The 112,160-nt window shown below is 65.5% G+C and carries 113 protein-coding genes, 2 tRNA genes, 1 other RNA gene and 1 riboswitch (2 of these 117 running past the window's edge); of the genes, 50 read left to right on the forward strand and 66 right to left on the reverse strand.

What is annotated here, in order from left to right:
- The 5 genes from ACO055_RS05750 to ACO055_RS05770 all read right to left on the reverse strand — a co-directional run.
- A protein-coding gene (locus ACO055_RS05750) for a hypothetical protein (protein ID WP_422061631.1) crosses the window boundary here: on the reverse strand, positions 1-1,432 show its 5' portion. 17 nt of this gene lie to the left of the window's left edge; 1,432 of the gene's 1,449 nt are visible here — the first part of the coding sequence; it begins with the start codon at positions 1,430-1,432; the stop codon falls past the left edge of the window.
- A gap of 190 nt (positions 1,433-1,622) precedes the next feature.
- Positions 1,623-3,089: an Asp-tRNA(Asn)/Glu-tRNA(Gln) amidotransferase subunit GatB gene (gene gatB / locus ACO055_RS05755; RefSeq protein ID WP_422061632.1), complete on the reverse strand. Its 1,467-nt coding sequence runs from the start codon at positions 3,087-3,089 to the stop codon at positions 1,623-1,625.
- 108 nt (positions 3,090-3,197) lie between these two features.
- Positions 3,198-4,679: an Asp-tRNA(Asn)/Glu-tRNA(Gln) amidotransferase subunit GatA gene (gatA, locus tag ACO055_RS05760; protein WP_422061633.1), complete on the reverse strand. Its 1,482-nt coding sequence runs from the start codon at positions 4,677-4,679 to the stop codon at positions 3,198-3,200.
- A gap of 102 nt (positions 4,680-4,781) precedes the next feature.
- Positions 4,782-5,084 (reverse strand): Asp-tRNA(Asn)/Glu-tRNA(Gln) amidotransferase subunit GatC, encoded by a 303-nt coding sequence (gatC, locus tag ACO055_RS05765; RefSeq protein WP_422061634.1) that lies wholly within the window; start codon positions 5,082-5,084, stop codon positions 4,782-4,784.
- 132 nt (positions 5,085-5,216) lie between these two features.
- Positions 5,217-7,001, reverse strand: coding sequence for a DUF4153 domain-containing protein (locus ACO055_RS05770; protein WP_422061635.1), 1,785 nt, complete (start codon positions 6,999-7,001; stop codon positions 5,217-5,219).
- 206 nt (positions 7,002-7,207) lie between these two features.
- Here ACO055_RS05770 and ACO055_RS05775 point away from each other — a divergent pair, with 206 nt between their 5' ends.
- The 5 genes from ACO055_RS05775 (at position 7,208) to ACO055_RS05795 (ending at position 11,651) form a co-directional block, all read left to right on the forward strand.
- Positions 7,208-8,494, forward strand: coding sequence for a DUF3089 domain-containing protein (locus ACO055_RS05775; RefSeq protein ID WP_422061636.1), 1,287 nt, complete (start codon positions 7,208-7,210; stop codon positions 8,492-8,494).
- A 129-nt stretch (positions 8,495-8,623) separates the two neighbouring features.
- On the forward strand, positions 8,624-9,082 hold the full coding sequence (gene ruvX / locus ACO055_RS05780) for a Holliday junction resolvase RuvX (RefSeq protein ID WP_422061637.1): 459 nt from the start codon (positions 8,624-8,626) through the stop codon (positions 9,080-9,082).
- Between the two features lie 13 nt (positions 9,083-9,095).
- Positions 9,096-9,410 (forward strand): DUF1294 domain-containing protein, encoded by a 315-nt coding sequence (locus tag ACO055_RS05785; protein ID WP_422061638.1) that lies wholly within the window; start codon positions 9,096-9,098, stop codon positions 9,408-9,410.
- Positions 9,411-9,450: 40 nt separating this feature from the next.
- A complete protein-coding gene (locus ACO055_RS05790) occupies positions 9,451-10,446 on the forward strand; it encodes an aspartate carbamoyltransferase catalytic subunit (RefSeq protein WP_422061639.1) in 996 nt (331 codons plus the stop codon).
- Positions 10,437-11,651, forward strand: coding sequence for a dihydroorotase (locus tag ACO055_RS05795; RefSeq protein ID WP_422061640.1), 1,215 nt, complete (start codon positions 10,437-10,439; stop codon positions 11,649-11,651). The genes ACO055_RS05790 and ACO055_RS05795 overlap by 10 nt, the downstream gene beginning before the upstream one ends.
- Before the next feature lie 108 nt (positions 11,652-11,759).
- Here ACO055_RS05795 and ACO055_RS05800 read toward each other — a convergent pair whose 3' ends face one another.
- From ACO055_RS05800 to ACO055_RS05810, 3 genes are read right to left on the reverse strand one after another with little or no spacing between them, the layout of a single operon-like run.
- On the reverse strand, positions 11,760-13,187 hold the full coding sequence (locus tag ACO055_RS05800) for an SPOR domain-containing protein (RefSeq protein WP_422061641.1): 1,428 nt from the start codon (positions 13,185-13,187) through the stop codon (positions 11,760-11,762).
- Between the two features lie 20 nt (positions 13,188-13,207).
- Positions 13,208-13,876, reverse strand: coding sequence for a hypothetical protein (locus ACO055_RS05805; protein ID WP_422061642.1), 669 nt, complete (start codon positions 13,874-13,876; stop codon positions 13,208-13,210).
- Between the two features lie 17 nt (positions 13,877-13,893).
- Positions 13,894-14,616: an AAA family ATPase gene (locus ACO055_RS05810; protein WP_422061643.1), complete on the reverse strand. Its 723-nt coding sequence runs from the start codon at positions 14,614-14,616 to the stop codon at positions 13,894-13,896.
- Between the two features lie 268 nt (positions 14,617-14,884).
- On the opposite strand from ACO055_RS05810, the gene ACO055_RS05815 reads away from it, so the two are divergent.
- Entirely contained in the window at positions 14,885-16,168 is a 1,284-nt protein-coding gene (locus tag ACO055_RS05815; protein WP_422061644.1) for an SPOR domain-containing protein, read from the forward strand.
- Between the two features lie 46 nt (positions 16,169-16,214).
- Here the strand turns inward: ACO055_RS05815 and bla are convergent, their stop codons facing one another.
- Positions 16,215-17,096, reverse strand: coding sequence for a subclass B3 metallo-beta-lactamase (gene bla, locus ACO055_RS05820; protein WP_422062426.1), 882 nt, complete (start codon positions 17,094-17,096; stop codon positions 16,215-16,217).
- A 214-nt stretch (positions 17,097-17,310) separates the two neighbouring features.
- Here bla and ACO055_RS05825 point away from each other — a divergent pair, with 214 nt between their 5' ends.
- The gene (locus ACO055_RS05825) at positions 17,311-18,249 is read left to right on the forward strand and encodes a LysR substrate-binding domain-containing protein (protein ID WP_422061645.1); all 939 of its coding nucleotides are present in this window, start codon (positions 17,311-17,313) and stop codon (positions 18,247-18,249) included.
- A gap of 55 nt (positions 18,250-18,304) precedes the next feature.
- Here ACO055_RS05825 and serB read toward each other — a convergent pair whose 3' ends face one another.
- Positions 18,305-19,189 carry a phosphoserine phosphatase SerB gene (gene serB, locus ACO055_RS05830; RefSeq protein ID WP_422061646.1) on the reverse strand — a complete coding sequence of 295 codons (885 nt, stop codon included), beginning with the start codon at positions 19,187-19,189 and terminating at the stop codon, positions 18,305-18,307.
- Between serB and miaA the strand changes: the two genes are divergently transcribed.
- The 12 genes from miaA to leuA all read left to right on the forward strand — a co-directional run bounded on the left by miaA (position 19,188) and on the right by leuA (position 30,958).
- Positions 19,188-20,150, forward strand: coding sequence for a tRNA (adenosine(37)-N6)-dimethylallyltransferase MiaA (gene miaA / locus ACO055_RS05835; RefSeq protein ID WP_422061647.1), 963 nt, complete (start codon positions 19,188-19,190; stop codon positions 20,148-20,150). The genes serB and miaA overlap by 2 nt on opposite strands.
- Before the next feature lie 87 nt (positions 20,151-20,237).
- Positions 20,238-21,992 carry a biosynthetic-type acetolactate synthase large subunit gene (ilvB, locus tag ACO055_RS05840; RefSeq protein WP_422061648.1) on the forward strand — a complete coding sequence of 585 codons (1,755 nt, stop codon included), beginning with the start codon at positions 20,238-20,240 and terminating at the stop codon, positions 21,990-21,992.
- Positions 21,993-21,996: 4 nt separating this feature from the next.
- Positions 21,997-22,512: an acetolactate synthase small subunit gene (gene ilvN / locus ACO055_RS05845; RefSeq protein ID WP_422061649.1), complete on the forward strand. Its 516-nt coding sequence runs from the start codon at positions 21,997-21,999 to the stop codon at positions 22,510-22,512.
- Positions 22,513-22,618: 106 nt separating this feature from the next.
- The gene (gene ilvC / locus ACO055_RS05850; RefSeq protein WP_422061650.1) at positions 22,619-23,653 is read left to right on the forward strand and encodes a ketol-acid reductoisomerase; all 1,035 of its coding nucleotides are present in this window, start codon (positions 22,619-22,621) and stop codon (positions 23,651-23,653) included.
- A 212-nt stretch (positions 23,654-23,865) separates the two neighbouring features.
- Positions 23,866-25,002 carry an 8-amino-7-oxononanoate synthase gene (locus ACO055_RS05855; protein WP_422061651.1) on the forward strand — a complete coding sequence of 379 codons (1,137 nt, stop codon included), beginning with the start codon at positions 23,866-23,868 and terminating at the stop codon, positions 25,000-25,002.
- The gene (gene bioD / locus ACO055_RS05860; protein ID WP_422061652.1) at positions 24,999-25,607 is read left to right on the forward strand and encodes a dethiobiotin synthase; all 609 of its coding nucleotides are present in this window, start codon (positions 24,999-25,001) and stop codon (positions 25,605-25,607) included. The genes ACO055_RS05855 and bioD overlap by 4 nt, the downstream gene beginning before the upstream one ends.
- A gap of 129 nt (positions 25,608-25,736) precedes the next feature.
- Positions 25,737-27,008 (forward strand): adenosylmethionine--8-amino-7-oxononanoate transaminase, encoded by a 1,272-nt coding sequence (locus ACO055_RS05865; protein ID WP_422061653.1) that lies wholly within the window; start codon positions 25,737-25,739, stop codon positions 27,006-27,008.
- Between the two features lie 198 nt (positions 27,009-27,206).
- The gene (locus tag ACO055_RS05870; RefSeq protein ID WP_422061654.1) at positions 27,207-27,608 is read left to right on the forward strand and encodes a DUF805 domain-containing protein; all 402 of its coding nucleotides are present in this window, start codon (positions 27,207-27,209) and stop codon (positions 27,606-27,608) included.
- Between the two features lie 97 nt (positions 27,609-27,705).
- Positions 27,706-28,110, forward strand: coding sequence for a hypothetical protein (locus ACO055_RS05875; RefSeq protein WP_422061655.1), 405 nt, complete (start codon positions 27,706-27,708; stop codon positions 28,108-28,110).
- 65 nt (positions 28,111-28,175) lie between these two features.
- Entirely contained in the window at positions 28,176-28,664 is a 489-nt protein-coding gene (locus ACO055_RS05880) for a rhodanese-like domain-containing protein (protein WP_422061656.1), read from the forward strand.
- Positions 28,665-28,905: 241 nt separating this feature from the next.
- Complete coding sequence (locus ACO055_RS05885; protein ID WP_422061657.1) at positions 28,906-29,226, forward strand: hypothetical protein; 321 nt, start codon at positions 28,906-28,908, stop codon at positions 29,224-29,226.
- 67 nt (positions 29,227-29,293) lie between these two features.
- Positions 29,294-30,958 (forward strand): 2-isopropylmalate synthase, encoded by a 1,665-nt coding sequence (leuA, locus tag ACO055_RS05890; RefSeq protein ID WP_422061658.1) that lies wholly within the window; start codon positions 29,294-29,296, stop codon positions 30,956-30,958.
- A gap of 154 nt (positions 30,959-31,112) precedes the next feature.
- On the opposite strand, the gene ACO055_RS05895 is transcribed toward leuA, so the two are convergent.
- Positions 31,113-31,439 (reverse strand): endonuclease domain-containing protein, encoded by a 327-nt coding sequence (locus ACO055_RS05895; protein ID WP_422061659.1) that lies wholly within the window; start codon positions 31,437-31,439, stop codon positions 31,113-31,115.
- 451 nt (positions 31,440-31,890) lie between these two features.
- On the opposite strand from ACO055_RS05895, the gene ACO055_RS05900 reads away from it, so the two are divergent.
- The 9 genes from ACO055_RS05900 (at position 31,891) to ACO055_RS05940 (ending at position 38,056) form a co-directional block, all read left to right on the forward strand.
- Positions 31,891-32,892 carry a hypothetical protein gene (locus tag ACO055_RS05900; protein ID WP_422061660.1) on the forward strand — a complete coding sequence of 334 codons (1,002 nt, stop codon included), beginning with the start codon at positions 31,891-31,893 and terminating at the stop codon, positions 32,890-32,892.
- Between the two features lie 315 nt (positions 32,893-33,207).
- Positions 33,208-33,492, forward strand: coding sequence for an antitoxin Xre/MbcA/ParS toxin-binding domain-containing protein (locus ACO055_RS05905; protein WP_422061661.1), 285 nt, complete (start codon positions 33,208-33,210; stop codon positions 33,490-33,492).
- The gene (locus ACO055_RS05910; RefSeq protein WP_422061662.1) at positions 33,489-33,710 is read left to right on the forward strand and encodes a hypothetical protein; all 222 of its coding nucleotides are present in this window, start codon (positions 33,489-33,491) and stop codon (positions 33,708-33,710) included. Before ACO055_RS05905 ends, ACO055_RS05910 begins: the two co-directional genes overlap by 4 nt.
- 297 nt (positions 33,711-34,007) lie before the next feature.
- Positions 34,008-34,214, forward strand: a complete 207-nt coding sequence (locus tag ACO055_RS05915) for a cold-shock protein (RefSeq protein ID WP_422061663.1) — start codon at positions 34,008-34,010, stop codon at positions 34,212-34,214.
- Between the two features lie 4 nt (positions 34,215-34,218).
- Complete coding sequence (infA, locus tag ACO055_RS05920) at positions 34,219-34,476, forward strand: translation initiation factor IF-1 (protein WP_422061664.1); 258 nt, start codon at positions 34,219-34,221, stop codon at positions 34,474-34,476.
- A gap of 107 nt (positions 34,477-34,583) precedes the next feature.
- Positions 34,584-34,733 (forward strand): hypothetical protein, encoded by a 150-nt coding sequence (locus ACO055_RS05925; RefSeq protein ID WP_422061665.1) that lies wholly within the window; start codon positions 34,584-34,586, stop codon positions 34,731-34,733.
- 22 nt (positions 34,734-34,755) lie between these two features.
- Positions 34,756-34,962: a hypothetical protein gene (locus tag ACO055_RS05930; RefSeq protein WP_422061666.1), complete on the forward strand. Its 207-nt coding sequence runs from the start codon at positions 34,756-34,758 to the stop codon at positions 34,960-34,962.
- Between the two features lie 77 nt (positions 34,963-35,039).
- A riboswitch (cobalamin riboswitch) is annotated at positions 35,040-35,242 on the forward strand.
- 116 nt (positions 35,243-35,358) lie between these two features.
- Positions 35,359-37,671, forward strand: coding sequence for a 5-methyltetrahydropteroyltriglutamate--homocysteine S-methyltransferase (gene metE, locus ACO055_RS05935; protein ID WP_422061667.1), 2,313 nt, complete (start codon positions 35,359-35,361; stop codon positions 37,669-37,671).
- Between the two features lie 4 nt (positions 37,672-37,675).
- Positions 37,676-38,056 carry an acyl-CoA thioesterase gene (locus tag ACO055_RS05940; RefSeq protein WP_422062427.1) on the forward strand — a complete coding sequence of 127 codons (381 nt, stop codon included), beginning with the start codon at positions 37,676-37,678 and terminating at the stop codon, positions 38,054-38,056.
- Here ACO055_RS05940 and ACO055_RS05945 read toward each other — a convergent pair.
- Positions 38,053-38,964 carry an AraC family transcriptional regulator N-terminal domain-containing protein gene (locus tag ACO055_RS05945; RefSeq protein WP_422061668.1) on the reverse strand — a complete coding sequence of 304 codons (912 nt, stop codon included), beginning with the start codon at positions 38,962-38,964 and terminating at the stop codon, positions 38,053-38,055. The genes ACO055_RS05940 and ACO055_RS05945 overlap by 4 nt on opposite strands.
- A gap of 176 nt (positions 38,965-39,140) precedes the next feature.
- Here ACO055_RS05945 and ACO055_RS05950 point away from each other — a divergent pair, with 176 nt between their 5' ends.
- The gene (locus tag ACO055_RS05950) at positions 39,141-40,103 is read left to right on the forward strand and encodes an SDR family NAD(P)-dependent oxidoreductase (protein WP_422061669.1); all 963 of its coding nucleotides are present in this window, start codon (positions 39,141-39,143) and stop codon (positions 40,101-40,103) included.
- Positions 40,104-40,119: 16 nt separating this feature from the next.
- Here the strand turns inward: ACO055_RS05950 and ACO055_RS05955 are convergent, their stop codons facing one another.
- The 3 genes from ACO055_RS05955 to ACO055_RS05965 all read right to left on the reverse strand — a co-directional run bounded on the left by ACO055_RS05955 (position 40,120) and on the right by ACO055_RS05965 (position 42,342).
- Positions 40,120-40,443 (reverse strand): hypothetical protein, encoded by a 324-nt coding sequence (locus tag ACO055_RS05955; RefSeq protein ID WP_422061670.1) that lies wholly within the window; start codon positions 40,441-40,443, stop codon positions 40,120-40,122.
- Positions 40,444-40,714: 271 nt separating this feature from the next.
- Positions 40,715-41,332 (reverse strand): SRPBCC family protein, encoded by a 618-nt coding sequence (locus ACO055_RS05960; protein WP_422062428.1) that lies wholly within the window; start codon positions 41,330-41,332, stop codon positions 40,715-40,717.
- Positions 41,332-42,342 (reverse strand): GlxA family transcriptional regulator, encoded by a 1,011-nt coding sequence (locus ACO055_RS05965; protein WP_422061671.1) that lies wholly within the window; start codon positions 42,340-42,342, stop codon positions 41,332-41,334. Before ACO055_RS05965 ends, ACO055_RS05960 begins: the two co-directional genes overlap by 1 nt.
- Positions 42,343-42,481: 139 nt before the next feature.
- On the opposite strand from ACO055_RS05965, the gene ACO055_RS05970 reads away from it, so the two are divergent.
- The 3 genes from ACO055_RS05970 (at position 42,482) to ACO055_RS05980 (ending at position 45,035) form a co-directional block, all read left to right on the forward strand.
- Positions 42,482-43,309 carry an alpha/beta fold hydrolase gene (locus tag ACO055_RS05970; RefSeq protein ID WP_422061672.1) on the forward strand — a complete coding sequence of 276 codons (828 nt, stop codon included), beginning with the start codon at positions 42,482-42,484 and terminating at the stop codon, positions 43,307-43,309.
- Positions 43,310-43,365: 56 nt separating this feature from the next.
- Complete coding sequence (locus ACO055_RS05975) at positions 43,366-43,860, forward strand: hypothetical protein (protein WP_422061673.1); 495 nt, start codon at positions 43,366-43,368, stop codon at positions 43,858-43,860.
- Positions 43,861-44,063: 203 nt separating this feature from the next.
- Entirely contained in the window at positions 44,064-45,035 is a 972-nt protein-coding gene (locus ACO055_RS05980; protein WP_422061674.1) for an NAD(P)H-dependent flavin oxidoreductase, read from the forward strand.
- Between the two features lie 19 nt (positions 45,036-45,054).
- Here ACO055_RS05980 and ACO055_RS05985 read toward each other — a convergent pair whose 3' ends face one another.
- The 11 genes from ACO055_RS05985 to ACO055_RS06035 all read right to left on the reverse strand — a co-directional run bounded on the left by ACO055_RS05985 (position 45,055) and on the right by ACO055_RS06035 (position 54,165).
- The gene (locus ACO055_RS05985) at positions 45,055-47,016 is read right to left on the reverse strand and encodes a potassium transporter Kup (RefSeq protein WP_422061675.1); all 1,962 of its coding nucleotides are present in this window, start codon (positions 47,014-47,016) and stop codon (positions 45,055-45,057) included.
- Between the two features lie 57 nt (positions 47,017-47,073).
- The gene (locus ACO055_RS05990; protein WP_422061676.1) at positions 47,074-47,724 is read right to left on the reverse strand and encodes a tetratricopeptide repeat protein; all 651 of its coding nucleotides are present in this window, start codon (positions 47,722-47,724) and stop codon (positions 47,074-47,076) included.
- Positions 47,721-48,140: a cytochrome c-type biogenesis protein gene (locus tag ACO055_RS05995; protein ID WP_422061677.1), complete on the reverse strand. Its 420-nt coding sequence runs from the start codon at positions 48,138-48,140 to the stop codon at positions 47,721-47,723. Before ACO055_RS05995 ends, ACO055_RS05990 begins: the two co-directional genes overlap by 4 nt.
- A 113-nt stretch (positions 48,141-48,253) precedes the next feature.
- Positions 48,254-48,784, reverse strand: a complete 531-nt coding sequence (locus ACO055_RS06000) for a DsbE family thiol:disulfide interchange protein (RefSeq protein ID WP_422061679.1) — start codon at positions 48,782-48,784, stop codon at positions 48,254-48,256.
- The gene (locus ACO055_RS06005; RefSeq protein ID WP_422061680.1) at positions 48,781-50,751 is read right to left on the reverse strand and encodes a heme lyase CcmF/NrfE family subunit; all 1,971 of its coding nucleotides are present in this window, start codon (positions 50,749-50,751) and stop codon (positions 48,781-48,783) included. The genes ACO055_RS06000 and ACO055_RS06005 overlap by 4 nt, the downstream gene beginning before the upstream one ends.
- Before the next feature lie 124 nt (positions 50,752-50,875).
- Positions 50,876-51,313, reverse strand: coding sequence for a cytochrome c maturation protein CcmE (gene ccmE / locus ACO055_RS06010; RefSeq protein WP_422061681.1), 438 nt, complete (start codon positions 51,311-51,313; stop codon positions 50,876-50,878).
- Complete coding sequence (locus ACO055_RS06015; protein WP_422061682.1) at positions 51,310-51,465, reverse strand: hypothetical protein; 156 nt, start codon at positions 51,463-51,465, stop codon at positions 51,310-51,312. Before ACO055_RS06015 ends, ccmE begins: the two co-directional genes overlap by 4 nt.
- 3 nt (positions 51,466-51,468) lie before the next feature.
- The gene (gene ccmC, locus ACO055_RS06020; protein WP_422061683.1) at positions 51,469-52,203 is read right to left on the reverse strand and encodes a heme ABC transporter permease CcmC; all 735 of its coding nucleotides are present in this window, start codon (positions 52,201-52,203) and stop codon (positions 51,469-51,471) included.
- A gap of 235 nt (positions 52,204-52,438) precedes the next feature.
- On the reverse strand, positions 52,439-52,792 hold the full coding sequence (locus ACO055_RS06025; RefSeq protein WP_422061684.1) for a YbaN family protein: 354 nt from the start codon (positions 52,790-52,792) through the stop codon (positions 52,439-52,441).
- 149 nt (positions 52,793-52,941) lie between these two features.
- Positions 52,942-53,991, reverse strand: coding sequence for a Glu/Leu/Phe/Val family dehydrogenase (locus tag ACO055_RS06030; protein ID WP_422061685.1), 1,050 nt, complete (start codon positions 53,989-53,991; stop codon positions 52,942-52,944).
- A 97-nt stretch (positions 53,992-54,088) separates the two neighbouring features.
- Positions 54,089-54,165 (reverse strand) — tRNA-His (locus ACO055_RS06035).
- 102 nt (positions 54,166-54,267) lie between these two features.
- Between ACO055_RS06035 and ACO055_RS06040 the strand changes: the two genes are divergently transcribed.
- A complete protein-coding gene (locus ACO055_RS06040) occupies positions 54,268-54,948 on the forward strand; it encodes a prolyl hydroxylase family protein (protein WP_422061686.1) in 681 nt (226 codons plus the stop codon).
- A gap of 20 nt (positions 54,949-54,968) precedes the next feature.
- Here ACO055_RS06040 and ACO055_RS06045 read toward each other — a convergent pair whose 3' ends face one another.
- On the reverse strand, positions 54,969-55,715 hold the full coding sequence (locus ACO055_RS06045; protein WP_422061687.1) for an SIMPL domain-containing protein: 747 nt from the start codon (positions 55,713-55,715) through the stop codon (positions 54,969-54,971).
- Positions 55,716-55,845: 130 nt separating this feature from the next.
- Here ACO055_RS06045 and ACO055_RS06050 point away from each other — a divergent pair, with 130 nt between their 5' ends.
- Entirely contained in the window at positions 55,846-57,621 is a 1,776-nt protein-coding gene (locus ACO055_RS06050; protein WP_422061688.1) for an ABC-F family ATP-binding cassette domain-containing protein, read from the forward strand.
- 399 nt (positions 57,622-58,020) lie between these two features.
- On the opposite strand, the gene ACO055_RS06055 is transcribed toward ACO055_RS06050, so the two are convergent.
- The gene (locus ACO055_RS06055; RefSeq protein WP_422061689.1) at positions 58,021-58,503 is read right to left on the reverse strand and encodes a DUF6456 domain-containing protein; all 483 of its coding nucleotides are present in this window, start codon (positions 58,501-58,503) and stop codon (positions 58,021-58,023) included.
- 86 nt (positions 58,504-58,589) lie between these two features.
- Between ACO055_RS06055 and ACO055_RS06060 the strand changes: the two genes are divergently transcribed.
- Entirely contained in the window at positions 58,590-59,150 is a 561-nt protein-coding gene (locus ACO055_RS06060) for a helix-turn-helix domain-containing protein (RefSeq protein ID WP_422061690.1), read from the forward strand.
- 93 nt (positions 59,151-59,243) lie between these two features.
- Positions 59,244-60,410, forward strand: coding sequence for a glycosyltransferase (locus ACO055_RS06065; protein WP_422061691.1), 1,167 nt, complete (start codon positions 59,244-59,246; stop codon positions 60,408-60,410).
- A 4-nt stretch (positions 60,411-60,414) separates the two neighbouring features.
- On the opposite strand, the gene secF is transcribed toward ACO055_RS06065, so the two are convergent.
- The 3 genes from secF to yajC are packed head-to-tail and all read right to left on the reverse strand — an operon-like array spanning position 60,415 to position 63,394.
- Positions 60,415-61,395 (reverse strand): protein translocase subunit SecF, encoded by a 981-nt coding sequence (secF, locus tag ACO055_RS06070; protein WP_422061692.1) that lies wholly within the window; start codon positions 61,393-61,395, stop codon positions 60,415-60,417.
- Between the two features lie 13 nt (positions 61,396-61,408).
- Positions 61,409-63,022: a protein translocase subunit SecD gene (gene secD, locus ACO055_RS06075; protein ID WP_422061693.1), complete on the reverse strand. Its 1,614-nt coding sequence runs from the start codon at positions 63,020-63,022 to the stop codon at positions 61,409-61,411.
- Positions 63,023-63,064: 42 nt separating this feature from the next.
- Positions 63,065-63,394 (reverse strand): preprotein translocase subunit YajC, encoded by a 330-nt coding sequence (gene yajC, locus ACO055_RS06080; RefSeq protein WP_422061694.1) that lies wholly within the window; start codon positions 63,392-63,394, stop codon positions 63,065-63,067.
- A gap of 273 nt (positions 63,395-63,667) precedes the next feature.
- Between yajC and ACO055_RS06085 the strand changes: the two genes are divergently transcribed.
- A tRNA-Pro gene (locus ACO055_RS06085) sits at positions 63,668-63,744 on the forward strand.
- A gap of 202 nt (positions 63,745-63,946) precedes the next feature.
- On the opposite strand, the gene ACO055_RS06090 is transcribed toward ACO055_RS06085, so the two are convergent.
- The 3 genes from ACO055_RS06090 to ACO055_RS06100 form a co-directional block, all read right to left on the reverse strand.
- Positions 63,947-64,147, reverse strand: coding sequence for a hypothetical protein (locus ACO055_RS06090; RefSeq protein WP_422061695.1), 201 nt, complete (start codon positions 64,145-64,147; stop codon positions 63,947-63,949).
- Between the two features lie 179 nt (positions 64,148-64,326).
- Positions 64,327-64,668 (reverse strand): EF-hand domain-containing protein, encoded by a 342-nt coding sequence (locus ACO055_RS06095; protein ID WP_422061696.1) that lies wholly within the window; start codon positions 64,666-64,668, stop codon positions 64,327-64,329.
- 99 nt (positions 64,669-64,767) lie between these two features.
- On the reverse strand, positions 64,768-65,745 hold the full coding sequence (locus tag ACO055_RS06100) for an NADPH:quinone oxidoreductase family protein (protein WP_422061697.1): 978 nt from the start codon (positions 65,743-65,745) through the stop codon (positions 64,768-64,770).
- Between the two features lie 71 nt (positions 65,746-65,816).
- On the opposite strand from ACO055_RS06100, the gene ACO055_RS06105 reads away from it, so the two are divergent.
- Positions 65,817-66,386, forward strand: coding sequence for a glycoside hydrolase family 108 protein (locus ACO055_RS06105; RefSeq protein ID WP_422061698.1), 570 nt, complete (start codon positions 65,817-65,819; stop codon positions 66,384-66,386).
- 61 nt (positions 66,387-66,447) lie between these two features.
- The gene (locus ACO055_RS06110; protein ID WP_422061699.1) at positions 66,448-66,861 is read left to right on the forward strand and encodes a holin family protein; all 414 of its coding nucleotides are present in this window, start codon (positions 66,448-66,450) and stop codon (positions 66,859-66,861) included.
- Between the two features lie 88 nt (positions 66,862-66,949).
- Here the strand turns inward: ACO055_RS06110 and ACO055_RS06115 are convergent, their stop codons facing one another.
- The 12 genes from ACO055_RS06115 to dapA form a co-directional block, all read right to left on the reverse strand.
- Complete coding sequence (locus ACO055_RS06115; RefSeq protein WP_422061700.1) at positions 66,950-67,435, reverse strand: SRPBCC family protein; 486 nt, start codon at positions 67,433-67,435, stop codon at positions 66,950-66,952.
- Entirely contained in the window at positions 67,432-70,086 is a 2,655-nt protein-coding gene (gene alaS, locus ACO055_RS06120) for an alanine--tRNA ligase (RefSeq protein WP_422061701.1), read from the reverse strand. Before alaS ends, ACO055_RS06115 begins: the two co-directional genes overlap by 4 nt.
- Positions 70,087-70,158: 72 nt before the next feature.
- Complete coding sequence (locus ACO055_RS06125; RefSeq protein ID WP_422061702.1) at positions 70,159-70,749, reverse strand: hypothetical protein; 591 nt, start codon at positions 70,747-70,749, stop codon at positions 70,159-70,161.
- Positions 70,739-71,389 carry a glutathione S-transferase family protein gene (locus tag ACO055_RS06130; RefSeq protein ID WP_422061703.1) on the reverse strand — a complete coding sequence of 217 codons (651 nt, stop codon included), beginning with the start codon at positions 71,387-71,389 and terminating at the stop codon, positions 70,739-70,741. Before ACO055_RS06130 ends, ACO055_RS06125 begins: the two co-directional genes overlap by 11 nt.
- Before the next feature lie 19 nt (positions 71,390-71,408).
- Positions 71,409-72,224: an agmatinase gene (gene speB, locus ACO055_RS06135; protein ID WP_422061704.1), complete on the reverse strand. Its 816-nt coding sequence runs from the start codon at positions 72,222-72,224 to the stop codon at positions 71,409-71,411.
- A gap of 218 nt (positions 72,225-72,442) precedes the next feature.
- On the reverse strand, positions 72,443-73,522 hold the full coding sequence (gene recA, locus ACO055_RS06140; RefSeq protein WP_422061705.1) for a recombinase RecA: 1,080 nt from the start codon (positions 73,520-73,522) through the stop codon (positions 72,443-72,445).
- Between the two features lie 124 nt (positions 73,523-73,646).
- Positions 73,647-73,997 carry a response regulator gene (locus ACO055_RS06145; protein ID WP_422061706.1) on the reverse strand — a complete coding sequence of 117 codons (351 nt, stop codon included), beginning with the start codon at positions 73,995-73,997 and terminating at the stop codon, positions 73,647-73,649.
- A complete protein-coding gene (locus ACO055_RS06150) occupies positions 73,990-76,356 on the reverse strand; it encodes a response regulator (protein WP_422062429.1) in 2,367 nt (788 codons plus the stop codon). The genes ACO055_RS06145 and ACO055_RS06150 overlap by 8 nt, the downstream gene beginning before the upstream one ends.
- Positions 76,357-76,460: 104 nt before the next feature.
- On the reverse strand, positions 76,461-78,524 hold the full coding sequence (locus ACO055_RS06155; RefSeq protein ID WP_422061707.1) for a M13 family metallopeptidase: 2,064 nt from the start codon (positions 78,522-78,524) through the stop codon (positions 76,461-76,463).
- A 96-nt stretch (positions 78,525-78,620) separates the two neighbouring features.
- On the reverse strand, positions 78,621-79,259 hold the full coding sequence (locus ACO055_RS06160) for a DUF2062 domain-containing protein (protein WP_422061708.1): 639 nt from the start codon (positions 79,257-79,259) through the stop codon (positions 78,621-78,623).
- Positions 79,256-79,741: an SsrA-binding protein SmpB gene (gene smpB, locus ACO055_RS06165; RefSeq protein WP_422061709.1), complete on the reverse strand. Its 486-nt coding sequence runs from the start codon at positions 79,739-79,741 to the stop codon at positions 79,256-79,258. The genes ACO055_RS06160 and smpB overlap by 4 nt, the downstream gene beginning before the upstream one ends.
- A 10-nt stretch (positions 79,742-79,751) precedes the next feature.
- Positions 79,752-80,627 carry a 4-hydroxy-tetrahydrodipicolinate synthase gene (gene dapA, locus ACO055_RS06170; protein ID WP_422061710.1) on the reverse strand — a complete coding sequence of 292 codons (876 nt, stop codon included), beginning with the start codon at positions 80,625-80,627 and terminating at the stop codon, positions 79,752-79,754.
- Between the two features lie 101 nt (positions 80,628-80,728).
- Here dapA and ACO055_RS06175 point away from each other — a divergent pair, with 101 nt between their 5' ends.
- Both ACO055_RS06175 and greB read left to right on the forward strand, forming a co-directional pair.
- Positions 80,729-82,756: a transglycosylase SLT domain-containing protein gene (locus ACO055_RS06175; protein ID WP_422061711.1), complete on the forward strand. Its 2,028-nt coding sequence runs from the start codon at positions 80,729-80,731 to the stop codon at positions 82,754-82,756.
- 6 nt (positions 82,757-82,762) lie between these two features.
- Positions 82,763-83,245 carry a transcription elongation factor GreB gene (gene greB, locus ACO055_RS06180; protein ID WP_422061712.1) on the forward strand — a complete coding sequence of 161 codons (483 nt, stop codon included), beginning with the start codon at positions 82,763-82,765 and terminating at the stop codon, positions 83,243-83,245.
- 3 nt (positions 83,246-83,248) lie between these two features.
- On the opposite strand, the gene ACO055_RS06185 is transcribed toward greB, so the two are convergent.
- Positions 83,249-84,961 carry a caspase family protein gene (locus ACO055_RS06185; RefSeq protein ID WP_422061713.1) on the reverse strand — a complete coding sequence of 571 codons (1,713 nt, stop codon included), beginning with the start codon at positions 84,959-84,961 and terminating at the stop codon, positions 83,249-83,251.
- Positions 84,962-85,199: 238 nt separating this feature from the next.
- Here ACO055_RS06185 and ACO055_RS06190 point away from each other — a divergent pair, with 238 nt between their 5' ends.
- The gene (locus ACO055_RS06190) at positions 85,200-85,841 is read left to right on the forward strand and encodes a hypothetical protein (RefSeq protein ID WP_422061714.1); all 642 of its coding nucleotides are present in this window, start codon (positions 85,200-85,202) and stop codon (positions 85,839-85,841) included.
- Between the two features lie 18 nt (positions 85,842-85,859).
- On the opposite strand, the gene ACO055_RS06195 is transcribed toward ACO055_RS06190, so the two are convergent.
- The 9 genes from ACO055_RS06195 to ACO055_RS06235 form a co-directional block, all read right to left on the reverse strand.
- A complete protein-coding gene (locus tag ACO055_RS06195) occupies positions 85,860-86,012 on the reverse strand; it encodes a hypothetical protein (RefSeq protein ID WP_422061715.1) in 153 nt (50 codons plus the stop codon).
- Between the two features lie 77 nt (positions 86,013-86,089).
- Positions 86,090-86,484: RNase P RNA component class A (gene rnpB / locus ACO055_RS06200), an RNA gene on the reverse strand.
- 38 nt (positions 86,485-86,522) lie between these two features.
- Positions 86,523-87,212, reverse strand: a complete 690-nt coding sequence (locus ACO055_RS06205) for an N-acetylmuramoyl-L-alanine amidase (protein WP_422061716.1) — start codon at positions 87,210-87,212, stop codon at positions 86,523-86,525.
- A 67-nt stretch (positions 87,213-87,279) separates the two neighbouring features.
- Positions 87,280-88,152 carry a CheR family methyltransferase gene (locus tag ACO055_RS06210; protein WP_422061717.1) on the reverse strand — a complete coding sequence of 291 codons (873 nt, stop codon included), beginning with the start codon at positions 88,150-88,152 and terminating at the stop codon, positions 87,280-87,282.
- Positions 88,149-89,240, reverse strand: a complete 1,092-nt coding sequence (gene cheB, locus ACO055_RS06215) for a chemotaxis-specific protein-glutamate methyltransferase CheB (RefSeq protein WP_422061718.1) — start codon at positions 89,238-89,240, stop codon at positions 88,149-88,151. The genes ACO055_RS06210 and cheB overlap by 4 nt, the downstream gene beginning before the upstream one ends.
- Positions 89,241-89,271: 31 nt before the next feature.
- Entirely contained in the window at positions 89,272-89,646 is a 375-nt protein-coding gene (locus ACO055_RS06220) for a response regulator (RefSeq protein ID WP_422062430.1), read from the reverse strand.
- Between the two features lie 61 nt (positions 89,647-89,707).
- Positions 89,708-90,145 carry a chemotaxis protein CheW gene (locus ACO055_RS06225; protein WP_422061719.1) on the reverse strand — a complete coding sequence of 146 codons (438 nt, stop codon included), beginning with the start codon at positions 90,143-90,145 and terminating at the stop codon, positions 89,708-89,710.
- Positions 90,142-92,529, reverse strand: coding sequence for a chemotaxis protein CheA (locus ACO055_RS06230; RefSeq protein WP_422061720.1), 2,388 nt, complete (start codon positions 92,527-92,529; stop codon positions 90,142-90,144). Before ACO055_RS06230 ends, ACO055_RS06225 begins: the two co-directional genes overlap by 4 nt.
- Before the next feature lie 112 nt (positions 92,530-92,641).
- Positions 92,642-93,283, reverse strand: coding sequence for a histidine phosphotransferase family protein (locus tag ACO055_RS06235; RefSeq protein WP_422061721.1), 642 nt, complete (start codon positions 93,281-93,283; stop codon positions 92,642-92,644).
- Between the two features lie 153 nt (positions 93,284-93,436).
- Between ACO055_RS06235 and ACO055_RS06240 the strand changes: the two genes are divergently transcribed.
- The 3 genes from ACO055_RS06240 to mtgA all read left to right on the forward strand — a co-directional run bounded on the left by ACO055_RS06240 (position 93,437) and on the right by mtgA (position 96,402).
- Complete coding sequence (locus ACO055_RS06240; protein ID WP_422061722.1) at positions 93,437-94,393, forward strand: RluA family pseudouridine synthase; 957 nt, start codon at positions 93,437-93,439, stop codon at positions 94,391-94,393.
- A 77-nt stretch (positions 94,394-94,470) separates the two neighbouring features.
- Positions 94,471-95,373, forward strand: coding sequence for an RNA polymerase sigma factor RpoH (gene rpoH / locus ACO055_RS06245; protein WP_422061723.1), 903 nt, complete (start codon positions 94,471-94,473; stop codon positions 95,371-95,373).
- A 321-nt stretch (positions 95,374-95,694) separates the two neighbouring features.
- A complete protein-coding gene (gene mtgA / locus ACO055_RS06250; protein ID WP_422061724.1) occupies positions 95,695-96,402 on the forward strand; it encodes a monofunctional biosynthetic peptidoglycan transglycosylase in 708 nt (235 codons plus the stop codon).
- A gap of 81 nt (positions 96,403-96,483) precedes the next feature.
- Here the strand turns inward: mtgA and ACO055_RS06255 are convergent, their stop codons facing one another.
- The 5 genes from ACO055_RS06255 to aspS form a co-directional block, all read right to left on the reverse strand.
- Entirely contained in the window at positions 96,484-97,026 is a 543-nt protein-coding gene (locus ACO055_RS06255) for a J domain-containing protein (protein WP_422061725.1), read from the reverse strand.
- A 256-nt stretch (positions 97,027-97,282) separates the two neighbouring features.
- Entirely contained in the window at positions 97,283-98,068 is a 786-nt protein-coding gene (locus tag ACO055_RS06260; RefSeq protein WP_422061726.1) for a polyphosphate kinase 2 family protein, read from the reverse strand.
- Positions 98,069-98,150: 82 nt separating this feature from the next.
- Positions 98,151-99,089, reverse strand: coding sequence for a hypothetical protein (locus ACO055_RS06265; protein WP_422061727.1), 939 nt, complete (start codon positions 99,087-99,089; stop codon positions 98,151-98,153).
- A 57-nt stretch (positions 99,090-99,146) separates the two neighbouring features.
- Positions 99,147-100,022 carry an alpha/beta fold hydrolase gene (locus tag ACO055_RS06270; RefSeq protein ID WP_422061728.1) on the reverse strand — a complete coding sequence of 292 codons (876 nt, stop codon included), beginning with the start codon at positions 100,020-100,022 and terminating at the stop codon, positions 99,147-99,149.
- Positions 100,023-100,024: 2 nt separating this feature from the next.
- Positions 100,025-101,806 (reverse strand): aspartate--tRNA ligase, encoded by a 1,782-nt coding sequence (aspS, locus tag ACO055_RS06275; protein WP_422062431.1) that lies wholly within the window; start codon positions 101,804-101,806, stop codon positions 100,025-100,027.
- Between the two features lie 180 nt (positions 101,807-101,986).
- Between aspS and rnd the strand changes: the two genes are divergently transcribed.
- On the forward strand, positions 101,987-103,174 hold the full coding sequence (gene rnd / locus ACO055_RS06280) for a ribonuclease D (RefSeq protein WP_422061729.1): 1,188 nt from the start codon (positions 101,987-101,989) through the stop codon (positions 103,172-103,174).
- A 36-nt stretch (positions 103,175-103,210) separates the two neighbouring features.
- Here rnd and ACO055_RS06285 read toward each other — a convergent pair whose 3' ends face one another.
- Genes ACO055_RS06285 through ACO055_RS06300 form a run of 4 tightly spaced genes read right to left on the reverse strand, consistent with a single transcriptional unit; the run spans position 103,211 to position 108,802 of the window.
- Positions 103,211-104,707 (reverse strand): Ppx/GppA family phosphatase, encoded by a 1,497-nt coding sequence (locus ACO055_RS06285; RefSeq protein ID WP_422061730.1) that lies wholly within the window; start codon positions 104,705-104,707, stop codon positions 103,211-103,213.
- On the reverse strand, positions 104,704-106,884 hold the full coding sequence (locus ACO055_RS06290) for an RNA degradosome polyphosphate kinase (protein ID WP_422061731.1): 2,181 nt from the start codon (positions 106,882-106,884) through the stop codon (positions 104,704-104,706). Before ACO055_RS06290 ends, ACO055_RS06285 begins: the two co-directional genes overlap by 4 nt.
- On the reverse strand, positions 106,875-107,528 hold the full coding sequence (locus ACO055_RS06295) for an HdaA/DnaA family protein (protein ID WP_422061732.1): 654 nt from the start codon (positions 107,526-107,528) through the stop codon (positions 106,875-106,877). The genes ACO055_RS06290 and ACO055_RS06295 overlap by 10 nt, the downstream gene beginning before the upstream one ends.
- A complete protein-coding gene (locus ACO055_RS06300; protein WP_422061733.1) occupies positions 107,528-108,802 on the reverse strand; it encodes a heavy-metal-associated domain-containing protein in 1,275 nt (424 codons plus the stop codon). Before ACO055_RS06300 ends, ACO055_RS06295 begins: the two co-directional genes overlap by 1 nt.
- Before the next feature lie 85 nt (positions 108,803-108,887).
- Here ACO055_RS06300 and purM point away from each other — a divergent pair, with 85 nt between their 5' ends.
- From purM to ACO055_RS06315, 3 genes are read left to right on the forward strand one after another with little or no spacing between them, the layout of a single operon-like run.
- On the forward strand, positions 108,888-109,994 hold the full coding sequence (gene purM, locus ACO055_RS06305) for a phosphoribosylformylglycinamidine cyclo-ligase (protein ID WP_422061734.1): 1,107 nt from the start codon (positions 108,888-108,890) through the stop codon (positions 109,992-109,994).
- Positions 109,987-110,937, forward strand: coding sequence for a phosphoribosylglycinamide formyltransferase (gene purN, locus ACO055_RS06310; protein WP_422061735.1), 951 nt, complete (start codon positions 109,987-109,989; stop codon positions 110,935-110,937). The genes purM and purN overlap by 8 nt, the downstream gene beginning before the upstream one ends.
- Before the next feature lie 9 nt (positions 110,938-110,946).
- Positions 110,947-111,495 carry a hypothetical protein gene (locus ACO055_RS06315; RefSeq protein ID WP_422061736.1) on the forward strand — a complete coding sequence of 183 codons (549 nt, stop codon included), beginning with the start codon at positions 110,947-110,949 and terminating at the stop codon, positions 111,493-111,495.
- A 54-nt stretch (positions 111,496-111,549) separates the two neighbouring features.
- Here ACO055_RS06315 and ndk read toward each other — a convergent pair whose 3' ends face one another.
- Positions 111,550-111,972, reverse strand: a complete 423-nt coding sequence (gene ndk / locus ACO055_RS06320; protein ID WP_422061737.1) for a nucleoside-diphosphate kinase — start codon at positions 111,970-111,972, stop codon at positions 111,550-111,552.
- A gap of 138 nt (positions 111,973-112,110) precedes the next feature.
- Between ndk and ACO055_RS06325 the strand changes: the two genes are divergently transcribed.
- Positions 112,111-112,160: the 5' portion of a hypothetical protein gene (locus tag ACO055_RS06325; RefSeq protein ID WP_422061738.1), read on the forward strand. It continues 592 nt past the right edge of the window; only the first 50 of its 642 coding nucleotides appear in the window; it begins with the start codon at positions 112,111-112,113; its stop codon lies beyond the right edge, outside the window.

Here is a 112,160-nt window from a genome sequence, read left to right on the forward strand (position 1 = left end):
TTGCGAAAACCGGAGCCAGAGATCTGCGAATATTGACGTGCCCCGGCCGCGCCCACGCGGTCAGGAAGGAATACCAGACCATCGGCGCGCCATGTGCGGTCCCGTCGGCATCAAAATAGAGAAAAGCGGCATCGCCGATATTGCGCGGCAGCATCAGCCCCAGCGTCGCTCCTGCCAGAATGCGCATTTCGTCGTACCGCTGCTGCGACCCGAAACGCGCGGTGAGCATCAGCACCAGCCGCTCGCGCGGCACGATGCGAACGCATTCGCTGAACTCCCACCAGGTGCCCTCGGTCGACTCGATCTGCAACAGCACCAGCTGCGACCGGCCGAGCAGGTCGATCACGAACCCCTGCCAGTCGTCGTCGGCCAGGTAGGCGCGCGCCGCGCCCAGTGTCGCCACATCTTCGCCGGGCCGCCCGACCGCAACCATCGGCCCGACCGCCCCGACTGCGCGTGTCAGCTGCTCCTCCAGCCGGTTCGAACCGCGTCCCGCGATCGTATAGGCCAGTCGCGCCAGCCAAGCGATGATCGACCCGGGAATCGAAAAGAACCACGCGCGGTCCCACATCCGCAGAATGACGCGTCCCATCACGCCCGGCGGCTTTTCGGGCAACTGCACATCCTCGCTGCCGAACGAGCGTAAATAGGTGACCGGCGCGCGCGCATCCTGCGCCATGACGTCATCATAGGCAGGCACGCGCATCGCCCGCCCCACCTCAAACAGCCCCGCGCCGAAAGGCACGCCAAGGAAGATCGCTGCCGCAAACGGAATCCAGTTGTCGAGCATCATCAGCAGCGGCCACCCGGCCAGCAGGATCAGGCCCGCCGCCATGTAAACCGCGCCGAGGGTCGGGCTGCGCTGCGGGCTCGATCCCGCTTTCTCGCGATTGGCGCGCGTCAAGGCTTCGGCGCGGGCTTCGATCTGCGCGGCGCGCGTTTCAAGCGCCGTGAAGATCGCCTCGTCGGCTTCCAGCCGCTGGCCGATCAGCCGGTCGAGCGCCTGGAGGACGAAGATCGCTTCGACCAGCGGCAGCTCGATCTTGTGCGCCTGCCCGTCGCGGGTTTCGATGCGGAACACCGCCGATTTGCGCTCTCGGCGAAAGCCGTCGGTCAACGACGACAGCGCGACAGCGACGCGCGCAATATCGTCAAGCCGCACGTTGATGGGGCGGCGGATCCGACCCGCAAGGGCGCCGAGCCACGCTTGCGCGCGCTCGTCGAACAACTCGTCTCCGATCTCGAAATCGGTCGACACCTGACCGCCTAGCAGCCGATCCGCGCGGACGATCAACAGTTCGCGGCGTTGCAGGCCGAACAGGCTGAAATGATCGGACCAGCGCACGACCGGCAGCAGCTGATCGAGCTCCGGATGCGCCAGGCCCGCCATCGCGCCGGCGACGGCAAAACGCGTCTCGACGGGAGCATGCATGCCCGTCCCCCCCCAAATGTGGGCCATAAAGGCCCTCGGCCGAGGTCAACCGGCCGTCCCCATCCAGCGCAAAGGACCATGCGCCCCTGGTCCGCAACGCGGGGCGAACTTAGCCATGCGCTGTCCAGCGTCAAAGCAAATTTGAAAGGGAACAGTCCTCCGGCAGCCGGAGCGGCGGGGCAGTCGGCGCCTAACCCAGCGCCTTCTTCAGCAGCTCGTTGACCACCTGCGGATTCGCCTTGCCCTGCATCGCCTTCATCGTCTGCCCGACGAAGAAGCCAAACAGCGCGTCCTTGCCGCCCTTGTACTGCGCGACCTTGTCGGCATTGTCGGCCAGGATCTTGGCGATCTCGGCCTCGATCGCCCCGGTGTCGCTCGTCTGTTTCAGCCCGTCGCGCTCGACGATCACGCCCGCGGCGTCGCCGCTTTCGAGCATCTTTTCGAACACCGCCTTCGCGATCGTCCCCGAAATCGTGCCGTCGGCGACCAGGCCGAGCAATTCCGCCGCATGCCCCGGCGATACCGGCGAATCCGAAATGTCGCGGCCCATGCGGTTGAGCGCGCCGAACAGCTCGCTCGTCACCCAATTCGCTGCCGCAACCGGCTTTGCGCCCGCGTCGAGCAGCGTGTCGAACCAGCGCGCCGCCTCGACCTCGGCGGTCAGCACATCGGCGTTGTACGGGGAAATCCCCGCCGCCAGATAGCGCGCGCGCTTGGCGTCGGGCAGTTCGGGCAGGCTCGCACGGCACTCGGCCAGAAACGCATCGTCGAGTTCGAGCGGCAACAGGTCGGGATCGGGGAAATAGCGGTAATCATGCGCATCTTCCTTCGACCGCATCGACCGCGTTTCGTTGCGGTCGGGATCGTAAAGCCGCGTTTCCTGCACCACGGTGCCGCCGCCTTCGATCAGTTCGACCTGACGCTTCGCTTCGCCCTCGATCACCGCCATCACGAAGCGCACCGAATTGACGTTCTTCGTCTCGGTCCGCGTCCCGAATTCGTCGCCGGGCTTGCGGACGCTGACATTGACGTCGGCGCGCATCGAGCCTTCTTCCATATTGCCGTCGCACGATCCGACATAGCGCAGGATCGAGCGCAGCTTGCGGACATACGCCCCCGCTTCTGCGGGCGAGCGCATGTCGGGGCGCGAGACGATCTCCATCAGCGCGACGCCCGAGCGGTTCAGGTCGACGTACGACATCGTCGGATGCTGGTCGTGCATCAGCTTGCCGGCGTCCTGCTCGACATGGATACGCTCGACCCCGATCACCTTGGCTTCGGGCAATCCGGCCTTTTCGTCCGCCTCGATCGTCAGCGAACCTTCGCCGACAAGCGGATGATAAAGCTGCGAAATCTGGTACCCCTGCGGCAGGTCGGCATAGAAATAATTCTTGCGGTCGAACCGCGACCAGGCGTTGATCTGAGCTTCGATCGCCATCCCCGTGCGTACCGCCTGGCGGATGCATTCGCGGTTCGGCACCGGCAGCATGCCGGGCATCGCGGCGTCGACCAGCGACACCTGCGTGTTCGGCTCGGCGCCGAACGCCGTCGCGGCGCCCGAAAACAGCTTGGCGTTGGTCGTGATCTGGGCGTGAACCTCCAGGCCGATCACGACCTCCCACTCGCCGGTTTCGCCCTTGATGCGGTAATCAGTCATTTCAAATCCTCAGTGTGTCCCTGCGAAGGCGGGGACCCATCTCCCGCCGCCTCAACCAGAACTATCCGGAGATGGACCCCCGCCTGCGCGGGGGAACAGCTCGTTAAATTACCACCACTTCTCGGCGCGCGCCGTAAACCCGGCGCGTTCCTCGATCGCCAGCCCGGCGTTCAGCACGCCCTGTTCGTCGAAAGCCTTGCCGATGATTTGCAGCCCCAGCGGCAGCCCTTCGCGGTTCAGCGCCGCGGGGACCGACATCGCGGGCAACCCTGCCAGGCTCGCGGGCACCGCGAACACGTCGTTGAGGTACATCGCCAGCGGATCGGCCATCTTCTCGCCCAGCCCGAACGCCGCCGACGGCGCGGTTGGCGCCAGGATCACGTCGCACACCCCGAACGCTGCGTCGAAATCGCGCGCGATCAGCGTCCGCACCTTCTGTGCCTGCGTGTAATAGGCGTCATAGAAGCCCGCCGACAGCACATAGGTGCCGATCATGATGCGGCGCTTGACCTCGGGCCCGAAGCCGTCGGCGCGTGTCGCGGCATACATGTCCTGCAACCCCGCGCCGGTCGGCAAATCGCGCAGACCATACCGCACGCCGTCATAGCGCGCGAGGTTCGACGACGCTTCGGCCGGCGCGATGATATAATAAGCGGGCAGCGCATATTTGGTATGCGGCAGGCTGATCTCGACGACCTCGGCCCCCGCATCCTTCAGCATCGCGATGCCCGCATCCCACATCGCGTCGATATCAGGATCGATGCCCTCCAGCCTATATTCCTTGGGAATACCGACTTTCTTGCCCTTGAGATCGCTCGACAAAGCGGCTTCCCAATCGGGTACCGGCAGGTTCAGGCTCGTCGCGTCCTTGGGATCGAACCCCGCCATATTCTGAAGCATGATCGCGCAGTCGCGCACGTCGCGCGCCATCGGCCCCGCCTGATCGAGCGAGCTGGCGAAGGCCACGATGCCCCAGCGCGAGCAGCGGCCATAGGTCGGCTTGATTCCCGAAATCCCGGTGAACGCCGCCGGCTGGCGGATCGATCCGCCGGTGTCGGTCCCCGTCGCCGCGGGACACAGCCGCGCGGCGATCGCGGTCGAACTGCCACCCGACGATCCACCCGGCGCAAGCGCGGCGTTGCCGCCATCCTTGCGCTTCCACGGGCTGATCACATTGCCGAAATAGCTCGTCTCGTTCGATGATCCCATCGCGAACTGGTCGAGGTTCAGCTTGCCGAGCATCCCGGCGCCCGCATCCCACAGCTTCGCCGACACCGTCGATTCATACCGCGGCACAAAGCCTTCGAGAATGTGGCTTGCAGCCGTCGTCTGCACGCCATTGGTCGCGAACAGATCCTTCATCCCGATCGGCACGCCCGACAGGGGCTTCAACGTTCCGGCGGCGCGGTCGGCATCGGCGGCCTTCGCTGCGCCAAGCGCATGCTCGGGCGTCTCGACGATGAACGCATTGAGCGCTTTGGCGCCCGCGACATTGGCGCTGAACGCCTCCGCCACTTCGACCGCGCTGAAATCGCCCGCGCGGTGTCCGTCGCGGATCTGCGCGACCGTCAGATTGGTAAGATCAGTCATTATTCAAAACCCCGTGCCCCTGCAAAGGCAGGGGCGCATCTCCAGACGTCTCGTGGTTGATCCCCGCCTTCGCGGGGATGATCGGATGATGGTTTTCCGCCATCATTCGATCACTTTCGGAACACCGAAAAAGCCATGCATCGCCGCCGGCGCGTTCGCCAGCACGTCGTCGCGGCGCCCGCCGCCGGTCAGGGGATCGGCGTCGACGACATCGTCGCGCAGCCGCAGCTGGTTCGGGATAACCGCGGTCATCGGCTCGACCCCGGTCACATCGACCTCGCCGAGCTGTTCGACCCAACCCAGGATGCCGTTCAGTTCGCCTTCCATCGCCGTGGCTTCGGCATCGCTGATCGCGATGCGCGCCAACGACGCGATTTTCTTCACTGTTGCCTGATCGATTGCCATCATGATCGCCTTATCGGGAGAAGGTGCGCCGCTAGCATCCGCGCGCGCGGGCTTCAAGGTGGCGGGCCAAAAACCTTGATACAATGGGCCGTCGCGATCGCCCCTGCGGCTGTCACGCTCTTCCGGCCAGGGCTACTCGAAATCCTGACCCATCGGCTTGCCGTTCACGAACAGCTGTTGCCGCTGCACCGGCCGCACCTCGACGTCGGCCACCGTCTCCAGCTCGTCGATCGTCAGCCCGCGCGTCGTGTCGCCGCTCTGAAACGCCGTATAATCTTCCGCCCATTGCCCGGTCTTCGCCTCGCGCGCGAACAGCCCGACATTGCCGCCGCGCGTGACCAGCGCAAAGCGCGCGTCGCCAAGCGAATAGACGATGCACGGCGCCGTCTTGCACTCGCCCCGCGTGTTGAGCACGGCATAGGCTTCGGGCGGCAGGCTCCGTCCCGCGGGGAAAACGCGCACCTTGTCCTCGATCGGCTTGGCGCCATAGGCGACGTCGCTCGCATCGATCGTGTCGCCCGATCCCAGCAGCTCCCAGCGATCCTTGGCCTTCAAGGCAAAGCCTGCCAGCTCGGCCCGCGCCTTGTCGGGCGACTTTGCGATTCCCGCCAGCGCCTTGCGCCCGGCGGGTCCGAAATCGAACGCCATCGCCGCCCAGTCGAACTTTTCCGCCTTCACCGTCCCCGCCTTCAATCGCGCCAGTTGGTCGCGCGCCGAGATCGCTCCGAAATCGACGATCGGCAACGCCAGCAACAGCGCGAGCAGCGTCATCGCGATCGCCAGCTTCTGCTGCAACGGGCGCAGCACATCATCGAAACGGCCTTTGCCGTTCACGACCGCCCACAGTCCGGCCGCACCATAAGCAAGCGCAATGATTGCCGCGACAGCGCCCCAGATACGCTCGGGGGTCCAGCCATACTGGATCACGCGCAAATGCATCGAATAGAAGGCGATGATCGCAAGTGGCAGCACCGCGACGACGAGCACCGCCGCCGCGCCGTGCAGAAAACGGTTGCCCGACCGGTCGTCGCGCCCGTTGCCGATCACGGCATTGGCAAGCAGCACCGCAAAAGCGGCCGCCGCCATCATCAGCGCCGCAGTCGAAAAGCCCGACGCCCACAACTTGCCAAGCCCCGTCCCGACGAGCGAAAGCAGGAACAGGACCACCGCGCCCGCCAGCACGGGCGCCAGCACCGCGAGCACGATCATCACCAGCCGCTGCAAGGTCGACACCAGCTTGTCGCGCTCGCGCAGCAACCCCACCGCGCCGCCGAACGCCGCGCCTGCCAGCATCCACGGGAACCAGCCGGTCTCGAACATCTGCATGACCAGGTCGATCCCGATCAGCTTGAACATCGATCCGATCAGCAGCACGAGCAAAAAGGTCAGCCCGGTAAAGGCAAGGCCCGCTGCACCGATGACCGCGTCGGTCCAGGCATGGCTGTGCAGGCGCTCATACGGCATCTCCCACAGTTTCCAGAAGCGCCAGTCGGGCGCGACGTCGCGCCGTGTCTGGAACAGCGGCGTCGCGATCAGCACCGCGAGCAGCCCCGACCAGAACGGCCATTCGAACGGCGATGCGTCGACGTTATAGCCTGCCGACGTCCAGATGATCAGCGCGATGACTGCGCCCCACAACAGCGCAAAGCCCAGCGCCCAGTGCCAACGGCGAAGCTCGACGCCCAGGACGAAAACCAGCGTCGATACCGTGATGAACGCAGCCAGCGCATTGTGACCGGGGTCGTGGTTCGGTGCGTATCGCCAGTCGATCACGGCATGAAACGCCAGCCCCGCGAACGCGCAGATCGCGGCCATGATCCACGGCCGCTGCGGCCAGGGCAGATCGCTGTCGTCGAGGCGGGCGGAGACGGGCCGAGCCGAATCGGGGGCGGAAGCGCTTGCGGGTGCGTCGGTCATGCCCCACATCTACTTCCGAATGCCGTCATGCTGAACTTGTTTCGGCATCCATGGACTGATCGCGCGTCCGACGCAGCAGCGGAGGAGGCGACCGGCCATGGACGCGGAAACAAGGTCCCTGAAACAAGTTCAGGGTGACGAGATATTTGAAGGGCTCGGCGTGACCGGCTAGAGAGCCTGAAATTCTCTCCCCATGGAGCCCCCATTTGGCCCGCAAATTTCTGTACCTGATTGCCGCGATCATCATCCTCATCCTCGGCTTCGGCATCGCCTATCAGCTCAATCCGGGCTGGTTCGGCCGCGTCGCGTTCGTGCCGTCGAGCGAATTCGTCGAGCAGACGGTGGCGGCGCCGAACACCTATGACGACCCCCAAATGTGGTTTTCGCGCCCGGGCGTCGAGAGCGATCCGTCGAACTGGCGCCCGCCCGCCGAGGATGGCACCGACGGCACGTCATCGGAGGGCGGCGACAAGCTGATCCCCCGCGCCAGGGCAGCGACGGCAGCCGAAGCGCCCGAAGATGCGACGCCGAAGGGCGACGCCGCGATCTTCTTCGTCCACCCGACCAGCTATTACAGCAAGGCGAGCTGGAACGCGCCGCTCGACGACCGCGATGCCAATTACCGCGCCACCTTGTTCATGCAGGGCATGGCCAGCGCGTTCGGCGACGCGGGAGAGGTCTGGGCGCCGCGCTATCGCCAGGCGACGCTCGGCGCGTTCCTCGCGACCGACCGCGTCACCGCGGGCAAGGCGATCGATGCCGCCTATCGCGACGTCGAAAAGGCGTTCGACGCCTTCATCGCCGCGATCCCGAAGAACAAGCCGATCATCCTCGCGGGACACAGCCAGGGCGCGCTCCACCTCACGACGCTGCTCAAGAACCGCATCGCGGGCACCCCGCTCGCCAAACGTATCGTTGCCGCCTATGTCATCGGCTGGCCGATCAGCCTCGACACCGACCTCGCGGCGCTGGGGCTTCCCGCATGCCAGACCCCCGAACAAAAGGGCTGCATCCTCGGCTGGGCGAGCTTCGCCGAGCCCGCCGATCCGATCATGATCCTCGATGCCTATGACGGCACGATCGGCTTCGACGGTCGTCCGCGTGCCGGCACGCGGATGCTTTGCACCAATCCGCTCACGGGCATCCCCGACACCGCCGCGGCGCCCAAGGCGAACCTCGGCACGCTGAAGCCGTCGGAAGGCTTCAAGGCTGGTGTATTGATCACCGGAAAGATCGGCGCAAAGTGTGACGATGCGCGCGGGCTGCTGATGATCGGCGATGCCGAGATCGCGAAGGATTATGCGCCGAGCTATGTGCTGCCGGGCAATAATTACCACGTTTTCGACATCACCCTGTTTTGGGCCAACGTCCGCGCCGACGCGCTGCGCCGGCTCGCCACCTTTGAGCGCAAGCCCTCGCCTGTTCCGCCGCTGGCGCCGCCGCTGCCGGCATCGACCGCGCCTGCTCCCCTCCCTTCGTCATCCCGGACTTGATCCGCGACTGCGCCTGCCCCCCCTTCGTCATCCCGGACTTGATCCGGGATCCATAGCCTGACATCGCGCATCGGCGCCCCGATGCCGAATCAGGTTCATCATGACGAATTTAGGCGATAAAGGCGGCGCATGATCACCACCGCCGTTCCCGACTTCGCCGCCACACTTCCGGACGGCGGCCGCCTGATGGGGCTCGATGTCGGCACCAAGACCATCGGCGTTGCGTTCTGCGATGTGAACTGGAGCTTCGCGACCCCCGACAAGACGATCATCCGCAAGAAGTTCAGCGCCGATCTCGAAACGCTCAAAATGCTCGTCGCCCAGCACGGCATCGTCGGCCTCGTCGTCGGGCTGCCGCTCAACATGGACGGCACCGACAGCCCGCGCACCCAAAGCACCCGCGCCTTCGCGCGCAACCTCCTGCCGCTCGGCCTTCCTCTCCTCCTCTGGGACGAGCGTTGGTCGACCGCCGCGGTCGAGCGCGCGCTGATCGCCGCCGACGTCAGCCGCGCCAAACGCGCCGAACGCGTCGACAGTGCCGCCGCCGCCTTCATCCTCCAGGGCGCGATCGACGCGCTGACCCGATGAAAGCCCCCCGCCGTTGACCAGCTACGTCATCTACTGGCTGATCGCGGCCAACCTGATCGCGTTCGTGCTGATGGTTCTCGACAAGGGCAAGGCAGAGGCGGACGAATGGCGCATTCCCGAAAGCACCTTGCTCTTGTGGGCCTTCCTCGGCGGCGCCTTCGGCACCGTCCTCGCCGCGCGCCTCGTCCGCCACAAGACGCGCAAGCAACCCTTCGCGACCTGGATGCTGATCTGGCTCTGGCTCGACATCATCCTGCTCGTCCTTTGGGCGTTCGGATTTCTGGATCAACTGATCCTGCCTGTCGCGCAGCGATGGGGAGGATCATGACTTGCGATTTTCGCAAACCCGGCATAGACGCTCGGCTTTAATGACAACCTCAACCACCCGACCCGCCAGCGACTATCCGCCCGGCGGCGATGCTTTTCGCCATCGCCACCTGATCGGTATCGCCCAGCTGACCCCGTGGGAGATCAGCTACGTCCTCGACGCCGCCGAGGAATGGGTCGAGATGAACCGCAGCGGCGCCGCGAAGCATGACGATCGGCTCGCCGGCCTCACGATCATCAATGCCTTTTTCGAAAATTCGACGCGCACCCTGCTGTCGTTCGAGATCGCCGGGAAACGCCTCGGCGCCGATGTCGTCAACATGCACGCCGCGCAGTCGAGCGTGAAGAAGGGCGAGACGCTGATCGACACTGCGATGACATTGAACGCGATGCGCGCCGACGCGATGGTGATCCGCCATCAAAGCTCGGGCGCGGTCCAGCTCATCGCCGACAAGGTCGACTGTCCCGTCCTCAACGCGGGCGACGGGCGCCACGAGCATCCGACGCAGGCGTTGCTCGACGCGCTCACCATCCGCCGCCGCCTCGGCAAGGTCGAGGGGCTGACCATCGCGATCTGCGGCGACGTCCTCCACAGCCGCGTCGCGCGGTCGAATATTCTCGCGCTCACACTGCTCGGCAACGAAGTCCGCGTCGTCGCGCCGCCGACGCTGACCCCGCCCGCCATCGACCGCATGCACGTCACAACCTTCACCGACATGGACGAGGGGCTCAAGGATGCCGACGTCGTGATGATGCTCCGCCTTCAGAACGAGCGCATGGACGGCGCCTATCTGCCCAGCGCGCGCGAATATCACGCGCTCTATGGCCTGACGCCGAAGCGCCTCGAAAAAGCGAAGCCCGACGCGATCGTCATGCACCCCGGCCCGATGAACCGCGGCGTCGAAATCGACAGCAGCATCGCCGACCACCCCACCCGCTCGACGATCACCGAGCAGGTCGAAATGGGGGTCGCGGTGCGCATGGCGTGCCTCGACATCCTGACGCGCCGCAAACGGGGAGTTGCGGGATGGAACTGAAGCCGCTCCTGATCGCGAACGCCCGCCTGCTCGGCGGCGACAGCGCGAGCCTGCTTGTCGTTCAGGGCCGCATCGCCGCGATCAACCCAGCCGAGACGCCGGACGGCGCCGAAATCATCGACGCAAAGGGCCAGTGGCTCGCGCCCGGCATCATCGACCTCGGCGTCTTTGCGACCGACAAGCCCGCGTTCCACTTCGGCGGCATCACGCGCGCCGCGCTGATGCCCGACAGCGGCCCGCTCGACGGCGCCGGTCTCGTCGAACGCGCGGCCAAGGGCGGCAAGCCCGACCTGTGGGTCCACCCCATCGCCGCCGCAACCAAGGGCCTCGCGGGCAAGGAACTCGCCGAGATCGGCCTGATGAAGCAGGCGGGCGCGCGCGCTGTCGCGACCGGCCGTGGCCGTATCGCCGACGCGGGCGTGATGCGCCGCGTCCTCGCCTACGCCGCCGCGCTCGGCCTCACCGTCATCGCGCATGCCGAGGATGAAGGCCTCACGGCGGGCGCCGTCGCGACCGACGGCGAAATGGCGACACGCCTCGGCCTCGCCTCGGCCCCCGCGATCGCCGAAGCGATGGCGATCGCACGCGACCTGTGCCTCGTCGAGGAAACCGGCGCGCCGATCCACTTCCGCCAGGTCACCACTGCGCGCGGCCTTTCGCTCGTTCGCGAGGCCAAGGCAAAGGGCCTCCCTGTCACCTGCGGCATCACGCCTGCGCATCTGTTCCTCTCCGACACCGCGATCGGCGATTTCCGCACCTTCGCGCGCCTCTCCCCCCCGCTGCGCAGCGAGGACGACCGCCGCGCCTGCCTCGCGGCGATCCACGACGGTACGATCGACACCCTGTCCTCGGGCCACGATCCGCGCGGCCCGGAGGACAAGCGCCTCCCCTTCGCCGAAGCGCAGCCCGGCATGGCGGGCGCCGAAACATTGCTCGCCATGGGCCTCCAGCTCGTCCGCGACGGCCATGTCACGCCGTCGCGCCTGTTCGACCTCCTCGCCGCGAACCCGGCCCGGCTGCTCGGCCTCCAGGCCGGCCGCCTCGAGGCGGGTCACGAGGCTGATCTCATCCTGATCGACGAAGGCACGCCGTGGCAGGTCGATGCCAAGAAAATGGCCGCTTACGCCGGCAACACCCCCTTCGATGGCATGCCGGTACAAGGCCGCGCGACGGCGCTGTGGAAGGGCGGCCAGCGGATCCGCTGACCTGTCCATCCTGTCGCGCACCGCGCACCCGCGCACGAAAAAGGGCGCAGCCGTCTGGCCGCGCCCCTCCCCTTGGCCTCCCTCTGGCGGGAGGCGCCCCAATGTCGTTTAGCGCGAGGCCATCCGCACGGGCTTGCCCGGCTTCGATGCCGATGCCCACTGGATCGTCTCGCTGCCGCCCATCTGACGGACGAAGCAGGTCTGGCCATGCGTCTTCAGCTCGCCGCACAGCTTCGATGCATCGGCGCGCGTCGCCAGGCCGTTGACGGTCAGGCGATAGAAGTTGCGGCCATTGACCGTCGCGGCGTGGCTCGACGCCGGATAGCTGGCGAGCAGGCCGCTCTTCTTCTTGAGAACGCCCCATTTTTCCTTGGCGATGCCCAGGCTGTCATACGCGCCGAGCTGCACCGCCCAACCCGACGGCTTCTTCGAATCAAAGGCCATCGCCTTGGGCAGGATTTTCGTCGCAGGCTCCAGCGCCTGCTTTTGCGCCGGGCGGATCGTTTCGGCGCGCTGGCCCGCGACGCGCGGTGCGGCGCGATAGGGCTTGGCGTCGGCCATCAGGATTTCGGCCGGCTTCGGCTGCGGCAATTCGGTCACCGGAACCACGCCATTTTCATCGCGCTGCGGCATCGGCAGTTCGACCGTGCGGATCGGGCTCGGATCGGCCGAAGCCGTCACCACCGCGGGCTTTTCTTCGGCGGGCGGCGGCGGGGCATAGGCTGCGATCGGCGCCGGATCGGCACTCGCCAGCTCGACCGGCGCATCGGCAGCGGCCATCTCGGTGCCCGAGAAATTGCTCAGCGCGAGGCGCACCGGCATGCCGGCGTCATCGCGCGGCGTCGTGCCGAGCAGGCTCGCCACGCGAAGCTGCGGGCTTTGCTGTTCGGCAAGCTTGGACCATTCGGCCATGCGCGCTTCGATCTTGGCGATCGACAGATCCTGCGAGGCGACGAGGCGCGCCTGCGCCCAGCGGCCGTCGAGCGCGAAAGCGAGCGCCAGATTCTGGCGCGTGCGGGCGTCGGCATCGGGGGCGCGCGCCGCTTCGGTCAGCACATAGATCGCCGAATTGGTGTCGCCCGACAAAGCGAGCGCCAGGCCCATGTCCGACGCCGGAACGACCTCGAAATTGCGCTTCAAAAGGTCGCTTGCCTCGGCATTCTTGCCCTGCGCGATATAGGCGAGGGTCAGCGCGATGACCGTGTTGCTGTCTTTCGCGCCAAGCTCCACCGCGTCGTTCAGCGCCGTGCTCGCCGAAGCGAACCGTCCGTCGGACAAATAGGTCTGGCCGAGCAGCGCGCGGAAACCCGCGTCGCGCGGGCTGGCGGCGACCGCGGCTTCGGCAAGGCTGACCGCCTTGCTGACCTTGCCCGCTTCGAGCGCTTCGCGCGCCTTGTCGGCGGCTTTCGACGCCGATGCCGGGACCGGTTCGTTCGACGGCGCGGCATTGGCCATCTTGCCCATGCCGCTGCAACCCGTGACCACGCTCAGGACGAAGCCCGAAACGGCCAGGTTTATCAGGACTTTGCGGTTCATCTTTGGTCCCCCAACGTTTCTTACGGTTGCATCGTTTGGCGCGCGGGACGCGCCGCCGGCAGGCGGCTCGCCATCGCGTCGATTTCGGGTAGCGAAGCCAGATATTCGTCAAGCAAGTCGGTCAGGATCACCTGCGACGACCGGTTCGTCACTGCGCTTGCAAGCCGCAGGCGCAGATGGCGTTCGGCGTCGAGGCGCAGCGTGAACGCCGCCTTTTCGCGGGCACGCAGGCCGCGCGGTGCCTTTTCCTTCTTCACCTTCGGCGCCGGTCGCGCTTCGACCTTGCGCGCGACGGCAGCGACGCGGTCGACCAGCGATTCCTGCTGGCGGACGATTTCGGGGACTTCGACCGGTTCGCGGGCAAAGTCGTCCGCCAAGGCATCGGCGAGTTCGGGGTACAATTCATGACCCGGACCTTCGTCGACGGCATTTTCGGCCTCGACATTGTGCACCAGCACCGATCCGGCGAGCAACGGCTTCAGATCGACCATCCGCGCCGATTCGGCGGCGTTCTGGTCTGGATCGACGTCATAGCCCATGTCGTTCCAGCCGAGGTCGTCATACCCCTGACCGTTCATCGGTGCGGCAGGGCCGCTGCCGAGCGGAGCGCGGCGCATCGCGGGACGCGCTCCGCCCTTGCGGGCCAGCAGTCCGGCGCTCAGCGAAGCGAGTGGTTTGGGTTCGCCCATGGTTCCTGCGCTCCCCGTCACTGGCCAGCGACGCGGCGGCCGAAGCCACCACCCATCGGGCGGACGGTGCCATAACCCGGCTGCGCGGGCATCGGAGCCGAGAAGACGGTGCGGCGGAAATTCTTTTCGAGCCGGTCGCTGATATAGCCCCACAGCTGGCGGATCTCTTCGGCCGAGCGGCCGTTCGGATCGACTTCCATCACCGTGCGGCCGTCGATCATCGATGCGGCATAGTCGGTGCGGTGGTGCAGCGTGATCGGCGCCACGGTGCCGTGCTGCGACAGCGCGACCGCGGCCTCGCTGGTAATCTTGGCTTTTGGCGTCGCGCCGTTGACGACGAACACCAGCGGCTTGCCGGCGCGTTCGCACAGATCGACGGTGGCGCCGACCGCACGCAGATCGTGCGGGCTGGGACGCGTCGGGACGACGATCAGCTCGGCAACGCTGATCACGCTCTGGATCGCCATGGTAATCGCCGGCGGCGTATCGATGACGGCCAGCTTGAAGCCTTGCTGGCGCAGGATTTCGAGGTCGGAGGCCAGCCGCGCGACGGTCGTCTGCGCAAAGGCCGGAAGGTCGGTTTCGCGCTCGTTCCACCAGTCGGCGAGCGAGCCCTGCGGGTCGATATCGATAAGGACGACCGGACCAGCGCCGGCAAGCTGCGCTTGCACCGCGAGATGACCCGACAAGGTGGTTTTACCCGACCCGCCCTTTTGTGAAGCCAATGCCAAAACGCGCACTGCTGTCCCCCTAGGAAAACCAAAATCGGCCAGAGGAATGGCACGCAGGACGCTAAAATTGAGTTAACGATGATAAAAAGAGGGTGAACGACATCCTCGCATTCATGGTAAATGCGGACTTAACGTCCTTGTGTCCCGGTTCGGCACGGAATGGGCCGATGCTGAGCGATGCTAACGCGCTGTTAGCCATTTATGACGTAGGTCATCGCTGACGGCTGCGGCTGCGCGGGTGTGGGCTCGACTGCGGCGCACGTCATTGGAGAATCAGATGCGTTCATTCCGCACCATCGCCCTTTTGGCCCTGCCGCTGTCGGCGCTCGCCCTGACGGCACCCGCGCTGGCCGACGTCAAGGACGGGGTCGATGCATGGCAGGCCGGCGATTTCCAGAAAGCCGTGGCCGAATGGCGCCCGCTCGCCGTCGCCGGCGATCCCGACGCGCAATTCAATCTCGGCCAGGCGTACAAGCTTGGCCGCGGCGTCGCTGCCGACCTTGCCCAGGCCGAAAGCTGGTACCGCCGCGCCGCGAAGCAGGGCCATCTTCAGGCCGAGGACAATCTCGGCCTCATCCTCTTCACGGCGAACAAGCGCGACGAAGCCATGCCCTATATCAACGCGTCGGCGAACCGCGGCGAACCGCGCGCCCAATATGTTCTCGGCACCGCGATGTTCAACGGCGACTTCGCCGGCCAGGACTGGCCGCGCGCTTATGCGCTGACCAAGCGCGCCAGCGACGCCGGGCTCGAAATCGCGTCGGCGCGGCTCGCGCAGCTCGACCGGCTGATTCCGCTCGAACAGCGCCAAAAGGGCCTCGCGATGCTGCCGCAGATGGAAAAGGACGAGGCGCGCGCGCGCCTGGCCGCCGTCAACGCCGTCGCTCCGGTCCCGGTTCGGCCCCTCCCCTCGCCGATCAAGACCGCCAGCCTGCCGGCTTCGACCCCCGGCACCCGCTATGCGCCGCCGCCGGTGATCACGCCCCCGACGCCAGCCCCGGCACCTGCGCCTGCGCCCGCCTCGACCCCTGCGCCGGTCCTTGCAAAGCCCTCGACCCCGGTCGCCGTTGCCGCTGCATCGGCGGCCAGCGAAGCGGCCGCCGCAGCCGATGCTGCCACGGCCGCCGCCGCTGTTCCCCAAATGGCCGCGGCGCCGGGCACCAGCTACGCCGCGCCCCCCGAATCCGGCAAGCTCCCGCCCGCGGCCAAGCCCGCGCCGGTCGCCGCCAAGCCAATTCGGGTCGCCACGGTCGACGCAAAGCCCGCCCCCGCGAAGCCCGCGCCCACAAAGCCGGCGGCGATCAAGGCCGTTGCCGTCCAAAAGGACGCCGGGCCCTGGCGCGCTCAGCTCGGCGCGTTCGGCGTCGAAGCGAACGCCCGCAACCTCTGGGCGGCGCTCGAAAGGAAACATCCCGTCGTCGCGAGCCGCGAGCCAATTCTGGTGAAGGCCGGCGCGCTCACCCGCCTGCAAGCTGGCGGCTTTGCCAGCAAGGCCGACGCCGAAAGCTTCTGCGCGACCGTCCGCAAGAGCGGTCAGGCGTGCATGGTGATGGCGAAGTAGGCCCGAACCCTTCCCGTCGCCGCGCGACGGGAAGGATCATGCACCCCTACTTCACCGTCCCCGCGCGCTCGCCCGCCAGCCGCGTCGCCAGCAACCCGCGCGATCGGTCGGCATAGGCGCGGCACGCGCCGGGCGTGTCATTATACCGGCCGGAACCCGCATTATCGGGATGCGCCGACATCAGCACGTCGCACGGCAGCGCGTCCATCGCCGCATAGCTCGCCTCGAACGCGGCAACGAACGGGGCCCCCGCCGCCGACGTATAGCGATAGCCGGGGGCCGACACCGGATTGAGGCTCGATGCGAAAACGATCGCCTTGCACGCCCTGCCCCCGTCTTCGCCCTCGCACGCCTGCCAGCTCCAGCTCATGCTGCCCATCGTGTGACCCGGTGTCGCCAGCGCGGTGATCGCGACCGTACCCAGTTTCAGCACCTCCCCGCCCTGCATCACCCGCAGCCGCGTCACCGCGGGCCAACTGCCCCCATAGGCGAGCTGCGGATCGTCCGCCGCCATCGCTCCGGCGCGCAGCCCCTCGGCGCCGCGCGCGCTCGCCACCACCGTCGCGCCGGTATCGCGCGCGAGCGCGGCCAGCCCGCCGGCATGATCGAAATGCGGCTCGGTGCTCAGAATATATTTGATGTCTTTGGGGTCAAAGCCGAGGGCGCGGACATTGGCGAGGATCGCGGGGGCCGCCTGCGGCAAGGCGCCATCGACCAGCACCAGCCCGTCGCCCGTGTCGATCAGCGCGACGCTCATCCCGCCGAAACCGACCAGATAGGTCGTCCCGAAAATCTTCTCGGGCGGCACCGGTGCAAGCCATTGCTTCGCCCGTTCGGCGGCGATGGGCCGCGTCAGCGGGTCGCCCGCAACCGGCTCCGCCGCGCTCGCCGTTACGATGACCCACAGCGCGAGTATCAAGGCTTTCATCATGATCTTTTCTCCCTTCGTCCAGGGGGATGCCAATCCGCGGCGCGACCGACAAAGCATGTTTTCTCGACAAAGGCATGAGAATGATTCATGCATCGCCTTCATTTCTTTCGTCATCCCCGACGTGATCCGCGATCCATTGGCCCGGCCGCGGCGCGAGTGGACCCTGGATCAAGTCCGGGGTGATGATGGAACAGGCAATGCAAGAGGTCCCATGGATCGCGCCCAGCTCCCGCTCAATGCCCTGCGCGCTTTCGAGGCCGCGGCGCGCCACCTCAATTTCACGCGTGCGGGGCTCGAACTTTGCGTCAGCCAGGGCGCGGTCAGCCATCAGGTCGCGCAGCTCGAACGCCGCCTCGGGACGCGTCTTTTCCACCGCCTGCCGCGCGGCCTCGCGCTCACCGACGAAGGCCATGCGCTCGTCCCGGTTGTCGCCGACGCCTTCGACCGCGTCGCTGCGACGCTCGACCAATATGCCGATGGCCGTTTCCGTGAAGCGCTCAAGGTGGGTGTCGTCGGCACCTTTGCGACCGGCTGGCTGCTCCCGCGCCTCGCCGCGTTCGCGCGCGCGCACCCGGGCATCGACCTGCGCATTTCGACCAACAACAACCGCGTCGACCTCGCGGGCGAAGCGCTCGATTTCGCGATCCGCTTCGGCGACGGCGCCTGGCACGGCACCCATGCCGAACCGTTGGTCGCCGCGCCGATGAGCCCGCTCTGCGCGCCCGCGATCGCCGCGAGGCTCAAGACGCCGACCGACCTGGTCCACGAACCGCTCCTCCGTTCGTACCGCGCCGACGAATGGGCGCGGTGGTTCGACGCTGCGGGGGTCGCGGTACCGGTGCTGCGCGGCCCGATCTTCGACAGCTCCGCCCTGATGGCGACTGCCGCCGCCGCGGGCCAGGGCATCGCCCTCGCCCCACCGTCGATGTTCGCCCGCGAACTCGCCGCCGAATTGCTCGTCCAGCCATTCGATATCCAGATCGACGCCGGCCGCTACTGGCTCACCCGCCTGATGTCGCGGCCCGAGAGCGAGGCGATGGCGCGGTTCAGGGCGTGGCTGACGGACGAGAGCGAAGCGGGGGCGACCCAAGGGTCAAACACCGGTGTCTTCATTGGGCTGGGACACCCCGATCTCACCCCGTCATCCTGAACTTGTTTCAGGATGACGGGGAACGGACGTCCGCTTGGCAGCCTCTCGGCGCCGTCTACCCCAGCACCCAGCTCCGCCGCGGATAGCCCTGCGCCCACAGCAGCGCGGTCAGGTCATGGTGCCGGATTACCGCGTCCGCCGCTTCCGCCGCGGCCGCATGCGGGTGAAAGGCGATTCCCAGGCCCGCGCTCGTGATCATCGGAATATCGTTCGCGCCGTCGCCGACCGCCAGCGTGTCGGCGAGCGGCAGGCCGTGCCTGGCCGCTTCGGCCTTCAGCGTCTCGAGCTTTGCGCTCGAATCGATGATCGGCTCGCCGACCTGGCCGGTCAGCTTGCCGCCTTCGATCAGCAGTTCGTTCGCGACCACCTTGTCGAACCCGATCGCTTCGCCCACTGGACCGGCGAACGCCGTGAATCCGCCGGTCACCAGCACGCTATGCGCGCCGTGCGCTTTCATCGTCTGGACCAGCGTGCGCGCGCCGCGCGTCAGCTTGACCCGCTCGTACCGGCATTCGATCAGCATGCCCTCGGGCAGCCCGCCCAGCAGCGCGACGCGTTCCTTCAGCGCGCCGCGGAAATCGACCTCGCCGCGCATCGCCTTCTGCGTGATCGCGGCGACCTCGTCCTTGATCCCGGCATAGTCGGCAAGCTCGTCGATGCATTCGACCGTGATCATCGTCGAATCCATGTCGGCGACGATCAGCTTTTTCGTGCGATCGCCCTGCGGCTGGACGACCACGTCGAGCGCGCCATGGTCCATCAGCGCCAATTCTTTCCGCGCGCTGACCAGGCTACCCTGAAAGACGATATCGGCCGCATCGCCCACGTCGAGCCAGTGCGGAGCGCCGACATCATGGCCTGTCGCGTCGAGCCGGTCGATCGCTTCGCGAACCACCTCGTCGGTCAGCTTTCCGGCTGCTATCAGCGTGGCTACGAACATGGCCTCTCCTTCTATCTCTTCGCGCGCGGGTCTTCCGCCCGTCGCGCTTATCGCCGGACCCACGGCGAGCGGCAAGAGCGCTTTGGCGGTCGCGCTCGCAAAAGCGCTCGGGAACGGGACGGTCGTCAACGCCGACGCCAGCCAGGTTTATACCGACCTCGCTCTCCTTTCGGCGCGCCCGTCGGACGAAGACATGCAAGGCGTGCCCCACCGGCTCTTCGGCCACATCGACGGCGCCGAAGCGCATAATGCCGCGCGCTGGTCCGATGAAGCGCGCGGCGTCATCGCTCACGCACACGCCGAGGGGAAGGTTCCCGTCCTCGTCGGCGGCACCGGGCTTTATCTGCGCACCCTGCTCCATGGTATCGCGCCGGTGCCCGAAATCGACCCCGTCATCCGCGAGGCGGTCCGCGCGCTTTCCGTTGCCGAGGCCCAGGCCGAGCTCGCCAAGGCCGATCCCGAAGCAGCGACGCGGCTGAACCCCGCCGACAGCACGCGGATCGCCCGCGCGCTCGAAGTCGTCCGTTCGACCGGCAGGACGCTTGGCGCGTGGCAGGAGCAGCGCGAAGGCGGCATCGCGGACGACATCGCGCTCACCCCGCTGGTTCTGCTGCCGCCGCGCGACTGGCTCCGCGATCGCTGCGACCGGCGCCTGACCCTGATGTTCAATGCCGGCGCGATCGACGAGGTCGACGCGCTGCTCGCGCGCCATCTCGACCCCGACCTTCCCGTCATGCGCGCGATCGGCGTGCCGCAGATCGCGGCGCATCTTCGCGGCGACCTCACCCGCGAGGAAGCGCTCGAACAGGCGCAGGCGGCGACGCGACAATATGCAAAGCGCCAGTTTACGTGGTTCCGGCATCAGCCCCCGCCCGACTGGCCGCGTCACCCTGAATCATTAAACATCACTTCGATCAAGGAAATAGCAATAATATTACGTGATAGACTGTTGACAGGTTAGAATCATGCACCTATTGCCCGCAACCCTGTTGCACCGCACAAGCGCATCCGCTGGCGGGTCTGCAACGCTTGCGAAAGGAGTTTTGTCGTGACGGAAATGAGTGGTGCCGACATGGTGGTTCAGGCGCTGGTCGACCTTGGGGTCGATACGGTGTTCGGCTATCCGGGCGGCGCGGTCCTTCCCATCTATGACGCGCTCTACAAGCATCCGACCATCCAGCATATTCTTGTCCGGCACGAGCAAGCCGCGACCCACGCCGCAGAGGGCTACGCCCGCTCGACCGGCAAGCCCGGCGTCGTGCTCGTCACCTCGGGGCCCGGCGCGACCAATGCCGTCACCGGCATCACCGACGCGCTGATGGATTCGATCCCGATGGTCGTGCTGACCGGCCAGGTGTCGACCGCGCTGATCGGCACCGACGCGTTTCAGGAATGCGACACCGTCGGCATCACGCGCCACTGTACCAAGCATAATTATCTGGTGATGGACCCCGAACGCCTGGGGCCGATCATGCACGAGGCGTTCCACATCGCGACGCACGGCCGCCCCGGCCCGGTCGTGATCGATATCCCGAAGAATGTGCAGGTCGCGACCGGCAATTATGTGATCCCCGAAAAGATCGCGCACAAAAGCTATCGCCCGCAGGTCGAACCCGACGCCGACGCGATCGCGGCCGCCGTCGCGATGATCGCCGCGGCCGAGCGCCCGATCTTCTACACCGGCGGCGGCGTCATCAACGCTGGCCCCGACGCCAGCGCCGCGCTCCGCCAGCTCGTCGCGCTCACCGGCGCGCCGGTCACCTCGACGCTCATGGGCCTTGGCGCCTTCCCGTCGGACGATGACAAATGGCTCGGCATGCTCGGCATGCACGGGACCTATGAATCGAACATGGCGATGAACCGCGCCGACCTGATCATCGCGGTCGGCGCGCGCTTCGACGACCGTGTCACCGGCCGTCTCGACGCCTTCGCGCCCGAAGCGAAAAAGATCCACATCGACATCGACCGCAGCTCGATCAACAAGATCGTCCCCATCGATCTTGCGGTCGTCGGCGACGCCGGGCGCGCGCTCGACGCGATCATCGCGGGCTGGCAGGAGGCGGGCCACACGGCGCGCGATCTGGGCGAATGGTGGCGCCGTATCGACGGCTGGCGCGCGACGCGCTGCCTCGACTTCCCCGAAAAGAAGGACGCGACCGCCGAAATCATGCCGCAGCGCGCGGTCAAGGCGCTGTTCGACGCGACCCGCGGCATGGACCCGATCATCACCACCGAGGTCGGCCAGCACCAGATGTGGGCGGCCCAGCATTTCGGCTTTTCGGCCCCCAACCGCTGGCTCACCTCGGGCGGTCTCGGCACCATGGGGTATGGCTTTCCCGCCGCGGTCGGCGCACAGATCGCCAAGCCCGACCGCCTCGTCATCTGCATCGCGGGCGAAGCCAGCCTTCAGATGAACATCCAGGAAATGGGCACGGTCGCGCAATATCGCCTGCCGGTGAAGATCTTCATCCTCAACAATGAATGGATGGGGATGGTTCGCCAGTGGCAGGAACTGACCTATGAAAGCCGCTATTCGAACAGCTATTCGGACAGCCTGCCTGATTTCGTGAAGCTCGCCGACGCCTATGGCTGGACCGGCCTGCGCATCGACAATCTGGGTCAGCTTCACGATGGCATCCAGACGATGCTGACCACGCCGGGGCCGGTGATCGTCGACTGCCGCGTCGCACAGCTCGCCAACTGCTTCCCGATGATCCCGTCGGGCGCCGCGCACACCGAAATGCTCCTTCAGCCGAGCGACGTCACCGGCACGATGGACGACGAAGCGAAAGCACTGGTCTAAGCCCATGAAAATCAAAACCGAAGCGGGCGAGCGCCATGTGCTCGCCGTCACCGTCGATAACGAGGCGGGCATCCTCGCCAAGATCACCGGGCTCTTCTCGGCGCGCGGCTACAATATCGAAAGCCTGACCGTCGCCGACATCAGCGCCGATCATGCGCTCAGCCGCATCACCATCGTCACCTCGGGGCCGCCCGCGGTGATCGATCAGATCATCGCGCAGCTCGACCGGCTCGTTCCGGTCCACAGCGTCACCGACCTGGCCGACGGCGGCGCGCACGTCGAGCGCGAGATCGCGCTCGTCAAGGTCGCGGGCACCGGCGACAAGCGGATCGAGGCGCTGCGCATGGCCGACGTCTTCCGCGCCAAGGTCGTCGACACGACGCTGACCAGCTTCATCTTCGAAATCACCGGGACGAGCGACAAGGTCGACCGCTTCATCGCGCTGATGCGCGAATGCGGGCTGGTCGAAGTCGGCCGCACCGGCGTCGTCGCCATCGGCCGCGGGTCGGAGGCGCTCTAGAGTTTACGCATTTCGGGTTTCAACCATCGTCACCCCGGACTTGATCCGGGGTCCATGGATGCCGGATCGAGCCCGGCATGACGAACGAAAAATAGGGAAGAATGACATGCAGGTTTATTACGATCGCGACGCCGACCAGGATCTGATCAAGGGCAAGAAGGTCGCCGTCGTCGGCTATGGCAGCCAGGGCCACGCCCACGCGCAGAATATGCGCGACAGCGGGGTCAAGGACGTCGCGATCGCGCTCCGCGCCGGCTCGGCGACCGCGAAAAAGGCCGAGGCGGCGGGCTTCAAGGTGCTGTCGAACAAGGACGCCGCCGAATGGGCCGACGTCATCATGATCGCCGCCCCCGACGAGCATCAGGCCAAGATCTATGCCGACGACATCGGCCCGAACATGAAGCCCGGCGCCGCGCTCGCTTTCGCGCACGGCCTCAACATCCATTTCGGCCTGATCGAGGCACGCCCCGACATCGACGTCTTCATGGTCGCCCCGAAAGGCCCCGGCCACACGGTGCGCAGCGAATATCAAAAGGGCGGCGGCGTCCCCTGCCTGATCGCGGTCGCGCAGGAAGCCAATGGCAACAGCGGCAACGGCCACGCCAAGGCGCTCGCGCTCAGCTATGCCAGCGCGGTCGGCGGCGGCCGCAGCGGGATTATCGAGACGACCTTCAAGGAAGAGTGCGAAACCGACCTCTTCGGCGAACAGGCCGTGCTCTGCGGCGGCATCACCCACCTGATCCAGGCGGGCTTCGAAACGCTGGTCGAGGCGGGCTACGCTCCCGAAATGGCCTATTTCGAGTGCCTCCACGAAACCAAGCTGATCGTCGACCTCCTCTATGAAGGCGGCATCGCGAACATGCGCTATTCGATCTCGAACACCGCCGAATATGGTGACATCAAGACCGGCCCGCGCATCATCACCGAGGAAACCAAGGCCGAAATGAAGCGCGTGCTGGCCGACATCCAGTCGGGCCGCTTCGTCAAGGATTTCGTCCTCGACAACCAGGCCGGCCAGCCCGAACTCAAGGCCAGCCGCAAGGCCGCCGCCGCGCACCCGATCGAACAGACCGGCGCTGCCCTCCGCGCGATGATGCCGTGGATCGCCAAGAACAAGCTGGTGGACAAGGCGGTCAACTGACGGCCCCACCAGGCCGTCGCCCCGGCGAAAGCCGGGGTCCCGTGCCTTACTGAACCTCGTCATTCCCGCGAAATCGGCAACCCGGCTATACCCTGTTTCCCGGCGAAAGCCGGGATCCACTGCAACATGGAAATGGACCCCGCCTGCCGCCGGGGAACATTATGAAGGCCGGGGTCCCGCTTTCGCTCGCAATGACATACAAAGGGCGCAGCATGACCAACTCCCCCTTCGCTGCCCACCGCGCCGATCTCGAAGCCCTCGCGGTCGAGAATCGCCGCCGCGCCCTCGTCCCGCGTGCCGGTCTCGACTTCGCGTCGAACGACTATCTCGCGCTTGCGGGGTCCTATGCGCTGGGCGAAGCGCTTGCCACCGGCCTTCAGCGCGGGCTTCCCGCCGGATCGGGCGGCTCGCGCCTGCTGCGCGGCAACCACGACGAACATGAAGCACTCGAAGCCCATGCCGCGCGCCATTATGGCAGCGAGGCGGCGCTGTTCTTTCCCACCGGTTTCGCGGCCAACGCCGCGCTCTTCGCGACGCTGCCGCAGCGCGGGGACCTGATCGTCCATGACGAGCTGATCCACGCCAGCGCCCACGACGGAATGAAGCTCGGCCGCGCCGAATGCACCGCCGCTGCGCACAACGACGCGCAAGCCTTTGACGATGCGATCCTTCGCTGGCGCGCCGCGGGTGCCACCGGGACCCCGTGGATTGCCGTCGAAAGCCTCTACAGCATGGACGGCGACTGTGCGCCGCTCGCCGATCTTGCGGCGGTCGCCGACCGTCACGACGCCATCCTCGTCATCGACGAAGCCCATGCGACCGGCGTCTATGGCCCGGCAGGCCAGGGCCTCGCGCACGCCCTCGCGCCTCGCGACAACCTCATCACGCTCCACACCTGCGGCAAGGCGCTTGGCTGCGAAGGGGCGCTGCTCTGCGGCCCCCGGATCGTCCGCGACTTCCTCATCAACCGGGGGCGCCCCTTCATCTTCTCGACCGCGCCCTCGCCGCTGATGGCGTGGCTGGTCCGCCAGGCGCTCGAAATCGTCGCCAACGAGCCCGAACGCGCCGCACGCCTCCACACGCTCGTCCGCCACGCCGAAGCGCGGCTTGCCAAGCTCGGTGTCTCCGCCAGCGGCAGCCAGATCATTCCCATCGTCATCGGCGACAACGAACGCACGATGCGCATCGCGAGCGCGCTTCAGGCAGACGGCTTCGACATCCGCGGTATCCGGCCGCCGACCGTCCCGCACGGCACCGCGCGCCTGCGCCTCGCGATCACGCTCAATGTCGGCGAGCGCGAAATCGATGCGATGACGGAGAGCCTGTCGGCCGCTATGGCCACGGCATGACCCGCTTCGTCATCACCGGCACCGATACCGGCATCGGCAAGACCGTCTTTTCGGCCGCGCTCGCGGGCGCGACCAGCACTCGCTATTGGAAACCGGTGCAGGCCGGACTCGAAGAGGAAACCGACAGCGAGACCGTCGCGCGCCTCGCGCATGTCGCCATCGTGCCCGAAGCCTATCGCCTCGTCACCCCCGCCTCGCCGCATCTCGCCGCTGAAATCGACGGCGTTGCCATCGACCCCGACAGGCTGACGCCCCCCGAAGGCGCTCTGGTCGTCGAAGGCGCGGGCGGCGCGCTCGTCCCCGTCACGCGTAGCCTGCTCTACGCCGATCTCTTCGCGCGCTGGCAAATCCCGGTCATCGTCTGCGCGCGCACCAGCCTTGGCACGATCAACCACAGCCTGCTGACGATCGAGGCGCTCAAGAGCCGCCGCGTCCCGATCCACGGCATCGCCTTCCTCGGCGATACGATGCCCGACAGCGAAACCATCATCCCGCAAATCAGCGGCGTTCGCCGTCTGGGCCGCCTGCCGCGCCTCGACCCGCTGACACCCGAAAGCCTCGCGGCCGCATTTCGCTCGAACTTCAGCGTCGCTGACTTCCGCTAAATTCGTCATTCCCGCGAAAGCGGGAACCCAGCGCAAAGAAGATTTTCACCCGCAGGGTGGCAACCCGAACGCGACGCCAGAACTGGGTTCCCGCTTTCGCGGGAATGACGAACGGGTATAGATCACGCCATGGACACCCATCCCTCCCCCGTCTGGCACCCCTTCACCCAGCACGGCCTCGGCGACCCGATCCCGCGCATCGCCCGCGGCGAAGGCGCGCGCCTTTACGACGCCGACGGCAACCATTGGATCGACGCGATCTCCAGCTGGTGGGTCACCACCCACGGCCACGCGCACCCGCGCATCATGGCCGCGATCCGCGCGCAGAGCGAAAAGCTCGACCAGCTCATCTTCGCCGGCTGGACGCACGAACCGGCCGAGACGCTCGCCGCCGAGCTGATCCGCATCACGCCGGCCCCGCTCACCCGCGTCTTTTTCTCCGATTCGGGATCGACCAGTGTCGAGGTCGCGTTGAAGATGGCGCTGGGCTATTGGTTCAACATCGGCGAACCGCGCAGCCGCATCCTCGTCCTCGAACATGGCTATCATGGCGACACGATCGGCACGATGTCGGTCGGCGAGCGCGGCGTCTATAACCGCGCCTGGCAGCCTTTGCTGTTCGACGTCGACACGATCCCCTTCCCGCACGAAGGCCTGGAGCAGGCGACGCTCGACGCGCTCGAAGCCGCCTGTGCAAGCCAGGAAACGGATAGCGCGCCCGCCGCCTTCATCGTCGAGCCGTTGATCCTCGGCGCCGGCGGCATGCTGATCTATCCCGCGTGGGTGCTCGCCGAAATGCGCGCGATCTGCGCCCGCCACGGCGTTCTCTTCATCGCCGACGAAGTGATGACCGGCTGGGGCCGCACCGGCACGCGCTTCGCCTGCGACCAGGCGGGCGTCATTCCCGACATCGTCTGCCTGTCGAAAGGCCTGACCGGCGGCGCGCTCCCGCTTGCGGTGACGCTCTGCATCGAACCGATCTTCGCAGCCCATTTCTCGACCGACCGGGCCAGGACCTTCTATCATTCGAGCAGCTATACCGCGAACCCGATCGCCTGCGCCGCCGCGAACGCCAACCTTGCCATCTGGCGCGACGAGCCGGTGCAAGATCGCATCGACGCGCTCGCCGACGCGCAGGCCGCGCATCTGTCGCTGCTCGGCTCCGATCCGCGCATCGCCAACCCCCGCCGCCTCGGCACCATCGCCGCGCTCGACATCGTCGTGACGGACGCGGGCTATCTCTCGACGCTGACGCCGCGCCTGATCGCCTTTTACCGCGACCGCGGCATCCTCCTCCGCCCGCTCGGCAATAGCGTCTATGTGATGCCGCCCTATGGCATCACCGCCGATGAACTGGCGCAGGTGTGGGCCGCGATCGGAGCGTCGCTGGACGCCGTTTGATCCGCCCTGCGGCGCAGCCGTGGGGAGGGGGACCGTTCTTGAAGCAACTGGTGGAGGCGCCGCGACGGTGCGCAACGGGCCGCCGTCGCCCTGCGGGCTGCCGCCTCCCCGCCCCGATCAACCACCTGTAAACCCCATTTCGCTAAACCTGCTTCGCCGGGAGGGGGCTCCCGCACCGCACGAACGCAGGGGGACGCGATGGACTGGATGATCATGCCGCTCGAACGATACGCCGATTTCAGCGGCCGGTCGCAGCGTATGGAATATTGGATGTTCACGCTCTTCTATCTGATCGTGATCGTCGTCCTGCTCGGCTTCGCGATCTTTTTCGGCAGCCCCGCGGGCGAAGAGCATACGCTGGCGGAGAATTATTTTCTCGTCGTGCTCGGCCTGTTCGTCGTCGGGACGATCATCCCCTCGATCGCGGTCACCGTGCGGCGCCTGCACGATCAGGACAAATCGGGCTGGTTCTATCTGATGAGCTTCATCCCCTATATCGGCGGCCTCATCCTGTTCGTCTTCATGTGCCTCGAAGGCACGGTGGGCTCGAACCGCTATGGCCCCGATCCCAAGGGCGGCAGCGGATATATCTTCGCTTAGAAGCTTGCGAATTCCCCGCCGCGGATGACCGCCAGTTCGGCTGGGGTTCATATTGGCGCGTTCATCACCATCTCCTGGGGCCAAGGGAATGCGTGTGATGAAAAGACTGGCCCCGTTTCTGCTTCTCGCGCTTGCCGTCCCCGTGCAGGCGCAGGACGATGGCGACCTGGCGCAGCGCGGCACGCCGCCGCAGCGCACCTCGATCCTCTACACCTATGGCGACGATCCCTGCCCCGAAGCGCAGGGCGACGAGATTGTCGTCTGCGCGCAGCGCCCCGAATCCGAACGCTACCGCGTCCCCAAGGAACTCCGCGAGGAACTGAAGGACGACGACGCGCCCGCCGGCGGCGGCAGCTGGGCCTCGGCGGTCGAGGGATATGATTCTATCGCACGCGTCGGCCGCCCGAACAGCTGTTCGGCGGTCGGCTCGAACGGCTGGACCGGCTGCACCGCGGCGCTGATCCGCGACTGGTTCGAGGAACGCCGCAGCGGCGGGCGCTGACAGCGCATTCATCCCCCGTCCAGCATCGCGCGCATAGCCTCGCGGGCACCAAAGGGAGGATCATCATGCACCGCATCCTGCTTATCGCCGCCGCGCTCGTCGCCACCCCAGCGTTCGCAGAGGCCAATCCCCAGATCGACTATCCGGGTTTCCAGATGCTGACCGCCAGCGTCGCCCCGGCGCGCGCCGGGCGCCTGCTCGCATTCGACCGCTTCCAGGCCGAAGCGGCAAAGAAGGGCACGCTCCTCCTCGACGCGCGTTCGAAGGACGCCTTCGCCGCGGGGCATATCCAGGGCGCCGTCAACCTGCCGCTCACCGACTTCACCGCCGAAAGCCTCGCCGCGGTGATCGGCGCCGATCCGAACCGGCCTATCCTCATCTATTGCAACAATAATTTCTCGAACGACCGCGCCCCCGTCCGCGTCAAGGCCGCGCCGCTCGCGCTCAATATCCAGACCTTCATCAACCTCGTCGGCTATGGCTATCCCAACGTGTGGGAACTGGCCGACGTCGTCGACTACAACGACGCAAAGGTGCGGTGGGTGAAAGGCTGAGCCGCTCACGAACAGACCTCGTCATTCCCGCAAAAGCGCGAACCTGGCGACCCAGCGTGTTCCCCGGCGAAGGCCGGGGTCCATGACCCATGGTGTTCCCCGGCGCAGGCCGGGGTCCAGGGCGTTCGAGAGCCGGCGTTGCGTGTGCACGCTCTGGACCCCGGCCTTCGCCGGGGAACACGTCAGCATCGTCCGCAATCGGTCGTTAGCTCTCCGTCATGCTGAACTTGTTTCAGCATCCATGGCCCGACCTCTCCTTTCGCGCCGCGCCGAAGGAAACGGCAGCCCATGGATCCTGAAACAAGTTCAGGATGACGAAAAAACGGACGTCGTCTTTCGGTCAAAAGCGGTCATCACCCCGCGAAATCGCGAACCCGGTGGCAGTGCTTGCTCGCCGGGTTCGCGCTTTCGCGGGAATGACGAAGGGGTGGCAATGACGCAATTTTCCCACTCCCCCCTTGCCAAGCACGACATTTTGAACCAAGAGCCTCCCCATGCGCGGCAACGCCCTTCTTCTTCTGCGACTTACACGCCCTTGGGCGTGACACTGGCTGCGCGCTAGTCGCGGCCACCCGCTCAAGGGTCCGATCGACACCTATCGCAACCACCGCAGAAGAAGTTACCCGACCATGACCATGCTCCGCGATCCGTCCGCGAAATACAGCGCTTTCCCCCAGGTTCCCCTGGTGAGCCGCGAATGGCCCACCCGCGTCACCACAAAGGCCCCGATCTGGCTCTCGACCGATCTTCGCGACGGCAACCAGTCGCTGATCGACCCGATGGATGCCGAGAAAAAGACCCGCTTCTTCGACCTGCTCGTCAAATGCGGGTTCCAGGAGATCGAGGTCGGCTTCCCCGCCAGCGGCGCGACCGATTTCGACTATATCCAGAACCTCGTCCGCTCGGGCCGCATCCCCGACGACGTGACGCCGCAGGTGCTGACCCAGAGCCGCGCCGACCTGATCCGCACCAGCTTCGACAGCCTCGCCGGCGCAAGAACCGCGATCGTCCATGTCTATAACGCGGTCAGCCCCGCGTGGCGCCGCATCGTCTTCGGCATGGAGATGGACGAGATCAAGGGCATCGCGATCGAGGGCGCGAAACAGCTCCGCGACAATGCCGCGCGCCTGCCCGGCACCGACTGGCGTTTTCAGTACAGCCCCGAAACCTTCTCGACCGCCGAGCTCGATTTCAGCATCGCCTGCTGCGAAGCGGTGATGGAGATCCTTCAGCCCACCGCCGAAAACCCGATCATCCTCAATCTGCCCGCGACGGTCGAGGCGTCGACCGCGAACATCTATGCCGACCAGATCGAATATTTCTGCAAGAACCTGCCGAACCGCGACCGCGCGATCATCTCGCTGCACACCCACAACGACCGCGGGACCGGCGTCGCGGCGGCCGAGCTCGGCCTGCTCGCGGGCGCCGACCGCGTCGAAGGCTGCCTGTTCGGCAATGGCGAGCGTACCGGCAACACCTGCCTCGTCACCCTCGCGCTCAACCTCTACACACAGGGTGTCGACCCCGCGCTCGACTTCTCGAACGTCGACGAGGTCATCGCGACGGTCGAATATTGCAACCGCCTGCCCGTCCACCCGCGCCACCCCTATGGCGGCGAGCTGGTCTATACCGCCTTCTCGGGCAGCCATCAGGACGCGATCAAGAAAGGCTTCGCCGCGCGCGCGCGCCAGAATGACGAGCGCTGGGAAGTCCCCTACCTCCCCATCGACCCCGCCGACCTCGGCCGCAGCTATGAAGCGGTGATCCGCGTCAACAGCCAGTCGGGCAAGGGCGGCGTCGCCTGGGTGCTCGAACAGGACAAGGGCCTGAAGCTGCCGAAGAAGATGCAGGCAAGTTTCAGCCATATCGTCCAGTCGCTCGCCGACGAAACCAGCCGCGAACTCGGCGCCGACGATATCTGGGGCGCCTTCGACCACGCCTATCTGGTGACCGAAAACAAGCGCTTCCAGCTCGTCGACTGGTCGGAGAGTCATGCAGGAACCGACCGCATCTTCGCCGGCAAGCTCACCATCGACGGCGCAACACGCAGCGTCAGCGGCCGCGGCAACGGCCTGATGAGCAGCGTCATCGCCGCGCTCGCCGAAAGCGGCGGCCCGATCATGGACATCGTCGATTACAGCGAACACGCGATCGGCCAGGGCAGCAATGTGCAAGCCGCGGCCTATGTCGAATGCCGCACCGCCGACGGGAAAAGCCTGTTCGGCTGCGGGCTCGACACCGACGTTGCGACGGCGAGTGTGCGGGCGATCCTGTCGGCGGCAAATGGCGCGTAAAAGTCCACCCCTCCACCACTTCGTGGTCCCCCTCCCCGCCGCTACGCGACAGGGAGGAACCCGTGCAAAAAGCGTCGCGAAGCGACACCGCCAAGATCCTCCCTGTGCCGAAGGCATGGGGAGGTGGCAGCGCGAAGCGCTGACGGAGGGGCCACTAGCGCGACGCCAAAATCAGCCGAACCACCCCCTCAACCACAGCATACACATCCTTCAAAACATCCGCAGCCGCCACCCGAACGACACCAAAGCCCTGCCCCATCAGCCACGCATCGCGCACAGCATCGCGCTCCACCCGAAAGTCATGCGCCAACCCGTCCACTTCGACGATCAACCGCACATCCGGCGCATAAAAATCCGCCACATAGGCTCCCACCGGATGCTGCCGCCGAAACTTCACCCCGCCCGGCCGCGCCCGTAACCGCTGCCACAGCAGTACCTCGGGCGGAGACATGTTGCGTCGCAACCCGCGCGCGATCTTCACCGTAGCTCTGGAAGTCGAACGCCCCACAACCCCTCCCCAATCAATCCTCCCTGTGGCCGAAAGGCCATGGGGAGGTGGCAGCCGCAAAGCGGCTGACGGAGGGGCAATGGCGCAGGCGCCCTAGCCCCTCCACCACCCTACGGGCGGTCCCCCTCCCCACGCCTACGGCGCAGGGAGGAACATTAGAAGGCGAACCGCCTCCATCCCGGACCAAACCCCTAAATCCCTCCAAATCCTCCCTGTGCCGAAGGCATGGGGAGGGGGACCGCTCGCGCAGCGAGTGGTGGAGGGGCGATAACACCGGCGAAGTGGTTACGACCTGCCGCCGCCCGCAAAATGTTCGCGTCAGATGGCGCCAGAAAGCTTCCTCGAAAATTTTCAGAAAAGCCTTTCCTACAATTCACCCATATGGTTCATTCTAATGGTTTCACATAACCTAAAGGACGAATCGATGGACGACACCCCGCACAACCCCGCGCTTATCCCCGCCCCCGCCAGCTATCACTGGACCCCGACACTCCAGCGCGACTTTCTCGAGGCCTTCGCCGCCAACGGGTCGGTGAAGATTTCCGCGGCCAAGGTCGGCATGTCGCCGTCCGCGGTCTATCAGCTCAAGCAGCGGACCGAGGGTGCGGCGTTCAGGCTTGGCTGCGCCGCGGCGCTGCTCATCGCGCGCGGGCGGCTCGTCGACGAGCTGCTCGACCGTGCGATCTGGGGGCATGACGAGACGGCCGAGCTGATGCGCGAGGAGGGCCGCAGCTTTGCCAAGCGCCGCCGCATCGACAGCCGCATTGGCCTCGCCATGCTCGCGCGGCTCGACAAGATGGTCGAAACGCGCGCCCGCGAAGGCGAAGAGATGCTCGCGCAGGTCATCGCCGGCGACTGGCCGGGTTTCCTGTCGCTGTTCGCCATCGATGCCGAGAACAGCGACGCCGAGGCGAAACAGACGGGCGGGATGGCTGCCGCCCTCGCGCTCTGGCTCGCCGGGCGCGACAACCGCGCCAACCCGCTCGCCGGCCTGTGGCGCGGAACCGCGATCGCGCATGAAGTTGCGCAGTTTTCCGTCGCTTCCGCAAACGACAACGCGCCCGATATCACCCCCGAGGACGCAGCCGCCGCGATGACCGTGTGGCACGACGACCACCATGAAGAATGGCGCACCAATTTCCCGCCGCCCGAGGGCTTCGCGGGCACCGAGGAAGGCGCGTTCGGCGAGGACGACTATGAACGCGCGCTCGACATCGACGAGGAAGTTGCCTGGGAAGACGCGCGCACCACCGCTTTCGCCCCGCTGCGCCAGGCCGGCGAAACCGCCCGCCGCGCCTTCTTCGCGCTGCCTGATCCGGCGAATGACGTCGGACGCGACGACGACGGCGGAGGAATCTCGCCCAAGGACACAGCCAAGGACACAGAGGCAGAACGACAGGCAGATCCGCGCCGACAGGCGCCCTGACGAAATCGTCGAGCCGTTGCCGGGCGCGATGCAGGGCTCCGCCCGCGTCTCGCGCCTTCCTCGCGTCTTGGTGCCTTTGTGCGAGACAAGATCCTTCCTGCGGCGAAACCGCGGGAAGGTAGCGGTCCCGCACAGGCTGACGAGAGGCCGATGGCGCCGCACGCATGCACCGCCGCCATCAACCCATGCCTTACAATCGCCCCACCTCGCCCCCATATCGGGTTCATCGCGGCACAGGTTCAACCGTAGGCCGCCGCGGCTGAGAGACCCCCCGTTATGATTGGGCGCTCCCGCTTACCAGGAGGAGCCGCACATATGGACCCCACCGACACCGATACGCCGCCCGTTCCCGCAAAGCCGCGGTCGAGCTATACGTTTCGCCGGAACCGCGTCCCGCTGCCGCGCGACGAGGCACAGCGCCAGGGCGACATCAGCCAGCTTGCCTTTCTGACGATGGGCGGGCGCGATCCGGCGGTGGCGTTCCTCAACGCCGACAATCCCGAGCTGGGCGGCCGTCCGCTCGCGCTTGCGACCGCCAGTGCCGAGGGTTTTGCCCGCGTTGCCGACGCGATCCGCGCCCGCGCCGCCAACGACCCATGAGCCGCGCGATCAACCTCACGCTCCCCGAAAGCGAAGTGACGGCGATCTGCCGCGCCGCGGGGATCAGCGTCAGCGCGATCGAGCCGCTGAAATCGGGCGGCACGCGCGTCGTCTGCACCACCGGCGAAGGCGCCGACGAGATCCGCCTGCGGCTGGCCGGCAATATCATCGACGGCGTCGTCGACCGGTACCGCTTCTATCGCCCGCCCGAACGCTGAAAGAGCGCAACAAATATTCGTGCGCGGCAAAGCAATATCGTGGCGGTCGCCGCGAAATGTTTTTGCCCAATTCGACGCCGTGCCGCGGCTTCGATAAGCCGCGGCGAACCCCGATGATTTTGGATTGATTTTGCGTCCGATTTGACTTTTCGACTCTTTTACCCCATATTCGGGAGGCTAACGTCGCATGCGACGGAAATATGATGCCGATACGGCAGATTCTTCCCTTCACACGCTACCAGCTCCCACCGGTGCCTTTTGCCGGGGGATCACCTATTTCCGTGAAAGGAAAACACTATGGCTACCGGCATCGTAAAATTCTTCAGCATCGACAAGGGCTATGGCTTTATCGAAAACGAAGATGGTTCGGGCGACAATTTCGTCCACATCACGGCCGTCCAGAACGCCGGCATGACCTCGCTGAACAAGGATCAGCGCGTCTCCTACGAACTGGAAACCGGCAAGAACGGCAAGACCTCGGCAGTCAACCTCCAGTCGGCCTGATCATTTGGCCAAAGAGGAACTGATGACTTTCGAAGGGCAGATCGACGAGATCCTGCCCGACGGGCGCTTCGGCGTCGTTCTCGAAAATGGTCATCGGGTCATCGTTTACACGGCCGGCCGGATGCGGCGTTTCCGCATCCGGTCGGTCGTCGGCGACGCGGTTCGCGTCGAGATGACTCCCTATGACCTGACCAAAGGCCGTCTCGTCTATCGCGAACGCGGTGGCGGACCGGTCACCCCCGGCCAGCGCAAACGGCGCTGACCGGGTTCGGGTCCCGGCGCCAAAGGCGCGGTGACCCCTTCCAGAAAGGCTGCGGCGCACACGGTGCCGACGCCCAAAAAAACAACACACAAGCAAAGATAAAAATGATGACGATGTTTCAATCCACTTCGATTTTCCCCGCTCTGCCCGCGCTGTCGCTGGCCGGCAAGGCGATGACGGCCAGCCCGTCGCGCCGCCGCCGTCCGACCCTGTCGCGCCGCGAGCTCCGGCGTTTGATCGCCGATATGGTCGATTGACCTAAACCCTAAGGAAGCAGCCATGTCGGCCACCATCGATTTCTATCGCACGCAGGCCGAAAAATGCTCGGCAGAGGCCGACGCCTCGCCGCTCAGCCAGGTCCGCGACCGCAATCTGCGCGCCGCTGCGGCGTGGCAGGCGATGGCCGACAAGCTGCTCCACACCGAAAAGCTGCGCGCCGAAAAGGAAAGCCAGGCCGCCGCGCATCGCACGGCGAACGAGGCGTAAGCGCCTTTCTGCGGCAGCGATGAAACAGGCATATAAAGAATTCTTTATATGCCTGTTGACAACGGGCCGCCTCCCGCTATCCTGAAAGCTGTCGAGGTTCTCCGCATCGCTTGCGCGGCGCGGAGCTAAGACGGGAAGCCGGTGCAAATCCGGCGCTGCCCCCGCAACTGTAAGCGGCGAGCGGCGGTCACCATGCGTCACTGGTTCGGCAAGGACCGGGAAGGCCCGACCGCTGCGTTGACCCGCAAGCCAGGAGACCTGCCTCGTCAGATACGTCCTCCGGCGGGGTGTCCGGGCTGGCCGATGCATGGCTGCGCCCCGTCTTGCCTTTTGGGGTGCGGATCCCCGTGCCGTCGCGTCCGTCCGCCGCCCTTGCCCAACGCAAGGTGCCTGATCATGACCGTCGCTGTCGCAACCCTCGGCTTCCCCCGCATCGGCCTTCGCCGCGAACTCAAACATGCCCTCGAAAGCTATTGGGCCGGCAAATCGACTCTCGCCGACCTCCAGACCGCGGCATCGGGCCTCCGCGTCGCCAACTGGGCCCGCCAGAAAGCGCTCGGCGCCGACATCCTGCCGTCGAACGACTTCTCGCTCTATGACCATGTCCTCGACACCAGCGCCCTGATCGGCGCCGTCCCACCACGCTATGACTGGAGCGGCGAGACGGTCGATCCCGACCTCTATTTCGCCATGGCCCGCGGCGCCCACGGCCCCGCGGCCTGCGGCCACAGCCACGACACGACCGCGCAGGAAATGACCAAATGGTTCGACACCAACTATCATTTCCTCGTCCCCGAACTCACCGCCGGCCAGACATTCCGGATCGCCTCGACCAAGATCTTCGACGAATTTCAGGAAGCGAAAGCACTGGGTTACCAGACGCGCCCCGTCATCCTCGGCCCCGTCTCCTATCTGATGCTCGCCAAGGGCAAGGCGGTCGAGCCGCTGGCGCTCCTGCCGCAACTCCTCGACACCTACGCCGAAATCCTGTCGCGCCTCGTCCGGCTGGGCGCCGATTGGGTCCAGATCGACGAGCCCTGCCTCGTCCTCGACCTCACCACCGAACAACGCACCGCGTTCGAACGGGCTTACGCCCGCCTCGCCACCCGCGGCCCGAAGCTGATGCTGACGACATACTTCGGCAGCCTCGGCGACAATCTTGATCTCGTCGCCGACCTCCCCGTCCACGGCCTCCACCTCGATCTTGTCCGTGCTCCGGAGCAGCTCGAACCCGCGCTGGCGAGGCTTCAGCCGCACGTCCTGCTGTCGCTCGGCGTGATCGACGGCCGCAACATCTGGCGCGCCAACCTCCCCGACCTCCACTGGCGCCTGAAGGAGCTGGCGCGCAAACGCGACTTCATCCTCGCCCCATCCTGCTCGCTCCTCCACACCCCCGTCGACCTCGATCTCGAAACCGCACTCGACCCCGAAATCGCCCAATGGCTCAGCTTTGCGGTGCAGAAGATCGAGGAACTCGCGGCGCTCGCCAAAGCGTTGAACGAGGGCGGGGACGCCAGCTTCGTCGCCTTCTCGGCGTCAAGGATGGCTGCGGTCGCCCGCAAGACCTCGCCGAAAATTCACGACCCCGCCGTTACGCAGCGCCTCGCCGCGCTCGACGAAGCCGCCACCCGCCGCGCCGCGCCGTTTGCGACGCGCCGCAACGCCCAGCAGAAACGCCTTGCCCTCCCCGCCTATCCAACGACGACGATCGGCAGCTTCCCGCAGACCGCGGAGGTCCGCAAGGCCCGCGCCGCGCACATCAAGGGCGAGATCGACGACGACGCCTATGACCAATATCTGCGCGTCGAAACGCGCGCCGCGGTCAAATGGCAGGAAGAGATCGGCCTCGACGTCCTTGTCCACGGCGAGTTCGAGCGCAACGACATGGTGCAATATTTCGGCGAGCAGCTGAGCGGTTTCGCCTTCACGCGCGCCGGCTGGGTGCAAAGCTATGGCTCGCGCTGCGTCCGCCCGCCGATCCTCTATGGCGACGTGTCGCGCCCGGCGCCGATGACCGTCGCCTGGTGGCGCTATGCGCAGGACCAGACCGACTTGCCCGTCAAGGGCATGCTCACCGGCCCCGTCACCATCCTCAACTGGTCCTTCGTCCGCGACGACCAGCCGCGCGAGACGAGCTGCCGCCAGATCGCGCTCGCCATCCGCGACGAGGTGCAGGATCTGGAAGCCGCTGGCGCCGCGATCATCCAGATCGACGAAGCCGCACTGCGCGAAGGCTTGCCGCTCCGCCGCTCCGAGTGGCAGCATTATCTGGATTGGGCGGTCGAAAGCTTCCGCATCACCGCCAGCGGCGTCCGCGACGACACGCAGATCCACACCCATATGTGCTACTCGGAATTCAACGACATCATCCGGGCGATCGGTGCGATGGACGCCGACGTGATCTCGATCGAGACCGCAAGGTCGCAGATGGAACTGCTCGACGCTTTCGCGTCCTATGCCTATCCGAACGAAGTCGGCCCCGGCGTCTATGACATCCACAGCCCGCGCATTCCGGCAGAGCGCGAGATGACCGACCTCCTCACGCTCGCCGGCAAGCATCTTCCGCCGCAGCAGATCTGGGTCAATCCCGACTGCGGGCTGAAGACGCGCAAGTGGGACGAGGTGCGCCCCGCGCTGACCGCGATGGTCGCCGCGGCGAAATCGATGCGCGCCCGCGCTCTGGTCAAGGAGGCCTATCTTGCAAAATGAGGCGATGCCGGACGGCCAGCCCGCCGTCCGCGTCACCGCGATGCCCGCCAACGCCAATGTCTATGGCGACATCTTCGGTGGCTGGCTGATGGCGCAGATGGACCTTGCCGCGTCCTCGGTCGCCTCGCTCCATGCACGCGGCCGCGCGGTGACGATTTCGGTGGAAGGGATGACCTTCCACCGACCTGTCTTTGTCGGCGACGAGGTGTCGGTGTTCGGACGGCTGATCAAGGTCGGCCGCACTTCGATGCATGTCGAGGTCGAAACCTGGGCGCGCGACCGCCATGCGGAGGACGGCCACAAAGTGACGCAGGCAATCTTCATCTTCGTCGCGGTGGGTCCCGACCGACGGCCACGCGCCGTCCGGCCGGCCGCTGCGGCCTAGACCGCCCCGACGCCGAGCGGTGCCATCCCGCGCAACCGCTCGGCGTCGCGCGACGGCGGCGAACCGAACGCGCGGCTGTATTCGCGGCTGAACTGGGACGCGCTCTCATAACCCACTGAATAGGCCGTGCGGCTCGCCTCGGCGCCGCTCGCCAGCAACCGCCGCGCCGCGTGAAGGCGCAACGTCTTTTGATATTGCAGCGGACTCATCGCGGTCGCCGCCTTGAAATGGCGGTGGAAGGACGCGACGCTCATCCCTGCAATATCGGCGAGCGCGGTGGTGCGCAGCGCCTCGTCATAATGCGTTCGCATCCACCCGATCGCGCGGCGGACGCGCGACAGGCGGCTGTCTTCCTGCGCGATCTGGCAAAGCTGACCGCCGAGCGGCCCCTGCAGCAGGCGATAGAGGATCTCGCGCTCGCGCATCGGCGCCAGCATCGAAATATCGTCGGGCCGGTCGAGCAATCCCAGCAGCCCCGCCCACGCTTCGAGCAAGGCGGGAGTCACCGCGCTGGTCGCAAATCCCGGCTGTTCGCTGCCCGGCGGTTCGACGCCGATCGACCCCGCCGGCATCGTCGCGATCAGATCGGCAAGCACCGCGCGGTCGATCCGTAAAGCAGCGGCGACATAGGGTCTGTCGGGGCTCGCCTCGACCACGCGGCCGACTGCCGGCAGGTCGAGCGAGGCAACGAAATAGCTCGACGCGTCGTAATTCACCACCGCATCGCCGATGACCACCTGCTTCGTTCCTTGCAGGATCAGGCAGGTGACCGGTTCATACAGCGTCGCGGTTCCGGTCGTCGGCTCGGTCATCGTACTGATGATGACGCGCGGGATCGGCGCCTCATAATAGGCGGAATTGACGTGCCGCATCACTTGAGCGCGGATCGAGTCGAGCGTGTCTTGCATGATGCCGACATCGGCCTTTGCCGGGCGCCGCGCAAGCTTTGGCTCCGCGGCTGCGCATGCTTTGATAGGATCGGGCAAGCGAACGCCATGATCGGGCAGCGCCGAAAGCGCGCGAAGGCCTATGTTGAGCGGGACAGGGCATTCCTCCCCCGCCCTGCAATCCCAAGGAGTCCCTCATGACCCAGTTCCATGCCAAATCGACCACCGACGACGTGCTTGCGAGCGTCGACCTGACCGGCAAGCGCATTCTCGTCACCGGCGTGTCGGCCGGCCTCGGCGTCGAAACCGCGCGCAGCCTCGCCGCTCACGGCGCCGATGTCGTCGGCGCCGCGCGCGACCTTGCCAAGGCCGAAGGCGCGACCGCCGAAGTCCGCGAGGCCGCCGCGGCTGGCGGCGGCAGCTTCGAGCTGATCGAACTCGACCTCGCCTCGCTGGCCAGCGTTCGCGCTGCCGCCGACAAGCTGGTCGCCGACGGTCGCACGTTCGACGTCATCATCACCAACGCCGGCGTGATGGCTGCGCCTTTCGGCAAGACCGTCGACGGTTTCGAAACGCAGTTCGGCACCAACCACCTCGGCCACTTCACCTTCGTCAACCGCATCGCCTCGCTGATCAAGGAGGGCGGCCGCCTCGTCAGCCTGGCGTCGTCGGGACACCGCTTCTCGAACGTCGACCTCGACGATCCGAACTTCGACCGCGGCGATTATGATCCGTGGATCGCTTATGGCCGCGCGAAGACCGCGAACATCCTCTTCGCGGTCGAATTCGACCGGCGCCACAAGGACCGCGGCATCCGCGGCGTCGCGCTCCATCCGGGCGGCATCCACACCGAACTCGGCCGCCATCTCTCGCCCGGCGATCTCGAAGCGCTGGTCGAGCGGATCAACGCAGCCGCGAAGGAATCGGGCGCCGAAACCTTCGAATTCAAATCTATCCCACAAGGGGCCGCGACGTCGGTCTGGGCTGCGGTCGTCGCCAATGCCGACGCGGTCGGCGGCCGCTATTGCGAGGATTGCCACGTCGCCGACCTCGTCGAAGGCGAAGGCGTGCGCGCCGGCGTGCGCGCCTATGCGCTCGACGCCGAAACCGCCAAGGCGCTGTGGGCAAAGAGCGAAGAGATGGTCGGCGAGCGCTTTTGAGCCTCTCCGCCGACGGTCAGTCGACCGTCCAATAGTCGGTGTCGCCGCTGGGGGTCCGCCCCCGGCGGCACACGGTTTCGCCATCCTTCGTCAGTTCGGCCCAGCTGCCGATCGGCTCGTGCTCCATCAGCGCGAGCGCCGCCGCAACATCCTCGGCCTCGAACGTCACGCGCTTCTCCAGTCCGAACCAGCGGTCCTCATAACGCAGCATGTAGGTGTCGGTCGGCCGCGGCTCGGGCTGCGGCACGGCAGCGCGCTCCTGTCCGGCATCGGTCGGGCGCGGCAGACAATCGCAGCCGCCGCGCGGCCGATCGTCTCGATTGTCGGGGGGGATTTTCACAAGGGGAAGACCTTCGTTGGGGGGATGCGAAGGGGCCGCGAGCAAGCCGAAAGGCTGTGACCGCCACCGGGCGAAGATTGATCGGCTATGTGTCTCCTTGCCGCACATGCGGCCTTGTCGGGTCGGCGCCCCCACAGCGTCGGCGACCTCATAAAATCGGTGCTATTTCATTCGCATGGCAGAGGCATGACCCGCCGCCGCTTTCGACGGGCGCCCCCTCCGAATCGACCAACGGCATCGCGGCCGCGCGACGGAGCGCCGCCGATCGGCGTCATCCGGCCGGTGCCGGCACCCAGACCTTTGGCCCATCGACGAAGCGGCGCTGAAGACTTTCGAGCGTCGCGGCATTGCCCTTCGCGAAAAATGCGACGAGCGCGCGGCCGCCCTCGCTATCGGGATAGCCCGTCGACGTCAGCCGCAAACGCGTACCCTCGCCCTCGGGCGCCAGCTCGAAAATTCCCGTGACCTTCTTATAATCATCCCAGTGCGGAAAGCCGTCGGGCGCCTTGATCGTGCGGAACACAAGCAGCCGCCCGGGAATATGCGCGACGAACTGCTGCCAGATCGCTCCCGGTCCCCCCGCCAGTTCGGCGGGGTCATAGCTCGTTTCCAGGATGCCGGTTTCGCCTTCCGCCCAGCGCGCGAGCGGCACCGCCCACGTCGTCCAGCCCTCGGGCGTCGAGACGGCGGCCCACACCTCGGCAGGCGGCGCCGCCACGAACGCGCTGTGCGTCATCGTTACCGTGCCGTCGGCTTCGGTCCGCGTCGCGACCTCGACCGGCACCGCCGCAAGGGCTGCCGGCTCGGCGACGGGGATTTCCGCGGGCGCCTCCTGCGCAACGACGGGTCCCGCAACCAGCAGCGCGGCGGCAAGCGCGACCGCGCGCATCACGCGACCTCCGCCAACGGATGCGGCGCCGAAAAGCGCTGGCGATATTCCTGCGGCGCCAGGCCGGTGATGCGGTGAAAGAGTTTGCGGAACGCCGCAGCATCCTCATAGCCGACCGACCAGGCGATCTGGTCGACCGTTCGCTTGGTGAATTCGAGCAGCTCGCGCGCCTTGCCGACGCGGATATGCTGGACATATTCGACCGGCGTCATGCCCGTCGCGGCCTTGAAACGTCGCTGGAACGTGCGCTCCTCCATCCCGGCCTCGCCTGCCATCTCGGGAAGCGTGACGGGCCCGGCGCCTCGCGATTGCAACCAGTGCTGGACCTTCAGAATCGCCTCGTCGCCATGCGTCAGCTTCGGCGCGAAGCTGGCATAATTTTTCTGTTCGCGCCCCGATGGGTCGATCAGCAGGAAGCGCGCCGTCTCCATCATCACCGACGGCCCCAGAAGCCGTTCGACGATGCGCAGCCCCAGGTCGGTCCACGCCATCAACCCGCCTGCCGTGACGATATCGCCGTCGTCGATCACCATCCGGTCGGCTTCGAGCCGTACGTCGGGAAAGCGTGTGCGGAACTCCTCGGCGAAGTACCAGTGTGTCGTCGCCGGCCGGCCGCTCAGCAGACCCGTCGCCGCGAGCGCGAACGACCCGCCGCAATTCGACGCCAATGTCGTGCCCTGCGCGTGCCGATCGAGCAGCCAGCGCGCATAGGGCGCGACCTCCTCGGCCTCGAGCAGCTTGTGCAGGCTCCCCGGCGCAATGATCACTGCGGGCGAATTGCTGGCGGGCTCGTCAGGATGGCTGTCGAAACAGCGCGCGAAGCCGCCGCCGTCCTGCAATCGCCAGTGGCTCGCACGTATCGGTGCGCGCCCATGATCGACCGCAAACCGTCCCGCGATGTGGAACAGGTCGGTGATCCCGTGGACCATGCCGATCTGGCAATCGGGATACAGCATCATCCCGACCTCGATCAGTGTAGACGGGGCGTCGGGCACCTTCAGTTTCGGCATATCGCGTCCCCTCGTCGCTCTCGTTTCGCAATCGGCCCGCATAATGTCGTGTCCGCCAATCCCGCACAACCCCGGACCGGCCTATCTCTGTTTTCACCGGCGGACGACCCGTCTTTCACGAAGCGAAAGGAACCATGACATGACCACGATCACCACCAATGACGGCACGCACATCTTCTACAAGGACTGGGGTCCGAAGGACGGGCAGCCGATCGTCTTCTCGCACGGCTGGCCGCTCAGCGCCGACGCCTGGGACGCCCAGATGGTGTTCTTCGCAAACCAGGGCTTCCGCACCATCGCCCACGATCGCCGCAGCCACGGCCGGTCGGACCAGGTCTGGGACAATAATAATATGGACCAATATGCCGACGACCTTGGCGAGCTGATCGAACAGCTGAACCTGAAGGACGTCATCCTCGTCGGCCACTCGACCGGCGGCGGCGAAGTCACCCGCTATATCGGTCGCCATGGCACTGCCCGCGTTGCCAAGGTCGCGTTGATCGGCGCGGTTCCCCCGCTGATGCTCAAGACCGAAGCCAATCCCGGCGGCCTGCCGCTCGACGTTTTCGACGGCATCCGCAAGGGCACCTTCGACAACCGCGCGCAGTTCTTCAAGGACCTGACGCTCCCCTTCTATGGCTATAACCGTGACGGCGCGACGGTCAGCGAAGCCGTCCGCGATGAATTCGTCCGCCAAGGCATGAACGGCGGCCTCAAGGGCCTTCTCGACAGCATCCGCGCTTTCTCGGAGAGCGACTTCAACGAGGATCTCAAGAAGTTCGACAAGCCGACGCTCGTCCTCCATGGCGACGACGACCAGATCGTGCCGATCGGCGCCGCTGCGCTGTCGACGGTAAAGATCGTCAAGCAGGCGGTGCTCAAGGTTTATGCCGGCGGCGCCCACGGCCTGACGGTCACCGAACAGGACCGGTTCAACGCCGACCTTCTCGACTTCATCAACAGCTGATAAGGAAGAGGCGCGGCTCCCCCACCGCGCCTCCTCGCCTTTTAAGGAGACGTGTCATGATCCTCGGTTTGACCATCCCGCAATTCACCACGCTGCATGTCTTGATCAGCCTTGTCGGCATCCTCGCCGGCCTCATCGCGCTTCCCGCTTTTGCCCGAGGCCGCGTCCTGCCCCGCACGAACGTCATTTTCCTCTGGTTCACACAGCTCACCAACCTGACCGGCTTCCTCTTCCCGATTGTCGCCTTCACGCCGGCGCTGGGCGTTGGCATCTTGTCTACGCTGATCCTCGCGGTCGCTTTCTGGGCCTGGTACGGCCGCAAGCTCGCCGGCGGTGCTGCACCGATTTATGCGGTCACCGCAACGATCTGTCTCTGGCTCAACCTGTTCGTGCTGATCGTGCAATCCTTCCTGAAGGTCCCCGCGCTCAACGCCCTGGCGCCCAATGGCAACGAGCCGCCGTTCGCTCTCGCCCAGGGCGGCCTGCTGGTCCTGATGGTCGCCCTCGGCTATTTCGCCTTCAAGGCCAGCCGCAATCGGGCGGTGGTTTGAGAAGAGCGCAGTGTCCCCGCGAAGGCGGGGACCCATCTTCCGCCATTTCATGATAGCGCCACCAGGTGATGCGCCCCCGCCTCCGCGGGCGCACACATTATTTCAGCGGACGATCGCTAGCGATATCGTCAGCTGATCCCCTCTTGCACGACCTTCCCTTTACGTTAAGGTAAGTTTCAATCCGCAACTTGAGAGAGTGATTCATGGCCCTTCCCCCGATCTTCGACCGCCTGCGCCTGCCCGTCATCGGCTCGCCGCTGTTCATCGTTTCGGGCCCCGAGCTGGTCATCGCACAGTGCAAGGCCGGCGTCGTCGGCAGCTTCCCGGCGCTCAACGCGCGCCCGCAGACCTTGCTCGACGAGTGGCTGCACCAGATCACCGAAGAGCTTGCGGCATGGGACCGCGACAATCCCGACCGGCTGTCGGCACCCTATGCCGTCAACCAGATCGTCCATAAATCCAACGACCGCCTCGAACAGGACATCGCGACCTGCGCCAAGTGGAAGGTGCCGATCACGATCACCTCCTTGGGTGCGCGCGAAGAGCTCAACCAGGCGGTGCACAGCTGGGGCGGCATTACGCTCCACGATGTCATCGACGACCGTTTTGCGCGCAAGGCTGTCGAAAAGGGGGCCGACGGCCTGATCCCCGTCGCGGCGGGGGCCGGGGGCCACGCCGGCCGCCAGTCGCCCTTTGCGCTGGTGCAGGAAATTCGCGAATGGTTCGACGGCCCCGTCGCGCTGTCGGGCGCCATCGGCCATGGCCGCTCGATCCTCGCCGCGCAGGCCTGCGGCGCCGACCTCGCCTATATCGGCAGCGCCTTCATCGCGACCGCCGAAGCCAATGCCGAGGACGGCTACAAGAATGGCATCGTCGAGGGCCGCGCGGGCGACATCGTCTATTCGAACCTCTTCACCGGCGTGCACGGCAATTATCTTCGCCAGTCGATCGTGTCGGCGGGCATGGATCCCGACAACCTGCCCGAAGGCGACCTCAAGACAATGAACTTCGGCTCGGGCGGCAACACCAAGGTCAAGGCGTGGAAGGACATCTGGGGGTCGGGCCAGGGCATCGGCCCCGTCACCGCCGTGCGCCCGGTCGCCGAGTTCGTTGCCGAGCTGGAGGCGCAATATATCGCTGCGCGCCGCGAACTCGAAGCGAAGGTCCGGCTATAGCGCCAAAGCGCCTATCGGGTCAGATCGCGACCTGACTGCCCAGTTCGACCACGCGGTTCGTCGGCAGGCGGAAATATTCCATCGCGCTTTCCGAATTTCGCAGCATCCAGGCGAACAGCTTTTCACGCCAGATCGGCATGCCCGGCTTGCTCGCGGCGATCAGCGTCTGGCGCGAGAGGAAGAAGCTCGTCTCGAGCATCTTGAATTCGCCGCCGCATCCGGTGGTGCGCTTCAACGCCTCGGGCACATCGACCGGCTGCATGAAGCCATAATTCAGGATCAGCCGGTGAAACCCCTGCCCCAGTGCGTCGAGCTGGCACAGCTTGGCTTCGGGAACGAAGGGCACGTCGGCAATCTTGATCGTGAGCAGGATGATCCGCTCGTGCAGCACCTTGTTGTGCTTGAGGTTATGCAGCAGCGCGTGCGGCACGCCGTCGGAGCTCGAGGTCATGAAGACCGCGGTGCCCGGCACGCGCGTCGCGCTGTTCGCCGCCGACTTCACGAACACCGGGATCGGCATCGCGCCCTCGGCCATTTCCTGCTGCATCAGCTTGCGTCCGCGCGACCAGGTGGTCAGCATCGTGAAGATGATCATGCCGATCGCCAGCGGCACCCAGCCACCGTCGGGCACCTTGATCAGGTTGGCGCCGAAATAGGCGATATCGACGATGAAGAAGACGGCGAGCACCGGCAACGCCTTCCATGCCGGCCAGCGCCACAGCACGAACAGCACGACGCTCATCAAACAAGTATCGATGAACATCGCGCCCGTCACCGCGATGCCATAGGCCGCGGCCAGGTTGCTCGAAGATCCGAAGAAGAGGACGAGGATGATCACCATGATCATCAGGAACCAGTTCACGACCGGAATATAGATCTGCCCCTGCGCCGACGCGCTCGTATGCTCGACGCGCAGGCGCGGGATAAAGCCCAGCTGGATCGCCTGCTGGGTCAGCGAGAAGGCGCCCGAAATCACCGCCTGGCTCGCGATGATCGTCGCGAGCAGCGCGAGGATGACGACCGGCACTTTCCACGCCTCGGGCATCATCAGGAAGAAGGGATCCTGGACAAGCTGCGCGGTCGGCGCGACTTCGGCGGCCAGCACCATCGCGCCTTGCCCCATATAGTTCAGCATCAGCGCCGGAAGCACGAAGGCCAGCCAGCTCAGTCCGATCGGCGCGCGCCCGAAATGCCCCATGTCGGCATAGAGTGCCTCGGCGCCGGTCACGGCTAGCACCACGGCGCCCAGCGCGATGAACGCGGTGAACCCGTCGTAATAGAAAAAGCGCAGCGCGTTGACCGGGTTCAGCGTGTGCATGACGATCGTCGGATGATCGACGATGTGCATCACGCCCAGCACCGCGAGCATCGCGAAATACAGCAGCATGATCGGGCCGAACAACATGCCCACCTTCGCCGTCCCGCGCGACTGGATCGCGAAGATGCCGATCAGGATCGCCAGCGCGATCGGCACGATATAGGGCTCGAACCCGCGGCTTACATATTGCAGGCCCTCGGTCGCCGACAGCACCGACATTGCCGGCGTGATCATGCTGTCGCCATAGAACAGCGCGGTCGCGAACACGCCGAGCAGCACGATCGGCCACGTCCAGCGCTTGCCTTCCGATTGCCGGCTGATCAGCGCGAGCAGGGCTAGGCTGCCCCCCTCGCCCTTGTTGTCGGCCTTCATGATCGTCAGCACATATTTGAACGTCACGACCAGCATCATCGACCAGAACACCAGGCTCAGCACGCCATAGATGTGCAGCTGGTCGGCCTCGATCGAATGATGGCCCGCAAAGGTCTCGCGAAACGCGTAAAGCGGGCTCGTGCCAATGTCGCCGAACACCACGCCCACCGCGCCGACGGCAAGCTTCAGCTTGCCATCCGAATGATGTCCGTGGCCGTAATGGACCGTTTCGGCGGCAGCAGTCGGGGCGATGCCCGACCCGCTCGCCGCCTGTTGCGACTCAGCAGTCATTGCGCGCCTTTAGACGAGCCTGCGCAGAGTGAATAGGTTCCAATTCGGAACGCATCTCTAGGGCGCGGCCTGCGTCTCGGGCGGCAAGACCGGTCCCATCGCCTCGCGAAGCTGCGAAAGCCTGAGTTCCAGGTCAGGCCGCCATGGCGCACCGGCGGGCGATCGCGCCAGAAGCTGGCTCCACACGGCATCCGCGCCCTTCAAGTCACCGCTCTGCGCCATCGCGAGTCCGGCAAAAAAGGGCGGCGCCGGATGCGACGGATCGCGTTTCGCGGCCTCGTCGAAAGCCAGCGCGGCCGCAGGCGACATCACACCGCCGCCATGCGCGACGAGCGCGTTGCCCAGCCCGACCCACAGGTCGACATTGTCGGGATATTTCTCCAGCCCCTTTTCAAGCGCTTGCGAGGCGAGCTCGGTCTTGCCCGTGCGCATGAAGCCGTCCGACATGCCGATCCATTGCGCCGCCGGACCGAACCGGTCGGCCATGCCCTGCTGCCGGTCGGTAAGCGCTTCGCCGAACCCTTCGGATTCGGCGGCCTTCGCCACCGGCTTGCCGGCCAGCGACGGACTGCCCTGCAACGCATAACCCGCAAGCCCCAGCATGATCGCCGCCCCGGCCAGCGGCCGCGAGACCGCGGGCAGCTTGCCGATCCAGAAGATGCCGCCGGCCGTCAGCGCGGCTGCGATGAGGATCCACACCCAGATCATGCCGCATCCTCCCCGTCGGCGTCGCCGCGGCGAAACCGCCCGAACGCCAGCCAGCCGCCGAGCGCGAGAAACAGCAAAGGCCCAAGCCACAGCAGCGCGGTCGCCGCATCGAACGGCGGATCATAGCTCACCCAATTGCCATAGCGCGCGACGAGCCATTTACGGATCGCATCGGGGTCCTCCCCCGCGGCGATCTTCGTGCGCACCTCGTGCCGCATGTCGCCCGCCAGCGGCGCATCGCTGTCGGCGATCGACTGCCCCTGACAAACCAGACAGCGCAGCGTCTCCATCAACGCCTTAGCCTTCGCTTCCTGCGCCGGATCGCGCAGCTGTTGATAGGCATAGGGTGCGGGTGGCAGGCGGTCCTGGGCGGTTGCGGGGAAGGGTAATAGGATCAGCAGCGAAACCAAAAACACCCGTGCTCCCCCGCGAAGGCGGGGGTCCAGGGCGAGGTTTTGTCGCGCCGGCTTCTTGCCTCTCTGGATCCCCGCCTTCGCGGGGAAACCAGTTGAAAGAAGCTGCCGCACGCTCACTTCATCGCCTCCAGCTTGGCGACGATTTCGGGCACCTGCTCGGCCAGGATCACGCCCTGGATCTGCTCGCGGATGATCCCCTTGCCGTCGATCAGGAAGGTCTCGGGCACCCCCGACGAACCCAGCGCGATCTGCACGCTGCTTTGCTGGTCGGACCCGATGCGCTCGAACGGATTGCCGTTTTCCTGCAGGAACTGCGCGACATCGTCGGGCCGGTCGCGGATCGCGATGCCGTCGATCGGCACCCCCGCGGCTTTCAGCGCCTCGAGCTGCGGCGCTTCGGCGCGGCACGGAATGCACCAGCTCGCAAACACGTTGACCAGCCGCGGCCGCCCGTCGGCCAGCTGGCTGCTCTTCAGTCCCTCGACCCCCGCGGTCGCGGGCGGCAGGTCGAACAGCGGCATCGGCTTGTTGATCCATTGCGACTGGATCAGCGTCTCGGCGGGCACCGTCAGGCGATAGATGAAAGCGCCGAACAGCAACGCCATGATCGCCAGCGGCGCGAACAGGACCCAGCTCTTCTTCATGCGAAGCGCTCCTGCGCCTTACGCGCGCGCCGCGCGCGCCAGATTTCCAGCAATTGCGCGCGGCCGAGCAGCGACAGCGACGCACCGATCGCGATCAGCGCACCGCCCAGCCAGATCCACCACACCAGCGGCTTCCACCACAGGCGCAGCTGATAGCGGTCGGCCGACAGCCCATCGGCGCTCGGCACCGGCTGGCCGAGGACGACGTAAAGCTGTCCGCCCGGCCGCGTCAGCAGCGCGGCTTCGTTGGTCTCGGTCGGCGCCGTCCCCATCAGGCCGGGAAACGTCCGCGCTTCGGGGTGCAGCGTGAACGACGCACCCGAAGACGTCGTCGCGATCAGCGTCCCGCGGATCGCGGTAAAGTTCGGTCCGGCGACCGGCTTGACCCCGGCGAACTTCACCGAAAAATCGTCGACTTTCACCGTCTCGCCCGGCGCTGCGGCGACCAGCCGTTCCTTGATGAAGGCGCTTTCGGCCGCCATCCCGGCGAGCGCAACAGCGATGCCGAAATGCGCGATCACCATGCCCCATGTCGGCAGCGGGGTGCGGCGAAGATTGCGCTTCCAAAGCGGCGCCAGGCTCGCGACCGCAACGACGCCCGCGACCGTCATCCCCAGCAGCGGCAGCACGCCGACCTTGCCGCCGAACAGCACGAGCCCGAACAGCACCAGCGCACCGGCAAAGATCGCGACGGGCAGCCGCGTCCACAGCTTCTTGCCGTCGTCCCGGCGCCAGCTCAGCAGCGGCCCCGTGACCATCACGAGGCACAGGATCAGCGCCAGCGGTCCCGCGACCTTGTTGTAATAGGGCGGCCCGACCGAAATCTTCTCGCCCATCGCTTCGGCGACGATCGGATAGAGCGTGCCGAGCAGCACGAGCGCCAGAATCGTCGTGAGCAACAGATTGTTGATCACCAGCGATCCCTCACGGCTCATCAACGCGAACTTCTTGCCCTCGGCGACCGTTCCGGCGCGAAACGCGAACAGAGTCAGCGCGCCGCCGATATAGATCGCCATCAGCGCGAGCAGGAACGTTCCGCGCTCGGGATCGACTGCAAAGCTGTGGACGCTGGTCAGCAGCCCCGACCGGACGATGAACGTACCGACCATCGACATCGAAAAGGCGATCACCGCCAGCATCACCGTCCAGGCGCGCAGCGCGTTGCGCGTTGCCGTCACGGCGACCGAGTGGAGCAGCGCCGTCCCCGCGAGCCAGGGGATCAGCGACACATTCTCGACCGGGTCCCAGAACCACCAGCCGCCCCAGCCGAGCTCATAATAGGCCCAATAGCTGCCCGCGGTGATGCCGAGCGTCAGGAAGATCCAGCTGCCCAGCACCCACGGCCGCATCGCGCGGGCAAAGGCCGGACCGATCTCGCGCGTGATCAGCGCCCCGACGGCAAAGCTGAAGGCGATCGAAATTCCGACATAGCCCACATAGAGCGTCGGCGGATGGAAGGCGAGCCCAGGGTCCTGGAGCAGCGGATTGAGCCCCTGCCCATCGGGCGGCGCAACCGGCAATCGCTTGAACGGGTTCGACGAAAACAGCAGGAAAGCAAAGAAACCCAGGCTGAGCGCCGCCTGTGCCGCCAAAGTCGCGATCAGCGTGTCATTGCGCAGCCTTTTCTCGAAGATCGCGACCAGCGCGCCCGATACGCCCAGGATCGTCAGCCACAGCAGCATCGACCCTTCATGATTGCCCCAGGCGCCCGCGACCTTGAACAGCATCGGCTTCAGGCTGTGGCTGTTGCGCGCGACCAGTTCGACCGACATGTCCGAACGCACGAACAGCGTGATCAGCAAGGCAAAGGACACCGCGGTCAGCACGCCCTGCGCCACGCTCGCCGGGCGGACCAGCGCGGCCAGATCGTCCTTGCCGCTGCGCAGGTAAAATACGCCCGCGACCAGCGACAGGCTCGCCAGCGCCGCCGCGATCCACAGCAGGGCCAGGCCCAGTTCGGCGATCATTGGTAAACGCCCGGCAAAAGATCCGTCGCCCCCGCGAAGGCGGGGGCCGCAGTCGTTTTGCACAGCGGCGCTGGAGCAGGCCTCCAACGGCCCCCGCCTTCGCGGGGGCGACGGTACAGGGTCATCATACCTTCGGCGCCACCTTCATATTCTTCGGCATCTCGCCCATTTGCGGCGGCATATAGCGTTCGTCGTGCTTCGCCAGGATGCGGTCGGCGACGAAGGTCCCGTCGGCGCGCATCCGGCCGTCGGCGACCATGCCCGAATTTTCGGCGAACAGGTCGGGGACGATGCCCTTGAACTGCACCGGGATCGAGGCCTTGCCGTCGGTCGCGACGAAATCGATCGTCAGCCCGTCGGCCTGTCGCTTGATGCTGCCCGCGGCGACCATGCCGCCCAGTCGCATCGGCTCGCCGACGACGGTCTTGCCGGCTTTCACTTCGACGGGCGTGCGGAAATAGGCGGCTTCGTCGCGCAGCGCGCTCGCGCCGAGCACGCCGGCCCCCGCGATGCCGCCCAACGCGACGAGCGCCAGAATCAGCCGCTGATGCTTTGCTTTCATGTGCGGTTCTTACGCAAAGCGTCGCTGCGCCGCTCGGCCTTTTTCATCGCGCGCCAGCTGGTCCACAGCACGACGCCGGTCAGCAGCGCAGTCAAAGCATAAGCGGCGGCAACAAACGCCCATTGTCCGCCCCCGCTGATCACCCCTGTCATCGCTCAGCTTTCCTCGTCGTCGGCGAGCCGCCGCAGCCGCGCCGCAACGCGATTGTCGGCGATGATCCGCCGCATCCGCATCAGCACGATGGCGCCGAATAGCAGCGAAAAACCCAATACGGTCAAGCCCAAAGGCCAGAGCAGCGCGCCGTCGATCGACGAACCGCCCAGCGTGATGCTTGGTCCCTGGTGCAGGCTGTTCCACCACACGACGCTACGGTTGATGATCGGGATGTTGATCGCGCCCACCAGCGCATAGATGGCGGCGCCGCGCGACAGCGATCCGCCCTGCCGCTGGCCCTCATCGCCGCTCGTCAACGCAACGAACCCCGCATAAAGGAACAGCAGGACGAGCATCGAGGTCATCCGCCCGTCCCATTCCCACCAGGTCCCCCAGGTAGGGCGGCCCCAGATCGATCCGGTCGCAAGGCACAGCGCACAAAACAGCATGCCGGGCACCGCGATCGCGCGCGCCGCGATCCCCGACAGCGGATGGCGCCACACAAGCTGCACCAGCCCCGCAACCGCCAACGCGGTCCAGCCGCCCATGCCCAGCCAGGCCGACGGCACATGAACATACAGGATGCGGGCGGTCTCGCCCTGCTTGGCCTCGCCCGGCACCAGCATCAGCCCCGCCCAGGCCCCCGCGAGCACGAGCAAAAGCCCGACGCCGAGCAGCCATGGCGTCAGCGGCTTGGCAATCGCCAGAAAGCGGGTCGGGTTGGCGTAAGCGTGCATCGGTTTCGCGTCGTCTTTAGGTGAGGCCGATTTATCGGTCCAGTGAATTGCCCCGGCGCGACCCGGCGGCGCCTCTGTTGCGCGGGCGGGGCGTGACGTCAAGCTTCCGGACACTCCTGGTGTGCCGGATCGCCACTCCTCTCTTCGTCATTCCCGCGAAAGCGGGAACCCAGTTGCAACGTTCGCTCGCTGGGTTCCCGCTTTCGCGGGAATGACGAAAATCATCTTTGACCGATCACCCCTCCGGCCGCGTCCATATCCAGCTTCCGGTCACTGCCGCGGCGATCACCGGCGCCATCACCCACGGCCAGGGCGAAAAGATCGCTGCCAGCACGATGCTCACCGCGAACGCCACGCTTGCCGCGATCTTGCCCTTGCGGCTGATCGCGCCCTTCTCGCGCCACGCGACGATATGATGCCCGAAATGCGGGTGATCGAGCAGCCAGGCCTCCAGCCGCGGCGACGAGTTGGCGAAGCAAAAGGCGGCCAGAATGACGAACGGCACCGTCGGCAACAGCGGCAGGAACGCGCCGATCGCGCCAAGCCCCAGCGACGCCCAGCCCGCGACCAGATAGAAATGCCGTTTCATCGGGAAGGAGGCTTAGCGGATTTGAATGGCCCTGCCACCCACTCCGTTCGCGCGGCGCCTGTCGAAGCGCCGTTCTTCTCTTGCAACGGTCGAAGAAAGAAGAACGCTGCCTCGACAATCTCGGCACGAACGAAAATGGGGAGGCTAATTTACCCCCGCCCGATCAGCTTCTGCGCCATCCGGTCGGCCACGACCGACGCCGGCGTTCCGCTCGCCTTGCTCTCGGCCCAGATCTCCGCCAGCCGGCCGGGGATCAGGTGGATGCGGCTTTCGACTTCTTCGCGGCTACCCTGCCCCAGATATTCCAGCGCGACGTTGATGATACCGCCGGCGTTGATCACATAATCGGGGGCATAGACGATGCCGCGGTCGTGGATGCGCTGGCCGTCGGCTGCGGTCGCAAGCTGATTGTTCGCGCCGCCCGCGACGATCGGCACGCGCAGCTTCTCGATGCTCCGTTCGGTCAGGATCGCGCCGAGCGCATTGGGGCTCAGCACGTCGGCCTCGACCTCCATGATCGCCGCCGAATCGGCCAGGTCGGCGCCCAGTTCCTCGGCCAGCGCTTTCGCGCGCGCCAGATTGACGTCGGCGAGCGTCAGTTTCGCGCCTTCGGCCGCCAGCCGCCGCGCGACGCCGCCGCCGACGCTGCCGACACCCTGGATCGCGACGCGCACGCCCTTGGCATCGTCGGCGCCCAGGCCCTGCTTGATCGCCGCCTTGACGCCCAGATAGACGCCCAGCGCGGTCAGCGGGCCGGGATCGCCGCCGGCCTCGCCGCTCGCCACGGGCAGCCCGCTGACATGCTTCGTCTGCTTGGCGATCTCGACCATGTCGGCGTCGGTGATGCCGACATCCTCGGCGGTCACATAGGCGCCGCCGAGCGAATCGACGGCGCGGCCAAAGGCCGCGAGCAGTTCAGGGGTCTTGGCGCCATTTTCGTCGGCCAGGATCACGCCCTTGCCGCCGCCCATCGGCAGGCCCGCCATCGCATTCTTGTAGCTCATGCCGCGCGACAGGCGCAGCGCGTCGGTGATCGCGGCGGCGCGCTGCGGATAATGCCAGTATCGCACGCCGCCCGCGCCGGGGCCAAGGTGGGTCGAATGGACCGCGATGACCGCCGTCAGTCCGCTGGCACGATCGCGGAACATGTGGACATGCTCATGATCGTCGAAATCGGCGAAATCCCACACAGCGGACATGGCTTTTCCTCGCGTTAAAAAATTACGTGGAGACGTAATAATGCAACAGGGGTGACGAGTCACCCCAAATCCCGCCTAGGCGTGAAAATCGAGAAAATGGGGCGACCAACGGGGCTCGAACCCGCGACCTCCGGTACCACAAACCGGCGCTCTAACCAACTGAGCTATGATCGCCACATGCCCGGCGAAACCGCCTGCGACAGCGCGCGGCGATAGGCGCGCCCCCCCTGTTCGTCAAGCATTGTTCGCGCGGGCCAGCCCCACTAAAAGCCCCGCATGGCTGGCAATCATCATGTCGATATGGCGACCTCGGGCGCCGACCGCACGGGCGAACGGCTCGCTGCCGTTCCGGGTATCAGGCGCGCGCCGACTCCAAAGCTTCAGCAGTTCATGCTTTCGCGCTTCCTCGACGCCGAAACCTGCGCCGGGCTGATGGCGCTGATCGACGGCGACGCGCGCCCGTCGACCATCGCCGACCCGAACGGCGACGAAGCGTTCCGCACCAGTTCGACCTGCGACCTCGACCACCGCAACCCGCTTGTCGTCGGCGTGAACGACCGGCTCCACGCGCTCACCGGCATTCCGCACCCCTATGGCGAACCGCTCCAGGGCCAGCGCTATGACGTCGGCGAGGAGTTCAAGGCGCACACCGACTATTTCGATCCCGACGGCGCCGACTGGGATCTGTATTGCGCGGTTCCCGGCCAGCGCAGCTGGACGTTGATGATCTATCTCAACGAACCTGCAGCGGGCGGCGCCACGCGCTTCCTCGCAACCGGCAAGATGCACCAGCCAGAGGTCGGCAAGCTGCTCGCCTGGAACAACGTCCGCGCCGACGGCACCCCCAACCCCGACACGCTTCACCACGGGATGAAGGTGCGAAAGGGGCGCAAATATATCATCACCAAATGGTTCCGCGAACGCCCCTGGCCGTGGGCCGAAGGGGAGCTGGGTTAAGCCCAACTCCCCCAGGTGGTTCAGCGAACCAGCTTGTACTGAAAGCTCAGCGTCAGCGTATTGGCGACCTGCCCCGGCTCGATCACTGCCTTCGCCGATTGATTGGCGACGCGCGCGTCCATGGCGAAAGGCATCGGCCGCGGCCCCTGAAACGCGCTGCCTTCGGTGACCGAAACCAGCTCCGCCGAGCGATAACCCGCAAGACGCGCATAATCCGCCGCCTTGGCATTGGCCTCGTCGAACGCCGCCTTGCGCGCCGGGACGAGCATCGCGTCGGGATCCCTCATCGCGAAATAGGGTCCGTCCACATTGGTGCCACCCGCTGCAACCAGCGCGTCGAGCAGTTCGCCCAGCTTGCCGATTTCGTCCGTGGTGACGCGCACGGTGTTGCTGACCTGATAGCCGATGAAGCGCGGCGGCTGGCCATTGCCCTGATTGTTATAGTCGTACTGCGGCGACAGGTTGATGCCGCTCGTCTGGATGTCTTCGGCCTTGATGCCGCGCTTTTTGGCTGCGGCAACAAGCTTTTCCATCGCGACGCTGTTTGCGCGCAGCGCCTCGACCGCGGTCGGCGCCGTGTTCGTCACGCCCGCGCCGATGCTGGCGCGATCGGGGCGCGAGCGCACCTCCTGATCGACGCTGAAGCTCAGAATCGGTCCCTGCGTCGTAGCCGTCGTCACCGTCGATCCTCCCTGCTGTGCGATTGCCGGCACAGCGGCCATCAATGCGATGCCAGTGGCCATAGCGGTGAACAGATGCTTCGTCATATATGTCTCCTGTCAGCCGGAACCCCCGGCCTTTTGCCCACCCCGTAACGCTGACGGAGCAGACCCGTTCCCGCCTTTGGCCCCGCCGCGCTTGCATGATGCTGAACAGGTCGCTAGCCCGCCGTTCATCATGGCAGCACCGATTTTATCTTATGAGGGCCTCGGCCTCGTGCAGGGCAGCGGCTGGCTGTTCCAGGATCTCGACATCTATGTCGGCGCACGCGATCGGCTCGCGCTGATCGGCCGCAACGGCGCGGGCAAGACGACGTTGCTCAAGCTGCTCGCCAACCGCATCGACGCCGACAAGGGCAAGCGCACGATCGTCCCCGGCACGCATGTCGTGATTCTTGAACAGGAACCCGACCTGTCGGCGTTCGACACGCTGATGGCGTTCGCCACATCGGGCGCCGACGCGCCCGCCGAACATGACGTTGCGGCCATCGCCGACCAGCTCGGCATCGACATGAGCCGCACCGCCACCAGCGCCTCGGGCGGCGAGCGCCGCCGCGCCGCGATCGCCCGCGCGCTCGCGCAGAACCCCGATGTCCTGTTGCTCGACGAGCCGACGAACCACCTCGACCTTGCCGCGATCGACTGGCTCGAAAACTGGCTGTCGCGTTATACCGGCGCGTTCGTCGCGATCAGCCACGACCGCACCTTCCTCACGCGCCTGACGCGCCAGACCTTGTGGCTCGACCGCGGCAGCATCCGCCGCAAGGAAATCGGCTTCGGCGGTTTCGACGAATGGACCGAAGCCGTGTTCGCCGAGGAAGCGCGCGCGGCGCAGCGCCTCGATTCGAAACTGCGGCTCGAGGCGCACTGGCTCGAACGCGGCGTCACCGCGCGCCGCAAGCGCAACCAGGGGCGGCTCGAAAAGCTGAAGGAAATGCGCGCGACGCGGGCCGCGATGATCGGCGGCCCCGGCGTGGCCAAGCTCGGCCTCGCCAACGACGATGTCCGCTCGAAATCGGTGATCGTCGCCGACCATATTACCAAACGCTTCGGCGACCGCACGATCATCAAGGACTTTGATTTCCGCGTCCAGCGCGGCGACCGCATCGGCATCGTCGGTGCCAACGGCGCAGGCAAATCGACGCTGCTCAAGCTGCTCACCGGTGAAATCCAGCCCGACGAAGGCAAGATCACGCTTGCCCCGACGCTCGACGGCATCGTCATCGACCAGCAGCGCAGCCTGCTCTCGCCCGAAAAGACCGTGCGCGACATTCTCGCCGATGGCGGCGACTGGGTCGAGGTGCGCGGCGTCAAAAAGCATATCCAGGGCTATCTGAAAGACTTCCTCTTCGATCCGGGCGTCGCCGAAGCGAACGTCGGCGCGCTTTCGGGCGGCGAGCGCTCGCGGCTGTTGCTCGCGCGCGAATTCGCCCGCGAATCGAACCTGCTCGTCCTCGACGAGCCGACCAACGACCTCGACCTCGAAACGCTCGACCTGCTTCAGGAAGTCATCGCCGATTACGAAGGCACCGTGCTGCTCGTCAGCCACGACCGCGATTTCCTCGACCGCACCGTCACCGTGACCCTCGGCCTCGATGGCTCGGGGAAGGTCGATATCGTCGCGGGCGGCTACGCCGACTGGGAAGCGAAGCGCACCAGGCCGGTCGCCGCAAAGGCCAAATCGGCTGCGGCTGCTGCGCCTCCCCCGCCGACCGCGCGCAAGAAACTCAGTTACAAGGACCAGCGCGACTATGATCTGCTGCCCGGGCGGATCGAGGCGATCGAAACCGAGATGGCCGGGGTCGAGACCGAACTCTCCGACGGCAATCTGTTCACGCGCGACAACGCGCGCTTCAACGCGCTGACCGGAAAGCTCGACAAGCTACGCGGCGAAAAGGCGGCAGCCGAAGACCGCTGGCTGGCGCTGGCGGAAGAAGTCGAAGCGCTGGGCTAAGCTTCACCCGCCCGAAGGCGGCGACCAATATTCTTTCGCCATCGCGGCATTCTTTCGTCATCCCGGCATTCTATCCTCCTCCCAATATTCTATCCTCATCCCAATATTCTGTCGTCATCCCGGACTTGATCCGGGATCCATTTCGACGGGACGTACATGGACCCCGGATGCAGTCCGGATATGCAAGCATGTGTTCCCCCGCGAAGGCGGGGGTCCAGCTGCCACGAAAGACGTGCAGCAGCGCCCCCTTCGACGCTTCGCGTAAACGCTCCACCCCCGCCTTCGCGGGGAAACGCCCCTTCCTCGTCTCAGTGGTTTAATCGCCGATCAAGCCTGTCCTGAGCTGTCGAAGGGTCCGCGGTGACGACAAAGGCGCAACGCCCGATCAGTGCGCTCAAATCACCCCAACCCATAAAACCGCACCAGGCGGTCGAGCGCCAACCCAAGTACCAGCTTCCCCGACCGCGCGGGCCACCTCAGCGCTTTCTCCGCCCCACTGATCCCTTCGCCTGCGCAGATCACGCGCCAGCAAATATCGGCAAGCCCCGGCCCGACATGGTCGACTGCGGCATGAAAGCGCCGGTGCGCATCGATCCGCGCCAGCGACGCATCCCCCGCGCGCGCGCCGCCGCGGCTCTTCGCCGGCGGTGCGGCGTCCCAGCGCATCGTCACCCGCGCCGCCAACCCCGCGCGCTCATAATCGGCGCGAAGCCGCTCCCCGGCGTGCAATTGCCCCATCGTCAACATCCCGCGCGATGCAAGCCAGGCGACCGGACTTTCTGCGACATTGACTGTCACATACCGCATCACCTGCGGCCCCGCCTTTCCGGGATCGATCCGGTCGTCGGGGTGAAGGCGGGTTTCAAGGCGACGTGCGATCATGCGATTCTCCCTAACTGCACGACTCGCTTGACATTGGATTATTTTGTAGGAAAGAAGAAACCGATTTGGTTATTTGGGGTTTTGCCATGATCAATAGCATCCGCGCCGTCCGCCGCGCCAAGGGACTGACGCTCGAAGAAGTGGGCCAGCGCTGCGATCCTCCAACGACCGCCCAGACGATCGGTCGCCTCGAAACCGGCACGCGAACGCTCTCGCTCGGCTGGATGAACCGCATCGCAAAGGCGCTCGGGGTCGAGGCCGCCGAACTCGTCCAGCTGCCGCAGGATACGCAGCTTACGATCACGGCGCACCTCGGCCCCGACGGTGCGCAGGCACCGACGCGCGTCGAACAGGCGCTGACGGCACGGCCCGGCGAGGATATGGTCGCGGTACGCGTCTCCTCGTCGATCGGCGACTATCGCGCGGGCGACGAAATCTGGTGCCGCCGTATCGAGGGCGATTGGGCCAGCGCGCTCAATCGCGACCTTCTCGTTCCCCGCCCCGCCGGCCGCTTCTTCTTTGCGCGGCTGCTCAACGTCGACGGCGAGAAACTCCATCTGCTCCCGCTCGGAACCGGACAGCGCCAGCAAGTGGTGAGCAATCCGCCCTGGGCCGCAGTGGCGATCCGCCTCATCCGCTCGCTCTAGCTGGAATTGCATTCGCCCTGCGCTTGTTGAAGCCTGTCCTGAGCGCCGCCGAGGCAGTCGAAGGGCTCAGCACAAATGGATGAGAGGATAGGCATGACTCCGCTGCGCATCCTGTCGATCGCGACGCTCTTCCCCGACGTCGCTCGCCCCAACTTCGGTCTGTTTGTCGAGCGGAGCCTGCGCGCGCTCGCGGCGCAGCCGGGCGTACAACTCACCGTCGTGGCGCCCGTCGGCCTGCCGCCCTTCCCGCTGTCGCTCCACCCGCGCTACCGCGCGCTGCGCGCGCTTCCGCTACAGGAAGACTGGAACGGCCTGACCGTCCATCGCCCGTGCTTCACGCTGGTCCCGCGCCTTGGCGCCCGCCTCAATCCGGCAGCGATCGCGCGTGCGGTCCTGCCGGTCGTGCGCGGCCACCATTTCGACGTGATCGACGCCCAGTTTTTCTACCCCGACGGCCCGGCGGCGATGCGCGTCGCCAGCGCGCTCGACCTACCCTTCTCCGCAAAGGCACGCGGCGCCGACATCAGCCATTTCGGCCATGATGCGGCGACAAGGGCGCAAGTGCTGGAGGCCGCCGACAAAGCCGCGGGCCTGCTCGCCGTATCGGATGCGATGCGCCGCGATATGGCCGCCATCGGCATCGACGCAAGCAAGGTCGCGGTCCATTACACCGGCATCGACACGGCCCGCTTCCACCCCGGCGACCGCTCCCGGGCACGCGCGACGCTGGGCATCGGCGACGCCCCCACGATCCTGACCGTCGGCGCGCTGATCGCGCGCAAGGGCCAAGCGCTGGTCATCGAAGCGCTGCCGGCGCTGCCCGGCGTCCACTACCGGCTTGCCGGTGCCGGCGAAGAGGAAGGCCGCTACCGTGCGCTGGCCGCCCGGCTCGGTGTCGCCGACCGCGTGCATGTCATGGGGTCGGTCGCCAACGCCGACCTGCCGCAGCTCTATCGCGCCGCCGACGTCGTCGTGATGCCTTCGGTCAGCGAAGGCCTGGCCAATGCGTGGGTCGAAGCGCTCGCCTGCGGGACGCCGATCGTGATCAGCGATGCAGGCGGCGCATCCGAACTGGTGGCTTCGCCAATGGCCGGCCGCATCGTCGACCGCACGCCCGACGCGATCGCCGACGCGGTGCGATCGATCCTGGCCAGCCCGCCCGCACAGGCAGACGTCGCCGCGAGCCTCGATGGCCGCTTCGACTGGGACCGCAACGGCCGCGAGCTGGCGGAGCACCTCCGCCGCTGCGCGGTCCGCTAGCGCGTCAAACCACCGCGCCGTCGTCCTTGCGCTCGACGCGCTCGGCGCCTTCGTTCGCTGCGCTCGTCCGCGGGACGAAGCTGTCGGGGCCGACCTTCAGCCACACCAGGATCGGCGCCGACATATAGACCGACGAATAGGTCCCGATGAAGATGCCGAGCAGCATCGCCGCGGTAAAGCCGAAGATCACGTCCGGCCCGACCCACAGCAGCACCGCGAGCGCGATCAGCATCGTGAAGCTGGTCATCACCGTGCGCGCCAGCGTCTCGTTGACGCTGAGATCGAGCAGCGGAACAATCTCCATCTTGCGGTATTTCTTCAGGTTTTCGCGGATACGGTCATACACCACGATCGTGTCGTTCAGCGAATAGCCGATGATCGTCAGCAACGCGGCGACGATGTTGAGGTCGAACTGCAACTGCGTCAGCGCAAAAAAGCCAAAGGTCAGCGCGATATCGTGGAACAGCGCGAACAGCGCGCCGATGCCGAACTGCCATTCGAAGCGGATCCAGATATAGATCGAAATCGCTGCCATCGCGAGGCCGAGGCTGAGCAGCCCGGTGCGCAGCAACTCGCCCGACACCTTGCCCGACACGGTTTCGACCGATCCGGTCTTCGCGGTCGGAAAGGCTTTCTGGATCCCGGCGACAAGCTGCTTGCCCGCTTGATCGGCCGCGCCCTTGCCGCCATCGGGCAGCGCGGTACGCACCGATACCGCCTTGTCCGAACCGAACTGCTGGATCGTCGCTTCGCCCAGGCCGAGTGCATCGACCTTTGTACGAATCTGGTCGATCGGCGGCATGGCCTGCGTGAATTCGACGCGCACCGACTGGCCGCCGACGAAATCGACGCCGAAGTTGAGCCCGCGCACCGCAACGAGCGCGATCGACGCGACGATCATCAGGAAACTGATGGACATGGCGACATTGCGCCACTTCAGGAACTGGATGTTCGTGTCGTCGGGGACGAGTTTCAGGAGACGCATATCTGGTCCCTCCTCAAATATTCAGCGTCGTCGGACGCGTCTTGTGCAACCACTGGGCTGCGAACATCCGGGTGACGGTAACGGCGGTGAAGACGCTGGTGACGATGCCGATGGTCAGCACCACGGCAAAACCCTTGATCGGGCCGGTGCCGAACCAGAACATCAGCGCCGCCGCGATGACATTGGTAATATTGGCGTCGAAGATCGCACGGCTCGCTTCCGAATAGCCAAGCTCGACGGCCTGGAACACGCGGCGCCCGCGCTTCAGCTCCTCGCGAATGCGCTCGTTGATCAGCACGTTCGCGTCGACCGCGGCGCCGATCGTCAGCACGAAGCCTGCGATGCCCGGCAACGTCAGCGTCGCGTTGAACGCCGCCATTGTCGCGATGATCAGGCCGATGTTGAACATCAGCGCGACGTTCGCATAGACGCCGAAGCGTCCGTAAACGACGATCATGAAGACCAGGACCGCGACGGTCGCGATGATGCCCGCGAGCGCGCCCTTCTGGATCGAATCCTTGCCCAGTTCGGGGGTAACCGTGCGCTCTTCGACCACGGTCATCTTCACCGGCAGAGCGCCCGAACGCAGCGAAATCGCCAGGTTGTTCGCGCTCGCAACGGTAAAGCTGCCCGAGATCTGCGCGCTGCCGCCCAGGATCGGTTCGTTGATCGATGGCGCCGACAACACCTTGCCGTCGAGCACCATCGCAAAGCGCTTGCCGACATTCTGCGCCGTCACCTTGGCAAAGGTCGACGAACCGCCCGAATCGAACCGGATGGTGACGACCGGCTGGCCCGACTGCTGGTCATAGCTTTGCTGCGCGTTGATCAGCTGTTCGCCGCTGATCATCACCTGGCGGCGCAGAATCTCGTAAGGCGCGCCAGCGCTTTCGCCTTCGGCATAGGGGACGATTTCGCTGCCCACCGGCGCGCGGCCGGCCGCGGCTTCATTCGGGTCGGCATTCGGATCGACCATGCGGAACTCGAGCCGCGCGGTCTTGCCGATCAGGTCCTTCAGCTGCTGCGGATCCTGCAGGCCCGGGACCTGGACGACGATGCGGTCGTCGCCCTGGCGGATGATCGTGGGTTCGCGCGTGCCCAGCGCGTTGACGCGCTTGTCGATGATCTCGCGCGCCGTATCCATGGCGTTCTTGATCGCCTGTGCCTGTCCGGCCTGCGTCGGCGTCAGCACGATGCGCGTCGTGTCGATGACATCGATCTTCCAGTCGCGCTGGCCGGTCATCCCGGCGCCGCCCGTCTCGTTGAAAAGCCGGTCGCGCGCTGCGTCGAGTTGCGACTGGTCGCGAACGAGAAAGCTGATCTTGCCACCGGCGGTCGACAGCTCGCCGATCGCGATATCGTCGTCGGGGCCGCGCTCGCCGCGCATCGCGGTCCGCACGGTCTTTTCCATATTGGCCAGCTGCGTCTTTTGCAGATCGCCCAGGTCGGCTTCGAGCAGCAGATGGCTGCCGCCCGCAAGGTCAAGGCCAAGGTTGACCTTGATCTGCGCGAAACCGGGCAGGTTGTCGAAGGTCTTTGTCGGCAGGAAGGTGGGGATCGAGAAGATGATACCGAGCAGCAGGATAAGGCTGATGCCGATGGTCTTCCAGCGCGGGAAATCGAGCATATGTTGTTCCGGTCAGTCTGGCGGCGCCGCGGCGCCGGCGCGTCAGTCGTTCGCGGGCTTTGCGCCGGGCTGGAGCACGTCGGCGAGAGTCGATTTGACGACCTTGATCTTCACGCCCTGCGCGATTTCGACGTCGGCATAATCGTCATCGACGCGCGTCACCTTGCCGACGATCCCGCCGCCGGTCACGACCTGGTCGCGCGGCTTCACCGCAGCGATCTTGGTGCGATGGTCCTTTGCGCGCTGCTGCTGCGGGCGGATCAGAAAGAACCAGAAAACGACGAAGATCAGCAGATAGGGCACCAGCATGATAAAGCCGGCGGCCCCGCCCCCGGAACCAGCCGCCTGGGTCAGAAGCAAATTGGTCGACATGAATGAAAACTTTCTCTTTGCAGCATCGGCCGTTCCGGATCGGAAAGCCAAGCAAGAATGGCGCGGCGCCTATCACGCAGGGGCGTGGCGCGCAACAGTCGCTGCATCCTCCCCCACGGCAAGCAGGGCCGAAATGGGGAGCGGCAGGGGCAGATCAAGAGCGGCGGCACAGATTGCGCCGCCACGCCATCGCCGTCCTTCGACTTTGCTCAGGAGAGCCTTGCATCGACCGCCAAGCCGCGCTAGGGGCCTCGCCTGCCCGAAAGGGCCGGTCGGGACGTAGCGCAGCCTGGTAGCGCATCACACTGGGGGTGTGGGGGTCGGAGGTTCGAATCCTCTCGTCCCGACCAAATTTACCAACAAACAATGCGTCAAGCGGGTGGCAAGAGCCGCCCGTCTTGCGTCGGCGCCCTCGCGCAAGCGCTGTGCAGGATATGCGCGTGGGCGCGGTGCGCGAGCAGCGCCATGGAATGTCCGCAAGGCGGCGGAGAGCGATCGCCTTCATCGTTCGTCATCCCGGGCCTGATCCGGGGTCCATGGCTGCCGTGGCGCTCATGGATCCCGGATCAAGTCCGGGATGACGATGATGGAGAACGCCGCTTTCGGTCGCTTTCTGCCATCGGCGGCGATCTTGATATCGCCGAAACGGAGCGGAGAGCAGACGGTCACCTGGCCCGCCGTGCTCCCCGGCGAAAGCCGGTGCACCTTGCCCAGCGTGCTCCCCGGCGAAAGCCGGGGCACCTTGCCCAGCATGCTCCCCGGCGAAAGCCGGGGCCCAGGGCGTTCGAGAGCCCACGTCACGCACCACGCCCTCGACCCCGGCCTTCGCCCGGGAAACACATCGACATCGTCCGCCATCGGCCGTTTTCAGGCGCTCCGAATCGCCATCGCCTGACCGAAGCGGGGCGGCACCCTGCCGCCCCGCCCGATTATCAGTTCGCGTCCTGCGGCGCGGCGTCCTGCGGTGCTTCGGGCGGCGGCGGCGCGGCGCGCGCGTTGCGCATCGCTTCCAGTTCGGACTTTTCGATGAAGCCGTCGCCGTTCGAATCGACATGCTTGATGAAGGCGTCGACCTTGTCCGGCGAAGCCATCGACGGATCGCCCTGCCGCTGCGCGCGCATTTCGGCCATCTTGGTAATCTCGGCCTTGTCGAGCTTGCCGTCGCCGTTCGTGTCCATCATCGCAAAGATGCGGCCGCCATCCTGCGGCGGCTGGGCGCCAGCGATGGCCGGAACAGCCACGGCGATCGACGCCGCAATCATCAGTTTCTTCATGTCATGTCCTTTTGGTCATATCGGCAAACGCGCCGGACGGCCCCGGCGCGGACATGGCAGCCCCGGTGTCGCAAAACTATGGCATGGCCGTTCGGCTCGTCACAGTTTCAGCACGACCTTGCCGATTGCCTCGCGCCGTTCGAGAATCGCGAAGGCCTGGCGCCAGTCGGCGAGGTCGAGCGAGGCGTGGACATGCGGACGGATTTTGCCCGCCGCGACCAGCGCGTCGATTGCCGCAACATTCTCTGCGCCGCGCTCGGGAAAGCGGCGGCCATATTCGCCCGCGCGCACCCCGACCACCGAAAAGCCCTTGATCAGCGGCATATTGACCGACACCTCGGGAATGCGCCCCGACGCAAAGCCGATCACGAGCAGCCGCCCACCGAATGCGATGCAGCGCGTCGATTCATCGAAGACATCGCCGCCCACCGGATCAAAGATCACATCGGCGCCTTTGCCGCCCGTCAGCCCCTTGACCTCTTCGCGAAAGCCCGGGTCGGCGGCAAGGACGGCGTCGGGGGCATAAAGCCGCGCGATCGCGTCGCGCTTCTCCGCGCTGCTGGCCGCCGCGATGACCCTGGCGCCCAGCGCCCTCGCCAGGTCCACGGTCGCAAGGCCCACGCCGCCGGCCGCGCCATGCACGAGCAGCCACTCGCCAAGCTCGACCCGCGCGCAACGGACCAACGCGACATAGGCGGTCAAATAGGCGACCGGATAGGCCGCCGCCTCTTCCCAGCTCAGCGTCTCGGGCTTGCGCCGCAACGAAGCGGCGGGGACCACCGCATATTCGGCCATCGCGCCGAACCGGTTGCCGCCGACGACCGCGTCGCCGGTCCCCCAGCCGCTCACCCCGTCGCCAACCGCATCGATTTCGCCCGCAAATTCCAGACCCGACACGAACGGCAGGTCGGGTTTCAACTGATACGCCCCGCGCGTCATCAACAGGTCGGGAAAGTTCACCGCCGCCGCACGCACGCGAACGCGCACCTCGCCGGGACCAGGTGCAGGGACAGGCAAATCGACCAGTCCCGCGCCCGCATGATCGGGCAGCAATTCACGCACCTGCAAAGCCCGCATCAAAAAAGCCCTTTCCTACAATGTACCCATATGGTTCATTTATGTCGTCCATCCAACCTGGGGAGCGAATCATGCCAAGACCCGATCCATCGATTTCCGACGCCGACGCGATGATCGATGCCGTCATCGACCGCGAAGGCCGATATGTAAACCACCCTGCCGATCGCGGCGGCCCGACCTGCTGGGGCATCACCGAAGCGGTCGCCCGCGCGCAGGGCTATGACGGCTGCATGCGCGAATTGCCGCGCGAGGACGCGGCGTCGATCTATCACCGACTCTATTGGCTGCGTCCCGTTTTTGACAAGATTGCGCTGCGGGCACCCAGGATCGCTGCCGAACTGTTCGATACCGGCGTCAACATGGGCACCGCTACGGCGGTCGGCTTCTTGCAGCGCGCGCTCAACGCGCTCAATCGCTCCGCGCGCGACTATCCGGACATTGCGGTCGATCGCGATATCGGTCCGCGCACCCTGTCGGCGCTCGATGCCTTTCTGCGCGCGCGCACACCCGGCGGTGAAACCGTGCTGCTGCGCGCCATGGAAGCGCTGCAGGGCGAACGCTACATCGCGCTCGCCGAACGTCGCCCGAGCCAGGAGGCGTTCCTCTATGGCTGGCTGGCGGGCCGCATCGACCCGAATTGACGCTTCGCGGCGCTCCGTTGGGCTGAACTTTACTGAACTTTGACCACATGGGAGAACGCAAATGAGCATCATCGAAGGGCTGATCGGTCCCCTCGCAAAGCTGATCGACAAGATTATCCCCGACCCCGAAGCGCGCGACCGCGCCAAGCTGGAGCTTCTGAAAATGGAGGGCAGCCAGGAGATGGAGGCCATCCGCACCCGGATGACCGCAATTGTCGCCGAAGCGAACAGCGCCGACCCATGGACCAGCCGCGCGCGGCCGAGCTTCCTCTATGTCATGTATGTGCTGCTGCTGTGGGCGATCCCGATGGGCCTGATCGCGGCCGCACGCCCCGACATGGCGAGGGGGATTGCCGAGGGAATGAACGCCTATCTCGCGGGCATCCCCGAACCGCTCTACGCGCTCTTCGGGACGGGGTATCTGGGGTACACCGCGGCAAGGGCGTGGGGGAAAGCGAAGGGGGTCGAGGCCTGAACCCGTTCGTGCCGAGCTTGTCGAAGCACCGTTCTTCTTCGAGTTCGAACGAAAGAACGGTCCTTCGACAGGCTCAGGCCGAACGGATTCAGGAGGCGGTGTTTTCCACGACCGCCGCCAAATTAACCAACGACGAGTTCAACCCCTCGACATGATCCTTCGCCGAAATGCCCGGCGGCACATGGTGCGCATCGATCGTCACCAGGGTTCCCCCGCTCTGCCGCGACAGATGCCAATGCATGGCCATCGTCCCCGAAAAGCGCGGATCGTCAGAGGCGAACTCGACCTCCCAGACGATCAGCCGCCCGTCGTCGAGCGTCGGGATATAAACTTCGACGACATCGCTATCATCATCGCTCTTGGTCTCGACATCGGCGTCATCGAAACTGAGCCGCATCAGAAAGCCGCCGCCGGCGCTCAAGTCGACATGCTCGAACGTCCCCGTCGCGCCCTCGGGCGGCAACCATCGCGCCAGCTTCGCTTCGCTGGTGAAGGCTGAAAAGACGTCGACCAGCGGCGCCGCGATCAGCCGTTCGGCATGATCGATGCGCCGCGTCTTCTTGGTCGGTTTCAAGCGAGCGCGGCTTTGACCGCGGCCACGGCGTCTTGCGCGGCGGCGCCATCGGGTCCGCCACCTTGCGCCATGTCGGGCCGCCCACCGCCGCCCTGCCCGCCAAGCGCGGCGACCGCCGCCTTGACGAGGTCGACCGCGCTGACGCTGCCGATCTTGTCGTCGGTGACGCCCACCGCAACCGAGGCGCGACCGTCATTGACCGCAACCAGCATCGCGACACCGCTGCCGACCTGCTTCTTGAGCCCGTCGACCGTGCCGCGCAATTCCCTGGGATCGAGCCCGTCGACAACCTGCGCAACAAAGGCCGTCTCGCCGACCTGCTCCACCGCAGGGCCGCCCGACGCACCGCCGCCACCCCCGGAACCGCCAAGCGCCAGCGCCTTCTTCGCATCGGCCAGCTCGCGCTCGGCCTTCTTCAGCGCCTCGGCCAGCTGCGCGACGCGCACCGGGACATCGTCGGGCGAGGTCTTGAGCGCGGCAGCGGCGGCTTTCAGCGCTTCGTCGCGGCCATTCAGCCAGACGCGCGCTGCATCGCCGGTCAGTGCCTCGATCCGCCGAACGCCGGACGAGACCGCAGATTCGCCGATGATCTTGAGCAGGGCGATGTCACCCAGCGCGCGTACATGCGTGCCGCCGCAAAGCTCGACCGAATAATGATGATCGTCCGAATGCCCCATGCTGAGCACGCGCACTTCGTCGCCATATTTCTCGCCGAACAGCGCCAGCGCGCCCGCCGCGACCGCGTCGTCGGGGGTCATGAGCCGCGTCGTCACCGTTTCGTTGCCGCGGATCTGGGCGTTGACCTCGGCTTCGACATCGGCAATTTCCTCGGCGCTCAGCGCCTTGGGATGCGAAAAGTCGAAGCGGAAGCGGTCTTCGGCGACCAGGCTGCCCTTCTGCGTCACATGCCCGCCCAAACGGTTGCGGAGCGCCGCGTGCAGCAGGTGCGTCGCGCTGTGGTTGGCGCGGATGCGGTCGCGCCGCGCGGCGTCGACGGTCAGCTGCACCGTGTCGCCGACCTTCAGGCTGCCGGCTTCGATCTTGGCCTGATGCGTGTGCAGGCGGCCGAGCGGCTTGCCGGTGTCGCTGACGGCCGCCTTGGCGCCGTCGAGCGTCGCGATCGTCCCCGCGTCGCCCATCTGGCCGCCGCTTTCGCCATAAAAGGGCGTCTGGTTGGTCAGCACGACGACCGCGTCGCCCGCCCCGGCTTCGTCGACCGGCTTGCCGTCCTTGACCAGCGCGATCACCGTCGCTTCGCCGACCGTGGCGCCATAGCCGGTGAATTCGGTGCTGCCGTTGGTCTCGGCCAGATCGAACCAGATGTCGTCCGACGCCTTGTCGCCGCTGCCCTTCCACGCGGCGCGCGCGGCGGCTTTCTGCTGCGCCATCGCGGCGTCGAAGCCCGCGCGGTCGACCGAAATTTCGCCGGCACGCAGCGCATCCTCGGTCAGATCATAAGGGAAGCCATATGTGTCATAGAGCTTGAACGCGACCTCGCCGGGCAAGGTGTCGCCCTTGCCCATGCCGACCGTCGCCTCGTCCAGCAGCCGCAGACCGTTCTGCAGCGTCTGGCGGAATTTGGTCTCTTCCCGCTCCAGCGTCTCGGCGATCAGCGGCTGCGCGCGGATCAGCTCGGGATAGGCGGCGCCCATCTCGGCGGTCAGCGACGGCAACAGCCGGTACATCAGCGGATCTTTCGCGCCGAGCAGATGCGCGTGGCGCATCGCGCGGCGCATGATCCGGCGCAGCACATAACCGCGTCCTTCGGCCGACGGCAGCACCCCGTCGGCGATCAGGAAGCTCGATGCACGCAGGTGATCGGCGATCACGCGGTGGCTCGCCTGCGTCGCGCCTTCGGCCGGTACGCCGGTCAGGTCGACCGACGCCGCGATCAGCGCCTTGAACGTGTCGGTGTCATAATTGTCGTGAACGCCCTGCAGAACCGCCGCGACGCGCTCCAGCCCCATGCCGGTGTCGATGCTCGGCCGCGGCAGGTCGACGCGCTCGCCGCCGGGCAGTTGCTCATATTGCATGAACACCAGATTCCAGATCTCGACGAAGCGGTCGCCATCCTCTTCGGGCGACCCCGGCGGCCCGCCCCAGATATGATCGCCATGGTCATAGAAGATTTCGCTGCACGGCCCGCACGGCCCGGTGTCGCCCATCGACCAGAAATTGTCGCTCGTCGGGATCCGGATGATCCGCTCCTCGGGCAGGCCCGCAATCTTCTTCCACAGGTCGAACGCCTCATCGTCGGTGTGATAGACGGTCGCGGTCAGCTTTTCGGGCTTCAGGCCCCAAATCTTGGTGATCAGCGTCCACGCATGCTCGATCGCCTGGTCCTTGAAATAATCGCCGAACGAGAAATTCCCCAGCATTTCAAAAAAGGTGTGGTGCCGCGCGGTATAGCCGACATTGTCGAGGTCGTTGTGCTTGCCGCCGGCGCGCACGCATTTCTGCGACGACGCGGCGCGCACATACGGGCGCTTTTCCAGCCCGGTGAAGACATTCTTGAACGGCACCATGCCCGCGTTGACGAACATCAACGTCGGGTCGTTGTACGGCACCAGCGGCGCCGACGGCTCGATGTGATGCTGGGCCTCCCCGAAATAGTCGAGGAAAGAGCGGCGAATGTCGTTGGTCGAAGTCATGCGCGCGAATTAGGGATTTTATCGGATGACGACAAGCGCCCAAAACGGCGCCCATCGTCATGCGATCATCGATCAGAATGCCGTCGCGATCCCCTTGCCCAGATAACAGGGCAATTGGCGCAGCACATCGGCTTTGGGGACGCCGTCTTCCAGCAGGTTGCGCGGCACTTCGCTGGTATCGACGCGCACCACGGTGAAGCTGTCGCCCGGCTTGGCGCGATGGACCGCCACATAGCCGCAATCCATCGTCCCGTCCTTGCGGTCGCCGCGAAAATCGAACGCGGCATAAAGGCCCGGCGGCTGGCCCGCCGGATCGAGATACCAGCTGAGGCGCAGCACGCGGATCGTCCCGTCGGCCCACAGCGCCGGGCGCTGGCGCTGGTTCATTTCCCATTCGAGCCGCGGGTTCGACGCCTGGAACGACAGCCGCAGCATGGCATAGGCCGCCGCGAAATCGCGCTTCGCCAGCGCCATCGTATAGGCCGTGAACCGGTCGACGGCGCCCTCTTCGTCGCCTGGGCTCGGGTTGAAGCTGATGCCTTCGGGCGCCACGACGTCGCGCTCGACTTCGGGGGCGACCGCGGGCGGTGCCGCACCGGCACCCGGAATGCTGCCAAGCAGGACCGCCGCGGCAAGCGCCGCGCGGACCCGGTCAATAACCATAATAGGCGCCGCCCTTTTCGCGCGCGCGCTGCCAGGCAGGACGGACGTGGCACGCATTCACAAAGGCGGCGAGCTTCGGATAGCGGGGCGCCATGCCCTGCATGATTGCAATCTCGGCCGGAAAGCTCAGCATGATGTCGGCGGCCGACAGGCTGTCGCCGATGAAATGACCATTCTCTCCGACCCGGCTCTCCATATAGGCGAAATGCGAATCGAGCTGCTGCGCGATACGCGGCTCGATGGGTGCTGCCGCCTCGCCCAGCCGCGCCGTGTAGAGGCGCAACAGAATCGGCGTCATCGCCGATCCTTCGGCAAAATGCAGCCATTCGAGATGGCTGATATGATCGTCGGTGCCGCGTTCGGGGACGAGAGCGCCGCCACCATGGCGCTCGCACAGATATTCGGTGATCGCGCCCGATTCGATGATCACGCGGCCCCTTTCGCCGGGGGCGGCATCGTCGGTCTCTTCGATCACCGGCGACTTGCCGAGCGGGTGGACCGCGAGCAGCTCGGGCGGCGCGAGGTTGGTAACGGGATCGCGATCGTAATATCTGATCTCATAGGGCGCGCCGATTTCCTCGAGCAGCCACAAGATGCGCTGCGAGCGGCTGTTGTTGAGATGGTGGACGATCAGGCTCACAGGCGTTCTCCTTCGGGGGTCAGGATTGATACGGTCCGTTGCGGTCGATCAGCGCCGCAAGCTCGCGCACCAGCTTGGCGCCGAGAATCGCGGTGACGTCGCCGATGTCGCGGCCCGGATGATGTTCGACGATGTCGGCGCCAACGATCGGCGCGGTTTGCTTGTGGAGCACCGCAAGCACCTCGCGCACCGTCAGCCCGCCGGGCTCGGGATGCGCGACGCCGGGCGCCGCCGACGGGTCGAGCCCGTCAAGGTCGATCGAGATATAAAGCGGACCGCCGAGCACCGGTACCGCGTCGGGCGTGAAGCCGGCCATCGGGACAATCTCGACCCCGAAGCGATCGGCCTGCTCGCGGCAATGGCCATTGAGCGTGCGAATGCCGACCTGCACGAGCCGCGCCGCATGTCCCGCTTCACAGATGCGCGCGAAGGGGGACGCATGGCTGCGCGGATTGCCGCCGAAATCGTCGTAAAGATCGGGGTGTGCGTCAAAATGCAGGATCGTCACCGGCCCGAAACAGGTCGCCGCGGCCTCGACAAGCGGAAAGGTCACCGCATGGTCGCCGCCGAGCGCCAGCGGCACTTCGCCGTCTTCCTGCAACATCGCCACATGGCGCCGGATCGCTGCGTCGTCGCGCACGCTGTCTTCGCAGAGCGGGAGGTCGCCATCGTCGGCGAAGGCGATGTCGACTCCGATTTCTGGACCAAGCTCGCTGGCGAGATTGCCGCGGTCGCTGTGCAGCGCGGCGCGGATCGCGGCAGGGCCCGCCGCGGCGCCGCGTTCGAAACTGCTGTTGATGTCGGTGGGCAAGCCGAAAAGGCGGATCGCAGGCATGCGCTGCTTGTAACCGCTGGCAAAGGTCGCGCAAGGCGCAACGGCAGCCAGGGTCAGGACCCTAGTCGGACAACAGGAAATGCAACGGCGGGCGGGCCGACCTGCAGGAGAGGGACATGTGCAGATACGCAGCAGCTACAAGGACGTTGCCGGGCCCGCCGCCGTCGGCCGGCCGGTCCACAGGAGAGGGAAACCGGCCGGATGGCTATCGGGTGGGATCAGCCTTCGTCGTCACCATCATCGTCGGGGCCCGCCATCATTTCTTCGGCGACCGCGTCGGTGCGGGTACGGATCGCGCTTTCCAGGCGCTGCATCAGTTCGGGATTGTCGGTCAGGAAGGTCTTTGCATTTTCGCGACCCTGTCCAATGCGGATCGAGTCATAGCTGAACCACGCGCCCGATTTCTCGACCAGCCCGGCCTTGACGCCAAGGTCGAGGATCTCGCCGATCTTGGAGATGCCCTGCCCGTACATGATGTCGAATTCGACCTGCTTGAACGGCGGCGCGACCTTGTTCTTCACGACCTTCACGCGCGTCGTGTTGCCGACAATCTCGTCGCCATTCTTGATCTGGCCCGTGCGACGGATGTCGAGGCGAACCGAGGCGTAGAATTTCAGCGCATTGCCGCCGGTCGTCGTCTCGGGATTGCCGTACATCACGCCGATTTTCATGCGCAGCTGGTTGATGAAGATGACCATGCAGCGCGAACGGCTGATCGAGCCGGTAAGCTTGCGCAGCGACTGCGACATCAAACGCGCCTGAAGGCCGACATGGCTGTCGCCCATCTCGCCTTCGATTTCGGCGCGTGGAACCAGCGCCGCGACCGAGTCGACGACGAGAACGTCGATCGCATTCGAACGCACAAGCGTATCGACGATTTCGAGCGCCTGTTCGCCGGTGTCGGGCTGCGACACGATGAGTTCGTCGATGTTCACGCCAAGCTTGCGGGCATAGACCGGGTCGAGCGCATGTTCGGCATCGACAAAGGCGACCGTACCGCCACCTTTCTGCGCCTCAGCGAGGACGTGCAGCGCGAGCGTCGTCTTGCCCGAACTTTCGGGGCCGTAAATTTCGATCACGCGGCCGCGCGGCAGGCCGCCAACGCCGAGCGCGATGTCGAGCCCGAGCGAACCGGTCGAGATCGACTCGACCTGCATCGTTTCCTTCGAGCCCAGCTTCATTACCGAGCCCTTGCCAAACGCGCGATCGATCTGCGCGAGTGCGGCGTCGAGCGCCTTCTGCCTGTCCGTTCCGTTCACTGATTTCCCCGATTCGACGAGTGATAATTGTCCGGCCATAACCGTCCCTTTCCAGCTCTAGAGCGACAGCCGAAGCATCGCAACGCCAGACCGATGTGCCACATATGTTCTCGTGGAACAAGGGGGGAACAAAATAAAGTTGGGGGCTCAGATCGATCGGGTTTTAAACGAAAAACCCGCCCAGAGTTGCCTCGATGTCGCTGAGCCGAAATGGCTTGGCCACCAGCTTGCGATGCGCATGTTCCTGGGGAATCACATCGCCGCCGCCCGACGTGAATGCGAAAGGGATATTCCGCGCGGCCAGGGCATCAGCGATCGGCCAGCCCTTTTCGTCGCCGAGGTTGATGTCGATCAACGCCGCGTCGATGGACCCGGCCGCGACAATCGCGAGCGCTTCCTCGTTGGTCGTCGCTTGCGCTGGCTCGGGAAACCCCAGCGCATCGAACATGTCGACCAGCATCATGCCGATCAGCACGTCATCCTCGACAAGCAGGATGCGATGGCCGTCAGCCATCGGCCACGCCCCGGTGCGCGGCATTATCGAGCGCCGCCGACACGGCCTCGGCCAACTGCGCAACCGAGAAGGGCTTGGGCAGAAAGGCGACGTCGTCGATGTTGATCGACTGGCGCAGTTGCTCCTCGGCATAGCCCGACATGAACAGCACCGGCAGCATCGGCCGCTTCGCGCGCATCGCACGCACCATTGCAGGGCCGTCCATCGTCGGCATCACGACGTCGCTGAGGATCAGGTCGATCTTGTCCATCGCGGCAAAACGCTCCAATCCCTCTTCTCCCTGCGATGCGGTCACGACAGTATAACCCGCACGGGTCAGCGCTCGTTCCGCGACAGCGCGCACCATATCCTCGTCCTCGACGAGCAGGATCGTGCCGGTGCCCCACTGGCTCTTCTTGGGCTTGACGGGGGGCGCAGGGGCGACAGGCGCACCGCCTTCGGCGCGATGAACGGGCAGATAGATGACGAAGCTCGTCTCGCCCGGCTTGCTGTCGGCAAAAATGAAACCCGCCGACTGCTTGATAATGCCATAGACGGTCGAGAGGCCGAGCCCCGTCCCTTTCCCGACATCCTTCGTCGTAAAGAAAGGCTCGAAAATCTTGGGCAGCACATCGGCCGGAATGCCGGTTCCGGTATCGCGGACCTTGAGCGCGCTATAGTCGGCGGGGGGCATGAACTCGTTCCCCATCTGGCGCACGTCGGCAGCCGATACCGGATAGGTCTCGATCGTCAGCGTCCCGCCGCCCGACATGGCGTCGCGCGCGTTGACCGCCAGGTTGATGATCACCTGCTCGAGCTGGCCGGGATCGGCGCGCACCGCGCCAAGCCCGCGACCGTGATGGACATCGAGTTGAACATTCTCGCCAATGAGCCGCTTCAACAGGTGCGACACTTCTGAAATCACGTCGGGCAGCTGTAAAATCTGCGGGCGGAGCGTCTGCTGGCGCGAGAAGGCGAGCAATTGCCGGGTCAGGCTGGCCGCCCGGTTTGCATTGCTGCGGATCTGCTGGATATCGTCATAGTCGCTGTCGCCGGGCGTATGGCGCATCAGCATCAGGTCGCAGGCGCCAAGCACCGCGGTCAGGATATTGTTGAAGTCGTGCGCAACGCCGCCGGCCAGCTGCCCCACCGCCTGCATCTTCGATGCTTGCGCGACTTGTCGTTTGAGCCGCGATTCCTCGCTCGAATCCTTGAGGCTGAGCAGCACCGCCGCTTCGCCTAGCCCGCGCACGCCGACGACGCGCATCGACACCGGCTCATCGCCCTGCCCGATCAGGCGGATCGACAGGTCGCCGCCAACCTGTTGTCCGCTGCTATGGCGGCGGATCATGTCGGCAAGCGGGCTCTTGTCCTCTCCGACCACAAGATCGCCCGGATAGCGGGGAGGCTTGCCTTCGCCGACCGCCGCCGCCCGCAGGAAAGCGCGGTTCATGTAAAGGAACCGGCCATCGCGATCGACGAGCGCGAGCCCGAAGGGCAGCAACGACAGCAGCGTTTCGACATAGGCCTGCGCGGTCCCGCGATCGGCAGGCCCCATTTCCTCGTCGAGCATCGCGAGCAGCACGGGGCCGTTTGCATCGGCCGGAGCCAGCGGAATCTGGATCATCCGCACCGGCGTCGCGCGGTCGCCTTCGCGCGCAAAATAGAGCGAGCCCGCATCGTCGAGCCGCAGCATCGCCGCGACATCGCGGCCGGCAAAATGCGCTTGATCGCCATCGCTCAGCGCACGCAGAAGAAAGGCAGGATTTGCGGTGCGAAGGCGACCCTCGGCGCTGACAAGTGCGGCCATCACGCCCGCATGGCCAAGCGTGCGGCCGGCCGGGCCATCAAGATGGCGGACGATTTCGGTCGTGAGGTCAAGCCGCTCGACCGCGGAAAAGCGCCAGACGAGATAATCTTCGGCTTGACCGGTGCGCATCACCTGCGCGCGAAGTTGCAGCGGCCCGACCGCAATATCGTCGACACCGCCCTCGCCGTCGCGCCACGCCGCGCGTCCCGCGTTTTTCAGCAGCTCGGCGCCGCGCGCTTCGAGCGGCAGGCCCGGAGGCGTCACGAAACCGCCCATCCAGGTCGCGAACAGGTCGTTGGCGCACACCAGACGCCCGGCTCGATCGGTCACGGCTATCGCGACATCGTCATGATTGACGGCCTGGCGCAGCATCGTCCAGTCGGGCGCGCTAGCCTCGCCGGCAATGGTGCCCGGAAACAGCCGCCGCGCGAGCAAGGCGCCTCCGACGGCGATCGCCAGTCCGGCAAGAAAGCCGGCGGCCAATGCCAAGCTGCGCGTCGCCCAGAAGAGCAAGGCGACCGACAGAAGCGCAAGGCCGCCGATGATGGCAAAATCGACGCGCGATAGAATCGCCCGGGCCGACTGTGCGCCCGCGGGGCCCGCCCCCCTGCTGAAACTTTCATCAGCGGAAGGCAGGCTTTGCGCGGTCAAACAGCGTTCTTTCTATTGGCGCATCACCAGATGCGGACACGATCCTTCGGCGCCAAATAGAGCTTCTGGCCTTCCTTGACGCTATAGGCCTTATACCAAGGGTCAAGGTTGCGCGAGACCCAAGACCGCTGAATCGAGGGCGAATGCGGATCAGTCGTGATCCGCTGCGACAGATTCTGTTCGCGGTAGTTGCGACGCCACACCTGCGCCCAGCCCAGGAAGAAGCGCTGGTCGCCGGTCAGCCCGTCGATCACCGGCGCCGGCTTGCCGCCGAGCGACTTTTTATAGGCGTCATAGGCAATGGTCAGACCGGCGAGATCGCCGATGTTTTCGCCAAGGGTGAAAGTGCCGTCGAGATGTTCGCCGGGCAGAACTTCGTATGCGTCATACTGCGCGACGAGCGCCTTGCCCGCGGCTTCGAACGCCGCGACGTCTTCCGGCGTCCACCAGTCGGCAAGTTTGCCGGTCTCGTCATACTTCGCGCCCTGGTCGTCGAAATGATGGCTGATCTCGTGACCGATGACGGCGCCGATGCCGCCATAGTTGATCGCGGCGTCGGCCTTGGGATCGAAGAAGGGCGGCTGCAGGATCGCGGCGGGGAAGACGATCTCGTTCATCCCGAAATTGGCGTAGGCGTTGACCTCCATCGGGGTCATCCCCCACTCCCAGCGGCGGATCGGACCGCCAAGGCGGCTGACATTATCGTCATGCGCGAACTGGTTGGAGCGCAGTTCGTTGCCGAACAGGTCGTCGGCGCGGATGTCGAGCTTGCTGTAGTCCTTCCAGCGATCGGGATAGCCGATCTTGGTCGTGAAGTTGGCGAGCTTCTTCTTCGCCTTGACCTTGGTCGCGGGCTGCATCCAGGCGAGATTTCCGATGCGCGTGTCGAGCGCCGCCAGGACATTCTTCACGAGCACATCCATCGCCGCCTTGGTTTCGGGCGGGAAATATTTCGCGACATAATCCTGGCCGACCGCTTCGCCCATATTGTTGGTGGTAAAATCGACCGCGCGCTTCCAGCGCTCCTGCATCTGCGGCGTGCCCGACAGCGCGGTGTTGTAGAACGAGAATGTTTCCTGCGCGACCGCGTCGGGCAGCACGCCCGAGAAGCCGTCAAGGCTGCGCACGACCATCAGGTCGCGGATCACTTCGATCGGCGCTGCGGCGATCAGCTTTGCTTCGCCGGTGAAAGCGCTCGGCTGCGACACGAGGAGCGAATCCTCGTTGACGCCAAGGCCGCGGATGAAGGTCATCCAGTCGAAACCCGGTGCGGCCTTCGCAAGGTCGGCGATCGTCATCTTGTTATAGACTTTGGTCGCGTCGCTGCTGTCGTTCTTGTCCCAGTGAACCGTCGCGATCTGCTTTTCGAAATCATAGATCGCCTTGGCGCGCGGTGCGGCATTCGTTTCGCCGGCCAGCGTCAGGACATTTTCCAGATGCTTCAGATACGCGCCCTGCAACTTCACGTTGCGCTCGCCGTCCTTCAGATAGAAGTCGCGGTCGGGCATGCCGATGCCGCCCTGGAACATCGTGTAGATATAGACGTCGGGGTTCTTGTCGTCCTGGCCCACATAACCGCCGAAAAAGTGCTGGATGCCGCTGCGGTCGCCTTCGGCGAGCAGCTTGGCCAGGCCCGCCTTGTCGACGCTGCGGACCTTGGTCAGCCAGGGCTGGATGGGCGCCAGGCCCTTCGCTTCGACGGCCGCCGAATCGAGATAGGACGAATAGGCGCGGCCGATCATGCTGTTCGGATCTTCTTTCGCGACATCGAGGATTTCGCGCGTGCGCTTTTGCGACAGGTCGGCAAGCGCGGTGAACATGCCATAGTTCGACTTGTCGGCGGGGATCGCGGTATTCTTGGACCAGGTGCCGTTGGCGAAGGCATAGAAATCGTCGCCCGGCTTGACGGTCTTGTCCATGCCCGAAAGATCGAAGCCGAAATCACCGATTTCGGGGTTGTCGGCCGTCGCGGTCGGCGCCGGAGCCGCCGTGGCTGCGTCTTTGGCAAAAGCCGGCGCCGACGCCAGCAAAACGGCGCCCAACGCCGCGGTCGCCATCAGGCGCGAAGAAAGTGTCTGACGAGTCATGATATTCCCCAGATGAAACAAACGGAAATGCACCCGCGGCTCGCGCTGCGGGTCCGATTTTGCGATGGGACAGCTATACGCACGCCACTTCGCCGTTCAACCGGCGGCGGCGTCGCTCGTCGATGACTCAAGTCGTTGGTCGCGCGCGCGCCGAATCTTGCGGCGCCAGCGAAGGCGAATCCAGTTGTCCCAGATCACCGAGGCGAGAAGGTAGCCCACGATCGCCGAGACCGCCGAAATCACGAACAGCCCGGCGAGACCGCCGAGCAACGCCGGCCCCGCGTTTGCCGTGAACCATAGCCACCAGTCGTGAAGCGATGCAGACCTTTCGTACAGACCGATCAGGCCGGACATATTGGTGTGCATCCCGAACAGGACATTGCCGAGCCACACCGATGCCGCGAGGATCAGCGGGGTCGTTACGGGATTCGACAGGAACGTCATGGCCGCGCCGATCGGGATATTGGCGCGAAACGGCAAGGCAAGCAGCGCAACGCCAAGGATCTGGATGCCGGGGATCAGGAAAAAGATGCCGACGAACAGCCCTAGCGCAGTTCCCCGCCGCACCGAGGTGCGCGTGAACCGCCACAAATGGCTGTGCGAGACGCGGTGCGAAAAGGGTTTGACGAAGCGGCTGGCCAGCAACTCCTCGCGCGTCGGCGAATTCTTGCGGATCCAGTTCATCACGGCCGATTTGTCGCGCGATTTGGAGTCGTTGGGCGTGCCCCCGCTCATCCGCGTTCCTTCATCAGCCGCGCCTTGTCGCGCTTCCAGTCGCGTTCCTTGATCGACTCCCGCTTGTCGTGTGCCTTCTTGCCCTTGGCCAGTGCAAGCTCGACCTTGGCGCGGCCGCGACTGTTGAAATAGACCGAGAGCGGGACAAGCGTCATCCCCTGCCGCATCACACCGGCGTGCATCTTGTTGATCTCGCGCCCGTTGAGCAGCAGTTTGCGCGGGCGCCGCGGTTCGTGGTTGTGCCGGTTGCCGTGGCTGAATTCGGGGATGTTGCTGTTGATCAGCCACACCTCGTTGCCCTTCACCTCGGCATAGCTTTCGGCAATCGTCCCCTCGCCGAAACGGAGCGACTTTACCTCGGTCCCCTGAAGCGCGATCCCGGCCTCGAACACCTGCTCGATGGCAAAATCAAAGCGTGCGCGCCGGTTCTCGGCGACGACCTTTTTCTTGTCGAATTCTGCGGCGGACTGCGGACGGGCCATTGCGAAGAACCTAAATCACTCCCGCCGCGGACAATGCGGCATCGACGGCTTTGCGCGAAGCTTCGGACGCCGGAATGATAGGTAGGCGCACTTCGGGCGAAAACCAGTCATGCACGCGCGACAGCGCATATTTTGCCGGTCCCGGCGACGCGTCGGAGAACATCGCCTTGTGCAGATCGAACAACCGGTCGTGCAGGACGAGCGCGCCGGCCCAGTCGCCCGCGGCACAGGCCGAAGCGAAATCGGCGCAAAGGCGCGGCGCGACGTTGGCGGTGACCGAGATACAACCGACGCCGCCCATCACCGCATGCGGCAGCCATAGATCGTCGTTGCCGCTTAGCTGGCAGAAGCCGGCTCCAGCGCCCGCCCGATGCATGGTCACGCGCGCCAGATCGCCGCTCGCATCCTTGATCGCGACAACGGTGGGCATCTCCGCCAGCTTGCACATCGTCTCGGCACTGATGTCGGCCACGGTGCGGCCGGGAACATTGTACACCACGATCGGCAGGTCGCAGGCATCGGCCAGCGCGCCGAAATGTGCGAGCATCCCGTCCTGCGTCGGCCGGTTGTAATAGGGTGCGACGATCAGCGCCGCCGTCGCGCCGGCCTGCTGCGCATAGCGCATGTGGCGGATCGCCGTCGCGGTGTCGTTCGACCCGCAGCCGGCGATCACCGGCACGCGTCCGGCCGCGGCCTCGACGCACGTATCGATGACCTGGTAATGCTCGTCGAAGCCGAGCGTCGGGCTCTCGCCCGTCGTCCCGCACGGTACCAGCGCGCTCGTTCCCTGATCGATCTGCCACCCGACAAGCCGTTTGAACGCCGGCGCATCGAACGCACCGTCGCGAAATGGCGTCACCAAGGCGGGAATCGACCCCGAAAACATGCACCGCTCCTTTACAAAAACCGTGGCCCGACCGATAGGAAAGCTCGGCGCGCCGCCTCATGGACGTCTATTCAGCGCCCCGCAAGGAGTTTGGCACTAGCATGGCCGCTATGATTTCGCTGCCCCGTATTTCCCGTCTGGCGCTCGCGCTGGCCCTCGTTGTTCCCACCGCCGCCCATGCCAGCGAACTCACTCCCGAGCAGATGGCCTGGTACCGTGCGCAGATGGGGCTTGCGTCCTCGTCGGGTCCGCCGCCGTCGACCAGCTCGGTCGGCGACGCGGTGATGGAATGGCGCCGCCTGACCGCGACGAACGCCGCATCCTTTGACCAATTGTCGCGCTTCCTGATGGCGAACCGCGACTGGCCCGATGCGGACAAATTGCGCGTTCGCGCCGAAAAGGCGATTGCGCTCGACAGCTACGACCCGCAGCGCACGCTCGCCTATTTCCAGGCCTATCCGCCGCGCACGCCGGGCGGTGAGGTGCGCTATGCGCTCGCGCTCAACGCGACCGGCCGCCGCGACGAGGCGAACGCCGCCGTTCGCCGGGCGTGGACCGGCGGGACGCTCGATGATTATGAGACCAACCGCGTCCTGACCTTCTTCCCCGGCGCGCTGACCGTCGCCGACCATGATGCGCGGATGGACCGGCTGCTGTGGCTCGGAGCGACCGGTGCCGCCGCACGCCAGATCGCCTATACGTCGCCCGAGAAGCGGGCGGTGTTCGCCGCGCGGCTGGCAATGCGCAGCGGCACGGTCGACGCGGCGCTGCAGGCGTCCGCCGTCGAAATCACGAACCCGTCGCTCGTCCGCACCGACGCGGGATATATCGCCGACAAGGCAACCTGGCTGCGCAAGGGCAATCGCGTCGGCGAAGCGCGCGCGCTGCTCGCGGCGCCGCGTTCGCTTGCCAAGGCACCGACCGATGCCGAGGAATGGCTCGAGACGTTGCTGACGAACGCGCGTGCGGCCGATGCCGCGGGCGACAAGATGACGGCGTATAATATCGCCAAGCAACTCGACGACACGTTCGCGCCGGGGGTCGTCATCCGCGAGGCGCCGCTCAGCGTGCGCGACGATTATACCTCGCTTGCGTGGCTGGCCGGACAACTCGCCTACAAGAGCGTCGGACGGCCACGCGAAGCGGTGCGTCTGTTCCGCCTCTACGGCGAGGCGGCGCGGTCGGCGCAGACGCGGACCAAAGGCTTTTACTGGGCGGGACGCGCCGCGCTTGCCGCGGGCGATCCCAATACCGCCAACACCCATTTCGCCGATGCCGCGCAGCACTATGACCAATATTACGGCCAGCTTGCGCTCGAACGGCTCGGCCGCCCACAGCCGAAGCCCCTCCCGACGCCGACGATCCAGGTCAGCGGCGATCAGAAACGCGCGTTCGAGGACGACCGGCTCGTTCGCGCATCGCGCGCACTCGGCGAGATCGGGGCCTGGCGCGAGCAATCCTTGTTCCTGCGCGCCATCGCACAGCGCGCGACCTCGCCGGCCGACCATGTGCTCGCGGGCCAGCTTGCTTCGGCGATCGGCCGTCCCGACCTGGGCGTGATGATTGGCCGCAGCGCGCAGGCGAACAGCCTCGACGCCGTCGAAGTATCGGGTTTTCCGACCGTCCGCGTTCCGGCGGGCCACGAAAGCAACTGGACGTTCATTCACGCGATCACCCGACAGGAAAGCCAGTTCGACCGGCAGGCGGTGAGCCATGCCGGGGCGCGCGGAATGATGCAGCTGATGCCGGGCACCGCGCGCGAGGTCGCGGGCAAGCTGGGGCTGAGTTATGACGCCGGGTCGCTGACCGTCGACACCAATTACAACATGACGCTGGGATCAACCTATTTCCAGCAGATGCTGAGCTATTTCGGCGGCAGCTATCCGCTGGCAGTCGCCGCGTACAATGCCGGCCCCGGCAATGTGAACAAATGGCTGCGCGCCAATGGCGATCCGCGCAGCGGCGGGATCGACATGGTCGACTGGATCGAAGCGATCCCGATTTTCGAGACGCGCAACTATGTCCAGCGAGTGCTTGAAAATGCCGTCGTTTACGACACGCTGCGCGATGGCCGGACGCTGCCGCAAGCGCCGCTGAGCTTTTACCTCGGCAAGCGCACGCCCGGCTGACACGCCGTGGCAGGAGAAAAGACCAACATTATCTCGCCCGCGGGCTTCGCTGCGCTGCGCGCCGAATATCAGGCGTTGCTGGGCGACGAGCGACCGAAACTGGTCGAGGTGATCAGCTGGGCGGCGGGCAATGGCGACCGCAGCGAGAATGGCGATTACATCTATGGCCGCAAACGGCTGCGCGAAATCGACCGGCGGCTCGGCTTCCTTGCGCGGCGGATGAAGGCGGCGCGCGTCGTCGACCCCGCCGAACAGCCCGACAAGAGCCGCATCTGGTTCGGCGCCACCGTCGAGCTGGCCGACGACGACGACGCGCGGCGCATCGTCACGCTCGTCGGCGACGACGAGGCCGACGCCGGCGAAGGCCGGATCGGCTGGAACAGCCCGCTCGCCCACGCGCTCCGCGGCGCCGCGATCGGCGATCTTCGCACAGTGCAGCTTCCTGCCGGGGCAAAGGAATGGGAAGTGCTGGCGGTCAGCTATCCCTGACCGTCAATCCCCGATCCCGGCGATCAACTCGCGCTGGTCCTTGCGAAGTTCGGGCAGGTCGCGCGCCAGCTTGGCCCAATAGGCCGCTTCCTTGGCATCGGCGCTGACGCCGCTGCCCTTCGCATAGGCCCAGGCGAGAATCGCGCGCGAACCCGCAAAACCCGCCCGCGCGCCGACGCCGCAATCCTCGATCGCGGCGCCGAGCGTCTTGTCGGCGAAATGCGCTTCGCAAAGCCAGTGGTTGCCCTCGGGATTGCCGTCATCGGCGATACTGCGCAGGCGCGCCAGATTCGCGGCGCGGGTGTCGGGAAAATAGGTCAGCGCGAAGATTGCCGCCGGATGCCCCTTTGCTGCCGCCTCCGAATAAAGCGCCTGCGAACGGACGAAGTCGGCAGGACCAAAGGTGCCCGCGGCAAGCCGGTAGGCCAGATGCGTCTTGGCTTTCGAAAAGCCCGCGTTCGACGAGGCGACATACAGGTCATAGGCGCGCTTCACATTCTCGGGCGTCGGGTCGTTCTCGAGCAACAGATAGGCCAGCTCCTGCTGCCCGGCCGCAAAACCCTGCGCCGCCGATTGTTCGAGATAGGCGCGGGCACGCGGCACATCCTTTTTTACCCCGACCCCCAGCGAATACATATAACCCGCCAGATGCTGCGCGAGCGCGTTGCCGCCGTCGGCAAGCCCGACCAGTTCGGCGGCGGGATGGCGCGAGAGAACGTCGGCGATCAGCACCGGCTCGTCCTCGATCGCCAAGCGGTCGAGCGAGATGTCGGCCAGCGGATTGGCGGCACCACGCGCGGGGCTCGATGGCGCCGGCGGCGCGGGCGGCGCCGCCGAGAACGACCCAAAGCCCCCGCCGCGCCTGCCCTGTTCGGGTACCTCGACCGGCGCGACGAGATAATAATCCTCGAACCAGCTACCATAGTGAAAGGGCTGCTGTGGTCCCAGCTCCATGCCGTAAGTGCGCTTGTACACGTCGCGCGATACGATCTTGAAATAGTCGGATATTTCGAGGCCGGGAATGCCGAGTTCCTTGACCACCGCAGCAGCGAAGGGGCTGACCGGCGATCCGACCGGCGCGAAATCGAGCGCGGGGCGGCCCTTCGCGGTCGAATAGAAGACCGCGCCCTGTCCGATGTCGAGCAGGCCGAGCGGCGCCGATCCGGCTTCGCCGGCCGCAACGGCAGCATCCTCGATCCGGACGACCGGCTCTGCGGTGCGGCACGCATCGACGAACAGCAAGGTGAAGGCACCTTGCGGGACGACGCGCTTCACCAGCGCCTCGATCGACAGATAGCGCTTCTCGACGTCGGCGCGGCGCGTTGCCGGCGGCGCATCCATCGGCACCAGCCAGTTGCGCCCGCCATATTCAAAGCCGTGCCCGGCATAATAGAGAACCACCGATTTGGCGCCCTTCGCTTCGGTTGCGAACTGCGCAAGCGCCGCGTCGAGTGCCGCCTTGTCGGCGTTGCGGATGATGCGCGGCGCGATACCGGCCTTGGCGAAAGCGTCGCAGACGAAGTCGATGTCGTTGACCGCATTCTTGAGCGACGGCCATTCCCAATCATTATACGCGCTGTTCCCGATGAGCAGCGCGACGCGCTCGCCTTTCAGCGGCGCCGTGCCGCACGCGGCGGTCTGCGCCCCCGCCGACGGCACGAGACAGCAAGCAATCGCGGCTCCGACCAGTGCGCCCAGCCATTTTCCACCGCCCATATTCGCTCTCCCCACGCGCAAATCGCCTCCCCCAAACGTCGCAGAAGACTGCGCAACTTCACTCTGAATTCGCCTTTTCGTCGACGCTGCCGCGCGTCGATCACCAATCACAAGGCCATGGTGGCAGCGTAGGTCGCCCGCTTATTGTAGGAAAGCGCAATTTCGCTGTGAGCGCCGTCATTAACAACGGCATCAAGAACGCCTAGACAGGCCATCGATCGTCAGGACGGAGGGACATATGCGGATACTGGCATTGGCAGCGTTGGTGCTGGCGGCGGGCACGGCGCAAGCCGTGCAGCGCAACGCGGTGCCCGTCCTCAGCGACGCGGAAATCCAGGCAAATCTGAACGACGGCGAAGGGGTCGAAGGCCGGATCGACGGCGACCTCAACGGCGATGGCGATATCGACACCGCATATATCGTTCGCGGCGACGACAGCCGATCGCTGCACGTCCAGTTCGCGGCTCGCAGCGAGTTCGAACTCTATCACGAACCCGCCGGCACGCTCGCGCTCGACGCCTATCCGCTCGGCCCCGCCGAAATTGTGATCGCAAAAGGCGTGCTGGTCGTGACCGATCTGACCGGCGGCACGACCGCCATCCAGGCGACCTATCGTTTTCGTGGTGAAAAGGCGCGGCCGAAGATGCGGCTGATCGGGCTCGATGCAACGCTTTACAGCCGCACATACGCGCATGACGGCGCCGAGATGAGCTGGAACGTCCTGACCGGCAACGTCATCGCGACGACGATGAAACTCGTCGGAAGCGGCGAAAACGCGACCTATGACAAATCGGCCGTCAAGCGCTTCAAACGGCCGGTCAAAGCCTATTATATGGAGGACACGCCCGACGCCGACGCGACGCTGGGCATTGCATCGTAAGGCAAATAGCCGCGCGGCCTATTTCATCAGCGCGGGGATGATCCAGACCGCCGACATTACGATCACTGCCAGAATCAGCGAAATGACGAGGACATAGCGCACGCCCTGCCCCTTCACTCCGCCGCTCGCTTCGGTCTCGGTCACTTCGATATGGTCGTCGACGACGTGCATGGTTCGTCTCCTCTTCGGGGCCCGACCCTAGAACGCGGGCCGGCTGCACGCGGTTCCCGCGCGCGTGATGGGAGAGAAATGCCAGAGGGTCTGTAAGCCGGGTTCTGTCCACCCCGTTGCCGGGGATGGGCGATCATTCCTCTAGGCGTGCGGTTACCCGAACGCTCAAGCAGTCAACCCGGACAGCGGGGCCGGAACCAGCCCTGGATTGCTCCGTGCCATCCCTATTCGACCTTGCTCCCGGTGGGGTTTGCCGTGCCGCGTCCGTTACCGTCCGCGCGGTGCGCTCTTACCGCACCCTTTCACCTTTCGCCGGGCCGAAGCCTTTGGCGGTCTGCTCTCTGTGGCACTTTCCCTGAACCGGCCCGGGGGCCGACCCGCCGGACGTTATCCGGCACCGTGATTTCCGTGGAGCCCGGACTTTCCTCCCCCGGCAGGATACCCCACCGGCGGCGATCGCCCGACCCTCTGGCGCGAACGGGTATAGGCGCTGCGGCCGGATTTGACCAGTCAATTGCCCTCGGGCTGGGGCAGCAGCAGCGCGAGCAGGATCGCCCGGCATTCGCCGTCGATCGTGCCATCGATCAGCTCGGTGCGGAACCGGCGCTGAAACGCCACGGTCGCCGCAAATCCGTCGGTTACATCATAGCCGAAACGTTCGAGCGCGAGCAGAAATCCCGCGTCGGTCCATAAGGGATCGGTAAGCTTTTTGGTCGGACGCGGCAGCGCGAGGCGCCGGCGTGCGAGCTCTTCCCACGGGAACAGTTCACCAGGATCCTGCTTGCGCGTCGGCGCGACGTCCGAATGGCCGACGACATTGCCGCGCGTGATGGCGTGAGTGTCCTTGATCATATGGACAAGGCGGACGACCGAGGCGACCTGCGGATCGGGAAACGGCACATAGCCGAATTCATGCCCCGGATTGACGATCTCGATCCCGACGCTCGCCGAATTGATATCGCTGACCCCGCGCCAGTGCGACTTGCCCGCGTGCCATGCGCGCTTGTCCTCGGGCACCATATGCGTGATCTGGCCGTCCTCGCCGACCACATAATGCGCCGACACTTTTGCGTCGGGATCGGCAAGCCGATCAAGGGCTTCGGCGCCAGACTTCATGCCGGTGTAATGGAGCACGATCATCGAAACGGGCAGCGAACGCTCGTCGAAATTGGGAGACCAGCGTTCGATAAAATCGCTCATGCGCTCTGTGGGTCCGTCCTGTGCTTGCCTCAGCGTCGATTGCGCCAGCGGGGCGCAAAAAGCAAGGTCAGGCGGCGAGCGAGGGTGCGATCGGCGGACGGCGCACCTGCTGGTCGGCAGGCTCGTAAAGCCCGCGAAGCCGCGGGCTCGCGACGAACTGGTCGGTCTGGCCGAGCACCGTCTCGCCCGCCCCCAGAATCAGGAAGCTTTGCGGCGCCGCCATGGCGCGCAGGCGCGCGAACGCCTTTTGCCGCATCGGCAGCGAGAAATAGAGCAGCAGGTTGCGGCAGAAGATCAGATCGGCCGAACCCGCCAGCGGCGGCCGGTCGACAAGCATATTCTGCACCGAAAAGTCGATCCTGCGGCGCAGGTCCGCCTTCGCGAGCCAGCCGGCCTCGGTCTGGTCGAACCAGCGCACCATGCGCTGCACGGGCAGCCCGCGCTGGATTTCAAACTGGGTGTAAAGGCCGACGCGGGCACGGCTGATCGCATGATAGCTGACATCGGTGCCGACGACGTCGATCTGCCAGCCCGCCCATTTCACGTCCTGCTCGGCCAGCAGCATCGCCATCGAATAGGCTTCCTGTCCGGTCGACACGCCGCAATGCCAGATCGTGATCCGCCGCTGGTGCGCATTGACCTGTCGAATATGTTCGAGCGCGGTATTAGCTATATCATCGAACACGCTGTGTTCGCGATAGAAAAATGTCTCGTTGTTCAGCATCGCATCGACCGTGTCGTCGAGCAACTGGCGGCTGTTCGACGTGACCAGCGCGGCAACGAGCGCGTCGAGGTCGGCAATGCCGTGGCGTTGCATCACCGGCTTCAGCGACATTTCGATCCGCCAGATGCGGTTCGGCGACAGCGTCTGTCCGGTTCGCGATTCGAGCACGCCCATCAGCACGCGATAGGCCGATTCGCTGGCGCTCCCGCCCATCATGGCCGGCCGCGCCCCATGACATAGCTGCCGAGCATCAGGGCGATCGCGTCGGGGTTGAGCGTTGCGGCCGCAAGACCCGCCTTGGCCACGGCGCCGGGCATGCCCCAGATGACGCAGCTTTCGGGAGCCTGCGCAAAGATCGTACCGCCGGCCGCTTTCAGCCGCTCGGCCCCGTTCACGCCGTCACGCCCCATGCCGCTGAGCACGACGGCCACGGCGCCTGCGCCATAGACTTCCGCGACAGAGGCGAACATCGGGTCGGCCGAGGGGCAACAGCCATTCTCCGCGGGCCGGCGATCCAGTGCGATTTCGCGGCGGCGGCCGGTCGACACGATCGTCAGATGCGCGTCGCCGGGCGCGAGATAGATGTGGTTCGGCTCGACCGCCATCCCTGCTTCGGCGACGCGGACGCGACGCTTCGTCATCGTCGCGATCTGCTTGGCGTAAAATTCCATGAACGCGTCGGGCAGATGCTGGGTGAGCAGAATCGGCGCGGTAATGCGCGCGTCGAGGTGCGTGATGAAATTGGTGAAGGCGGGAATACCGCCGGTCGAAGCGGCAACCGCAATGCAGTCGAGCGCCTGGTCGGCGTCGACCGCGACCGGCGTCGGCGGAACCGGTGGACGATAGGCGACGCGCGTCGCCGCGGGAATCGCCAGTTGCTGGCCCAGCGACAGGATGCGTTCGGTCAATATTTCGGCGAAGCGACCCGAAAAACTGCCACGGCCGGGCTTGGCGAGCGTGTCGCTGGCGCCGAGCGCGAGTGCCTCGATCGCCGCCGGGCCGCCCTCGACGCAGTTCGACGAGAGGATCAGCACGCGCGCATTGGCGGCGCGGTCGAGAATGTGCGGCAGCGCGTCGATGCCGTTCATTCCCGGCATTTCGATATCGAGGACGACGACGTCGATCGGCTCGCGCGCGAGGACGGCAAGCGCGTCGTGCGCCGAGGCGACCGACGCACAGACCTGCAAGCCCGGGGTCTGGTCGACGATGCGTTCAAGGATGCTGCGGACGACAAGGCTGTCGTCGACAAGCATCACGCGAACGCTGCGTCCGACCGGCAGCTCGGCCCCGGCAGGGTCAGACATAAGGGGTTGCGGGCGGGCCATCGGCGGTGCCTCAGGCGACGCCGACGAGCTGCAACTTTCCTTCGAGCGTCTCGCGGTCGAACGGCTTCATCACATATTCGTCGGCGCCCGCCTCGATGGCGGCGCGAATATGGTCGATGCTGTTTTCGGTCGTACAGAAAACGACCCGCGGCCGCTCTTCGAACCCGAAATCCAGATCGTTGAAAGCGGTCAGGAACTCCATCCCGCTCATCACCGGCATGTTCCAGTCGAGCAGAATCACGTCAGGACGGTTGGCGCGGCAAAAGGTCAGCGCCTCTTGTCCGTCAGCCGCCTCATCGACAGAAAAAGACATACTTTCAAGAATATGTCGAGCGACCTTGCGAATGACTTTACTGTCATCGACGACCAGACAAGACTTCGACATCATTACCTCCGCACCCCGGTTTCGCATCATGCTAATCTGAAGGGGTATTCAGCTCGTTAATTCACGCCGCGTTCTTGGCGGGCAAAGTGATAAAATAGGATGGATCGACCACCAGAAGCGAATGGCCTTCATGTTCGATCATCGCTTCGGCCACGCGCGCCCAGCCGGGCAGCAACTTGCCGGTGATGCGCGTTTCGGGCGCATCGATGAAACAGACATCCTCGATCTCGTCGGCGAGCAGCGCATAGCCATGATCGGCGACGTCGACGACGACGACGCGCTGGCCCGGTGCGACCGGGACCGCGGGCAGGCCGACCACGACATGCGGATCGATCAGCGTGAACACACGGCTGCGCAGCGCGAAAAGCCCGGCAACATGCGGCGGCGCGGCCGGCACTTCGACCGGCGTGCCGACGGTAACGACCGAGTTGATCGACCGCGACCGCAGCGCCACGCGCGTGTCGGCGATCCGCGCGATCAGGTACAGCTTGTCCATCATCGACCGGCTCCCCCGACGCGGCGGCGGAGCGCATCGAGCAGCGCGCCACGATCGTAGCGATAGACGGTGTCGTCGTCGGGGCTGGCCGCCGCGACCGAAGCGCGCAAGCGGATCACCGGAACCTCGCCGCCGGCATGGGCGCACGCGCCATCGTCGCCGATGAGGCAGAGCAGAACGTCGGCGGTCTCTTCCGAGCTTTCTGCCACGACGCGGTAGCCCGCATTCTGCAAGATCGGGGCAAGGAAATTGCCGCCCCACCCGTCATGGTCGTCGGCGATCCGGCACACCGGCTGGCGCGCGGCGGGCGCGACGGCGCCACCCGAATATTGCTCCATCAGCCAGAAAGGATCGATCAGCTCGACCGGCTCGCCGCCGACGAGCACGACGCCCGCGATCAGGCCGGGCGCCGCGGCGGGCTGGACGAGTTCGGGCAGGCGCACGATGTCGATCACCGCGTCGATCGGATAGCAAAGCACCATATGGCCGTCGTTGAGACGAAGCAGCTTCAGCGCGCCCAGCTCGCCCGGAAGCGTGGAGGCGTGGACAGGGAAGATATCGTCGCCGATCTGTGCCTGGATCCGCCCGGCGCTTTCGAACAGCGCGAGCGCGGGAACTTCCTCGACGCGCTCGATCACCGACAGGCGGACGCCGCGCGTGCGCCCGTTGGTGTCGCGGAAGAGGAGGAGCTGCGCGGCGTTGCGCGCGGCGGCGGCGGCGGCTTCGGCCTCGACCGCCTGGTCCATCGTCCTGCCGGCTTCGGACGCATCGATCGCTGCCGCGGCCAATATGCCCTGGACGTCGAGCAACAGCACCGGACGCCCATTGTCGGGAAGCGTCGTGCCCGCATAGAGCCCGGTCGCCATGATGATCGGCGCGGCCGGCTTGATCACCAGTTCCTCATGGTCGTGGATCGCCGCAACGCTGAGCGCATAGCTTTGCCCCTGCCCCGGCCGGACCAGAACGAGCGCGCGGTCTTCAGGATCGTCGCGATGGTCTCGCGCGCGGCCAAGCATGGCCTCGAGACGGAGCAACGGGAATTGTTCGCCGCGCACCGTGACGATCTCGCCGCCGCCGACGCGCTCGGTACGCACGCTGTCGCTCGTCTCCAGAAGGATTTCGCGCACCGAGCCTCTGGGAATGGCAAAATATTGCCCCGCGGCGCGGACCATCAGGCCCGAGATGATCGTCAGCGTCATCGGCACGCGCAGCACGACGGCGAGCCCGCGTCCTTCTTCGTTGCGCAGTTCAACGATGCCGCCGATCTTCTCGACATTCGCCTTGACGATATCCATGCCGACGCCGCGCCCCGAAATCGAGGTGATCTTGGCAGCCGTCGAGAAACCGGGACGGAAAATGAGTTCAAACTTTTCCTTCGGCGTCAGCGCGCGCGCGTCGGCGGCCGACAGGATGCGCGATGACATGGCCTTTGCGACCAGCGCATCGGCCGACAGGCCGCGGCCATCGTCGCGCACTTCAATCTCGATCTGGTTGCCCGACTGGCGCGCCGAGACCGAGATGGTCGCGGTGGCGTCCTTGCCAGCGGCGACGCGGCCATCGAGACTCTCGATGCCATGGTCGATGGCGTTGCGAACGATGTGGATCAGCGGATCGCGGATATTTTCCATCATCTCGCGGTCGAGTTCGACTTCGCCGCCGCTGGTGGCGAAGCGGATTTTCTTGCCCAGATCCTTTGCAAGATCGCGAACGACGCGCGGCAACGGCGCGAACAGCTTGTCGATGCGCTGCATCCGCATCTGGCTGACCGACTGGCGCATTCCGGCAATCGAATCCGACAGCCGGTCGAACGAAGCGATCAGCGAAGGCGCAGCCCCCGAATCGCGCAGCATGCGCGCAAACTCGTTGCGCGCGAGAACGATGTCGGTGACGCCTGTCATCACGCTGTCGAGCAAGGGCAGCGGCACGCGGATCGAGCGCCAGCCCTGAAGGTCGGCCGCCAGATCGTCATCGCGGCGAAGCATGATCTCGCTCGTCTTGGCCGGCGCACCGCCAACGTCTTCGGCAATGGAGAGCGCCGAAATCACGTCGTTGTCGTCGCCGGCAGGCTCGATGCCCTTCTTGCCGAGGATATCGCTGAGCTGGGTCAGGCGGTCGATGATCCCGAGCACGCCGGTCACCAGCGCGGCGTCGGCGGGGCGGTTGCCGCGGCGCACCTGGTCGAGCGCATCCTCCGCAGCATGCGACAGCGCGGTGATGCGCGGCAGCGACAGGAAGCCCGAGCTGCCCTTGATCGTGTGGACGAGGCGAAAAATCGCGTCGAGCTGCGCCCGGTCGGCAGGATCCGCTTCCCACGCGACCAGCGCCCCGCCAGCCTTGGCAAGGATTTCCGCCGTTTCGGCCAGAAAATCGTTCAGCAAATCGTCCATTACGGTACCGGTGCGCCCCAAAATCTCGGGATCACAATGGCCGACAATGGTTAATGGAGGGTTTGCTCTTGGGAGAATCCGGAAGGAAAAAAGGGCTGCCGAACTTGGCCTGCTACCCGCCCCTGAGAACCGCTCCGACGAGCAAGGACGTCGGCGTTTCTCGCGCCAGCATGACGGTGCCGTCGTTCTGCTTCGCGACCGCCTGAACGAGCACCGCCGGCGCAGTGCGCGACGTCATCGGACTGGCGCCCTCGCCCTCGGCCAATATCCGCTCGACGTCGGCGTCGAGGAAGATCCGGTCGGCCTCGACGTGCAGCGCGATTTCGATGCCGTCGCCCTGATTTTCGCAACCGATGTCGAGCCTGCCGCCGCGCACCAGCGCATCGACGAGCAGCAGCGACAGGTTGAGGATGATCTTCACCGCGGGCTTCGGCATCGGATCGCCGCCGATCATCCAGTTCAGGTCGATCGCGCGGTCGCCGATAATCCCCTGGATTGCCGATTTCGCTTCATCGGCGGGCACAAGGTCGCCGAAACCGCCCGCCGATCCAAAGGCAAGGCGGAAGAATTTGAGCTTGTTCGCCGATGTCCGCGCGCTCTGTTCGAGCAAGTCGATACAGCGCGCACGCATTTCGGGGTCTTTTTCGTCTGCCAGCAGTTCGAGTCCGTTGGCGAAGGCGCCGACCGGGCTGAGCAAATCATGGCAAAGGCGCGACGCCAGCATGGAAGCGAAATCGACGCGATCGTCGGACATGGATCGATGCACTCCCCGCAGACCGGACCTTTCCAGCTCGCGCTCGCTCCCTAAGGCACGGACATGGTTAAGAGCAAGCGCGATGAGCCAGACCCGACCGTCTTCGTCACCCCGCCACTTGAAATTCGGCGTCCGAAAACCACATTCCGGTCAATGTTGGGGGACGACGAAATACTGACTGTGACGCTTTCGGACAGCGCGGACGGGCTACGCCTCGACCGGGCGCTCGCCGAAGCGCTCCCCGATCTTTCGCGCGAACGATTGAAGACGCTGATCAAGGGCGGCCGCGTCACCGACGCCGCCGGGACGGTCCTGTGGGACCCCTCGGCCAAGGCGGCGGCGGCGGCAAAGCTTGCGGTCCGCCTCCCCGCTCCCGCTCCAGCGCACAATGTCGCGCAGGATATGGGCCTCGTCATCGCTTATGAGGACGAGCATCTGATCGTCATCGACAAGCCGACGGGGATGGTCGTCCACCCCGCGGCGGGCAATCTCGACGGGACGATGGTCAACGCGCTGCTCCATCATTGCGCCGGGCAGTTGTCGGGGATCGGCGGCGTCGCGCGCCCCGGCATCGTCCACCGGATCGACAAGGACACCAGCGGGCTGATCGTCGCGGCAAAGCATGACAAGGCGCATGAAGGGCTCGCAAAACAGTTCGCTGCGCACAGCATCGACCGCCGCTACATCGCGATCGCCGCCGGGCGGCCGATGCCCGCGAGCGGCACGATCGACGCCGCGCTCGGCCGATCGAGCACGAACCGCAAGAAGATGGCGGTCGTCGCCGAGGGCCGCGGCAAGCATGCGATCACGCACTATCGGACGATCGAGCCGCTGAAGAATGCGACGCTGGTCGAATGCCGGCTCGAAACCGGGCGCACGCATCAGGTGCGCGTGCATATGGCGCATATCGGCCATCCGCTCGTCGGCGATCCGGTCTATGGACGCGCCAAAAAGCCGCTGTCCGAAACATTAAAAGCCCGTAATTTCGTGCGTCAGGCGTTGCACGCTGCCCATTTGGGCTTTATTCATCCGGTGACCGGTAACAGGATCGCGCTCGACAGCGAACTCCCCGCGGACATGCGGGAACTGATCGATGAACTGCGTGTTTAAGTTTCGAATGAAAATCTATCTCGACCGCAGGGACCAACCGCGGCATATTTCTCCTCTGAATAATTAGGGAAGACGCAATGGCTAACAAAAGCAATGTTCCGGCAACGGTGCCCGCGCTCGGCGGTGAGGCGAGCCTGAACCGCTATCTGGCCGAGATCCGCAAATTTCCGCTTCTGACGCCCGAGCAGGAATATATGCTCGCCAAGCGTTTCCAGGAGCATGGCGACAATGAAGCTGCGGCGCAGCTCGTGACGTCGCACCTCCGCCTCGTCGCAAAGATCGCGATGGGCTATCGCGGCTATGGCCTGCCCGTCAGCGAGCTGATCAGCGAAGGCAATATCGGCCTGATGCAGGGCGTGAAGAAGTTCGACCCCGAACGCGGCTTCCGCCTCGCCACTTATGCGATGTGGTGGATTCGCGCCTCGATCCAGGAATTCATTCTCCGCTCGTGGAGCCTCGTGAAGATGGGGACGACCGCGGCGCAGAAGAAGCTGTTCTTCAACCTTCGCCGAATGAAGAACAGCCTCGAAGCCTTCGAGGACGGCGACCTCAGCCCAGAACATCTGACCAAGATCGCGACCGACCTTGGCGTGACCGAGGAAGAAGTCACCAGCATGAACCGCCGCATGGCGATGGGCGGCGACACGTCGCTCAACGTCCCGATGGGCGAGGATGGCGACAGCCAGTGGCAGGATCTGCTCGGCGACGAAGGCCCGTTGCAGGACGAACGCGTCGCCGAGGCCGAGGAACGCGATGTGCGGCACTCGCTGCTGAACGAAGCGCTCGAAACGCTGAACGAGCGCGAACGTCATATCCTGACCGAACGCCGCCTGACCGACGACCCCAAGACGCTCGAGGATCTGAGCCAGGTCTATGACGTCAGCCGCGAGCGCGTGCGCCAGATCGAAGTGCGCGCGTTCGAAAAGCTGCAAAAGGCGATGCTGAAGCTCGCGGGCGACCGGCGGCTGATCAACGCCTGAGCCGGGCATCCCCCTGCGTCACCCCGGACGTGATCCGGATATATCCCATTGGAGCAAGTATGTGGTCCCCCGCGCAGGCGGGGGTCCAAGCTTCGACGCGAAGCGTCGAAGGGCGCGCTGCCGCACGCGCGCCTTTCCTTGTCGCTGGACCCCAGCCTTCGCGGGGGCACACCCATTCCCTGTCCCCGTGGGATAATCGCCGACGTGATCCGGGGTCCATTCGGCGCCGTCGCGATGGACCCCGGATCATGTCCGGGCTGACGATTATTTTATCCATCATCCCGGCTTGCCACCTGCCCACGAGCGGCTAGTTTGCGCTTCATGGCAACCCAATCGCGCGCGAAGAGGCGCAAGCTCCCCTGGTATCTGCGGCCGTTCAAATGGCTGCTGTGGTTCATCCTCCTCTCGGTCGTGTGGGTCGCGATTTATGCCGTCGTGCCGCCACCGGTGACGATCACCATGCTGACCGACGGCAACGGGATCACCAAGGACTGGACCAGCCTTTCGGGCATCGACCGCAATATGGTGCGCGCGGCGATCGCGGCCGAGGATGGCAAATTCTGCAGCCACGACGGCTTCGACCGCGAAGCGATCGAACAGGCGATCGAGCGCAACGCCAAGGGCAAAAGGATGCGCGGCGGATCGACGATCAGCCAGCAGACCGCCAAGAATGTCTTCTTGTGGCAGGGCAGCGGCTGGACCCGCTATATCCGCAAGGTGCCCGAGGTGTGGTTCACGTTCCTGATCGAAAAGATCTGGGGCAAGCGGCGGATCATGGAAGTCTATCTGAACGTCGCCGAGACCGGGCTTGGCACCTATGGCGTCGAAGCCGGAGCGCAGCGCTATTTCAGACATGGCGCGGGCAAGCTGACCCCCGCCGAAGCGGCGCGCATCGCCGCGATCCTGCCGCTGCCCAAGAAGCGCGAAGCGGTGAGCCCGTCCGGCTTCACGCGGCGCTACGGCAATTCGATCCGCGCGCGGATCGGCGTGGTCGGGCGCGACGGGCTGGATCGGTGTATTTACAAGTAAAGCTGTTCGGGGTGGCGAAGGGAAAAATCCTCCCCGAAACGGTGAGGATTTGGAGTGTCGGCTTTCAGTCGCTTGCGGCCACTAAGCCCCGGCCGGCTTCCAGGTCTTCCGCTCTTCGGCCTGCTTCAGCACCTCGAACGCCGCCTGCCCCGCCGCGAAACGCTTGGCGGCATTGGCGTCGCCCGGCTTCACATCGGGATGCGTTTCCTTGGCGAGCGCGCGCCAGGCTTTCTTGACCGTTTCGAAATCGGCGTCGGGTTCAAGGTCGAGGATTTCGAGCGCGCGCATCTCGTCTGCGCTGCGGCTGCCGTCGCCCGATCCGCCCCACGCATAATGCTGCGCGCGGGCATAGCTGCGCGCACCGCGTGCCTCGTCGGCGGCGCGTTCGGCGGCATCTTCGGCGCTCAATCCTTCGAAATAGTCCCATCCACGATTATATTCGGCGGCATGGGTTTCGCAGAAATACCAGCGGTCGGGGCTGTTCGGTGACTTGGGCGCCGGGCAGTTGCCGGCGTTGGTGCAACCATGGCGGTCGCACAGGCGAACCTTCTGCGCCTCGTTGCTCGAACCATAGGGGCGCCAGCGGGGAAAACCCCAGTCATCGGATCTCTTGGCGCGGCTCATTCCACCCCATGTAGCGACTGGGCCGCGGATTGGCTAGGCGGCGGGGCGCAAAAGCCCATAAAAAGGGCTTTCCTACAATATTCGATCATGCCAGCCTTGCGCTTCGGCTCTTTGCCATCGTCGATCATCCCGAACATTTGCGCAGCTGCCCGCCCCAGCGGCGTAAAGCCACAAAGGACACACTTCGGACACGCCCGTCCGTGTCTTTTGTGGCTTTAGGACTCAAATCCTCCCTGTCACGCAGCGAAGGGGAGGATCAGTCCTTGGGCGAAAACCCGAACGCCTTGTGCGCCAGTTTGACCACCGCAGGGTCGAGTTCGGGCGGCGTCATCGGAACCGCAGCCTCCAGCACCTCGATGATATGTGTCAGTGCCGCAATGCGCGCGGCCTTCTTGTTGTTGCCGTCGATCACCTTCCACGGCGCCCAGCGCGTGTCGGTCTGCTCGAACATCTCTTCCATCGCCGCGAGATAATCCTTGCGCTTCGACCGGTTGCGATAGTCGTCGGCGCCGGTCTTCCATCGCTTCCACGGATCGTTCAGCCGGTCGGCGAAACGCTCGTCCTGTTCCTTCTGGGTGATGTGGACGAACAGCTTGACCAGGTTCGTGCGGTTGCCGGTCAGCTGCGCCTCGAACTCGTTGATCTCGTCATAGCCCTTGCGCCATTCGGCCTCGGTCGCATAGCTCTCGACCCGCTCGACCAGGACGCGGCCGTACCAGCTGCGGTCGAAGATCGCGATTTCGCGGGTTCCCGGCAGGCGCTTCCAGAAACGCCAGAGAAAATGGCGCGATTTTTCCTCGTCGGTCGGGGCGCTGATCGGCCAGACCTCGAAATAGCGGGGGTCGAGCGACGCGGTCAGCCGCTGGATGATGCCGCCCTTCCCTGCGGCGTCCCAACCCTCGAGCATGATGACGCTGCGCTGGCCATGCGTGATGTGTGCGGCCTGCAACCGCTCGATCCGCTCCTCCAGCGCCACGATGTCCTTGGCATAGTCGCCGCCATATTTGGCGCCGGCTTCATAGTCGGAGAGCGAGATGGTCATGCCGCCATCCTAGCCAAGCGGACGCGCCGGACCAAGCGCGCGATGTGTCCGGTTCCGGCACAACAATGGGCCCGGCGCTGGCTCAGTTTACGCCCATCAGCCGCTTGCGCGCATCCCAGTCGGCGAGCGCGCGGCGATGGCGTTCGATGCGCGCCAGCCCCTCGCCAATGTCGCGGTTCTTCGAGCCGAGCCGCTGCGCCTGTCCGTACCAGTCGGTGGCGGCGTCGAAGTCGCGGCCCATCTCGGCGCAAAGACCCAGATTGAAGGCAAGCGCCGCGGTCGGCTCTGCTCCGCTCGTCAGGCTTGCCCAGGTGGCGCAGGCAGCCGCCGGATCGCTCTTCGTCAGGCGGATCGCTTCCTTGAAGCTTTCCGATGCCGGCTTGGACAGGCCTTTGCGGTTCTCGTCGACGCGCACGTCGAGATTATACCCCGTCGGCGCGAGATCGCGGCGGATGGCCTGCACCTGATCCTTCTGCGCCCAGTCGATATAGTCGTCGACCGTGCGCGACGCCGAGCGGTCGGGGCAATATGTCTGCTGGTCGCGGGCGTTCAGAGGGCGCGTGTAGCGGATCGTTCCGTCCTGGATCGCGACGAGCCGCGCCGTGGTCGCAACGCTGATCGTGCGGCGGCGGCAGCGGATATCGACCTCGATCTCTTTCACGCACTTGTTCTTGTCGGCCGGGTCATACTCGGTGCACTTCTTGCGCTTTTCGGTCACCGGCACCTCGTCGACGCTCGCCCGCGTCGTGCCGGTCAGCAAGCCGTCGATCGGCGCGCCCGATTCGGGGGCGACGATGCGGTAATAGGACAGGCCGGCAAAGCGGGCGTCGCCAAGCGCGGCCTCCAGTCGCTGCGCAAAAGCCGAACCATCCTCGCCCTCGAAACGGTCGACCGACAGGCGGAGCAGATCATTGACGTTGGCCGCAGCCGGATCGCTGCCACTGATCGGAAGCGTCTCCGCAACGGCAGGCGTGCCCAGGCACAGCAAAGTCGCAGCAAACAGCGGACGCAGCGTGCGCATGAAATTCACCCCCCGATCAATGACCCCGCGACGGGCTATCGCAGCGTGGCCAGGCTGTCAAAGCGCCGTGGCGATGAGGTCGGCGACGCGCTGCGGCGCTTCCATCGGGATAAAGTGGCTGAGCTCGGCCCATTGCTCGTCGCGAACGGCGCCCAATCTGGCGCCGAGGCCGGGCCAGGTCGGGCTGACCGAGAAGTCGAGATTGCTCGTGCGGTCGCCGCTGCGGGCGCGGATGACGGTCGACGGCGCGGTGATGCCGTCCAGCCAGACATAGGGGTCGGTATGCGCCGCGCCGAGATAGACCGACGCTTCGAGCCGCGGGGGACAGGCAAGCTCCCACCCCTCCCCGTCGGCGGCGGCGAGCAGACCGTAATAGCAATAGTCGGCGAGCACTGCGGGCTGCCAATGCGCATAGGGCGGGCGCTCCGCGAAGCTTGCAAGCATGGCTTCCCAGCCATCCCAACGATTGCGGCGGCGCGATACCGGATGCTCGGACGGATCGGCGATCGGCTGACCCGCGGCATGGGCATAGAAGACCGGGTCCATGATCACCGGGTCGATCAGGAAGACATGCCCGAACGCACCGGGCCGCTCGGCCGCAAGGCGGCTCAGCACATAGCTGCCCATGCTGTGTCCGCAGCCGACGAGCGGATGGCCTGCAAAACGGTCGACGACCGGCAGAAGCGCTGCGCTGGTTTCCGACCAATCGGAGAGCGAGGCGGGCTTGGCACTCCGGCCGTGGCCCAGATGGTCGGGCGCGACGACATGCGTGCCCGCAGGCAGCGCCGCGACGACCTGATCCCACAAGCGCGCGTGAAAGCCGGTGGCGTGGAGAAGCAGGACCGACGGCCCCGCTCCCTGCTCGCCCCACTCAAACCAGCAGATTTCGCCTTCCGGCGTCTCCAGCCGGTGCTCGCGCGGCTGACCGGTCACGCTCAGCCCTTCGGGCCGTCCACGATGCGGATACTCAGTTCCTTGAGCTGCTTGTCGCTGACCGGCGCCGGCGCGCCCATCATCAGGTCTTCGGCTTTCTGGTTCATCGGAAAGACGACGACTTCGCGGATATTGGGTTCGTCGGCGAGCAGCATCACGATGCGATCGACGCCCGGCGCCGAACCGCCGTGCGGCGGCGCGCCATATTTGAACGCGTTGATCATGCCCGCGAAATTGCTGTCGACGTCGGCCTGCGAATAGCCCGCGATCTCGAACGCCTTGTACATGATGTCGGGACGGTGGTTCCGGATCGCGCCCGACGACAGTTCGACGCCGTTGCAGACGATGTCATACTGCCATGCAAGGATATCGAGCGGATCCTTGGTTTCCAGCGCTTCGAGCTCGCCCTGCGGCATCGAGAAGGGATTGTGGCTGAAATCGATCTTGCCCGTGTCTTCGTCGGCTTCGAACATCGGGAAATCGACGATCCAGCACATCTCGAATTTGCTGGGGTCGATCAGGTCGAGCTGCTCGGCAACGCGGGTGCGTGCGAAGCCGGCAAGCTTCGCGGCGGTCGCTTCCTTGCCCGCGGCGAAGAACAGGCCGTCGTCGGGACCGGTGCCGAGTTCGGCAGCAAGGGCGTCCATCTTGTCGGTGCCGTGGTTCTTGGCGATCGGGCCGCCCCACTCGCCGCCCTTGCGCGTCGCATAGCCCAGACCCGCGAAACCCTCGCCCTGCGCCCAGCTGTTCATGTCATCGAAGAATTTGCGGCTCTTCTCCGCGGTCGCCGGCGCGGGGATTGCGCGCACAACGTCGCCCGCCGCGACAATATCGGCGAAGCGGCCGAAGCCCGAGCCGGCAAAGTGCGACGAAACGTCAGTGATGATCAACGGGTTGCGCAGATCGGGCTTGTCGTTGCCGTACTTCAGCATCGAATCGCGGTACGGAATACGGGGGAACGAACCTGCGGGAGTCACCGACTTGCCGTTGGCAAACTCCTCGAACACGCCCGCCAGCACAGGCTCGATCGCGTTGAACACATCGTCCTGCGTCACGAAGCTCATCTCGAAGTCGAGCTGGTAGAATTCACCGGGCGAACGGTCGGCGCGCGCATCTTCGTCGCGGAAGCATGGCGCGATCTGGAAATAGCGGTCGAACCCGGCGACCATCAGCAGCTGCTTGAACATCTGCGGCGCCTGCGGCAGCGCATAGAATTTGCCGGGATGGACGCGGCTGGGCACCAGATAGTCGCGCGCGCCCTCGGGCGACGAAGCGGTCAGGATCGGCGTCTGATATTCGGTGAAACCCTGGTCGACCATGCGGCGACGGAGCGACGCGATCACGTTCGAGCGCAGCAGGATATTGGCGTGCAAGCGCTCGCGACGCAGATCGAGGAAACGATATTTCAGGCGGATATCCTCGGGATATTCCTGCTCACCGGCGACCGGCATCGGCAGTTCGGCGGCGGCCGACTGCACCGATACATCGCGCGCGCGCACTTCGATTGCGCCGGTAGGGAGGTTCGCATTGACCGTCTCGGCCGAGCGCGCAACGACGTCGCCGGTGACCGTCACGACGCTTTCGGAACGCAGGCCGTCGAGGATCGCGAAGGCAGGATCGCTGCTGTCCGCGACGATCTGCGTCAGGCCATAATGGTCGCGAAGGTCGACGAACAGCAGCCCGCCATGATCGCGCTTGCGATGCACCCAGCCCGACAGGCGGACATTCTGGCCGACGGTCTCGGCGCGAAGCTGGCCGCAGTTATGGGTGCGATAGGCGTGCATTTTCTCGTCTTTCAATGTCCGGGAAGGCGCGCCCGAAAAACGCGCCGATATGGCCGCGCCTAAGGCAGCGCGGCGCACCATTTGTCAAGGGTGAAGGGCCGATTTGACGCTGTGTCCGACTTTGTTTGCAGCGGGTATTTTTTCCTGCCCGCAACGCCAAATCGCTGTATAGGCTCGATCATGCAAATCCATCCGCTCATCGAAACCAGCGCAGCGCTCGTCGATTTCGTCGATCTGATCAAAGGCAGCGATTTCATCGCCGTCGATACCGAATTCATGCGCGAAAACACCTTCTGGCCCGAATTGTGCCTGATCCAGGTCGCCGACACCGATCATGCGGCGGCGATCGATCCGATGGCCGCCGGAATGGACCTGAAGCCGCTGCTCGACCTGATGGTCGACAATGAAGACGTGTTGAAGGTCTTTCATGCCGGCGGGCAGGATGTCGAAATCATATTCAATCTGACCGGCAAGACGCCGCACCCGATCTTCGACACGCAGATCGGCCAGATGGCGTTGGGGCAAGCCGAGCAGGTCGGCTATTCGAACCTCGTCGAAGCCTGGATCGGACTGCAGCTCGACAAGGGCGCGCGCTTCACCGACTGGAGCCGCCGCCCGCTCGACAAGCGCCAGATCGATTATGCGATCGGCGACGTCACGCATCTCGCCAAAATATTTCCGATGATGCTGAAGAAGCTCGTCAAGACGGGGCGCGGCCATTGGCTTGACGAGGAGATGGAAAAGCTCGCCGATCCGTCGAATTATAACCTCGATCCGGAAAATGCCTGGCAACGCATCAAGGTGCCGTCGCGCAAGCCCGATGTGCTGGGCCGGTTACAGGCCCTCGCGGCGTGGCGCGAACGCGAGGCACGGAACAAGAATCTGCCGCGCGGGCGCATCGTCAAGGACGAAACGCTCGCCGACCTGGCCGCGCATCCGCCGAAAGACCAGGATGGCCTCGGCCGTGTCCGCGGCCTGTCGGCGACCTGGCGGACCAACGACATCGGCGGCCGGCTGATGGATTCGCTTGCGAATGCCAAGCTCATGTCGAAAGACGACATGCCCGACCGCGCGCCGCGTGGCCCTGGACTCGGCAAGGAAGGCGTGCTTGTCGGCGACCTTTTGAAGCTTCTTCTCAAGATCCGCGCGCGCGAGCTCAATGTCGCGGCGCGGCTGATCGCGCGAAGCGACGATCTGGAAGCGCTGGCCGCGGGCGCACGCGACAATATTCCGATGATGCAGGGCTGGCGCTACGACGTGTTCGGCCATGCCGCGGTCGATCTGGTCGAAGGCCGGATGGGCTTTGCCGTCGTCAACGGCAAGCTGGTGATGAGCGAGATCGACGCCGCGACGGTGAGCGAAATCTAACTCTGCGTCGCCCCCGCGCGGTGGCGGCAGACGAATTTACAGAAGCACCAGGTCCGGCTTGGCGTCGAGCGCCTGCGCGAGGATACGCAGGCGGCGCTCGACCGACTCGCCGGCGAGCTGGTGCCAGCCGGCATCAAGGCAGAGCCGCAGCTTGCCGTCGACGAGCGCGATGCCGCTGGCCTTGAGCGGCGCTTCGACGCCGCCTGTCAATCGCTGCGCGAGACGGATCGCGAGTCCCCATTGGCGGGCACGCGCAAGCCGGTCGGGTGCGACGAGGTTGCCCATCGCCGGAAATTCGGAATCGGCGCCGCCGAAGCCCGCATAAAGCGCGCGCGCGAGCAGGACCCGGCCGGGAATGTCGATGCTGCGCCAATTGCCGTGAAGGCCGATTTCGGTGCCGCGTTCGGCGCGGAAATCTGGGTTGGCCGACCATGCAACGTCGCTCAGCAGGCTCGCCGCGAGGCGCACCCGGCTGTCGGCGGGCACCTCGTCGGCAAAAAGCGGCGCGATCCAGTCGGCGATGGCGCGACCATGCGGTGCGAAGCGCGCGAGGCGACGGCCCTCGAATTCCGCAGCGACGATCAGCGGGTCCTGCGCGCGCACATCCTCGTCGAGCGCCTGATAGAGCAGCCCCTCGCGAAGCCCAGATGAAGAAACCGTCATCTCGGGCACGTCGAGAATGTTGACGAGCGCGGCGAGCAGCGCGGCTGCATCGGGCAAGGTTGCAGCGCGGTTCGATGCCATGCCGGGGATGGCGCGCAATTCCTCGAAGGTGAGCCGCTTGCTCGCGCGGATCAGGCGACGAATCGCGCTGCGCGGCAGCGTGTGCTGGTCGAGCACGGCGAGCGGGTCTTTCGTCAGTTCAAGGTCGAGGCGCGACAGCGCGCGCCACGATCCGCCCACGAGATAAAGCGGCAGTCCGGTCAGCCCTGCACCCGGCCAGTCCGCGGCGCGCAGCATCTTGCGGATCGCCCGCTCGAAGGCCTGTTCGCCGTCCTTGCGCAGCGCCGGCAAGCGCAGCACGCCCAGCGGGAAGGACGCGCGGCGTCCGACCTTGCCGTCAGCAACTTCGGCGAGTTCGAGGCTTCCGCCGCCGAGATCCACGGCGATGCCGCGTGCATCGGGGATCGCCGACAGCACGCCATAGCCAGCGGCTTCGGCTTCTTCCTCGCCCGTCAGCAAGCGAATCTCGAGTCCCGCCTCGGCGGCAGCGGCGATGAAGGCGGGACCATTTTCGGCATCGCGCACCGCGGCAGTCGCGACGCATTGCAGATCCCTGACCTCCATATGCTTGGCGAGCAGCGCATATCGGCGCAGCGCGACGAGCCCGCGCTCGGCATCCTCGGGCGCAATCCGGCCGTCGGTCGAAAGGCCCCGGCCCAGTCCGGCGGCGACCTTTTCGTTGAAGATCACCGCCGGCGCGCGCGCCGGGCCTTCGTAGACGACGATGCGGACCGAGTTCGATCCAATGTCGATGACGGCAGAGCGATGGACCGTTTGTTTCGAGGAGCGGAGCGGAGCCAAACTGCTCAATCTTCGCGCATATGGAAGTCGAGGGTGGGGACGTCCTGGCGTTTGTGGAGTGCCGTACCGCGCCCCGACAACGATGGGTTGTTCATGAAATAATGGTGCAGGTTGAAAGGCTTGTCGCCAGGATTCACGCGCTTGTACACGCCATCGGGCTGAAGCACCCAGCTTTGTTCATTATCGATCAGGTTCGCGACGAGCACCTGGTCCAAAATCTGGTCGTGCACCGTCGGATTCTGGATCGGGATCATATATTCGACGCGGCGGTCGAAGTTGCGCGGCATCCAGTCGGCGCTGGAGATATAGAGTTTTGCGGCGCTGTGCGGCAGGCGCGCGCCGTTCGCGAAGCCCCAGATGCGGCTGTGTTCGAGGAAGCGGCCGACGACCGACTTGACGCGGATCGTCTCCGACAGCCCCGGCACGCCCGGGCGCAGGCAACAGATGCCGCGAACGATCAGTTCGACCGGCACGCCGGCAGCGCTCGCTTCATAGAGCTTGTCGATGATGTCGGGGTCGACGAGGCTGTTCATCTTCGCCCAGACGCCCGACGGCAGTCCGGCCTTGGCCGAGGCGATTTCGGCGTCGATCAGGTCGCTCAGATGCGCGCGCATGTTGAGCGGCGACATGGTGACGAGTTCGAGCCGCTCGGGTTCGACATAGCCGGTGATATAGTTGAACAGCTGTGCCGCATCGCGCCCCGCGCGCGGGTCGGCCGTGAAGAAGCTGAGGTCGGTATAGATGCGCGCGGTCACCGGGTGATAATTGCCGGTGCCGAAGTGGCAATAGGTCTTGTACCCCTGCCCCTCGCGGCGGACGACCATCGAAATCTTGGCGTGCGTCTTCCACTCGATGAAGCCGTACACGACCTGCACCCCGGCGCGTTCGAGCTGGTTCGCCCAGAGCAGATTCTGCTCCTCGTCGAAGCGCGCCTTGAGTTCGACGACCGCCGTGACCGATTTGCCCGCCTCGGCTGCCTCGATCAGTGCGCGGATGACGGGCGACTGGTCGCCGGCGCGGTACAGCGTCTGCTTGATCGCGACGACGTCGGGATCGGCGGCCGCCTGCCGCAGGAAAGCGAGGACGACCTCGAAGCTTTCATAGGGATGATGGACCAGAATGTCCTTGCTGCGGATCGCCGCAAAACAATCGCCGCCATGTTCGCGGATCCGTTCGGGAAAACGCGGCGAGTAAGCGGGAAATTTGAGGTCGGGGCGGTCGACGTCCACCAGCGCCGACAGCGCCGCCAAGCCTATGAAGCCGCCGATCTTGGCAACGATCGCTTCATGCCCCTGGATATCGGCGTTGAGCACCGCGGCGATTTCGGCCGGCATGTCGGCCTCCAGCTCCATCAGGATCACACGGCCTCGGCGGCGGCGGCGGATCGCGGTGCGGAACAGCCGCACCAGATCCTCGGCCTCTTCCTCGATTTCGATGTCGCTGTCGCGGATGATGCGAAAGACGCCGAGCGAGCGGATCGCGAAGCCGGGGAACATCAGGTCGCCGAACAGCTCGATCAGATATTCGACCGGAACGAAGCTGCTCGGCTCGCCGGGAACGGGGACGAAGCGGGGCAGCGATGCCGGGATCATCACGAGTTCGCGCACCGTGTCGCCGGTCGCCTTGCGCTGGAGGTCGAAGATCACGCCCAGGCCACGGTTCGGGATGAAAGGAAAGGGATGCGCGGGATCGAGAACCTGCGGCGTCAGGATCGGGAAAATCTGGTCGAGGAAATATTGACGCAGGACGCGGCGCAGCGCCTCGACATCCGACCCGGTGCCGTGGACCACGATACCCTGTTCGCCAAGCTGGCGGTGAAGGAGCTGCCATTCGCTCTGCTGCTGGTCGACGAGGCGGTTCACCTCGGCCTCGATCTCGGCAAGCTGCTGGCCGGGCGAGCGGCCGTCCGCCGAGGGATCGTCGATCCCCTGCAGCTGCTGGCCCTTCAGCCCCGCGACGCGGACCATGAAGAATTCGTCGAGGTTGCTGCCCGAGATCGACAGGAAGCGCAGGCGTTCGAGCAGCGGATGCGCCGGATTGCGCGCTTCCTCCATCACCCGCCGGTTGAAGGCGAGCCACGACAGTTCGCGATTGAAGAAGCGCTCGGGGCCGAACGTCGGGTGCGCCGTATCGGCGTCATTGTCTGCGCGATTGTCTGCGCGAAGAGGGCCGCCGGCTATCGACATTGTGCTTCGTCCTGTCGTTCAAGGAGATCGGGATCGATCAGCCCCTGTGACAGTAATGTTTCACGGGTAAGACGAATGCTAACGCCCCGCCCTTTTTCGAGCGATGCGGCATCGAGCGCGGCGACGACGCGATGGAGCATCGCATAGCTGCGTTCCATGCGCGGGACGATGTAGGACGCCACTTCGGGCGCCAATGCCATGCCGCGCTGCGCGAACAGCGCCTCGATCAGGTCGCGCGCCAGGCAATCGTCGGGCTCGCCAATTGTCAGAACCGGAACCGCGCGCAGGCGCGACGCAAGATCGGGAAGCTGGATGTTCCATTCGGGCGGCGGCGCGTCGGCGATGATCAGCAAAGGTGTGCCCGATGCCTGCGCCGCGTTCCACGCATGAAAAATCTCTTCCTCCGAAACGCTGGCGGGTCCGTCGATCACCCGTCCGCCGGTTTCGCGCGCGAAAAAGCGCCCCATCAGGCTGCGCCCCGATCCGCGCGGGCCGGTCAGCACCGCCGTGCGCACCGGCCAGGTCGAAACATGACGGAGATAGCGCACCGCATCGGCGTTGCTGGCGCCGACGATCAACGGGCCATCGTTCGAGCCGCCCGCGCTCCAGTCGAGCGGCAGCGCAAATTGCCCGGGAGCCGCCATCAGCGGCTGATCCTGAGCTGCCCGCCGCCTTCCTGAACCTTGAATCCGCGCGCCGCGAGAGCCGCCTTCAAGGCCGCAAGATCGCCGCGGAAGGAAACGCGCATCACCGATGTCCCGCCGAGCGCTAGGCTGGTGGTCGAGGCCGACTGGACGCCGGCGGCGCCCGCAACGGCGCGTTCGGTCGCCGAGACCGAATCGACATCGGGCGAGGTGTACTGGACGGTGAAGCTCTGCACGCCGACCGCCGGTGTCGCGGTCGTCGCGCTGCTGTCGACCTCGCTCGGCAATGTGTCGTCCTCGGCCGCAACATCCTCGGGCAGATCGTCTTTTTCGACCGGCTTTTCGAGGACGAGATAGGCGTCTGTGCGCAGCACGCCTTCGGCGAGCGCGGTGGTGTAAAGGCCGTCCATCCGCGCGACCGCTTTTTCCATCATGTCGGGGAGCGCAGCGGGGCTGGGGCCGGTCATCGTGAACGTCCCGATCAGCTTGTTGTCGGGGCCGAAGCGCGCCGCAAAATAGCCTTTGATCGGCCCGCCGGGATAGCTGTACTCGACGCGCGCAATCGGGGTCAGCACGTCGGCGGCGCCATATTGGTCAAGGATCACGCGCCACCAGACGCGACCGCGTCGGCCGGTCTGGCCCGCGTTGAGCAACAGCGTATCAGCGCCAGTGCCCGCCGTGCGGACATAGTCGATCGCGCTTTGGCCGGTGTTATATTCCGCCCATGCGCGCTGCCAGGCGCTGCGCTGTTCGAACACCTGCTGAATCCCGTCGACCGAATAGACCGGAATGACGAGCAACGGCGGCGAGCGCAGCGTGCGGCCGCTGACGCCAAGAATCTGGCCCGCACGAACGCGGTCGAACTGGACGCCCAAGGTCGCGACATAGCGGCGCGGACCGATTTCTTCATGCTCGACGACGATCGCGGTGACGATGCCGTCGAGGACCGAATCGCCAAGCGCGGGGCCGTCGGTTCCGTTCATCTTGCGATACAACTGGGTCCAGCCCTTGCGCTGCGCCTCGCGCCAGCCCTTTTCGCGGGCATCCTCGGCATTGTCGCCCATCACATCGACGGTGATGCCGCTCGCCAGAAAATCGCCGCTGCTGTTGATCGGGGTGATGCCGCGATCGCCGCGGCTGATCTGTCCCTCGACGATCCCCGCCAGCAGGATTGCGAAGAAAAGACCGAAAAGCGCCGCCCAGCGCCAGTCGCGGGGTGCGATGGAGCGAAGGGTGAAGCCTGAAGCGAAGCGGGGGAAAGCGGCCGACGTCATATCTACTCTATGCTCTGCCCAAAAGCGCGGGTCGCGACAAGGAAATCATGGCATTTGTCGGCTGGAACCGTTAGTCGCGCGAGCCATGGATTCCAAGCACAACCAGCCCGCCTCCTACACTTATGCCCAGGCCGGGGTATCGATCGACGCAGGCAATGCGCTCGTCCGTGCCATTGCGCCGATCGCCCGTGCGACGCGGCGGCCCGGCGCCGACGCTGACCTCGGCGGATTCGGCGGATTCTTTGATCTGAAGGCAGCGGGGTTCAACGATCCGCTGCTCGTCGCGGCGAACGACGGGGTCGGCACCAAGCTGAAACTTGCGATCGAATCGGGCAAGCATGACGGTGTCGGAATCGACCTGGTGGCGATGTGCGCCAACGACCTGATCGTCCAAGGCGCCGAGCCGCTGTTTTTCCTCGACTATTATGCGACGGGCAAGCTCGATAACGATGTCGCGACCGAAGTCGTCGCGAGCATCGCCGAGGGCTGCAAGCAGGCCGGCTGCGCGCTGATCGGCGGCGAGACTGCCGAAATGCCGGGCATGTACTCGGACGGCGATTACGACCTTGCCGGATTTTGCGTCGGCGCCGTCGAGCGCGACCAGGTGCTGACCGCCGACAAGGTCGCGGCGGGCGACGTGATTCTGGGCCTGGCCTCGTCGGGCGTGCATTCGAACGGCTTCTCGCTCGTGCGGCGCCTAGCCACCGACAAGGGATGGAAGCTCGACCGCCCTGCCCTTTTCGACCAGAATGTGCTGCTAATCGACGCGCTGATGGCGCCGACGCGCATCTATGTGAAGAGCCTGTTGCCGCTGGTGAAGACCGGCAAGATCCATGCGCTCGCGCATATCACCGGCGGCGGGTTGCTCGAGAATATCCCGCGTATCCTGCCCAAGACGCTGCATGCCCATGTCGATGCCGACGCGTGGGAACAGCCGCGACTGATGGCGTATCTGCAGGCGCAGGGCCATATCGAGCCCGAGGAAATGGCGCGCACCTTCAATTGCGGGATCGGGATGGCGGTCGTCGTCGGCGAAGCCGACGTGGCGGACGTCACCGCGGCGCTGGCGGCCGCGGGCGAGACGGTGCACCGCATCGGGCATATCGCCGAAGGCGAAAAGGGCTGCACGGTCAGCGGCAGTGCCGAGACCTGGAGCGCGATGGGCGCGTGGACCGCGACGCATAATGGCTAAGGCGCGCGTAGCCGTCCTGATCTCCGGCGCCGGCACCAATATGGCCGCGCTGCTTTATGCGGCGAAGGCTGCCGACTGCCCCTACGACCTCGTGCTCGTCGGCAGCAACAACCCCGACGCACCGGGACTCGCGATCGCCGAAGCCGAGGGCGTTGCCACCTGGAGCCTGTCGCACAAGGGCCTGAACCGCGAGGCGTTCGACACGCTGGTCGACGAACAACTCCGCAAATCCGGTGTCGAGTTCGTCGCGCTCGCGGGCTATATGCGGATATTGAGCGACGATTTCGTCGCGCGCTGGGCGGGTCGGATGCTCAACATCCACCCGAGCCTGCTCCCCAAATATACGGGATTGAACACGCACGACCAGGCGATCGACGCCGGCGATGCGTTCGGCGGGTGCAGCGTCCATATCGTGACGCCCGGCGTCGACGAGGGGCCCGTGCTGGCGCAGACGCCCGTCGCGATCGTCGCGGGCGACACCGCCGACACGCTGGCCGAGCGGGTGCGGTTCGCCGAGCATCAGCTTTATCCGCGGACGCTTGCCGCCTTTGTGGCGCGCGAACGCTCCCCCGACTATCTGCTCGACCGCGTCCGCGACCTCGCGATGGCGCTGCCCGAGGCGGATGAGGTCAGCTCGCATGGCATGCCGTGCTTCGGGATCGTGAAGGGCAAGAAATTCGCCTATTTCACGCAGGATCACCATGGTGACGGCAAAACCGCGCTGCTCGTCAAGATCAGCGGCGCCGAGGAACAGGCGATGCTGATCGAACTCGACGCCGATCGCTATTATCGTCCAGCCTATTTCGGCGACGGCTGGGTGGGCATCCGGCTCGACCTCGGCGACACCGACTGGGACGCGATCGGCGAATGGCTGCGCAAGAGCTGGCTGGCGATCGCGCCGAAGAAGCTGGCGGGCCTGATGGGGATCGCGGACGAATTTTAAGGGGGACAGATGGACCAGTGGATCGCGTGGGCGGGAACCGCCCTTTCGGTGTTCATCACCGCGGCGGGCTTTTACATGGGCTGGCGGCGCTATCAGTCCGACAGCCTGCGCAGCCGCGATGTCGCGGTGTGGGCCGACAAGGCGATCGCGATGCTGCTGACCGTCGAGCTTTGCGCGAAGCCGGAAACGCCGATCGGCAGCGACGAACAGCTAAAGCGCCTGACCGATGCCTATTTCACGCTCAGCGCGCTCACCGAGCAGGGGCGGCTGTTTTTCGTCAACGTCGGCGCGCGCGACGGCACGCGCGCGGGCGGAACCTATGAGGGGCGCCGGCCAAAGCTGCTCGACCCGCTGGTGATCGCGCACAAGGCGGCAGAGCGCTTGATCGAACGGCCCGAAGCGGCCGGCAAGGCGCTGCACGCGGTGCTGCGCGAACAGCGCAAGGCTTTCGTCGCGCATGTTCAGTCCGAGATCGGACGGCGTCAAACAATCGCCAAGGATTCGCGCAAGGGCGGCGAAACCCCCGACCTCGACGCGATGATCGCCGCCGCGGCATGAAAAAGGCCGCCGGATCGCTCCGGCGGCCTCTTCGGTTCGGTTACGCCCCGGGGCTTAGCCGACGATTTCTTCGGGCTTGAAGAAATAGGCGATTTCGATCGCCGCATTCTCGTCGCTGTCGCTGCCATGGACGGTGTTCGCCTCGATGCTCTCGGCCAGTTCCTTGCGGATCGTGCCGGGTTCGGCGTTCGCGGGGTTGGTGGCGCCCATGATGTCGCGATTCGCCTGCATCGCGTTTTCGCCTTCGAGGACCTGAACGACGACGGGGCCGCTGATCATGAAGTCGACGAGTTCGCCGAAGAAGGGGCGTTCCTTGTGAACCGCATAGAAGCCTTCGGCCTGGTCGCGGGTCATGTGGATGCGCTTCGAGGCGACGACGCGCAGGCCGGCGTCTTCCAGCATCTTGGTGACGGCGCCGGTGATGTTGCGGCGCGTCGCGTCGGGCTTGATGATCGAAAAGGTGCGAGTGATCGCCATGGGAAAGCTCCTGCGTTGGTTTCTTATCTGATGCGCGCGCCTCTAGCCGCGCTTTTGCTGCACTGCAAGGTCGCCGGACCCAAATACGCTGCGAAACGGCACGTTTTCATGCTATCAACGCTGCCGGGGGGACCATCTATGACGAACAGGCTGAACGGAATGACCCGGCGTGCCTTCACAGGCTCGGC

Source organism: Sphingopyxis sp., assembly GCF_965227415.1.
GTDB lineage: Bacteria > Pseudomonadota > Alphaproteobacteria > Sphingomonadales > Sphingomonadaceae > Sphingopyxis.

Bases quoted from the DNA above. Each gene is read 5' to 3' on its own strand.
- gatB (WP_422061632.1), bottom strand. From the start codon at position 3,089: ATGACTGATTACCGCATCAAGGGCGAAACCGGCGAGTGGGAGGTCGTG.
- gatA (WP_422061633.1), bottom strand. From the start codon at position 4,679: ATGACTGATCTTACCAATCTGACGGTCGCGCAGATCCGCGACGGACAC.
- gatC (WP_422061634.1), bottom strand. From the start codon at position 5,084: ATGGCAATCGATCAGGCAACAGTGAAGAAAATCGCGTCGTTGGCGCGC.
- ACO055_RS05770 (WP_422061635.1), bottom strand. From the start codon at position 7,001: ATGACCGACGCACCCGCAAGCGCTTCCGCCCCCGATTCGGCTCGGCCC.
- ruvX (WP_422061637.1), top strand. From the start codon at position 8,624: ATGATCACCACCGCCGTTCCCGACTTCGCCGCCACACTTCCGGACGGC.
- ACO055_RS05790 (WP_422061639.1), top strand. From the start codon at position 9,451: ATGACAACCTCAACCACCCGACCCGCCAGCGACTATCCGCCCGGCGGC.
- ACO055_RS05795 (WP_422061640.1), top strand. From the start codon at position 10,437: ATGGAACTGAAGCCGCTCCTGATCGCGAACGCCCGCCTGCTCGGCGGC.
- ACO055_RS05800 (WP_422061641.1), bottom strand. From the start codon at position 13,187: ATGAACCGCAAAGTCCTGATAAACCTGGCCGTTTCGGGCTTCGTCCTG.
- ACO055_RS05805 (WP_422061642.1), bottom strand. From the start codon at position 13,876: ATGGGCGAACCCAAACCACTCGCTTCGCTGAGCGCCGGACTGCTGGCC.
- ACO055_RS05815 (WP_422061644.1), top strand. From the start codon at position 14,885: ATGCGTTCATTCCGCACCATCGCCCTTTTGGCCCTGCCGCTGTCGGCG.
- bla (WP_422062426.1), bottom strand. From the start codon at position 17,096: ATGAAAGCCTTGATACTCGCGCTGTGGGTCATCGTAACGGCGAGCGCG.
- ACO055_RS05825 (WP_422061645.1), top strand. From the start codon at position 17,311: ATGGATCGCGCCCAGCTCCCGCTCAATGCCCTGCGCGCTTTCGAGGCC.
- miaA (WP_422061647.1), top strand. From the start codon at position 19,188: ATGGCCTCTCCTTCTATCTCTTCGCGCGCGGGTCTTCCGCCCGTCGCG.
- serB (WP_422061646.1), bottom strand. From the start codon at position 19,189: ATGTTCGTAGCCACGCTGATAGCAGCCGGAAAGCTGACCGACGAGGTG.
- ilvN (WP_422061649.1), top strand. From the start codon at position 21,997: ATGAAAATCAAAACCGAAGCGGGCGAGCGCCATGTGCTCGCCGTCACC.
- ilvC (WP_422061650.1), top strand. From the start codon at position 22,619: ATGCAGGTTTATTACGATCGCGACGCCGACCAGGATCTGATCAAGGGC.
- ACO055_RS05855 (WP_422061651.1), top strand. From the start codon at position 23,866: ATGACCAACTCCCCCTTCGCTGCCCACCGCGCCGATCTCGAAGCCCTC.
- bioD (WP_422061652.1), top strand. From the start codon at position 24,999: ATGACCCGCTTCGTCATCACCGGCACCGATACCGGCATCGGCAAGACC.
- ACO055_RS05865 (WP_422061653.1), top strand. From the start codon at position 25,737: ATGGACACCCATCCCTCCCCCGTCTGGCACCCCTTCACCCAGCACGGC.
- ACO055_RS05870 (WP_422061654.1), top strand. From the start codon at position 27,207: ATGGACTGGATGATCATGCCGCTCGAACGATACGCCGATTTCAGCGGC.
- ACO055_RS05875 (WP_422061655.1), top strand. From the start codon at position 27,706: ATGAAAAGACTGGCCCCGTTTCTGCTTCTCGCGCTTGCCGTCCCCGTG.
- ACO055_RS05880 (WP_422061656.1), top strand. From the start codon at position 28,176: ATGCACCGCATCCTGCTTATCGCCGCCGCGCTCGTCGCCACCCCAGCG.
- ACO055_RS05885 (WP_422061657.1), top strand. From the start codon at position 28,906: ATGGCCCGACCTCTCCTTTCGCGCCGCGCCGAAGGAAACGGCAGCCCA.
- leuA (WP_422061658.1), top strand. From the start codon at position 29,294: ATGACCATGCTCCGCGATCCGTCCGCGAAATACAGCGCTTTCCCCCAG.
- ACO055_RS05900 (WP_422061660.1), top strand. From the start codon at position 31,891: ATGGACGACACCCCGCACAACCCCGCGCTTATCCCCGCCCCCGCCAGC.
- ACO055_RS05905 (WP_422061661.1), top strand. From the start codon at position 33,208: ATGGACCCCACCGACACCGATACGCCGCCCGTTCCCGCAAAGCCGCGG.
- ACO055_RS05910 (WP_422061662.1), top strand. From the start codon at position 33,489: ATGAGCCGCGCGATCAACCTCACGCTCCCCGAAAGCGAAGTGACGGCG.
- ACO055_RS05915 (WP_422061663.1), top strand. From the start codon at position 34,008: ATGGCTACCGGCATCGTAAAATTCTTCAGCATCGACAAGGGCTATGGC.
- ACO055_RS05925 (WP_422061665.1), top strand. From the start codon at position 34,584: ATGACGATGTTTCAATCCACTTCGATTTTCCCCGCTCTGCCCGCGCTG.
- ACO055_RS05930 (WP_422061666.1), top strand. From the start codon at position 34,756: ATGTCGGCCACCATCGATTTCTATCGCACGCAGGCCGAAAAATGCTCG.
- metE (WP_422061667.1), top strand. From the start codon at position 35,359: ATGACCGTCGCTGTCGCAACCCTCGGCTTCCCCCGCATCGGCCTTCGC.
- ACO055_RS05940 (WP_422062427.1), top strand. From the start codon at position 37,676: ATGCCGGACGGCCAGCCCGCCGTCCGCGTCACCGCGATGCCCGCCAAC.
- ACO055_RS05945 (WP_422061668.1), bottom strand. From the start codon at position 38,964: ATGCAAGACACGCTCGACTCGATCCGCGCTCAAGTGATGCGGCACGTC.
- ACO055_RS05950 (WP_422061669.1), top strand. From the start codon at position 39,141: ATGACCCAGTTCCATGCCAAATCGACCACCGACGACGTGCTTGCGAGC.
- ACO055_RS05960 (WP_422062428.1), bottom strand. From the start codon at position 41,332: ATGCGCGCGGTCGCGCTTGCCGCCGCGCTGCTGGTTGCGGGACCCGTC.
- ACO055_RS05965 (WP_422061671.1), bottom strand. From the start codon at position 42,342: ATGCCGAAACTGAAGGTGCCCGACGCCCCGTCTACACTGATCGAGGTC.
- ACO055_RS05970 (WP_422061672.1), top strand. From the start codon at position 42,482: ATGACCACGATCACCACCAATGACGGCACGCACATCTTCTACAAGGAC.
- ACO055_RS05975 (WP_422061673.1), top strand. From the start codon at position 43,366: ATGATCCTCGGTTTGACCATCCCGCAATTCACCACGCTGCATGTCTTG.
- ACO055_RS05980 (WP_422061674.1), top strand. From the start codon at position 44,064: ATGGCCCTTCCCCCGATCTTCGACCGCCTGCGCCTGCCCGTCATCGGC.
- ACO055_RS05985 (WP_422061675.1), bottom strand. From the start codon at position 47,016: ATGACTGCTGAGTCGCAACAGGCGGCGAGCGGGTCGGGCATCGCCCCG.
- ACO055_RS05990 (WP_422061676.1), bottom strand. From the start codon at position 47,724: ATGATCTGGGTGTGGATCCTCATCGCAGCCGCGCTGACGGCCGGCGGC.
- ACO055_RS06000 (WP_422061679.1), bottom strand. From the start codon at position 48,784: ATGAAGAAGAGCTGGGTCCTGTTCGCGCCGCTGGCGATCATGGCGTTG.
- ACO055_RS06005 (WP_422061680.1), bottom strand. From the start codon at position 50,751: ATGATCGCCGAACTGGGCCTGGCCCTGCTGTGGATCGCGGCGGCGCTG.
- ccmE (WP_422061681.1), bottom strand. From the start codon at position 51,313: ATGAAAGCAAAGCATCAGCGGCTGATTCTGGCGCTCGTCGCGTTGGGC.
- ACO055_RS06015 (WP_422061682.1), bottom strand. From the start codon at position 51,465: ATGACAGGGGTGATCAGCGGGGGCGGACAATGGGCGTTTGTTGCCGCC.
- ccmC (WP_422061683.1), bottom strand. From the start codon at position 52,203: ATGCACGCTTACGCCAACCCGACCCGCTTTCTGGCGATTGCCAAGCCG.
- ACO055_RS06025 (WP_422061684.1), bottom strand. From the start codon at position 52,792: ATGAAACGGCATTTCTATCTGGTCGCGGGCTGGGCGTCGCTGGGGCTT.
- ACO055_RS06030 (WP_422061685.1), bottom strand. From the start codon at position 53,991: ATGTCCGCTGTGTGGGATTTCGCCGATTTCGACGATCATGAGCATGTC.
- ACO055_RS06040 (WP_422061686.1), top strand. From the start codon at position 54,268: ATGGCTGGCAATCATCATGTCGATATGGCGACCTCGGGCGCCGACCGC.
- ACO055_RS06045 (WP_422061687.1), bottom strand. From the start codon at position 55,715: ATGACGAAGCATCTGTTCACCGCTATGGCCACTGGCATCGCATTGATG.
- ACO055_RS06050 (WP_422061688.1), top strand. From the start codon at position 55,846: ATGGCAGCACCGATTTTATCTTATGAGGGCCTCGGCCTCGTGCAGGGC.
- ACO055_RS06055 (WP_422061689.1), bottom strand. From the start codon at position 58,503: ATGATCGCACGTCGCCTTGAAACCCGCCTTCACCCCGACGACCGGATC.
- ACO055_RS06060 (WP_422061690.1), top strand. From the start codon at position 58,590: ATGATCAATAGCATCCGCGCCGTCCGCCGCGCCAAGGGACTGACGCTC.
- ACO055_RS06065 (WP_422061691.1), top strand. From the start codon at position 59,244: ATGACTCCGCTGCGCATCCTGTCGATCGCGACGCTCTTCCCCGACGTC.
- secF (WP_422061692.1), bottom strand. From the start codon at position 61,395: ATGCGTCTCCTGAAACTCGTCCCCGACGACACGAACATCCAGTTCCTG.
- secD (WP_422061693.1), bottom strand. From the start codon at position 63,022: ATGCTCGATTTCCCGCGCTGGAAGACCATCGGCATCAGCCTTATCCTG.
- yajC (WP_422061694.1), bottom strand. From the start codon at position 63,394: ATGTCGACCAATTTGCTTCTGACCCAGGCGGCTGGTTCCGGGGGCGGG.
- ACO055_RS06090 (WP_422061695.1), bottom strand. From the start codon at position 64,147: ATGCTGGGCAAGGTGCCCCGGCTTTCGCCGGGGAGCACGCTGGGCAAG.
- ACO055_RS06095 (WP_422061696.1), bottom strand. From the start codon at position 64,668: ATGAAGAAACTGATGATTGCGGCGTCGATCGCCGTGGCTGTTCCGGCC.
- ACO055_RS06100 (WP_422061697.1), bottom strand. From the start codon at position 65,745: ATGCGGGCTTTGCAGGTGCGTGAATTGCTGCCCGATCATGCGGGCGCG.
- ACO055_RS06105 (WP_422061698.1), top strand. From the start codon at position 65,817: ATGCCAAGACCCGATCCATCGATTTCCGACGCCGACGCGATGATCGAT.
- ACO055_RS06110 (WP_422061699.1), top strand. From the start codon at position 66,448: ATGAGCATCATCGAAGGGCTGATCGGTCCCCTCGCAAAGCTGATCGAC.
- alaS (WP_422061701.1), bottom strand. From the start codon at position 70,086: ATGACTTCGACCAACGACATTCGCCGCTCTTTCCTCGACTATTTCGGG.
- ACO055_RS06125 (WP_422061702.1), bottom strand. From the start codon at position 70,749: ATGGTTATTGACCGGGTCCGCGCGGCGCTTGCCGCGGCGGTCCTGCTT.
- speB (WP_422061704.1), bottom strand. From the start codon at position 72,224: ATGCCTGCGATCCGCCTTTTCGGCTTGCCCACCGACATCAACAGCAGT.
- recA (WP_422061705.1), bottom strand. From the start codon at position 73,522: ATGGCCGGACAATTATCACTCGTCGAATCGGGGAAATCAGTGAACGGA.
- ACO055_RS06145 (WP_422061706.1), bottom strand. From the start codon at position 73,997: ATGGCTGACGGCCATCGCATCCTGCTTGTCGAGGATGACGTGCTGATC.
- ACO055_RS06155 (WP_422061707.1), bottom strand. From the start codon at position 78,524: ATGACTCGTCAGACACTTTCTTCGCGCCTGATGGCGACCGCGGCGTTG.
- ACO055_RS06160 (WP_422061708.1), bottom strand. From the start codon at position 79,259: ATGAGCGGGGGCACGCCCAACGACTCCAAATCGCGCGACAAATCGGCC.
- smpB (WP_422061709.1), bottom strand. From the start codon at position 79,741: ATGGCCCGTCCGCAGTCCGCCGCAGAATTCGACAAGAAAAAGGTCGTC.
- dapA (WP_422061710.1), bottom strand. From the start codon at position 80,627: ATGTTTTCGGGGTCGATTCCCGCCTTGGTGACGCCATTTCGCGACGGT.
- ACO055_RS06175 (WP_422061711.1), top strand. From the start codon at position 80,729: ATGGCCGCTATGATTTCGCTGCCCCGTATTTCCCGTCTGGCGCTCGCG.
- ACO055_RS06185 (WP_422061713.1), bottom strand. From the start codon at position 84,961: ATGGGCGGTGGAAAATGGCTGGGCGCACTGGTCGGAGCCGCGATTGCT.
- ACO055_RS06190 (WP_422061714.1), top strand. From the start codon at position 85,200: ATGCGGATACTGGCATTGGCAGCGTTGGTGCTGGCGGCGGGCACGGCG.
- ACO055_RS06195 (WP_422061715.1), bottom strand. From the start codon at position 86,012: ATGCACGTCGTCGACGACCATATCGAAGTGACCGAGACCGAAGCGAGC.
- ACO055_RS06205 (WP_422061716.1), bottom strand. From the start codon at position 87,212: ATGAGCGATTTTATCGAACGCTGGTCTCCCAATTTCGACGAGCGTTCG.
- ACO055_RS06210 (WP_422061717.1), bottom strand. From the start codon at position 88,152: ATGATGGGCGGGAGCGCCAGCGAATCGGCCTATCGCGTGCTGATGGGC.
- cheB (WP_422061718.1), bottom strand. From the start codon at position 89,240: ATGTCTGACCCTGCCGGGGCCGAGCTGCCGGTCGGACGCAGCGTTCGC.
- ACO055_RS06220 (WP_422062430.1), bottom strand. From the start codon at position 89,646: ATGTCGAAGTCTTGTCTGGTCGTCGATGACAGTAAAGTCATTCGCAAG.
- ACO055_RS06225 (WP_422061719.1), bottom strand. From the start codon at position 90,145: ATGATGGACAAGCTGTACCTGATCGCGCGGATCGCCGACACGCGCGTG.
- ACO055_RS06230 (WP_422061720.1), bottom strand. From the start codon at position 92,529: ATGGACGATTTGCTGAACGATTTTCTGGCCGAAACGGCGGAAATCCTT.
- ACO055_RS06235 (WP_422061721.1), bottom strand. From the start codon at position 93,283: ATGTCCGACGATCGCGTCGATTTCGCTTCCATGCTGGCGTCGCGCCTT.
- ACO055_RS06240 (WP_422061722.1), top strand. From the start codon at position 93,437: ATGTTGGGGGACGACGAAATACTGACTGTGACGCTTTCGGACAGCGCG.
- rpoH (WP_422061723.1), top strand. From the start codon at position 94,471: ATGGCTAACAAAAGCAATGTTCCGGCAACGGTGCCCGCGCTCGGCGGT.
- mtgA (WP_422061724.1), top strand. From the start codon at position 95,695: ATGGCAACCCAATCGCGCGCGAAGAGGCGCAAGCTCCCCTGGTATCTG.
- ACO055_RS06255 (WP_422061725.1), bottom strand. From the start codon at position 97,026: ATGAGCCGCGCCAAGAGATCCGATGACTGGGGTTTTCCCCGCTGGCGC.
- ACO055_RS06260 (WP_422061726.1), bottom strand. From the start codon at position 98,068: ATGACCATCTCGCTCTCCGACTATGAAGCCGGCGCCAAATATGGCGGC.
- ACO055_RS06265 (WP_422061727.1), bottom strand. From the start codon at position 99,089: ATGCGCACGCTGCGTCCGCTGTTTGCTGCGACTTTGCTGTGCCTGGGC.
- aspS (WP_422062431.1), bottom strand. From the start codon at position 101,806: ATGCACGCCTATCGCACCCATAACTGCGGCCAGCTTCGCGCCGAGACC.
- rnd (WP_422061729.1), top strand. From the start codon at position 101,987: ATGCAAATCCATCCGCTCATCGAAACCAGCGCAGCGCTCGTCGATTTC.
- ACO055_RS06290 (WP_422061731.1), bottom strand. From the start codon at position 106,884: ATGTCGATAGCCGGCGGCCCTCTTCGCGCAGACAATCGCGCAGACAAT.
- ACO055_RS06295 (WP_422061732.1), bottom strand. From the start codon at position 107,528: ATGGCGGCTCCCGGGCAATTTGCGCTGCCGCTCGACTGGAGCGCGGGC.
- ACO055_RS06300 (WP_422061733.1), bottom strand. From the start codon at position 108,802: ATGACGTCGGCCGCTTTCCCCCGCTTCGCTTCAGGCTTCACCCTTCGC.
- purM (WP_422061734.1), top strand. From the start codon at position 108,888: ATGGATTCCAAGCACAACCAGCCCGCCTCCTACACTTATGCCCAGGCC.
- purN (WP_422061735.1), top strand. From the start codon at position 109,987: ATGGCTAAGGCGCGCGTAGCCGTCCTGATCTCCGGCGCCGGCACCAAT.
- ACO055_RS06315 (WP_422061736.1), top strand. From the start codon at position 110,947: ATGGACCAGTGGATCGCGTGGGCGGGAACCGCCCTTTCGGTGTTCATC.
- ndk (WP_422061737.1), bottom strand. From the start codon at position 111,972: ATGGCGATCACTCGCACCTTTTCGATCATCAAGCCCGACGCGACGCGC.